The organism is Sphingomonas sp. So64.6b (genome assembly GCF_014171475.1).
Classification (GTDB): Bacteria; Pseudomonadota; Alphaproteobacteria; order Sphingomonadales; family Sphingomonadaceae; genus Sphingomonas; species Sphingomonas alpina_A.
On record NZ_CP048817.1, the window covers coordinates 1879221 to 1994563 of the forward strand.

Sequence of the window (115343 nt, forward strand, 5' to 3'; positions counted from 1 at the left end):
GTGATCGCCCGGTCGCTATCGGCATAGTGCCAGAACCTGACCCCGCCCGCCGCAGGCCCGAGTGCGGTCGAATGGACCGCAATCACCGCCTGCAGGCCGGAGTTCGCATCGGTGAAGAGGTGGACGCCCTCATGCTCGTCGAAGTCGGGAAAGCCCCAGCCGCTGGTCATTTCTGCTCTCGGAAAAAGAATGGGGCGACCGACGGGACTTGAACCCGCAACATCCGGCATCACAAGCCGACGCTCTAACCAATTGAACTACGATCGCCGCAGAGCCAGCGCCCCTAGCGGGCCGGACGGGCCAGCGTCAAGATTAGCGTTCAGAACTTACCCTCTATTGCGAGCGTATATCCATTGGCGCCGGGCTGAAAACCGCTCAACACCAGTTTCGGCACCGCCGCCGGATCGGTCGGCTGGACCGATAGTTCGGCGCGGAATCGCCCGGTCGCCCACAAGCGCAATGCGGCTGTTTCAGTCCCGGACTGGCTCGCCAGCGGTAGCAGCAATGCCCCCGAATCGCATCGCGCGGTGCCGGCCAGCCCCTGAGTCAGCGCGATTCCCGCCAGATCGCCGCTGAGATTGGCGCGGACACGCCCCTCGGCATGCTGGCAGGTCCCGTCCTGGAAACGGACGCTGACATCGTCGAGATCAATCGCCGACACAGGGACCGGCGCAAAGATGGTGCCCGCCGCCAAGCTCGCGGTCATGTCGTCGAGCCCGAAACTATGCCGACTGACGCCGATCGCGCCGTGGAGCGGTTTGCTGCTCTCCCGACCGTCGAGCGTGACGCGAGCACGGCCGACGAAGAGCTGTACCGGCGAAAGACGCGCGCGCAGGTCGCCCAGTTCGAGATCGCCGAATCGGGTATCGCTCATCGATCCCCACCAGACGCTGCCGTTGACGGCGCGCGCGGCCAGGCCGGTTTCGCCCAGGCCGAACCAGCCGAGTACGAGGCGCATCGGCATGAAGACGATCAGTGCGATGACGAATGCCGCGCCAAACATCGCGGTCGGCCCGGTGGTCAGACGGATGCGCCTCATATGCCGCGCGCCTTCAATGTCATGTCCGCCGCGACCGTCTGATCGCCGTTATTGGTGATGTTGAGCGAATCGACCAGGATGCCTGCCGCCTCAAGGTCGGTGATCCAGCCGAGCAGCGCGCCCGGTTTTGCGGTTGCGATGGTGATCTGCACCCGGTCCGCCGCCTGCACGGTGACATTGGCGAGCGGGAAGCCCGCTTCATTGGCCCGTTCGCGGATGATCGCGTCGAGCGGCGCTGCGAGCGGAGCGGGGCGATTCTGCTGCAATTCCTTCAGCGCATCGAGCCGCGCCTCGGTCTCGGCGACGCGAATGACCGCACTGGCATGACGTTCTCGCGCCGACGAGAGCGCATCTGTCACCGGCAGGATGATACCCGCCCAGATCAGCGTCAGTGCAGCGAGCGCGGCCATGACGATCAGCAACCGCTTTTCGCGCAGCGAACGGTCGGCGAACCAGGTGTTGAAGGCAGCGATCATCGTGGCGACACCGTGAGTTGTCCCGATACCCGGCCATTGGCCGATTCGAAGGTCGTTGGCGGCACGGTGAAGCCCTGCGCCTCGATCCGCGTCTTGACGTCCGTCGCGGCCGCTTCGCGGTCGGCGGTGATGGTTGCGCGCGCATCGCCATTGGCGTCGAACGCCAGCGCAGTCAGTTCCGCACCGGGTACCGACCGTACCGCCGAGGCGACCGCAGCGGCGGTGCGGCTGAAACCGAGCCCGCCGCCGCGCAGTCGCGACAGCCGCTCGTCGAGCTGACGGTCAGCATTGTTGACCGTCTCGCCACGCGGGAGCCCCTGACGCGCGAGCGTGTCGGCGCGCTGTTCGAGGGCGTCGGCGGCAATGCCGTATTTCATGATCGCGATGATGGTAATGAACAGCGTCACGGTCAGGATCGCGACCGACAGCCAGCCAAGCCGGCGGACCAGTGCCCAGTCGATCGCGAACTTGCGCCGCCGGGCGAACATGCCCTGACGCAGGTCGAGCGCGGGTGACGTCACTGCGGCGACGATCGCCGCCTCCAGCTCGTCGCGCCCAAGAGTCGTCGGTGCGGTGCCGCCGGTGACCAGTTCGGTCAGTCGCGCCTCATCGGCAAAACCACTGGTCGCACCACGCACCACGCCTTCGCCGCCCAGGTCGGCACGAACATACCCCTCATCCGGGCGCGGCAGCAGCATTGGCGCCGGCAGGACCATCGCCGGATCGACGCCGTTTGCCGCCAGTGCCGCGAGCCAGTGATGCATTTGCGATACCGATACGACGCCGATCGGCCGCTCGGCATGATCGTCCTCACGCCCCACCGCGACATGCAGGTCGCCGATCGGCGAGGCACTCGCATCGGCCGCGAGCATCCGCGCCGCCGTCACGGACTGCGCAACGGAGCGGTCGGGCAGCTCCGCCCAGTGAAGCGTCACCGCATCGGCCGGCACGATGGCGACCGGCGGGGGTGCATCCGGATCGACGCCATCGGGAAACCCCTCGCCACGCGAACTCACCATATCGTCGGCGATTCGCAGCCAGCGCCACGGTGTGTTGGCGGCGGGCAGGAACAGGACCAGCGTGTCGTTCATGATCGCTCGCCCCAGTGCCGCGACACCAGCCGCGCCGGCAGCCTGGTCGCGTCGATCGTCGATTGTTGTTCCAACTCCGCCCCACCCAAAGTCACATTCACGTCGAGCGCGAACCAGTGCGTCGTAACGCCGGTTTGAGCAACCGCATCCGGCGCCTGCGTGATTCCGGAAAGTGCCGGGAGCTGCCAGAATGCGTTCGTACTCTCATAGCCTTGTGGCGGGCGCTTCAACAGCATTTGCCGCGCGGCCTCCACAGTCAGCGTATCGGGCAGGAGCATGGCGAAGAGCGGCGCCTGCTCCGGCAGCAATGTGTTGACGTTGATGATCGACGGCGCGGCAATCGGCAGCGTGCACAACCAGGGGCGGATCTTGGTGTAGATTTCGGGCGTGACGCCCGTCACCGCGCGCAATTCACTTGGGTCGGCCATCAACGTGTTGGCGGTGCGATAGGGTGTCACGGCGCCGAGATAGGTCGAATCCTCCGCGCCGGCGGGCAGCGCGTTGGTGTCGCTGTCGATCCAGTCGGACGCGGCATCGCTGATGGGCGTGGCGACCTGCACCGGCACGCCGACCAGCCGCATCAGCCGCACGAACTGAATGCGTGCCGGGGTGTAAGCGGCATAGATGCCCGGTTCGGTTTCGACCACGAGACCATTGAGGTTGAAGCAATTACCGCCATCCTGCACACGCGCCGTCGCCAGGCCGCCGGGTACGGGCAGCGGAAACGGCTTGCCGCTCCATCCGCCAACCAATGTCACGCGCGCCGCGTCCCGTCCGAGCAGGTCGCTGACCTTGGTTAGCGCCAGCGTCTCGGCCGCATAGGCATAGGCGCGCGCCTGTTCGGTCGCCGCAGCATTGCCCGAGAGGCGGGTCGCCAATCGCAGCTTCTCCAGCGCGGTCGCCGAGAGCACAGCGATCACCGCGACGAGCAGCAACACGGTGAGCAGCGCCGCGCCGCGTTCTTCATGGCGATCCGCCGGCCGCGTCATTTCTCCAGGACCTTGGGTGCATAGCCGGCGCCGACCAGGAACAGCTGGCGAAACTCGATGCCGTTGCCGCGCACCAACCGCATTTCGAGAACCTGCGGCAGCGGCGCTTGAGCGCTCCCCTGCCAGGTGTCGCTCCAAGCGCCATTGACGCGATACCGCAGCGCGACTTCGCGGACATCGGCGAGCAGCACCGACGGCGCCAGTGGTTCCGCACCGTCGAGCATCGGATAAACGATCCGCTCCATATTACCGTTGGCGAGGCGGTATTCGACCTTCTGTTCGCCGGCACGGCGGGCCTGGTCGAGGTTGCTCCAGCCCCCCCGCACGAGCCGCAGCATCGGGCTCGGTCCAGATCCCGATTCGCCGGTGAAGGCGGGCAGCATATCGCCCGCTTCGTTGCGGGTGGCGCGAAACGACGCTTGCGCCAGATCGGCGGACAGCGCCGACGACAGCCGGTTGAGCGCACCGACATCGTCGAGCTTGGCCCCCGTAACGCCCTGAGCACGAACGCTGAACGACAGCAAGGCAGCACCAGCCGCCGACAACATGCCGAAGATCAGCAAGGAGATCATCATCTCGATCAGCGTGAAGCCGTGTTCGGCGTAACGCCTCACGGGGGTGAAGCCGTGTTCGGCGTAACGCCTCACGGGGGTGAAGCCGTGTTCGGCGTAACGTCTCATGAGGTCGCACCTGGGAGCGTTGCGGGCCGCACGACGGTCAACCGTCCCTGCACCTGCCCCGCCGAATCCGCGACCGCCACGTCGATGCGCAGGATTCGGGTGTCGCCGGTTGGGCTTGTCACACGAGTCCAGCCCCAGCTGCGCCCGCCATTCTGCTCCACGCCCCGCGCCTGCCCGATCGCCGGCGCTCGCGCATCGCTCAGCGCCTCGATCGCGACGTTGCGCGCGACCATCTGTGCGGTCAGCGTCGAATCGAGAATGCCCGCACCGCGAATCGTCGCACCCTCCAGGCGGATCAACGCCAGGGCAGCGAGGCTGAACACAGCCAGGGCGACCATGATCTCAATCAGCGTGAAGCCACGCTCAGTGGAGTGGCGAGCCTCAGCCATCGACCTTGACCGATCCGTCAGCACCAATCCGCACCGTCGCACTTTCGCCGTCGCGGTTGAGTCGCACATCGAGCGGGCGATCGGCGAGGCCAGTCGAATCGAACACCACCCGGTCGCGGTCCGCGCTCAATGTCGGCGTGACGCCATCGGCCCAGCGCGACACGCGCAGTGGTTTTTCACTGATCGGCAGCCAGGTACCATGGCTGCGCGTGTCGAAGCCGTAACCCGCGCCGGCGATCCAGACGCTCACCGGGCGCGCCTCGACGATCGCCGAATCATGCGCCGCACGCGCCCGCGCCGCGAAACGCTCGGCATCGTCGACCAGCCGGCCACGCGGATCCGGCATGGCGAGCACGGCGACGGCGGAGGCCAGCCCGATGATCGTGATCACGATCATCAGTTCGATCAGCGTGAAGCCGCGTTCGGCGGCGCGTCGATTCAATCGATCTCGACATTCGATCGTCATGCCGAATTCCCGCAGTGACGCGAATTGCGACGGGAACATGCTTTTTCGGACGCGCTACGGGAATTTACGGGAATTCTTGCGGGAATTTCGATGAACCCGAACGGGAATTTCGTGCGCGCGCTACGGGAATATCGGGAAAAAAGTGGGGCTGCGGTCATGGTCGGCTCACTCCTTTCCCTGCTTGATTCAAGTCGTCGGTCGGTCGAGCTTCCGCCCGCAATACTGTAGCACCGGCCCGGTGATCAGACATGACAGCGCCGAAGGGCCGTGTGAATCCGATCGACCTGCCCCCACCCCTTCACGTCACTGCCAGCTACCGATATCGGCGTCGGCGCCTTCGCCGCCATCCTTGCCGTCAGCGCCAAGAGTCCAGATGTCGGCGGCGCCATGCGTGCCGGGCGAGGCATAAAGATAAGGCCGACCCCAGGGGTCGTTGGGCAATTTCTTGATGAAGCCGCCCTTCTGGTAGCGCGACGGATCCTGAAGCCCGGCCGGCGCACTGACCAATGCGGCAAGGCCTTCCGATGTGGTTGGATAGATCGACATGTTGAGCTTGTAGAGTTCGAGGCCGCTCTCGATCGTCGCGATGTCAGCCTTCGCCTTTTCCGATTTGGCGCGCTCGCCCTGCGGAATGACGTTGATCGCAACGATCGTGGCGAGCAGGCCGAGGATGACGATCACGACCATCAACTCCACAAGCGTAAAGCCGTGCTCGGCGGGACGCCTTGCAGCGGTGGAGCCCTCGTCGTGACGGCGTTTGCGGATCGGTTTCTTTGGGGCGGTACGCATGGTGTTCCTCATTGTCCGGCCAGTGTGTTGAGCTGCAGGATCGGCAGCAGGATCGATAGCACGATCGTCGCGACGATGCCGCCCATCACGACGATGATCGCGGGCTCCAGCAGCGACAAAGCAGTGGCGGTGAAGCGATCGAATTCGCGTTCAAGATAGTCGGCGGCGCGTTCGAGCATCTCGTCCAGCTTGCCGGCGGATTCACCCGATGCGGCCAGATAGGTCAGCAGCGGCGGGAAGACGCCCGAGCGGCGCATTGCCGCCGACAGGCTGCCGCCGCCGCGAATCGATTCGGCGATCTCGTCGGATGCCTGGCGCAGGCGGCGATTGTGGATCGTGCCGGCAGTGAGCGTCAGCCCGTCGAGCAACGGCAGGCGGCTGGCGACCATCGTCGCCAGTGTCCGCGCCATGCGCGCGGCATGGAGATCGCGCAACAACCTGCCGAGCAAGGGAATGCGCAGCAGCCAGCCGTCGAACGCGAGACGGATCGACGGCTGCTTGAGCGCTTGCCAGGCGATCAAGCCCGCAAGCGCGACGACTAGCAGCATCACCCACCAATAGCCGACCAGAAATCCCGACAGCCCGATCACGATTCGCGTCAGCAGCGGCAATTGCTGGCCGACGGTGTCGAACTGCTCGACCACCTGCGGCACGACGAATGCCATCAGCGCGGTAACCACGCCCATCGCGACCACCGCAAGCACGGTTGGATAGGCAAGCGTAGTGACGAGCTTGCCGTTGATCTCCGCCTGGCGTTCAAGAAGGACCGACAAGCGGTCGAGAATGATCGGCAGCGATCCCGATCGCTCACCCGCCGCGACCATTGCGCGGTAGAGCGGCGGGAAACTCTTTGGCTCGCGCCCCATCGCCTCGGCGAGCCGCCTGCCCTCCATCACGCCGGCATGAACGCTGGAGACGATCTCGCGGACCGAGGCCTGCTCGGTCTGGCGGGTGATGGTGCGAAGCGATTCCTCAAGCGGTGAAACCTGGTTGAGCGTCGCCAATTGTCGCGTAAAAAGCGTGAGTTGCTTCACATTCATCTTGCGACGTCCGAGGCGCAGATCGGACAATAAAGGCTTGCCGCGCGACGGTGCTCCCGAGCCCGCCTCGATCTTCACGACATACATTCGCTTGCGATCGAGCGCATCGCGCGCCTCGTCGATCGACGCCGCGGCAATGTGCCCGCGCTTCTCGCGTCCGGCAGTATCGATTACCAGATAGTCGAAATCAGGCATCGGTATCCGCGTCGACGACAAGCGGCGCTTCGACGTCAGCCATGTCACGCCGCGAGACGCGGACCGCTTCCTCCGGCGTGGTCAGACCGTCGCGCACAAGCTGCCGCGCGGCCGAACCGAGATTGGGCGAATTGACAAAGGCATGGCGCGCAATGATCGCTTCGTCGCCGCCATCATTGATCAGGCGGCGGATTGTCTCGTCGATGCGGATCGCTTCGAACACGCCGATCCGGCCTTTGAAGCCGGTATTATTGCACTCCTCGCAGCCGACCGGTTCATAGACAATCGCACCGGGATCGAAGCCCAGCAGCGCCGAGACCGACCCTTGCGCCTGCACCGGCCTGCGGCAATTCTGGCACAGCCGCCGTACCAGCCGCTGCGCGATGACGGCGCGCAAGGTCGAGGCAAGCAGGAACGGCTCGATCTTCATGTCGCGCATCCGCGTGATCGCGCCGACCGCGTCGTTGGTATGGACAGTCGAAAGCACGAGATGCCCGGTCAGCGATGCCTGGACCGCGATTTCCGCGGTTTCCCTGTCGCGGATTTCGCCGACCATCACGACATCGGGATCCTGGCGCAGGATCGCGCGCAGACCGGCGGCGAAGGTCAGCCCGACCTTGGGATTGACCTGAGTCTGGCCGATACCGTCCATGGCATATTCGACCGGGTCCTCGACCGTCAGGATGTTGCGGCTGCCGTCGTTGAGCAGGCGAAGTGCGGCATAAAGCGTCGTCGTCTTGCCCGAACCGGTCGGGCCGGTGACCAGGATGATGCCGTTGGGCTCCGAGATCGCGCCTTTCAGCATGGTGTTGATCGCCGCGGTCATGCCGAGCACGTCGAGCGTGATCCCGGCATTTTCCTTGTCCAGGATACGCAGCACGACACGCTCGCCGGCACGGCTCGGCAGGGTCGAGACGCGCACGTCGAGCAGCTTGCCGCCCAGCGTCAGGCCGATCCGTCCGTCCTGCGGCACGCGCCGTTCGGCGATGTCGAGCCGCGCCATGACCTTGACGCGGCTGACGATGACCGGGGCGACATGCGGCGGCATGCGCAATGTCTCGCGCAGCACGCCGTCAATGCGCATGCGCACGACCAGGCCGGTCTCATATGGCTCGATATGGATGTCCGACACGCCGTTGCGCGCGGCGTCGGCGATGATGCCGTTAATCAGGCGAATCGCGGGTGCATCGTCTGCGGTGTCGAGCAGATCGTCGGCGGTCGGTAAATCGCCGGCCAGCATGTCGAGTTCGTCGCCCAGCCCGAGCGTGCCCGCAGCGACGGCCGCCGCCTGGCCGTCCATTGCATAAGCATCGGACAGCCGGCGGTCGAAATCCTCAGGGGAAACGAACCCGACATCGAATGGCCGGGCGAGATGGCGGCGCAGTTCGAGTAACACGCGCGGATCGGATCCTTCACGCATCGCGATCGCCAGATGATCGCCATCGGACGGTTCAAGCACCACGCCGAAGCGGCGGGCAAAGGCATAGGGAATGCCGATCATCGCCGAGGGTGGAACGAAAGGTTCCGGCAATGCCGCCGGTGTTTCGTCCGCCTGATCGAGTTCATCGCCTCGAGCGATGTGCATCATCGATCTCCCTGTGGCTTCAGCACCTTGGTCGAATTGCGCATCACCGGTACGCCGATCCGCGGATCCTCGATATTGCCCGGCACCGGCGCCGATGGGATCGGCGGCGCCGCGCCCATATAGTCGCGCACCAGCTGATCGATGCTTGGCTCCTGATTGGGCGATTGCCCCGCCTGTTGCAGGCGGAGATAGCCGTAGCGCTGTTCGGTCACGCGACGTGTGTCCTCGGGCGTGCGCAAAATGGTCGGGCGGATGAAGATCATCAGATTGGTCTTGGTGCGCTGCTTGGCCTTGGACCGGAACAGCGCGCCGATCGCCGGCAAATCGCCGAGCAACGGCACCTTCTCGATCGTGCGGCGCTCATCGTCGCTGAGCAGGCCGCCAATGATCGCGATCTGGCCGTCATCGACGGTCAGGGTGGTTTCGACCTCGCGCTTGTTGAGGATCAGGTCGCTATTGTCGCTCGACACCGGACCAGCGATCGAACTGACCTGCTGATGCAAGAACAGCTTGATCGCGCCGCTCGAATTGACCTGCGGGCGGACCTCGAGCTGGATGCCGACATTCTCGCGCTGCACGGTGCGAAAGGCATTGTCGAAATTGGTCGATAGCGCCTGACCGGTAGTGATCGGGATCTCCTGGCCGACCAGAATGCGTGCCGCCTGATTGTCCAGCGTGGTCAGCGACGGCGCCTGGAGCAGGTTGGACGTGGTGTCGGATTTGACCGCATTGATGATCGTGCCGAAAATCGCGTCCTTGCCGAGGTTGAAGGCACCGCCGCCAAAACCGCCGCTGGCGCCAAGGATCGAGCTGAGCGCCGATTGCGCGAGCGAATCGCTGACCGTGCTGTTGGTCGATGTCGTGACGGTGGTACCGTTGATCGTGGTCGTCGTGGTGTTGAGCTGACGCGCGCCGACCGCGCCGGCGATGGTCAGCAGGCTCGGCGCGGAATTGCTGTAGCTGGTGGCGAAGGTCGGAACACCGCTACCGGGCAGGCCGGCGAGCAGGAACTGCACGCCGAGTTTGCTCGCGGTCGCGTCGGACACTTCGGCGACGATCGCCTCGACCAGCACCTGTTCACGCCTTGTATCGAGTTGCCGCACGACTTCGTTGAGCTGGCGCTGCACTTCGGCCGGCGCGGCGATGACGATCGCATTGGCACCGGCGAAGCGCGTGATGACCGATGCGGTGCGGCCGCCCTCGGCAACGATCGCGGCTTGCCCGGTACCACCGCTCGCCGTCGGTACGGCCTGTTGTGGGGGCTGCGCGGTACTGCTGCTCTGACTATTCTGGCTGTTCGCTGCCGTGCCGCCGAAATTGGAGCGCGACAAGGTGTTGGTGCCGCTGGACGAAGGCTGGGTCGGCGTTTGCCCGACAAGCTGCTGCAGCACCGGCAAAAGCTGTTCGGCATCGGCATTTTCGAGGAACACGACGCGGATCTCGGTGCCGTTCTTGGCACGACGGTCGAGATCCTCGGCGACCGCCGCGAGCCGCGATACGGTCGCTGCGTCGCCGCGCAGGGCAATCGAATTGGAACTGGTGATCGCAACCACGGTCGCGCTGGGGCCAGGCGCGGATCCCTGGCCGCCCTGCCCGCCCCCGCCGATCAACGACTGGAGCGCGCTGGCGATCTCTCGCGCGCCGGCATTCTTGAGCGCGACGACGCGGGTTGCGGCGTTGTCGGTATCGACCTGGCGCAGCACTTCACGCACGCGGCGGACATTGTCGGCGAAATCGACCACCACGATCGAATTGCCGCCACGATTGGCGGTGACCGAGCCTTGCGGGCTGACCAGCGGCCGCACTGTCTCAACCGCGGAGGCGGAATCGATCGAGCGCAACCGGATCACCTCGGTTACGAAGCTGTTGCGTGAGGCGCCGCGCGCGCCGACCCGGCTTGGCTGCGACGCGGCATTGTCGGTCGGCTGGACGCGGAAGGCGCCGTTCGAGGTCGGCACCGCGACCAGGCCGTTGGCGCGCAAGGTCGACAGGAAGACCTCGAAATATTCCGAGCGGCTGAGCGGCCGGTCGGTCACCACCGTCACCTTGCCCTGCACCCGGCTGTCGATGATGAAAGTCCGTCCGGTCACCTTGGCCGCATCGGCGATAAAGGCGCGGATATCGGCGTCGCGGACGTTCAGCGTCGTCTGCGCAAGGATCGGCCCGGCGAGGACGCAGGCGAGAACGGGTGCAAGGATCTGTTTTTTCATTGGCCCGCTATCGTGATGACGAGTGGAATAATGGTGTTGCCGCGTTCGACGGTCAGCGACAAATTGCCGCCGCCCGCCAATTGTCCGGCGACGCGTTCGATGTCCCCCTGCCCGGTCACGGCACGGCCACCGATCGCGGTGACGATATCGCCATCGCGCAAATTAGCGGCGCGGAATGCAGCGCCCGAGCCCTGTGAGCGGACAACCAGGCCGGTGACCCGCCCGGAATCGACGCGCGGGATGAACCCGATGTCCGACTGGACCTGTGCCAGGGTCGTGCCGCGTGGCGCGGTGCCGCCCGGTGGTGGTGGCGGTGCGCCACCCGGCGTGCTTGCCGGCGCGACGGTCTGCACCGCGTTCGATTGATCGAGGAACAGGTCCTCCACCGCGCCGCCACGGTCGATCGTGACATGGTCGAACGCGACCGACTTCAATTTGACGCCGGGGATGATTTCCGCGCCGACCGCAACGCTTTGCTGGATGCCGTCCGGCCCGGCGATGATCGCGGAGCCGCCACCGGCGGCTTCATCGATGCGCGTGCCGAACAGAGTGATCTGCAACGAGGTGACGGTCGCTGGCTTGCCGTCGCCCCCGGCGCTGAGGCGGAAGAACGGATCGAACCCGTGCAGGATAGCGGCGGGTGAGCCGGATACGCCAGGTTCGGCCGGCCGCCAATTGCCAAGCGGGCCAACGGGCGTGACGATCACCCAGAGCAATCGCGCGCATTGCACCGCCAGCACCGCGAGCAACAGGAGCTCGAGTGCCGAATAGATATTGGTGCGCGGGAGCCGCCGAAGGATACGGCGCGCGCGGGCGTCGAGTTCGAGGCGCATTGAGAGAATCCCCCGGGGTCGCGCAGGTGCTAAGCGGCCATTGTTACAGTCACACGGCACAAGTGTGAACCTTTTGCGAAAACCTGGCTAACCGGATGCCCGGGCTGGCGAATTCCTGCACCTTTTGGCAAAGCGTCGAGCCATGCAGATGCCTGACCCTTTCACCCCGATATACGGATCCGGCCACCCTTCAGATGCAATGGTCGCGCATCTCGCCGCGCAGCCCGGCGTACAGCGTGTGCCGAGCCCCAAACTGACACTGTTCCTGCGCAAGGCCTTTCTGTCGCCCGACCTGTGTGCGGCGTTGATCGAGCGGATCGAAGCGCAACGTCGCCCCTCGACCATTTCCGATTCGAACGGCGATTCGGGCTTCCGCACCAGCGAAACCTGCGACCTCGATCGCGACGATCCGGCGGTCGCGACGGTCGATGCGCTGATCATGCGCTTCACCGGGCTGGACCCGGCGCATGGCGAACCGATGCAGGGACAGCGCTATGCGGTCGGTCAGGAGTTCAAGGCACATACGGACTATTTCGAACCAGCCGGCCTCGACTATTCCAAATATTGCAGCGTGGCGGGACAGCGCACCTGGACCGTGATGATCTATCTCAACCAGACCGAGGCGGGCGGCGCGACGCGTTTCAAGACGATCGACAAGATCGTCCAGCCCGAAATCGGCAAATTGCTCGCCTGGAACAATCTGCGGCCCGACGGCACGCCCAATCCGGCGACGATCCATCAGGGCATGAAGGTGCGCTCGGGCGTGAAATATGTCGTGACGAAATGGTTCAGGGAGCGGCCCTGGGGCTCGGCGTGACTACGCCATCATCATTCCGGACAAAACGCACAGACGGCTCGGCCGTACTGATCGGCGCTCTACTTCCGCTAACCAGGCCGGGCTGGGTCGAGGCAGGTCGACACTTGCTCGCCGGACTCGAACAGGCGGTTCGCGACGTCAACGACGCCGGCGGGATCGCTGAACGACCACTCGAACTGGTGGTGCGAGACACCGCGGCTGACCCACAAAAAGCGGTCGCGGCCGTCGATGAACTGGATAGCCTGGGCGTGGCCGCAATAGCGGGGGAATATCACAGCGTCGTCGCCCGCACCGCCGCCGCCCGGGCCAACGCACTCGGCCTGCCATTCCTTTGCTCTTCAGCCGTGATCGACGCACTCACCGAACAGCCGACAAAATGGGTCGCTCGGCTCGCCCCGGCACAGTCTCATGGCTGGCGGATCTTCGCTGATTTCCTCCTCGGCGCGGGCCACCGTCGGATCGCTATAGCTGCCGAACCGAGCGTCTATTGGGCAGCAGGCTCGCGCATTTTAAAGGAGTATCTCGCACCGCGCGGATGCACCATTGCCGAAATCGATATGCGTTCGCTCGCCCCGGCGGCGGTGTGCGATCACCTTGCCGACAGTCGCGCGACAGCCCTGCTTCTGCTGGTCGGCCATCCGGAGCCGGCGGTGCCGATCGTCAAGTCCGTCCGCCGCGACGAGCGCCTCGCCGGAGTGCTGATCGGCGCGCCGGCCGGGCAGCCGGAATTCGCCGAATGGGCGGCGTTGCTGGGTGAGGACGGCACCGCGATTCCTTTCCTGCGCTACTTGCCGGAGCGCCTCAGCCCATATGGTGTAAAAGTCGAGACGGCTTTGCGCGAGCGGCTGGGCGAAGCGCCCTCCTTCGTCGCGTTGGAGGGTTATGATTCGATGATCGTCCTCGCCGATATGTTGCGTTCTCAAGGCGTGAACCGGACGCGCATTGCCGAGGGTTGGGCGGGCGTCGCGATCGAAGGCACTCGCGGACCGATCCGGTTTTCCCGCACGCCGGGCAGCGGCATTTGGCAATGGACCTGGCCACCTGTCCAGGTGGTAGACCGGGATCCAGCGGAGCCCGGCCGCTTCAGGATTCTTCACGCTGGCTGAGAGAGTTTCGCATTCCCCCGTCATGGGCGAAATCAATACTCGTGCGGCCGCAGCGATGTCGCTGATCCGAAGATCGAGGCCGTCATCTCCGCCTAAGCGGCGATGACGGCGTTATTCGCTCAGCGGTGATGTCACGCTAGAAGTTGAAGCCGATCCCGAGCGAGAATTTCGCCCCGACATCATAGCGGTTGTAGAAGATCTTGTTGTCGCCGAGCTGCTGATATTCCTGATATTTGGTCGCCAGGATGTTGCGCGCGGTGAACTTCACCTCAGTGTCGAGACCGAACAGCTTGACGCCCTGACGTGCGACGAAGTCGAGCTCGATACCGGGCTTTTCGTAGATGTCGGGCTGGGCCGATGGGCCACGACTGGTGACGCGCTTGCTGGCGTAATTCACCAGGAATGTGAATTGCGACAACTTGTCGGTATCCTCGATACCGATCTGCAGATTGGCGAGATGGTCCGACTGCCCGGTCAGCGGCTGGCCGTCGAGAAACAGGTTCGCCGCGCCTTGTGGCACACCGTTGATGATCGCCAGATCGTCCGCACCGACTTTGATCTTGGATTTGGTGTAGGTGTAGTTGGCGACCAGCAACAAGCGGCGGCTGGAGAAGAATTTGCTGCCCTTGAACATGTCGGCGAGGTTGAAATATTTCTGCGCCTCGAACTCGGCACCGTACAAGGTCGCCTCGGGCGCGTTGGCGAAACTGGTGTTGACCGACCCGTCCGAGTTGAAGGACGAGAAGGTTTCGATCGGACGGTCGATCTTCTTGTAGAAGGCGCCGAGCGTCACGCGCTGATCACGCGCGAAAAACCATTCATAGCGTGCTTCGGCGTTGGTCAGCTTCGAATCGACCAGTGACGGGTTGCCGCGGAACTGGCGGTTCGAATCAGTGTCGAGATAGATTTGCGACACGAGTTCGCGGAACTGTGGGCGCGCGATCGTCTTCGATCCGCTGACGCGAACCTGCATATCGTCGGCCACTTCCCAGGTCAGCGTCGCCGCGGGCAGCCAATAATCATTGTTTAGATTGGTCGAGACGATCGAGCTGGCGCCATTGCCGAACAAATCGATCGGCACGACCGTCTGCTTGGCGGTTTCGTAGCGCACACCCAGATCGACCTTCACGCCGGGGATGATCTCCGCCTTGAGCTGGCCGTAGCCGGCATGAGTGCGCAGCTTGGCCTCGAACGCCGCCGTACCGGCCGAGCCGGACGTTTCGAGCAGCACGATATCATAGGTCTGGATCGTATAGTCCGAGAGCAGGTAATCGGGACGCAGCTGCCGCACGCTGATCGGCAGGTTGCTGCCGCGATAGGTGAAGTCGCGCCGGGTCGAGGTGCGATCGGTATCGGTGAAGGCGTAACCAACCGTGCCGGTGATGCCCGTCGCGAGCTGATAACTGAGATCGGCGCCGGCCGAATAGAGATCCTCGTTCAGGTCACTGAACGATACCGTGGCGACACCCTCGAGATTATTGCCGCCAAGGTCGTTGACGAACTTGTTGCCGGTCGGGTCCGAGGCCTGATTGGTGCGGACATAGGTGAAGCTGCGCTCATAGGGCGCCTCGCGCTTGGTGTTGGCATAGCCACCGCGCAGATCGAGGCTCAACTTGTCGAATTTGAATTCTCCGGTCAGCTGGGTGTCGATCAGCTGGCGTTCGTACCACGCCGTGTCCTGGACCATCAGGTCGCGATCGGCCGAGATGAAACGGTTGCCGACCGCCAGCCGCGCCTGTTTCAACGTGTCGCGGATGTAAAGGTTGGTCCAGCGGATCTTGTTGTCGCCGAATTCGAGACCCGCACCGATCAGCCCGCTCGCCACGACGCGATTGTCGGTGATCACGCGGTTGAAATTGTTATCGGCGATCGACAGGTCGGGCGCGCCGGCGGTCTGCTGCAACGACTGCCGTGTGCGCCAGGTGTTGCTCAGACTGGCCGTCGCGATCAGGCCAAGCTCCGCGCCGCCAAGGTCGATCGACCCGCCGCCGGTAACCTCGCCGGAGAAATTGACCGGCATATTGTCGTTGCGCTGGAGCACGGTGGTGCGCGCGTTGGACAGGCTGGAGGCGAGCAGGCCAAGCTCTTCCGTGGTGTAATCGGCACCGACGGTGATCAGATTGCCGCTCGACAACGCATCCTGAAACAGCGGCGACAAGGTGCGCGTACCGTTATCGAAACCGGTCCAGTCGGTCTTGCTGCCGGCATAGGTATAGCCGAGTTGGCCGGTGGTGACGGTATCGCCGCTAACCGAGCCGCCGACCGACAGGAATGCCTCGCGCGGGATCGCCTTGGTCGTCAGGTTGATCACGCCGCCGCCGAATTCGCCGGGGAAGTTCGCCGAATAGCTTTTCTGCACGAACGACGATGCGATCACGCTGGTCGGGAAGATATCGAGCGGTACGACGCGCTTAAGCGGTTCCGGGCTGGGCAATGGCGAGCCGTTGAGCAAGGCGAGCGAATAACGGTCACCAAGGCCGCGGACATAGACATAGCCGTTACCGACCACGCTCAGGCCCGTAACGCGTTGCAACGCGCCAGCGATATCACCCTCGCCCGTGCGCGCGATATCGGCGCTCGACAGGACCGAGACGACCTGCGGCGTGGTGCGGATAATGTTGCGCGCGCGCGTGCTGGTCACGACGATATCGGGGCCGGGGTCGCCGCCGCCGGGGATCGAGACCTCGATCGGCTCCTCTTGTGGTGCCGGCTGAGTTGCGGTGGCGGGGTCCGCGGCGGGCGTCGCGCTTTGCGTCGGTCCGGTCGGGTCGGCGGTCTGCGCAAAGGCGGCAGGCGACACGAGCGCGGTGGAAACGAGGAGCAAGCTCGCCAGACTGAGCGGCTTCGACATGAATTATCCCCCGGGGTAATTTTCTTGAAAATACGGGGCGGCGCCACCTGGCGCCGCCCCGCTTGGCCGATCAGGTGGTCGGCAGGGTCGTGCAGGCAGCGCTCGTCGCGCCGAAGTTCGCCGTCGCCGAGTTGCAGGTCCAGCCGGCATACCAGGTGTCGGTCGCGTCCTTGACCGCGCCGACATAGCCCGGCGAAACGAAGAAGCTGCCGAGCGTCGCGGCGGCAAAGGCCGGGCGCGCGGTTTCGTTGGCGCCGTTGATATAGCCGTTGGTCAGCGTCGAGGTCAGGTTCGAGATGTTGTTCGTACCCGCTTCGAAAGTGGCGCGTACCTGTGCGTCGGTGACGCCGCTATTGCCGAGGAACGGATTGGCCGGGCAGGACATGCTGACCGATTCGAAGCGCGGTGGGCCGGCTTCATCCAATGCCGGATCCGCGGCACGAAGCGTGTTGGCACGGCTGATGCGCAGGCAAGCCAGGTTGGGGCTGGACACGACGCCGTTGACCAGCGTGTAATCGGCGCTGCCGCGGATCAGGATCGCGGCAAGGTCAGCACCGGTGGTCGACCGCTGAACGAAGGTGAAGTTTGCCAGGCGCGTGTTCTGACGCGGCGTATTTTCCTCCAACGTATTGTCCGAATCTGCTTCGATCATCGCATCGCCAACGCCAGCGCGCTGCACCGCGATGACGTACTGGATGAAACCCTTATAGCCGACGTCGGTGTCGAGATTGTCGTCCTCGTTGCCGGTCAGCACCAGATACTTCATGTTCACCCGACCACCGAACACCTCGATGCCGTCGTCTGAGCTGTTATGGACCTGGATATGGTCGATCACGGTGTCGCTGCCGACGCCCGACGGGGTCAGACCCTGGAGCTCGGATGCCGCCGACAGGATGAAGCCCGAATAGCGGATCTGCACATATTGCATGCGGCCGCTATTGTCGGCCGGCGTCGCGCCACCATAAAGCGCATTGCTGGTGCCTTCGGTGTCGCGCTCGCACGCGGTCGTGCCCGGCGTCGCCAGCGGTGCGAGGCAGTCGGTGATCGGCGCGCGGCCGAGCAGGACGACGCCGCCCCAAAGCTGCGACGTATCGTCGGTCGCCGCACCGGTGACATTTCCACGGCCAGTGAAGATGATCGGACGGGTCGGCGTACCGACCGCGTCGATGCGATTGCCGCGGTTGACCGCAAGGAACGAAACGCCGGTTGCGCCGAATACGACCACGCCCGGATCGATCGTCAGCGTGACGTTGTTGCCGGTGCTCGCCGCAAGCTGATCGGTGCCGACATCGACGCGACCGGGCAGAGAATAGATCACACCGGTCGTGCGCGGAATTTGCGTATTGCTGGTGAAGCGCGCCGGGAAAGCGCAGTTGCGATATTCACCGGTCGGGCCACTGATCGTACCGGCATTGACCAGCTGATCCGTACCCGGAAGGGTCGGGCACGAAGCCGCCGGCGTCACCAGCACGGGCGAGGTCGGCGTGGGAGTTGGGGTTGAAGTTGGGCTTGGCGTTGGGGTGGGAGGAAAGTTGCCTTCGCCCGGTGAGGCGATGTCGCTCGCGCCGCACGCGCCGAGTGCGAGGGCTGCGCAGCTGGTCAACAAAATGAGGCTAGTGCGCTTGAAGCTGGCCATAAAAACTCCGTTCGATCTGTGGGCGGGAGCAGACTGCTCCCTTGGATCGACTCGGTGTTCCCCCTGCCGACCTCTGCAGGGTCGCTAGGGATGATGCGTGACTCCTCGGCGCGCTTTCGAAGACTCTTCGATGACGCATGCATTTCATATTGATGACTGTTGTTGCGGAGATGTGACGGCACACTGAATCAACAGAGCTCACGCCCGGTTCGACCCCGTCTCGCGGAAGGTCTGCATCGAGATGATGGTGGGCGCGGCAAGGATTGAACTTGCGACCCCACCCGTGTGAAGGGTGTGCTCTACCACTGAGCTACGCGCCCATCGCGTGACCGCCTTGGGCGGCGCGCAACGGAAAATGCGTGGCGGCGTCTCTTTTGTCGAAAACCCGCCAACGCAACGGGGCGACGTTTACCGCCGCCCCATTACTTGTGCCTTAAGACAGCCAGCCGGGACTTGTCCAGCCCCGGCAGCGTCATCGACCGTCGATCAGTTGACCGCGTCCTTCAGGCCCTTACCGGCCTTGAACTTCGGCTGTGACGACGCCTTGATCGTCATCGGCTCGCCGGTACGCGGGTTGCGCCCCGTCGAAGCCTTGCGCTTGCTGACCGAGAAAGTCCCGAAACCAACCAGGCGAACTTCGTCACCCTTTTTCAGCGCGTTTGAAATCGCATCGAAAACCGCCTCAACCGCCTTGCTGGCATCGCCCTTGCCCAGCCCGGACGCGTCGGCGACGGTGCCGATCAGTTCTTGCTTGTTCATGCCCAGAAACCCCCGTTTACGAATTACATCAATCAAATGAATCGCGGCGCGAAGCCGGTGACGCAATAAGGCTGGTCAATCGGTGGCTGTCAAAACAAAACGTCATCGAACTGCCGCGAATTTGGCCAGTTTATCGTAACGTTGCCGTAACAGGGGTTCAGTGATGCACCCCGCCACCGATCGGCGCGACGCCGGGAGGCGGCAACGCTGCGAGTTCGTCCGCTTCCGTCCAGTCGATCGCGACCAGCGGCTCGGTCAGCGCGAGGCGCAGAACTTCATCGACATGCCCGACCGGGATAATCTTCAGCCCTTCGCGGATGTTGGCCGGGATCTCGACCAGATCCTTCTCGTTCTCGGCCGGGATCAGCACAGTCTTGATACCGCCGCGCAGCGCCGCGAGCAGCTTTTCCTTCAACCCGCCGATCGGCAACACGCGGCCGCGCAGCGTCACTTCGCCGGTCATCGCGATATCGCGCCGCACCGGCACGCCGGTCAGGGTCGAAACGATCGCGGTAACGATACCGATACCCGCCGACGGGCCGTCCTTGGGCACCGCCCCCTCGGGCAGATGGATATGGAGATCCTTGCGCGCGAAGATGCTCGGCTTGATGCCATAGCTTGGGGCGCGCGCCTTGATGAAGCTCAGCGCGGTTTCAATTGATTCCTTCATCACATCACCGAGCTTGCCGGTAACCTTGGCGCCGCCCTTGCCCGGCACGGTGACGCTTTCGATTGTCAGCAATTCGCCGCCGACTTCGGTCCAGGCGAGGCCGGTGACGGCGCCGATCTGATTCTCTTCCTCGCTCAGCCCGTAGCGATACTTCTTCACGCCGGCGAAATCGGCGAGGTTGTCGGGCGTGACCGTCACGCTCGTCACCTTGCCTTCGAGAATCTGGCGCAGTGCCTTACGCGCCAGCCGCGCGATCTCACGCTCGAGCGTGCGAACGCCCGCTTCACGGGTATAGTATTGGATCAATGCGCGCAGGCCCTCGGTGGTCAGCGTGAACTCGCCGGCCTTCAGACCATGGGCCTCGATCTGCTTTTCGATCAGATGGCGCTGCGCGATCTCGACCTTCTCATCCTCGGTATAACCTTCGAGGCGGATGATCTCCATCCGGTCGAGCAAAGGCTGGGGCAGGTTGAGCGTGTTCGCGGTGGTCACGAACATCACGTCGGACAGATCGATATCGAGCTCCAGATAATGGTCCTGGAACTTCGAATTCTGCTCCGGATCGAGCACCTCAAGCAAAGCGGATGCCGGATCGCCACGAAAATCCTGGCCAAGCTTGTCGATCTCGTCGAGGAGGAACAACGGGTTCGACGTGCCGGCCTTTTTCAGATTGGTGACGATCTTACCCGGCAGCGAGCCGATATAGGTACGGCGATGGCCGCGAATTTCGGCCTCGTCGCGCACGCCGCCCAATGACTGGCGGATGAACTCGCGCCCGGTCGCCTTGGCGATCGACTTGCCCAGGCTGGTCTTGCCCACCCCAGGAGGGCCGACGAGGCACAGGATCGGCCCCTTCAGCTTGTTGGTGCGCGCCTGGACCGCGAGATATTCGACGATCCGGTCCTTGACCTTCTCCAGCGCATAATGATCCTCATCGAGCACCGCCTGCGCCGCTGCGATATCCTTCTTGATCTTCGACTTCTTGCCCCAGGGCAAGCCGAGCAGCACGTCGAGATAATTGCGGATGACGGTTGCTTCGGCCGACATCGGCGCCATCGACTTCAGCTTCTTCAGTTCGCCGGTTGCCTTGCTACGCGCTTCCTTGGACAGCTTGAGCGTCGCGATCTTTTGGGTCAGCTCGGCGATCTCGTCGCCCTCACCTTCCTCGCCTTCGTTACCGAGTTCGCGCTGGATCGCCTTCAGCTGCTCGTTGAGATAATATTCGCGCTGCGTTTTCTCCATCTGGCGTTTGACGCGGCTTTTGATCTTCTTCTCGACCTGCAGGACGCCGAGTTCGCCTTCCATGAAGGCGAACGCCATTTCCAGCCGCTTGGCCGGATCGATCTCGACCAGCAGTGATTGCTTGTCGGACACCTTGACCGAAATGTTCGCCGCGACCGCATCGGCGAGACGCGAAGCATCCTCGATCTCATTCAGTTGCACCGCGGTTTCGGCGGGCAGCTTGCGGTTGAGCTTGGCATAATTCTCGAACTGGTCGATCACCGAGCGCATCAGCGCGGACACTTCATTGCCCTCGGCCACGGCTTCCTCGACCGGCAGCACGGTCGCTGTCAGGTAACCGTCCGTCTCGCCCAGCACGTCCAGCGACGCGCGGGTCTTGCCCTCGACCAGCACGCGCACTGTGCCGTCGGGCAGCTTGAGCAATTGCAGCACGGTCGCGGTCACGCCGAGATCATACAAGTCGTCGCGTTCCGGATCGTCTTCCGACGGATCAAGCTGTGCGACGAGAAAGATTTCCTTGTCGGCGTTCATCGCCGCTTCCAGCGCAGCAACGGACTTGTCGCGGCCGACGAACAGCGGCACGATCATGTGCGGGAACACGACGATGTCGCGCAACGGCAGGACGGGGTAGGACTGGGTCATGAATACTCCGGGGGCGCCTGAACGCGGCGCCGGTCTTCCCTTATATGGTGATGGTTGCCGATCCATCAATCGTGCGATTTGCACGACGCGCCGAACCGTGTTCGGCGGGGCGCTGGCGCTACTTCCAGCAGCGGCGATCGGACGCGGCGCAATCGTCGATCCCGTGGCGCGCACGGCGGCGGCAATGGGCGGACAGCATCTGCTCGACCGGGTCGCGGCGATCGGCTGGCTCGGCGCGGCAGAAGTGGTGACGCCGGAAAAGACATTGCGCCTGGGCGTCGAGACGCGAATCGAACCGTTCGTCCGGGCACGGTCGAACAGCTGGGTCATGACTGAAGGCGTGGCCAAGGCCCGGTCGCTGATCATTGAACCGACGGGTGGCTGGATGGAGCGCGACGGCAAGCGCACCGCCCTGCCTGCGCACCAGGCCCGCCACGAGCGCGAACAATATGGACTGTACGGTTATATGCTGATGCGCGCGCCGACCGCAGCGGCCGGCGACCGGTTGCTCGCCGCGCACCCCGGCCTGCCGCCGGTCAGCTTCGAAACAGGCCCCGACGGACGGCTCAGCACAGCGACTTACACCGTCTTCGCGCCCGATGGCGGCGAGGTGATTCAGGAGCGTTTCACCTTCGACGGCACCGTTAACGACAAAGGACTACGCTGGCCGCGTCGGTTGCGTATCGCGCAGAATGGCGTCCCTTTCTTCACCCTCGTCATCGACCGGTTCATGGTCGAACTCCACTGATCAACCTGGAAAGCACTGCATGACTCCTCGCCTGCTGTTCGCCGCATCGCTGATCGCGCTGATCGCCGCCGCCCCACCACCAAAGGGATTGCCGCCGCTCACCGCGCAGACCGAGCGATCTGGCGGTGCGATCGATCCCGAGCGGGCAAAGCAGCAGCTTGATACCGTGGATCTCGCGATCGAGGTCATGCCGGCCAGTCAGACGATCGCCGGGGTTGCGACGCTCAACATTACCGCCAAGGCGCCGCTCGCCCGATTGCTGCTCGATCTCGACCGCAACTTGCCGGTCAGCGCCATAGCGATCGATGGAAAGGCCCTGCCGCGATCGGCTTGGTCCAATCCCGAAGGCAGGTTGATCGTCGATCTACCGACGCGCGTGGAGACGGGGAATAAGGTCAGCGCGCGAATCACCTATGGTGGCACCCCGCATGTCGCGGTCAACGCGCCCTGGGACGGCGGTTTCGTCTGGTCGAAAACCCCCGCCGGTCTGCCCTGGGTCGCGACGGCGGTTCAGGGTGAGGGATGCGACCTGTTCTGGCCCTGCCTCGATTTCCCGACCGCCGAGCCGCAATCGATGGACCTGCACATCACCGTGCCCAAGGGATTGAAAGCGCCGTCGAATGGCGTGTTAACGGGCGTCGACAAGCTGGCGGATGGACGCACGACCTGGAACTGGCGAGTCAAGCATCCCAATACCTATGCGATCGCCCTCAACGTCGCGCCGTACGAGGAGATTTCGGGAATTTACAAGAGCCGCTTCGGCAATACATTTCCGATGAGCTATTGGTATCTGCCGGGCGAAGAGAAGCAAGCCAAAGCGCTGTTCGCCGAATTCGCGCCGACGATCGACTTTTTCGAAAGCACCGTCGGTCCGTATCCGTTTGGCGACGAGAAGGTCGGCGTGGTCGAAACCCCGCACAAGGGCATGGAACACCAGACGATCAACGGATATGGCAATGGTTATGCCAAGGCGCCCGAGGGGTTCGACTGGCTGTTTCAGCATGAGTTCGCGCATGAATGGTTCGCCAATCAGCTGACCGCCGCTGACTGGGACGATATGTGGCTGCATGAGGGTTATGGCACATACATGCAGCCGCTCTATGGCCGCTGGCGCGAGGGCGATGGCCGCTATGCCGCGATGATGCTGGCGAACCGCGTGGACATCGTCAATCGCGCACCAATCGTCTCCGGCAAGCCGCGCAGCGAGGAGGATGTCTATCAGCTCGACAAAGGCGGACCGGGCATCGACATTTACTACAAGGCATCGTGGATGCTCCACACGTTGCGCTATCTGATCGGCGACCAGGCGTTTGGCGATGTCACGCGGCTTGCTGTCTATGGCCGCACGGATCCCAAGCCGGGCAATTTCCAACCGCGCTACAGCAGCACGGAAGAGTATCAGCGCTATGTCGAACAGGTTACCGGCAGTGATTGTCGCTGGTTCTTCGACGTCTATCTACGCCGGGCTGCATTACCCGAGCTGATCGAGACGCGCGATGGCGGCAAGCTGACACTGACTTGGACGGTGCCGGACAATTTGCCCTTCCCTATGCCGGTTGAGGTGCAGATCGACGACCGGACCGTCCAGCTGGCGATGACCAGCGGCAGCACTATGATCGCCGTAGCGCCCGGCGCGCATGTCGTGCTCGACCCGAACAGCCGCATTCTCAGGCGCTCGATCGCGGTCGAGGAAACCCAGGCATGGCGCACCGCCAACCCACCAAAGGGGACGAACAAATGAGCCTGGTGAACAGCAGCCCGGTCGGCCTGCCCGGATTGGCCGTGATGGCGACCGGCTTCGCGCTCTTTCTGTTGTCGCTGCTCGTCGCACGTAGCCGGTCGGCGAGCGATGCGGGCAAACAGAAGAAATCCTCGCGCTCGCTTGCCGGCATCGCGGTGCAGGGGATCGCGATCGGTTATGCCGGATTCGGCCCGATCGACGTCGCGCTCGATCCGCTGTCGCCCTTCGCGTTGGGTCAGGCGATTCTCATCGCGATATTGATGGCGATGGTCATAGGCCTGTTCCTCACCTCGGCACGCGCGCTGGGGCGAAACTGGAGCCTTGTTGCCCGCACCCGATCGGACCACAGTCTGGTGATCGATGGCCCCTTCGCGCATGTCCGCCACCCGATCTATATCGCCCTGTTCCTGCTCATGATCGCGCTGGCGGTCGCCTTTGGCCATCCGCTCCATCTGCTGATCGGCGTGCCACTCTACGCGCTCGGCACTTGGTTGCGCATCGCCGAGGAGGAACGGTTGCTGCGCGAGATGTTCGGCCAGGACTATGATCGCTATGCCGCACGCGTGCGACGTTTCGTGCCGGGAGTATTTTGATGTCGCAGCGACCCATCCGATACCATTCGCCGAACAGGCGGCGCCATGGCGCGCGCTGAACGGCTGGCCCAGCTCGACGAGCGCCGGATCGAGATCGAGGTCGAGTATCGTCAGCTGCTGGTCGCGGCTCTGGAGCGCTGCGCCGCCGGCAAATGGGGCCTGTTCGGTCATGGCAAGGATCGCCAGATGATTGCACTCTGGGCGCCGACGATCGAGGAATTGAACGATCTCGCCGATCAGATCGACGAAGCCCGGGATCGCCTGGGTTTGCCGATATTCGACCTGCACGCCGAGTTCCTGGCATCGCGCGGCCGGGCTGACCCCAGCGCGGTCGGCGAGCCGAAACAGGCAAAAGCCTGGTTGGCGAAACTGGCGCTGTCGCAACCTTGACCGATTAACTCCCCCTGGGCGCCGGATAAATCACGACGAACCCGGTCTCGCCTACGATCATTCGCGATCGTGCGATCTGGTCGGCGGACAGCGGCAGACCGGCCCAGCCCGCCAGCTTTGCGGGCGATTCCGGCAAGTGCTGTTCGATCCACAACAAGGTCGGACAGTTGGCGGCGATTTGAGCGCTTCGTTCGGGCTCGATCACGAACCCGGCCCGTGCCGCGACATATTCATGACCGAACCGCACCACCCGCGCCTCATTTGCCATGATCATTTGCGGCGGATTGTCTTGTGGAATGACCCAGCGTGGCCGGACATGAACGACGGTGCCGGGGCAACGCCGCACGATCTCGCCAATCGGTGTCGCAGTCGCGTTCCATTGCCCGACGCGCGCTTGCCTCGCAAAGGACAAGCCGATCGCGGTGACCGACGCCAGGAGCGACAGGAGCACGAGCCAGCGATGCCGCATGATCACCTCGGCCGACAGAGCCGCCAGCAGCGCGGCACTGAATGGCGCCATCGCGATAAGATAGCGCGGGACCAGAAATGGCCTGATCGAATTCGCAACGAGCAGGATCGTCGCGGTGGCCAGGATCGCTGCGGCCGCGATTAGCGCAAAAGTGATTGCTCCGGCGGCAGGACCGGTCGAGCGCTTACGGAATAGTCGCGCGGCAATGCCCCAAAGGGCGGTAGCCACGACGATCAGGTTGAGCATAGGCCGAACCGACCAGCCGCTTGACGTGACGGATAGCGGTTCGCGTGTCTGTAGTCGCCCAGAAGGCGCTCGCGGTGGTTTTTAGGACCGACTGTTCCACCAGATAGGAGGCGATCAACGGCAGCGCGGCAAGGATCGCGACGACCAAGAGCCTCGTCGCCCAGGTGCGCTTGCCTAGCACCCACCATGAGACGATGAACGACGCGATGATCGCACCTGTGATAAACGCCGAGAAATAATGCAGGTTGAAGGCGATCAGCACGGTAATGCCGAGAAGGATCAACAGCCCGCGATCCTGCGCCGAATAGTCCTCGGCTCGGGTCGTAATCTTGAAAAAGGCGGTGGCCAGCACCGTCCCTGCCGCTAGTTGCGTCATATAGGCCCGGTGCTCGATCATCGCATCGAAGGCGTGAGTCGTACCCAGAACGAGCAATGTGAGCACCGCGGTGAAGTTGCGCACCTTGGGATCGGATCGGGCGAGACCAATCATCGCGCTCCCGGCCAGGACGATGGGCACGACGTTGAGCGCACGCCGGGCGAACAGATCGTCACCAATAAGAGGTGAAGACAGCCAGGTCAGCGCGTAGACGGCGGATGATTATCTTTCAGCCATCGGTCAACCAGCGCCTGCCAAAAGCCCAAATCATGATGACCGAAATAGAGCGACCAGACCTCGTCATACCAGATGCCACGATGCCAGGCGATCCAGCCGGTCGACGCCAGAAAGACCAGTAACGCCAGAAGCACCGCTACTGCGACGGAGAGAGTGGATGGCGGCGCGGTACATACCGCGCGCAGCTTTTCGAATATGCCACCCGCCAATGGTGATGACTGTTTCATCGGTTCCGTATCGCTGGAAATATCAATTACCTTGTGCCGCTTGGCGCGAAATTACCGGCCTGAACTACGCGGGCCGCATCATCGACCAGAAACGCGGGCCGCCCTTGGCCACCTGCCACTCCGCGGTCAAGTCAAACCCAAGGCCGCGATAGAAACCAATATTATGCTCGAGCGGCGTTTCCAGATAAGTCGGCAAACCACTTCCGGCAATTCGGTCGAGCCCTGCCTGAACCGCCGCTTTCCCCAACCCGCGTCCTTGCATCGCGGGATCGCAGCCGGCGATGTGCAGATACCAATAATCACCCTTCGGCAAATGCGCGTCGATCGCGTCGGACACGGCCAGTGCCCGCATCAGGCCGCCACCGAGCGCATGGAGCATCGGCCCTGCGCTGCGCACCATGTCCAGGCGGCTGGTGTGCGACCGTCCCGGCCCTCGCCAGAATGTCGCCGCCGCGCCACCGGCCGTGACCAGGCGCATGCCGGCCGCTGCATCCTGATCGAATAGCAACCCGAACAGCCGGGCTGATCGCTTTGCGCGAACCACGGGGTCGGTAAAGATGAAACACATTGCCGGATCTTCGGCAAAGGCGCGCGCGAGCATCGCTGCGACCATTGCCCGATCCGCCTGCGCGGCCAGCAGTGTCGCCGGCGCGTCGGTCACGGCACGACCGTCGTAAAGAGATAGGCGGCGAAAATCACCAAATGCACCGCGCCCTGCAGGACGGTGGTGCGCCCGGTACCGAGCGACAGGATCGAGACCATCAGCGATAAAGCGAGCAGCGTGATGCCCTTCGCGTCGATGCCCAGGGTCAGCGGTAGGTCGAGCGTCAGCGACACCACCGCAACGCTCGGAATGGTCAGACCGATCGTCGCCAGTGCGGAGCCGAGCGCGAGGTTGAGACTGGTCTGCAGCCGATTGCGCTTTGCCGCGCGATAGGCCGCCAGGCTTTCGGGCGCGAGTACCAAAGCCGCGATCGCGACCCCGACCAGCGCCAGAGGCAGGCCAGCGCCGACAACCGCCTTCTCGAGCGTCGGAGCCAGCCCCTTGGCGAGCAGCACCACCGCGACCAGCGCAACGAGCAACAAGCCGAATGCCGTCCAAGTGGTTCGGTCCGAAGGCGGCTCCGCATGCGCATCTGCGGGGAGCGCGCCAGTGTTCGCGGGCAGGAAATAGTCACGGTGCCGCACCGTCTGTACCAGCACGAAGGTGGCGTAGAGGATCAGCGACATCACCGCGACGAACGCGAGTTGGCTGTCCGAATAGACCGGCCCCGCAACCGTCGAGGTAAAATTGGGCAGGACCAAAGTCAGCACGGCCATCGCACCGAGCACGGCAAGTGTCGCGCTTACCCCGCGCTGGACGAAGCGTTGCTCGTGATGACGCGCGCCGCCCGCGAGCAGGCACAGTCCGACAATGCCATTGAGGATGATCATCACTGCGGCAAACACCGTGTCGCGCGCGAGTGTTGCATCTCCTCCCCCATCGGCGAGCATCAGCGAAACGATCAGCGATACTTCGATCACCGTCACCGAAATCGCCAGGACCAGCGTGCCGAACGGTTCGCCGATACGGTGGGCGACGACCTCGGCATGATGGACTGCCGCAAGCACGCAACCGATCAGGATCAGTGCGCCGATACTCGCGCCGATGCCGCCGAGTTTCGCAACCGAGGCGAGTACAGCAACCAGTCCGACCGGCGGCAGAAGCGCGGACCAAAGCGGCAGGCTGGGGTTACGGGTCATGAGACCGCGCCCCCGATATGGTCCGCGGCGCGATCAGCAAGGAAGCCGGCCGGCGCGCGATCACGCGGCGCCGGCGCCCGCCTTGTCTTTCTTGGCATAGACGCGGATCGGCTCCTTGCGGCCCTCGATCACGTCGCCGTCGATCATCACTTCGTCGACACCGTCCATACCAGGCAGGTCGAACATCGTGTCGAGCAAGATGCCTTCGAGAATCGAGCGCAAGCCGCGAGCGCCGGTCTTGCGGTCGATCGCCTTCTTGGCGACCGTGACCAACGCATCGTCAGTGAAGCCGAGCTTGACCTGCTCCATGTCGAACAGCTTCTGATATTGTTTGACCAGAGCATTCTTCGGCTCGGTCAGGATCGTCACCAGCGCCGGCACGTCGAGATCCTCGAGCGTCGCGATCACCGGCAAACGGCCGACGAACTCGGGGATCAGGCCGAATTTCAGCAGATCCTCGGGCTCGACAGCCTTGAGCGTCTCGCCGGTGCGGCGTTCCTCAGGGCTGGCGACATAGGCGCCGAAGCCGATCGACTTGCCCTGCAGGCGGTCGCCGATGATCTTTTCGAGGCCGCTGAACGCGCCGCCGCAAATGAACAGGATGTTGGTCGTGTCGACTTGAAGGAATTCCTGCTGCGGATGCTTGCGCCCGCCCTGTGGCGGCACCGACGCGGTGGTGCCCTCCATCAGCTTGAGCAGCGCCTGCTGCACGCCTTCGCCCGACACGTCGCGCGTGATCGAGGGATTCTCCGCCTTGCGGCTGATCTTGTCGATCTCGTCGATGTAAACGATGCCGCGCTGCGCCCGCTCGACATTATAATCCGACGCCTGGAGCAGCTTGAGGATGATGTTCTCGACATCCTCGCCGACATAACCCGCTTCGGTCAGCGTCGTCGCATCGGCCATGGTGAACGGCACGTCGAGGATTCGCGCCAGCGTTTGGGCGAGCAAGGTCTTGCCGCAGCCAGTCGGGCCGACGAGCAGGATGTTCGACTTGGCAAGCTCGACATCCGCGCCCTTCTGGCCGTGGTTGAGGCGCTTGTAATGGTTGTGCACCGCGACCGACAACACGCGCTTGGCGCGCTTCTGACCGATCACATAATCGTCGAGCACGTCGCAGATCTCCTGCGGCGTCGGCACGCCCCCATCCTTCTTGGAGACGAGCGCGGACTTTGTCTCCTCGCGAATGATATCGTTGCAGAGCTCGACGCACTCATCGCAGATGAACACGGTAGGGCCTGCAATGAGCTTGCGCACCTCGTGCTGCGACTTGCCGCAGAACGAGCAATATAGCGTGCTCTTCGAATCGCCACCGCTGAGCTTCGTCATTCAAATCATCCTTCGCAGCCCCTTTGGGCGTGCTAGTGCGGGCGGCCATGGTAGACCGCCCGACTTCAATCCTACAATAATCAAAATCATCTTACGATGAATGGTGTCAAAATTCGCCTTACGATGCCGGGAGCACCGGCGTGCCGGATTCGTCCGTGACCGCCGGACGCTTGTCGAACACCTCATCGATCAGGCCGAATTCCTTGGCCTCATCCGACGACATGAACTTGTCGCGATCCATCGCGCGCTCGATCTCCTCGACCGGCTTGCCCGTATAGTGCGCATAGAGCTCGTTCATCCGGGCCCGGATGCGCAGGATTTCGCGCGCCTGGATCTCGATGTCCGATGCCATGCCCTGCGCGCCGCCCGAGGGCTGGTGGATCATGATGCGCGAATTGGTCAGCGCGACGCGCATGCCCGGTTCGCCGGCGGCGAGCAGGAAGCTGCCCATCGAGGCGGCCTGTCCCATGCACACCGTGCCGACGCGCGGCCGGATATACTGCATGGTGTCATGAATCGCCATGCCCGCCGTGACGACTCCGCCCGGCGAGTTGATGTACATGAAGATATCCTTCTTGGGGTTTTCCGACTCCAGGAAGAGCAACTGCGCGCTGATGACCGAGGCCATATGGTCCTCGACACCACCGGTCACGAAGATGATGCGTTCACGCAGCAAGCGCGAATAGATATCGAAACTGCGCTCACCGCGGTTGGACTGCTCGATCACGATCGGGACCAGGCCCGACTGAGGATCCTGCGCAGCGAAGCCGGCGGTAGTGAGGGGACGCATGAAGTCGCCGGTGTCGAACGGGTTATGCATGGAAGTCTTGAATCCTTTATGCCCTTGCGGGCTCATACATCGGCCTTGGCGAAAGCGAGTTCAAGCCCCGTTGCCCGGCGCGGGATGTGCCAGATAGGCCAGCCGCCGCATCTCGCGCCGTCCGCGCACCACCGTATCGAGGATCAATCCCGCGAACAGGTTGAGCGATGCGAGGATCGTCAGGCCGGTCAGCAGGATCGCGGTCGGGAAGCGCGGTACGAGATGCGTCTGCATATAGGTCAGCACCAGCGGCACCGCGAGAATCGCCGCGGCAAGCGCGAGCAGTCCGCCGATGATACCGAAGAACAGCATCGGCTTCTCGATCCGGTAAAGCGTCGCAATGGTGCGGGCGATGCGGAACCCGTCGCGATAAGTGTTGAGTTTCGATTCCGACCCCTCGGGCCGCGCATAATAGGGCGTCTCGATCTCTCCGACCGGCATTTTCAGCTCGAGCGCATGGACGCTGATCTCGGTTTCGATCTCGAATCCTGACGAGAGGACCGGAAAACTCTTCACGAAACGGCGCGAAAACACGCGATAGCCGGAGAAGATGTCGGTGAAACTGCGCCCGAACAGGCGCGCGAGAATGCCGGTCATCGCGCGGTTGCCGAGCTGATGCCCGCGGCGATAGGCGGCCGTCTCCTGCGTCACGCGCGAACCGACGACCATGTCGAGCTGCTCGTCGAGCACGCGCGCGATCAGCGCCGGCGCTGAGGCGGCATCATAGGTCGCATCGCCATCGGCCATGACATAGATATCGGCATCCACGTCCGCGAACATGCGACGGACGACATTGCCCTTACCCTGGGTGCGCTCGCTGCGAACGATCGCACCGGCAGCCTTGGCGACTTCGATCGTGCGATCACGGCTATTATTGTCATAGACGTAGATCGCCGCGTCGGGGAGCACCGCGCGAAAGCCGGCGACCGTCTGCGCGATCGCCGCCTCCTCGTTGTAGCATGGCAGCAGCACGGCAATGCTGGGCTTGCTAGCTGTCTGCATCACAACACCCCTTTGTCACTCCCGCGAAGGCGGGAATCCCGCTGCCTTGCCCCGCCGCTCGAATAAGAAGCGGGATCCCCGCTTTCGCGGGGATGACGGTAAAACGTATCAGGCTCAGGCCTTCTTCGCCGCTGGCTTCTTGGCAGCAGGCTTTTTCGCCGGCGCAGCCTCTTCGGCCGGAGCCGCTTCGGCCTTCGGCTTTGCCGCCTTCTTCGCAGGCGCCTTTACCGGCTCCTCGACGACCTCGGCAGGAGCCTCGGTCTTCTTGGCTGCGGCCTTCTTTGAAGACTTGGCCTCGACCGGTGCTTCTTCGGCTGGCGCAGCTTTTTTGGCCGCGGCCTTCTTCGCCTTGGGCTTGGCGCCATGATCGTGATCATGGTCATGGCTGCAATCCGGACCGTGGACATGGCCGTCTTCGGATTCGATCGCCGCTTCCAGCTCTTCGCGACTCACTTCACGATCGCTGATCGTCGCCTTCTCAAACAGGAAGTCGACTACCTTGTCCTCGTACAGCGGCGCACGCAGCTGGGCGGCCGCCATCGGCTCCTGCTGGACATAGGCCATGAAGCGCTGACGATCCTCGGGGCCGTACTGTTGTGCGGCCTGCGCGATTAGGCGGTTCATTTCCTGCTGGCTGACTTCGACGCCATTTGCCTGGCCGATTTCCGACAGGAGCAGACCGAGGCGCACGCGGCGCTCGGCGATGTTGTGATAATCGGCGCGCTCGGATTCCATCTCGGCGAGTGCCGCCGCCGGATCTTCCTCATGGCTGGCCTCATGCTCGAGCTGCGACCAGATCTGGTTGAACTCGGCTTCGACCATCGATGGCGGGACCGGGAAATCATGACCCTCGGCGAGCTGATCGAGCAGCTTGCGCTTCATGTGAGTGCGTGTCAGGCTGTTCAGTTCCTGATCGATCTGCCCTTTGAGCAATCCCTTGAGCTGCTCAAGGCTTTCGAGGCCGAGCGAGGTTGCCAGTTCGTCGTCGATCTTGGTCTCGCCGGCGGTCTTCACCGACTTGATCTTCAGGTCGAACGTGGCGGGTTTGCCCTTCAGCGTGTCGACATTGTAATCGTCGGGGAAAGTCACGTTGATCTGGCGCTCGTCGCCGGTCTTCACGCCGACGACCTGGTCTTCGAAACCGGGAATCAGGCGGCCGGTGCCGAGTTCGACCGACATGTCTTCGCCTGTGCCGCCATCAAACGCGACATCGCCGACCTTGCCGAGGAAATCCATCACCACAAGATCGCCGATCTTGGCCTTGTAAGTGGCCTTGGCGTCTTCCCAGCGCTTCTGCTGGTCGGCGAACTTCTGCAGTTGCTCGTTCAGCGCGGTTTCGTCGGTCGCGACGGTCAGGCGTTCGAGTGTCAGGCCATCGATCGAGGGAGTCGGCACATCGGGCAGGACTTCCAGTTCGACCTTGAGCTCGGCATCCTTGCCGGGCTCATAATCATTCTCGAGGCTCACCGACGGCTGCATCGCGGGACGCAGCTTCTGCTCGGCAAGGAGCTGCTGCACGCCTTCCTGGATCGAGCTGTTGAGCGCGTCCTGCGCCAGCGCCGGGCCGTGCATCTTGCGCACCAGATTCGCCGGCACCTTGCCAGGGCGGAAACCGGGCATGCGCACTTGTGGTGCAACACGCTTCAGTTCGGCATCGACCTTGGAATCGATGTCCTTGGCGGTGATCTTCAGCGTGTAGGCGCGCTTCAGGCCCTCGTTCAACGTCTCGACAGTCTGCATGGTAACTACTCAAACCTTATACGAAAATTCGAAGGAGCAAGGGTCCCGCCCAGAGTAGCGGGACTGGTGCGGGCGAAGGGACTCGAACCCCCACATCTTGCGATACCTGGACCTAAACCAGGCGCGTCTACCAGTTCCGCCACGCCCGCATGGGACACCGCCGATTGCGCGGCGTCTATACCAGCCCCGCGTCGCGGGGCAAGCGGCAAGCCATAGCAATATCGCGACCGGTGGCAAGTACCGAGGCAACCAGCCCGGTCCCGGGGCGTTAAGGCGGCAAGGAGAATTAGCATGGCCACCACCCCACCCACTGAAGTGCCGCCGCAGCCGAGTCAACCTGCTCAGCCGGAACAGGCCCCGCCCGAAGTCGGCCCGACCGCGCCGGATATCGATATTCCGGCACCGCAGCCCGACAACAATCCGGGTAGTGCGCCCGGGCAACCGGTAGACCTTGGAGATTTTGCGTGAACGACCGCGACTCCCGTCCCGATAGCCCGCCAAGCAACGACAATGACTCCGGTGAAGACCGCCGTAGCGATATCGAACAGATCGTCGAGGCGCGGAAGGATGCGGTCGAGCGTGGCGAAGGCGGGCGCGAGCCTGATTCGTTCGCTTCGCCTGGATCGCCGGACGGCGTTGGTGGTACCGGCGGAGTGACGAAGAATCAGGAGGACGACGCGCAATAGGATTCTGGGCGCGCGGGATAGCCCGAGAAAGATGCACCCGCGGCGCGAAATGCGGCACGGGTGCATTTCAACTGTATGGGCGTGGGCGGTTACTTCTTCACCGGCCTGATCACCGCAGTTTCCGCGAGCTTGTTGAACAGGTCGATCGAAGCATCGTAATAATGAATTATCGGTGCCTCATAAGTGATCATGTACAAATTGCCGCCGATCACCGCGCCGGCTGCCTCCCCTTTGCGCCGCACTTCCTCCCCTTGAATGACAAAGCTGTATGTGAAGTGGAAGCCAGGACTGCCGGCGAATATGGCCGGCTTCACCGCGTCGATTGTCATCAGCGACGTGCCGACCGATACGCGATAGCTGCTTTCAAACAACTGCGCGATGTCCGGGATCAACATCGTTGACGAGAATCGCGGCAACGGCTCAGTTTTCTTCTTGGCGTCCTTGAACAGCGTCGTGTTGTTCGGAATGCCGCCATAAAAGGTCACATCATTCAAGGTCAGGCCGTCGAGCGTCCAGCTTTCCGCGTTACGGCCGGGTCGCGCACCCAGACGGTTCCAGTCGACCGACGGAGTGATCGTCAGTCCCGACTTCGCCACTGCGATCGGAACGCCGGCAGGCATCAACTTGTATCCGGCAATCGCCGGCGCGGCGATGACACTGACAGCGGCAAGGCCAAGTATCAGTTTTTTAAGGCTATTCATGGTCATACTCCTGCCAACATGGCGATCATGGCTTTGTCGGATGCGTCGGGACGACGGTCCAGATAATCTTTGAGGGCGGCCTGTCCTTCGGCCTGCGATCCGGTGCGCAGCAGCGTAAGTCCCAATCCGCGCCAGGCCTCGACTGACGCTTCGGATCCTTGAGTCGCCTGACGATAAAACCCCACCGCCGCCGTAAGGTCCTCGGGCCGCCCCCGCGCCCGGTACAGCTCCCCGCGGGCATAGTTCAGACTCGGGGTCCAGCCATCCGTAGCCAGGAAGCCGATCAGATATTCGGTTGCGCCGAAATCGTTGAGCTTGATCTGATCGTCGATCAGGCTCGCCCACATCGGGGCCAGCGCCGCGCGATACTCCTCGCGGTTCAATATCGGCCTTCCCATCGGCGTAGTGCTGGCGCCTAGCGCCTTAAGCGCCGCAAGGCGCTCGGTGGTCGGTGGATGGCTGGCAAACATGCCGCCATTCTTGTCCTTGCGGCTTTTCGTGTTGCGCGCGACCGCCGTGGCATCCGCCTCGGCGCCGATCTGCTCCCAGATTCGCGACGCGGCCATCGGATCGTAACCGGCCTTGGCAATCATCTGTACCGACAGGGCATCGGCCCTCGCTTCCATCTCGCGCGAAAACCTGAATAACGCACTGATCTCGCCGAGCGCGAATAGCGCTCCGACCAAACCGAACATGGCGAGAAAGGTTGCCGACGCCGCCTTGGCCTTGGCCTGGCGAAACAACATCAGCGAGTGCCGTTCCTTAAAGTGTGCGAACTCATGCGCCAGCACCGCGGCGAGCTGCGCTTCGTCACGTGTCCGCAGGAACAGGCCCGACCAAATCTGCATCGCGCCGTTGGGCGCCATGTTGGCGTTGAAATAGGCCGTGCGCATCAGATAGATGCGAATGCTCGCGCATTCTGGCCCGACCGTCTTGCAGAAGACGCGATGGACATAATCGTTGAGCAGCGCTTCGCGCATTACAAAATTGGAGGTTTTGAGCTTCCGCTCCTCCTCTTCCATTTGCATCCACAGGCCGCGTTCGTCCTTGTCCTGCGGCACATATACCGCCGGAACAGGCTGCGGCTCGACCGATACGATGATGTCCGGTTGCGTCGTGCCGGCCTGCGGTGCTGGTGTGGTCGTCTGCGGCGGCACGGTCGCCGCGCACAGCGTGGTCGCCATCACCGCGAGCGTTACCGCCCGACGGCCAATCATTTCGCGGCGACCACCGGTTCGGTGCGTCCGGGCAAGCCGGCGAGCAGCTGCCCGACCCGCTTCGTCGCGCCCTCGGCGGTGCGCACGTCACCGCCCATTTGCGGATCGGCGTTGAACCAGATCACATCACCGGTCTTGAGGTCGACAAGGCCGGCCTAGCCGACATGGATGCCCGGGACGATCGCCACACCGAACATCGCGCCGAAAATCTGCGCCGTCTTGCGGCCAGAAGAACCATAAGCGTCATGGGTGAAGAAGAAGAGTGCGTAATCGGCCCCCGCCATCTTCCCGATCCGCGCCGTGCCGTTACCCAGCGTCCAGTCGAAACGCGTCTTCTTGGTTGGCAATCGCTGACCAACAAAAAGTTTGTGGACCTGGATCGATTGCGCGACCGCGCTGAACAGCGCGCGATATTCGGCAAGATAGATGCCATCATCGCCCTCGGGATCCTCAGGGAAGATGACTTTCGCACCGGAAATCGTGTCGTTCGCCTTCATCTGTTCGGCGATCAATCCACGAGCCGTCGCGGTCCAGTCGGCATTGGGCTCATCGACCCCGCCGGTCGTCAGCGTGCCGACATGAACATCCGGCCGGAACACGGCGATTGTCACCTGACGATCGACCGGAAAGGCGAATCCGTCACGAACCGCCGATCGCTCCTGCGCCACGGCGGTAGACGACATCAAAAATACGGCAGCAAATGCCGCGATAAAGCGCAAAACCATAATCCCCCCGACCCCTCGAAGCCGAATCTTTCGATCCGCCAAGTGCGGGTTTGGCAATCGGGCAAAAATTAGGCAAGCGCCTTTTCAGCGATGCGTTGGCGGCGAGACTTTCTGCCTCGCCGCCGAGGGACGATCAGCCCAGCGCCTTCTTCAACAATTCGTTGACCACGCCCGGATTCGCCTTGCCGCCCATCGCTTTCATCGTCTGGCCGACGAAGAAACCAAACAAAGCCCCCTTACCGCCGCGATATTGTTCGAGCTGATTGGGATTGGCCGCCATGACGTCGGCGATGACCTTTTCGATCGCTCCGGTATCGCTAGTCTGTTTCAGGCCGCGTTCCTCGACGATCGCGTTCGCCCCCTGCCCGGTTTCGAGCATGATCTCGAACACCTGCTTGGCGAGCGTGCCCGACAGCGTTCCGTCAGCGACGAGGCCGAGCAATTCGGCCGCCTGAGCAGGGCTGACGGGGCTCTCATCCAACGCCTTTCCGAGTCGGTTTAGAGCGCCGAACAGTTCGGAGGTTAGCCAGTTCGCCGCAGGCGCAGCCTTGGCACCGGCGTCAAGCATTTCGTCGAACCAGCTTGCCGTTTCAACCTCGGCGGTAAGCACCGCTGCGTGATAGGGCGTGACGCCCAGTGCCTCGTACCGCGCGCGCTTGGCGTCGGGCAGTTCCGGCAGGCTCTCGCGACATTCGGCCAGGAACGCTTCGTCGAGTTCCAAAGGCAGCAGATCAGGATCGGGAAAATAGCGGTAATCATGCGCGTCTTCCTTCGAGCGCATCGACCGCGTCTCGTTGCGATCGGGATCGTAGAGGCGCGTTTCCTGAACGATGCGCCCGCCTTCTTCGAGCACCCCGACTTGGCGGCGCGCTTCCTGCTCGACCACCGCCATGACGAAGCGGACTGAATTGACGTTCTTGGTCTCGGTCCGGGTGCCGAGCGGATCACCCGCCTTGCGCACGCTGACATTGACGTCGGCGCGCATCGAGCCTTCTTCCATATTGCCGTCGCAACTACCGACATAGCGCAGAATCGATCTGAGCTTACGCAAATAAGCTCCTGCTTCTGCTGGAGAAGCCATGTCCGGCTTGGACACGATTTCCATCAGAGCGACGCCCGAACGATTGAGATCGACATAGGATCGCGTCGGATGCTGGTCGTGCATCAACTTGCCCGCGTCCTGCTCGACATGGATGCGCTCGACACCGATGCGCTTGCCGCTGGCATCGGGGTTCTTTTCATCGAGGCTGATGTCGATCGCGCCTTCGCCGACCAGCGGGTGATAGAGCTGGCTGATCTGATAGCCCTGCGGCAAATCGGCATAGAAGTAATTCTTGCGGTCGAAGCGCGACCATTTGTTGATCTGCGCGTCGATCGCCATGCCGGTGCGCACCGCCTGGCGGATGCATTCGCGGTTGGGCACCGGCAGCATGCCGGGCATCGCCGCATCAACCAGCGACACCTGCGTGTTGGGCTCCGCGCCGAACGTCGTGGCCGCGCCCGAGAAGAGCTTGGCGTTCGACGTGACCTGAGCATGGACTTCAAGGCCGATCACGACCTCCCACTCGCCCGTGGCGCCCTGAATACGATAGTCGCTCATTTCCGATTCCGATGATGAATATAATGGATGGCGGTCAGCACGGCGTTGCTGCCGAGCAAGGCGATGACCCAGCATGCGGCCAGTATCCGCAGGATCACCACCTCAAAACCGAGCGAACGCCCCTGTGTATGGGCAGCGACGGCAGCTGCCGCCGCCATGCCCAGGAACAACAGGCCGAGGCGGAACTCTCCGCGCAGGATCACGCTGTTGCCGACGCACAGCCCGATGATGAAAATGGCGATGAAGATGAAGAATTTCGCCAGCCCAGCATGATTGAACGGGCCGTTGTCGATCTCGGCCAGCGAATTGCCGATATAGGCGCTGAGGATCGCGCCGAACGCGACGTTCAACGCGGTCTGAGCTTCGCGCAGGACTTCGAGGTTGCGGGCATAGAATCCGTCCGGCGCTACCACCACGCCTCCGATCGTGCAGTGAAGACAGCACATTTTTCAGTGACACAGGTTTTAACAGTAATCGCCACCGCACCGCCGATGGCAGCTCGGTTGCAAGTCACCCGCTGAATGCGAAAGGACGATTCAATCATTTCTTTCGGCCCTGCCTGTGCCGTTTCGGACGTGGCTTCCGTTTCGTCTTAGAAGCGCCAGCCCGACGCTTGAAACCCAGTTTCACATTCGCGATCAAGCCGATGAGCCCTTCGCCGACGAGCTCAAAAACCAGCCGCCCGAAAACTCTCCTACCACCACGCCTCCGGACGCGCCACGAACCCGGCGCGTTCCTCCAGCGCCAGCCCCGCGTTGAGCACGCCCTGCTCATCAAGCGCCTTGCCGATGATCTGCAGCCCGAGCGGCAGGCCGCTCTTGTCGAGGCCGCCCGGCACCGACATCGCCGGCAGGCCGGCGAGCGACGAGGGCACGGTGAACACGTCGTTGAGATACATCGCCAGCGGATCCGCCAATTTCTCGCCCAGCGCGAACGCCGCCGACGGCGCAGTCGGGGTGAGCAGCAGGTCGCAACTTTCCCAAGCCCGGTCGAAATCGCGCGCGATCAAGGTCCGGACCTTTTGCGCCTGGGTGTAATAGGCGTCGTAAAAACCGGCCGAAAGCACATAGGTGCCGATCAGGATGCGCCGCTTGACCTCGGGCCCGAAGCCCGCCGCACGCGTCGCCGCATACATATCCAGCAGATTAGCGCCTTCAGGCAGATCGCGCAGGCCATAGCGTACGCCGTCATAGCGCGCGAGGTTGGACGAGGCTTCCGCAGGCGCGATGATGTAATAAGCGGGGAGCGCGTATTTGGTGTGCGGCAGCGAAACCTCGACGATCTCCGCGCCGGCATCCTTCAGCCAATCGATGCCCTTCTGCCATAGTGCGTCGATCTCGCTCGGCATATTGTCGACGCGATATTCCTTCGGGATGCCAACTCGCTTGCCGCGCAGATTGCCCGACAGGCCCTGTTCCCATCTGGGGACGTCGAGCTCGAGCGAGGTCGCGTCCTTCGGATCGAAACCCGACATCGCCTCAAGCATGATCGCGCAGTCCTTGACGTTGCGCGCCATCGGCCCGGCCTGGTCGAGCGATGAGGCAAATGCCACGACACCCCAGCGCGAGCAGCGGCCATAGGTCGGCTTGATCCCCGATATGCCGGTGAATGCGGCGGGCTGACGGATCGAACCGCCGGTATCCGTGCCGGTCGCCGCCGGGCACAGCCGCGCGGCGATCGCCGCTGAACTGCCACCCGATGAGCCGCCGGGCGCGAGAGGCGCGTTACCGCCGTCTGCCCGCCGCCAGGGCGAAATGACATTGCCGAACGCGCTGGTCTCGTTCGACGATCCCATCGCGAACTGGTCCATGTTGAGCTTGCCGAGCATGCCGGCACCGGCATTCCACAGCTTGCCCGACACGGTCGATTCGTATGGCGGGGTAAAACCTTCGAGGATATGGCTCGCCGCGGTCGAGGCGACGCCCTTGGTGCAGAACAAATCCTTCATGCCGATCGGCACGCCGGCCAGTGGCTTGAGCGCTTCACCCGCGGCACGCGCGGTATCCGCTTCCTTGGCGGCGGCGATGGCATGGTCGGGGGTTTCGACGAGAAATGCGTTGAGCGCCTTGGCCCGGCTTACCTTGACGATGAACGCGTCCGCCACTTCGCGGGCCGAGAAAGTGCCGAGACGCACGCCGTCGCGGATCGCCGCAACACCCAGATCGGTAAGGTCAGTCATTATTCGATCACCTTGGGCACGGTGAAAAATCCATGTTCGGCCTGTGGCGCGTTGGACAGCACCGCGTCGCGCACGCCGCCGTCGGTGACGACATCGTCGCGCAGGCGAAGATGGTTGGGGATGACCGCGGTCATCGGCTCGATGCCGGTGACATCGACCTCGCCCAACTGCTCGATCCAGCCCATGATATTGTCGAGTTCGGGCGCGATACGCGCAGCCTCTTCCTCGGTGATCGCGATGCGGGCAAGGCTCGCGATCTTTCTGACGGTTGCGGTATCGACTGACATGGCGCTGCGGCTAGCAGAGGCCCCCGCGCCCACGCAACCTATTCGAACGGTTCGCCGCCCGGCCCGCCCCTTTTTCGCACCCAGTGAAACCGCATGCGATCGCGATTGCAAGCCTTGCATTCATGATGCACGGCGCTTGCGATTGCCTTTGGCGGCCGGCCAGGCCGCGCTGCACAATGGAGTTTGGCGTTTGGCCCGGAAGTTCCTCTATGTCGTGGCGTTCATCATCGTGCTGGCGATAGCGTCGCTCGTGACTTACCGGTTATGGGGACCGCAGTTGATCCGCTTAGCGACGGTGCCATCCGCCGCTTTCGAGCCATTGCCGCCACAGCCGGCCAATGCCTATGCCGATCCGAAGATGTGGCTTGCACGGCCTGATCGAACGAACAATCCCGCGCGCTGGACGCCGGCCGGATACGCTCCCGCTGCAGCACCGGTCGCCGCCGTCTTCTACATCCACCCGACATCCTATCTCGACCGGTCGCGCTGGAACGCCCCGCTCGACAACACCGAAGCAAATGATCGCGCCATCTTGTTCCTGCGCGGTCAGGTAACGGCGTTCAACGACAGCGGTGCGATCTGGGCCCCGCGCTATCGCCAGGCGACTTTCGGCGCGTTCTTGACCAGCCAGACGGAGGCGCAGAAGGCGCTCGACATCGCTTATCGCGACATCAACGCCGCGTTCGACCAGTTCCTCGAGGAAGCCGGCGACCGCCCGATCATCCTTGCCGGGCATAGCCAGGGTGCCCTGCACCTCACCCGACTGCTGCGCGACCGGATCGCCGGCACGCCGCTCGCGAAGCGTATCGTCGCGGCTTATGTGGTCGGCTGGCCGGTTTCGCGCACCACCGACTTGCCCTTGATGGGCCTGAGCGAATGCACCCGCGCCGACCAGACCGGTTGCATCCTGTCCTGGCAGAGCTTCGCCGAGCCGGCCGAACCCGAATTGATCATCGCGACGTTCGATGCGACCACCGGCTTCAACGGCCAGCCGCGCAAAGACACGCCGATGATCTGTACCAACCCGCTGACCGGAACAGCCAATGCCGCTGCGCCAGCCACGGCGAATCTCGGCACGCTGTTGCCTTCGGCCGACCTCTCCACCGCGACGGTCGTAGCGGGGAAGGTTCCGGCACGATGCGAGGGCCGCGGATTGCTGCTGATCGGCGAGGGTCCGAACATGGGCAGCTACGTGCTGCCGGGCAACAACTACCACGTCTATGACTATAGTCTGTTCTGGGCCAATATCCGGGCCGACGCGGCGCGGCGGTTGACCGCGTTCGAGGCGAAATGAGCGTCGCGTGATAACCACCGATCGCACCACCTTCCGCGACGCGCTTCCGAGCGGCGGTCGCCTGATCGGCCTCGATGTCGGCACCAAGACGATCGGCACGGCTTTATGCGATGCAGGCTGGAGCTTCGCTTCTCCTGCTACGCTGATCCGCCGCACCAAGTTTCAAAAGGACAAGCTCGCGCTCGCCGCACTGATCGCCCAACAGCAGGTCAAGGGCATCGTTATCGGCCTGCCGCTCAACCTGACCGATGGCAGCGAAAGCCCGCGCAGCCAGTCGAGCCGCGCCTTTGCCCGCAACATGGAGGATCTCGGCCTGCCGATCTTCCTGCAGGACGAGCGCTGGTCGACTCAGGCGGTGACCCGCACCCTGATCGAACAGGATGCGAGCCGCGCCAAGCGCGCCGAACTGGTCGACAAGATGGCGGCTGCGTACATTCTGCAGGGCGCGATCGACGCGCTGGTCGCGAGCTGAGAACAAACCGTTTCGGATTGAAACCGGACAATATTGACCATCAAGTAACCGTCCGAGTCTAAATCGGCGTGATGCTCATCCGTGCGATCCTTTTTGTTCTTTTTGTGCTGCTCATGAATGTCGCGGCGATCCTCGCATTCGGCGCGGACAAGGCCCGGGCGATGGCAGGTGCGCGACGCATCCCGGAGGCCCATCTGTTGTGGCTAGCATTCCTTGGTGGTTCGCCGGGCGCCCTCTGGGCCAGGCAATTGTACCGGCACAAGACGCGCAAACAGCCATTTTCGTCGCGGCTGGAGATCATCGCGATGCTCCAGGCCGGTGTCGCGATGGGGTTGATCGTCGCTTTGATCTGAACGCTATCTTGCGCCCCTGCCCTGTGCCCGCTACCCGATCCCTTTAATGTCAGCATCAGATCATCGCCCCGCTTCGCAGTTCGCCGGAAGCGCCGTTTTCCCGCACCGGCACCTCACCGGGATCGACGGATTGCAGCCGCATGAGATCATGTTCCTGCTCGACGAATCGGAGCAATGGATCGACAGCAATCGCAGCCGCGACAAGGGCCACAAGCAGCTGCGCGGCCTGACTCAGATCAACGCCTTCTTCGAAAACAGCACGCGCACGCTGCTCTCGTTCGAGATCGCGGGAAAAAGACTGCGTGCCGACGTCGTCAACATGCATGCCGCCCAATCCTCGGTTAAAAAGGGCGAGACGCTGATCGACACCGCGATGACTCTGAACGCTATGCGCGCCGATGTGATCGTCATCCGCCACCAGAGCTCGGGCGCGGTGCGGCTGATCGCCGACAAGGTCGATTGCCCGGTGCTCAATGCCGGCGACGGGCAGCATGAACACCCCACGCAGGCGCTGCTCGACGCACTGACCATCCGACGACGCCGCGGATCGGTCGCGGGGCAGCGCGTGGTGATCTGCGGTGACATCCTCCACAGCCGCGTCGCGCGCTCGAACATCCTTGCGCTGACCGCGCTCGCCGCCGAGGTGCGCGTCTGCGCGCCATCCACTTTGATGCCGGCGGGGATGGAGCGAATGGGTGTCACACCATTCACTGATTTCGATCAGGCGCTGGACGGCGCCGATGTGGTGATGATGCTCAGGCTGCAGAATGAGCGGATGAGCGGTGCCTTCATTCCGTCCAACCGCGAATTCCACCTGCGCTACGGCCTGACGCTCGCTCGCCTCGCCCGGGCGAAACCCGATGTACTCGTGATGCATCCGGGTCCGATGAATCGCGGCGTCGAGATCGATTCCGCGGTCGCCGACCATGTCGTGCATTCCGCCATCACCGAACAAGTCGAGATGGGGGTCGCGGTGCGCATGGCCTGTCTCGACGTGCTGACGCGCCGCGCCCGCCGCGTAAAGGGCTGGTCATGAGCCGTACCTTCGCCCTGACCAACGCCAATCTTGTGTGCCCGGTGGCGGGCACCAGCACGGGCGCGGTGCTGGTACGCGGCGAGACGATCGCCGCAAGTGGCAACATCAAAATCCCCAAAGATGCGGAGGTCATCGATTGCAAGGGCGCGATGCTTGCGCCGGCGATCGTCGACCTGGGTGTGTTCACGATCGATATCCCCGCCTGCCATGCCGGCGGCATCGTCCGGGTCGGGCTGATGCCCGATCAGACGCCGGTACTCGACGAACCCGGCGTGGTGCAGCGTGCCGCGCTGATCGGCCGCCCGGGGCTCTGGATCCACCCGATCGCCGCCGCGACCCGCGGCCTTGCCGGCAAGGATCTGACCGAAATGGCGATCAATCGCGATGCCGGCGCGCGCGCGGTCGGCACCGGCGAACGCTGGATCGCCGATTCGGGCGTGATGCGCAAAGTACTCGCCTATGCCGGCGATCTCGGTCTGACCGTCGTCGCGCATCCCGAGGACGGCGGTATCGTCGGCAGCGCCGTGGCGACATCGGGCGAAACCGCGACGCGAATGGGCCTGCCCTCGGCACCGGCGATTGCCGAAGCGCTGGCGATCGCGCGCGATCTCATGCTCGCCGAGGAAACCGGCGCGAAGCTGCATCTGCGCCAAGTCACCACGGCAGCGGGCTTCGACCTGGTCCGCGCCGCGAAACGGCGCGGTGTCGCGGTAACCTGCGGTATCACTCCTGCCCATTTGCTGCTGTCGGACATCGCGATGAGCGATTTCCGCACCTTCACTCACCTCTCGCCCGCGCTTCGCGACGAAAGCGACCGGCAGGCGGCGTTACGCGCGCTCGCCGACGGGACCATCGATGTCTTGTGTTCAGGCCACGACCCGCGCGGCCCGGAGGAAAAGCGCTTGCCCTTTGCCGATTCGGCACCGGGCATGGCGGGCGCCGAGACATTGCTCGCGCTGTCGCTCGGCATGGTCCGCGACGAACTGATTACGATTGAGCGGCTCATCGCGCTGCTTTCGCTCAATCCGGCGACCGTGCTCGGGCTTGAAACCGGCACGTTGGCGGCGGGCATGCCCGCTGATCTGATGCTGTTCGATGCCGAAGCACCCTGGTTGATCGACACCGATCACATGGTGGCAATTGCCGGCAACACCCCGTTCGACGGTTTGCCGGTGCAAGGCAAGGTGCGCCGCCTGTTCAAGGGCGGCGCGTCGCTGCTTTAACTCAGCGCGCTTTCACCCAGCTGGCGACCTGGTCGCCGGCGCTGGCGCGTACGAAGCAGCTACCGCCCTTGGCCTTGTAGCTGCGGCACAAAGCGGTGGCATCTTCGCGGGCGAAACCGCCGACGGACAGGCGATAGAAACTGCCCGCTCCAGATTTGATCGGCATGCCCGACGGCGTGTGTGCGCCAAAGCTTTCATTGCGCCTGGCGATCCGGCTCCACGCGTCCTTCGCCACCGCCGCACTGTCGAAAGCACCGAGCTGGATGAAGAAATTACCTTTGGCAGCGGCGCGCGGGGCGACCGCCGCGCCGACCACCGGCTTGGGCTTTGCAACAACCACGCGGGCAACCTGCGGCACGATAGCGCCCGGCGTCATACGCGGTTCGGATTTCACCGCGGCGACGCGCGCCGGGATTGCCTGAAGCATTTCCTGGCGCGGGCCGAAGCTGACATAGGAAGCCGGCGCGGCGACCGAGGCGACCGAAGTCTCCGGTGCAGCGATGGATGGTGGGACCGGCGTACCCATGTCAGCGGCGACGGCAACCGCATTGGCCGGCGTGCCCGGCATGAACGTGTCGATCGGCGCGGGATCCTTGCTCGCCAGCGCTGTTCCGCTCGCCATATTGAGCGCAAGGGCGACCGGCTGACCGGCGTCCTGAGCCGGCGTCACGCCAAGCAGCGCGGCGACCTGATCCGAGGCCGAGGTTGGCCGCGCAAAGCTTGCCCATTGCATGATCCGCTTATCGACCTCGCCGGGGGCGACATCGACCGCGACCAAAGTCTTGGCGTCCTGCCAGCGGCCGGCCAGCGCGAGCGCGAGCGCGAGATTCTGGCGCGTCTTGGCATCGGCATCCGGCGTGCGGGCCGCGACCGTCAGGATTTCGACTGCAGCGCCGGGATCGCCGGCCAGAGCGACGGCAAGGCCACGGTCGCTTGCCGGGATGATCGACGCGTTGGCATCGAGCGTGCGGCGTGCGCCGTCCCAATTGCCTTCGGCGATTTGGGCCAGCGCGAGCTGCAGCGCAGCCCCGCCGTTCGACGGATCGAGCGCAAGCACGTCAGTAAAGGATTGCCGAGCGGAGGTGAAGCGCCCCGCCTTGAGATAGCTTTGCGCGAGTACCATACGATAGCTCACGACCTGTGGGCCGAAACCGACCGCAGCCTCGGCATGGACGACCGCCTGATCGTACTTGCCCTTGGCCAGCGCCTTTCGCGCCGAGGCGACTTCCTTGGCCGCCTGCTTTTCGCCGTTCGTCGCCGAACGGGTGCTTGCGGTAGCAACGCCGCCCTGCACCATCGCGCCACCAAAAACGGTGCCGCCAAGTGCGAGTGCGGACATTCCAACGGTGAACAAGGCCCGGGTCTTCATCGGATTTCCCCCAAATCGATCAGCGTGCGGCCTGTGGCGGCAGCTGGTTCGCCAGCACTGCTACCTCGGGCAGAGTATTGAGAAATGCGTCCAGCGCCTCGGTGACGAGCAACTGGGCGGAACGGTTGGTGAGCGCGCTCGCCAGGCGCAGACGAAGGTGGCGATCATGGTTGAGGCGTAGCGTGAATGCCGCCTTGCCCTGCTTCGGCCTGGTCTCGCGGGCGATCCGTGCCGCGCGCGCCGGGGGGAGCGTGACGGGTTGTGGAGCGGCCGGTTCGGCAACGACATCTTCGACCTGAGCAGCGGCAGGTGCCTGAGCAATGGCAGGTTCTGGCGGAGCCGGTTGTTCAGCGACGCTTTGCTCAGCGACCAGCTTTTCGACAGTTCTGAGCGGCTTTACCGCCAGCACGGATTCAAACGCCGGAGCGTCTTCCTCGAGGTGGCCCTCGACGGAATCGTCTTCGAAAGAGTCATCCATCGCCGGATCGAGCACCGGCGTGGCGAATGACGGTTCGAACTCTTCTTTCAACACTTCGCGCTGCATCAGCACCGGCGGAACGCCACCATTGAAGACGGGAGGATTGAAGGCTGGCTGCTCCACGTCATGGGCGTGCGCCTCATGCGGGTCGCCCATGTCGTTCCAGCCGAGATCGTCCTGCCCCTGCAACGAGCCAAAGCCACCATAGCCTTGCGGGCGCATCGCCGGACGCGCCGTGCCCTTGCGGGCAAGCAAAGTCGAGGAAAGCGATGCGAGAGGTTTGGGCTGTCCAATCATGTCGGCCCCCTCAGCTCATCACGCGGCGGCCGAAGCCGCCTGCGGCCGGACGTTGCGTGGCATAGCCATTCGCCGCCGCGGTCGGGGCGGAGAAGACGGTGCGCCGGAAATTCTTTTCGAGCCGGTCGGAGATATAGGACCAGAGCGCCTGCACCTCCTGGCTGGAGCGTCCGTTGACATCGACCTCCATCACGGTGCGCCCGTCGATCATCGATGCAGCGAAATCGGTGCGATGATGGATCGTCACTGGCGCCACAGTGCCGTGCTGCGACAGCGCGACCGCGGCTTCCGAGGTGATCTTCGCCTTGGGCGTCGCGCCGTTGACCACGAACAGCAGCGGTTTGCCGGCGCGTTCGCACAGATCGACGGTGGCACCGACGGCGCGTAGATCATGCGGCGACGGACGTGTCGGGATGACGATCAGTTCCGCGACCTGGATCACGCTCTGGATCGCCATGGTAATCGCCGGAGGCGTATCGATCATCGCCAGACGGAAGCCCTGCTGACGCAGCACCTCCAGGTCCGCGGCAAGCCGCGCCACCGTGGTCTGGGCGAATGCCGGATATTCCGCACTCCGCTCGTTCCACCAATCGGATAGCGACCCTTGCGGATCGATATCGATCAGAACGACCGGACCGGCGCCGGCCAGCTGTGCCTGAACGGCCAGATGCCCGGACAGCGTGGTCTTACCCGACCCGCCTTTTTGTGATGCCATCGCGAGAACGCGCATGTGCCCCTTGAACTCCCGCTAAATCCAGAGGCCGAGATGCCACGGGACACGTCAAGAACCGGTTAACGCCGACGATAGCGTAACTGCGCGGCCCGTTTCGGTACGCCATGGCTAACGAATTCTTTGCCAAATCCGCGCTAGCAGGCATTATCAGCTCCAAGTGGTGTAGCGGGGACGGAACAGATTATGCGCAACGCACTTCGACCGGTGGCTCTTGGCCTTGCCGGGATCATCATCGCCCTGGCGGTACCCGCCACAGCCGACGTCAAGGCAGGCGTCGATGCCTGGGGTCGCGGCGAATACAAGAAGGCCGTCGACGAATGGCGCCCCGACGCGATTGCGGGCGATGCCGACGCGCAGTTCAATCTGGGTCAGGCCTATAAGCTCGGACGCGGCGTTCCCGTCGATCTGCCGATGGCGGAAAGCTGGTATCGCAAGGCGGCGCTGCAGGGACACGAGCAAGGCGAAACCAATTACGGCCTAGCGCTGTTCCAGAGCGGAAAGCGTGCCGAGGCCCTGCCTTGGCTCGAAAAAGCCTCTGCGCGGGGCGAACCGCGCGCGCAGCTCGTGCTCGGCACCATGCTCTACAATGGTGATGGCGTGCCGCGCGACTGGCCACGCGCCTATGCGCTGATGGTCCGCTCGGCCGCGTCTGGCCTGCCTCAGGCATCGACCGTACAGGCACAGATGGACCAATATATCCCGCAGGATCAGCGCCAAAAGGGTCTGGTCCTCGCACGGCAATATGAAACCGAATATGCCCGGCCGCCATTGCCGCCGGAAGTCTCGGGTACCGGCACGCAGACCGCGATGCGCAGTACCGACCTGCCGGCATCGAACTATGCCCCGGGCGCCGACGCGCCCGTACAGGCTCCGGCACGGACCAGACCGCGCCCGGCACCCGTCGCCACACAAGCGCCGCCGCCACGCCCAGTCGCGGCGGGCGCGTGGCGCGCGCAGCTTGGCGCGTTCGGCGATGCCAACAATGCGCGCAAGCTCTGGGGGCAGGTCGCGGGGCGCTTTGCCGGCCGGCAGCCTTTTTATGTGAAGAGTGGTGCGTTGACCCGCTTGCTGGTTGGACCGTTCGGTTCGCGCGCCGAAGCCTCGCGTGCTTGTGCGGCGGTCAAGCCATGCGTGCCGGTCGGGCCCTAATCGTGATAGCCGAGCCCAGGTGATCGACCGCTAAGCCGACACCCAATCCGCCTTGGCGATCCCTTGCGCGTATAACAAAGCGGTCAGGTCATTATGGCCGATCCGTGCCGCCGCTGCCGCTGCGACGATCGGCTTGGCGCGATAGGCGATGCCAAGCCCGGCGCGCTTGATCATCGCCAGATCATTGGCCCCGTCGCCGACCGCGAGCGTCTGTTCCGCCTTGAGGCCCATTTCGGCCGAGGCGTTGAGCAGCGTCTGCAGCTTCGTGTCCGACCCGACGATGGGCTTGGTCACGGTACCCGTGAGCATGCCGTCCGCCACCTCCAGCACATTGGCGATCGCGCGGTCGAAGCCGATGATCTTCGCCACCGGCTGGGCAAAGCGCGTGAAACCTCCTGATACCAGGATGGTCAGCGCGCCGCGGGCGCGCATCGTGCGGATCAGCGGCACCGCGCCGGGCATGATCGCGACGCGCTCGGCCAGGCATTGCTCGATCACCGCCTCGTCGAGCCCCTTGAGCAGCGCCACGCGCGCATCGAGCGCCGCTTCGAAATCGAGCTCGCCGCGCATCGCGCGCTCGGTGATCTCGGCGATCTGCGGCTTGATCCCGGCATAATCGGCCAGCTCGTCGATGCATTCGACCGTGATCATGGTCGAATCCATATCCGCAATGAGGAGCGCCTTTGCGCGCCCCGCCAATGGCTGCACGACGATGTCGATCGCCGGACAGGCCATTTCGAGCGTTTCGCGGGCAAGTTCGGGTTCGGCGTCGAACAAAATGTCGGCCGCGAACCCCTCGTCCAGCCATTGGTTGCCGCCCGGCGCGCAGCCGGCATCGCGCAGCGCATCGCTTGCAGCGGAAATATCGCTCCCAGCCAGTGTGCCGGGTGCTATCAGCGTCGCGATGAACATCGAAAATTCCCTATCCTCGCTGGCGCTCATTGCAGGGCCGACCGCCAGCGGCAAGTCCGCACTCGCGATGATGCTCGCTGAGCGCCATGACGGCGTGGTGATCAATGCGGACTCGGCACAGGTCTATGCCGATCTGCGCATCCTCTCGGCGCGACCGACCGTCGAGGAAGAGGCGCGCGTGGAGCATCGCCTGTTTGGTTATGTCGATGGCGCCGAAAGCAGTTCCGCCGCGCATTGGGCCGCCGACGCACGGCACGTCATCGCCGAGACGCACGCCGCAGGCCGGCTGCCCGTGCTGGTCGGCGGTACCGGTCTCCATATCCGCACCCTGCTCGACGGAATCGCACCGGTTCCGCCGATCGACCCGGCAATCCGCGAAGCGATACGCGCCCTGCCCGTCGCCCAGGCCTATCGCTTGCTGGCAGAGGCCGATCCCGACGCGGCGCGGCGTCTCGCGCCGGCCGATACGACGCGCGTCGCTCGCGCACTCGAGGTCGTGCGGTCGACCGGCCGGCCGCTTGCCGACTGGCAACGCGACAAGACCGGCGGCATCGGTGGCGCAGTCCGCCTGACCGCGACGATCCTGTTACCGAATCGCGAATGGCTGCTCGATCGTTGCGACACCCGTCTGGCCTGGATGTTCGATCACGGCGCCATCGCCGAGGTCGAGGCATTGCTTGCTCGCCCCGATATCCCGCCGCTCGCCCCGGTACGCCGCGCGATCGGCGTGCCGGAGATCGCCGCGCTCCTGACGGGCGAGATCGATCGCGATGAAGCGCTGGCCCGCGCCCGCCTCGCCACGCGCCAATATGCCAAGCGACAATTTACGTGGTTTCGCAACCAGCCTCCGGCTATGTGGCCTCGGCTGCTTGAGACAGATTCAAACACACTTTTAGGCAATATTGAAACTAGATTACGTAGTTGAGGTTGACGGCCGCATTTTACATCCCTAGCAGCGCGCTTCGCATTGCATTTGTTGCGCTGCAATCAAGAAGGACGAGTCATGACCGAGAAGAGTGGAGCCGATATCCTGGTCGAGGCGCTGTGCGATCTCGGCGTGGAAGTCGTCTTCGGCTATCCCGGCGGTGCGGTTCTTCCGATTTACGACGCGCTTTTTCGCTCCGGGCGGATCAGGCACATCTTGGTGCGCCACGAACAGGCGGCGACGCATGCCGCGGAAGGGTATGCGCGTTCGACCGGGAAGCCCGGTGTGGTGCTCGTCACCTCCGGTCCCGGCGCGACCAATGCGGTCACCGGCATCACCGACGCGCTGATGGATTCGATCCCGATGGTGGTCATCACCGGCCAGGTGCCGACCGCGCTGATCGGTACCGACGCGTTCCAGGAAGCCGATACGGTCGGCATCACGCGCCACTGCACCAAGCATAATTATCTCGTGAAGGATCCAGCCCAGCTCGGCGATGTGATCCATGAGGCCTTTTATATCGCCACCTCGGGCCGTCCCGGTCCGGTCGTGGTCGATATCCCCAAGGACGTGCAGGTCGCGACCGCGCGCTACACCAAGCCCGGCCCGATCAAGCACAAGACTTATCGCCCGCAGGTCAAGGCCGATCAGTCGGCGATCGAGCAGGTCGTCGATATGCTCGCGGCGGCGGAACGGCCGATCTTCTATACCGGCGGCGGGATCATCAATTCGGGTCCGGCGGCAAGCCAGTTGCTGCGCGAACTGGCGCGAATCACCGGCGCGCCGGTTACCTCGACGCTGATGGGCCTCGGCGCATTCCCCGCCTCGTCCAAACAATGGCTTGGCATGCTCGGCATGCACGGCACTTATGAGGCGAACTGGGCGATGAACCAGGCCGATCTGGTGATCGCGATGGGCGCGCGCTTCGACGACCGGGTGACCGGTCGATTGGACGCATTCAGTCCGAACAGCCGCAAGGTGCATATCGATATCGACCGCTCGTCGATCAACAAGACGGTGCGCATCGACCTGCCCATCGTCGCCGATGTCGGCCATGCGCTGGAGGACATGATCCGCGTCTATAAATCGCGGCGTCATCCCAAGCCCGATCTTGCCGACTGGTGGCGCCGGATCGAGGGCTGGCGCGCGGTCGGTTGTCTCGATTTTCCCGACAGCAAGACCGAGATCATGCCGCAGCGTGCGATCCGCGCGCTGTGGGAGGCGACGCACAAGCAATCGCCGATCATCACCACCGAGGTCGGTCAGCATCAGATGTGGGCCGCGCAGCATTATCATTTCGAAGCACCGAACAAATGGCTGACCTCGGGCGGGCTTGGTACGATGGGCTATGGCCTGCCCGCGGCGATCGGCGCGCAGCTTGGCAATCCCAACGCGCTGGTCATCGACATCGCCGGCGAAGCGTCGATCCAGATGAACATCCAGGAACTGGCAACGGCGACGCAATATCGCCTGCCGGTCAAGATCTTCATCCTCAACAATCAATATATGGGCATGGTCCGCCAGTGGCAGGAGCTGACCTATTCCAGCCGTTATGCAGAGAGTTACAGCGACTCCCTGCCGGATTTCGTGAAACTTGCCGAGGCCTATGGCTGGAAGGGCATCAAGATCGAAAAGCTGGATCAGCTCGATGACGGCATCGCCGCGATGCTCGCGCATGACGGGCCGGTGCTGGTCGACTGCATGGTCAGCCAGCTGGCCAATTGCTTCCCGATGATCCCTAGCGGCGCGGCGCATACCGACATGATCCTCCAGGCCAATGAAGTGACCGGCGAGATGGACGACGAAGCGAAGGCGCTGGTCTGATGCACATCAAGACGGAAAGTGCGCAGCGTCACACGCTGGCGATCATGGTCGACAACGAGCCGGGCATCCTGGCGCGGATCGCCGGCCTCTTCACAGCGCGCGGCTATAATATCGAGAGCCTGACGGTGTCGGACGTGACCGCCGACCATGCGGTCAGCCGGATCACCATCGTCACCACCGCATCGGACCAGACGATGGAGCAGATCCTCGCCCAGCTCGATCGGCTGATCCCGGTGCATTCGGTGACCGATCTCACCACGCTCGGGCCGCATGTCGAACGCGAACTCGCTCTGGTGAAGGTGGCCGGCGTGGGCGATCACCGCATCGAGGCGCTGCGCCTCGCCGATGTCTATCGCGCCCGCGTGGTCGATGCGACGACCTCGAGCTTCGTGTTCGAGGTGACCGGCGGACGCGAGAAGATCGATACCTTTATCACGTTGATGCGCGAGGTCGGCCTGATCGAGGTCGCGCGCACCGGCATCGTCGCCATTGCGCGGGGGAAAGAACCCGCCTGATCAAAACCCCTCTCCCGTCGGGAGAGGGAGGGGCCCGCCGCGCAGCGGCGGGAGGGTGAGGGCGACCGGCGTCTTACCCCATCGCCCTCACCAACTCCGACTAGGCGGCAAGCCGCCAAGTCTCCGTATCCTCTCCCCCCAGGGAGAGGAAAAGAAAGGGAACTAGAATGCGTGTCTATTACGATCGCGATGCCGATCTGAACCTCATCAGCGACAAGAAGATCGCGATCGTCGGTTATGGCAGCCAGGGCCATGCCCATGCCCAGAACCTACGCGACAGCGGCGTCAAGGACGTCGCGATCGCGCTGCGCGAAGGCTCGGCCACCGCCAAAAAGGCGATCGACGCCGGTTTCGCGGTCAAATCGAACGCCGAGGCGGCAGCCTGGGCCGATATCGTAATGGTCCTCGCCCCCGACGAACATCAGGCGACGATCTATGCCAACGATCTTCACGCCAATATGAAGCAAGGTGCCGCGCTTGCCTTCGCGCACGGCCTCAACGTGCATTTCGGCCTGATCGAACCACGCGCCGATCTCGACGTGATCATGATCGCGCCCAAGGGCCCGGGCCACACCGTGCGCTCCGAATATGTCCGTGGCGGCGGCGTCCCCTGCCTGATCGCGATCGACCAGGACAAGAGCGGCAACGCGCATGACATCGCGCTCGCTTATGCCTCGGGCGTCGGCGGCGGCCGTTCGGGCATCATCGAAACCAATTTCCGCGAGGAATGCGAGACCGATCTGTTCGGCGAGCAGGCCGTGCTGTGCGGCGGCATCACTCACCTGATCCAAGCCGGGTTCGAAACGCTCACCGAAGCCGGTTACGCACCCGAAATGGCTTATTTCGAATGCCTTCACGAAACCAAGCTGATCGTCGACCTGCTCTATGAGGGCGGCATCGCCAATATGCGCTATTCGATCAGCAACACCGCCGAATATGGCGACATCACCACGGGTCCGCGTATCATCACGAGCGAAACCAAGGCGGAGATGAAGCGCGTGCTGGATGATATCCAGAGCGGCCGCTTCGTGAAGAACTTCGTCCTCGACAATCGCGCCGGCCAGCCCGAGCTGAAGGCCGCGCGCAAGCGGGCCGAGGCGCATCCGATCGAGAAGGTTGGCACCGAACTGCGCGCGATGATGCCGTGGATCGGCGCCAACAAGCTGGTCGACAAAGACAAGAACTAAGCGTTTTCGCTTCGGTGCTTGCGTGCCTGAAGGGGCCGCGTCACATTGACGCGGCCCCTTTCTTTATCAGGAGCCGACCCGATGCGCTTTCCCCTGATCTTGTTCGCCGCGGCCAGGCTGAAAATCGCGGCAGGTTTCTGAAATAGCGACGCGATCACGGCGCGAACGCGGTGGCGCCACATGTTCGACATTGGGGGACGAGATGAGCAAGACCGAATTAACCGACGACGGTCGTCCTGCAGATGACGGACAAGAAGGCGTGCCGGGCGTCGGTCGGGTCGAGGCATTCTCCGACGGCGTGATCGCGATCATTATCACGATCATGGTGCTCGAACTGAAGGCGCCGGAGGAGGCGGGCATGCACCACCTCTGGCAGCTCTGGCCGATCGCGGTCGCCTATGTGCTGAGCTTCGCCTATGTCGGCATCTACTGGGTCAACCATCACCAGCTGTTCAGCCACGCGACCAAGGTCACCAACCCGCTGATCTGGGGCAATCTCGCCTTGCTCTTCACCTTGTCGCTGGTGCCCTTCTCGACCGCCTATCTCGGCGAGCAGCATTTCAGCCGCGACGCGACGATCATCTATCTTGTGACGATGCTGTTGCCGGCGATCGCCTATGGCCCGTTGCAACGCGCGATCCGCGCAACCGGCATCGCCGGCCCCGCTGCCGACCGCTATCACCGCCGCGGTATCCGCAAGACCCTGGTCGCCACGGGCATCTATGTGGCGGGCATTCCGCTCAGCTTCATCACGCCATGGCTCGGCGTGGCCGCCGCCACCGCAGTCGCGATCCTGTGGTTCCTGCCGAAAAGTCCAATGGACGCCTGGTTCGATCAGAAGTGACGGCAAATCCGGGCTGGACAGGCGGCCCGCCGCCACGCTAGGCGAACAGACAATGACGCAGGCCCTTCGCCTTTCGCTGCTTCGACTTACGCGCCCTTAGGCGCGACCCTCGCCGCGCGCTTCGGGCGTGCGCGATCCGCCTAAGGGCCCGTGGGACATCCCCACAAAATCAAATGCCGCCGCCCCAGACGACGACAAGCGAATTGCGAGACCCGAAGCCATGCTGCGTGACCCTTCCGTAAAATACCGCCCCTTCCCTCAGGTCGACCTGGCCGATCGCCAATGGCCGTCGCGTACCATCACTCGGCCGCCGCGCTGGCTCTCGACCGACCTGCGCGACGGCAATCAGGCGCTGATCGACCCAATGGATGCGGAGAAGAAAACCCGCCTCTTCGACTTGCTGGTCAAGGTCGGACTGAAAGAGATTGAGGTCGGCTTTCCTTCCGCTGGCGCGACCGAGTTCGATTTCATTTCCGGCTTGGTGAAGAACGAACGCATCCCCGACGATGTGACGATCCAGGTTCTAACTCAGTCGCGCCGCGACCTGATCGAAACCAGCTTCGAATCCTTGCGCGGTGCGCCAAAGGCGATCGTCCACCTCTACAACGCGGTCAGCCCGGCCTGGCGTAAGATCGTGTTTGGCATGAGCCGCGACGAGGTGCGCCAGATTGCGGTCGAGGGCGCAATGATCCTGCGCGATCAGGCCGCCGCCCAGCCCGACACCGACTGGCATTTCGAATATTCGCCGGAAACCTTCTCCACCGCCGAACTCGATTTCTCGGTCGAAGTCTGCGAAGCGGTAATGGAGGTGCTGCGCCCCACCCCCGACCATCCGATCATCCTCAACCTGCCCGCAACGGTCGAATGCGCCACGCCCAACATTTATGCCGACCAGATCGAATGGTTCGGTCGCAACATCCGCAACCGCGACAGCATCATTATCTCGCTGCATCCGCATAATGATCGCGGCACCGGCGTGGCGGCGGCGGAGCTGGGTTTAATGGCCGGCGCCGACCGGGTCGAGGGCTGCCTGCTCGGCAATGGCGAGCGCACCGGCAATTGTGATCTGGTCACCGTCGCCCTCAATATGTACACGCAAGGTGTTGATCCGAAACTCGATTTCTCAGACATCGATGAGATCGTCAGCACCGTGAATTATTGCACCAACCTGCCAGTCCATCCGCGCACGCCCTATGCCGGCGACCTGGTCTTCACCGCCTTTTCGGGCAGCCATCAGGACGCGATCAAAAAGGGCTTCGCCTCTCAGGCGGAGCGTAACGACGAGCTGTGGGAAGTCCCCTATCTGCCGATCGACCCAGCCGATCTCGGCCGCAGCTATGAGGCTGTGATCCGGGTCAATTCGCAATCCGGCAAGGGCGGCGTCGCCTGGGTAATCGAACAGGACAAGGGCCTGAAATTGCCCAAGCGCCTGCAAGCCGATTTCAGCCGCCATGTGCAGGCCTTTGCCGACGAGAGCAGCCGCGAACTCAACGCCGCCGATATCTGGCAGCTGTTCGAGACGACCTATCTGCCGACGAACCGCGACCGCTTCGCGCTAATCGATTACCAGGAAAACCACGCCCCCGGCGGCGGCCCGCCGCGCACCTTTGTCGGCCGCGTCAGGTTCGACGGCGAGGAACGTTCGATCAGCGGGCGTGGCAACGGCCTAATCTCCGGCGTACTCGATGCTCTCCGCGAGGATTGCGGCGTGGATCTCGACGTGATCGATTACAACGAACATGCCATCGGCCTTGGCGCGGAAGCGCAGGCGGCGGCGTATCTCGAATGCCGCACCGCCGATGGCCGCACGGTGTTCGGGGTCGGCATCGATGTCGATGTCGCGACTGCCACGGTGCGCGCGGCGCTGAGCGCGGCCAATCGCTCGGGATCCTGATCCGTCGGAAGAGCCCCGAAACGGAAGCTTGCCGAACAGTTGGTCGCGCCCGAAATGGTTCTGGTCGCTAAAGGCCGGTCTTCAGGAACCATGACCACAGGCTCGGGTTGTCCTTCGGATGCGATCATCTGGAAGGTTATCTTGATCTTGGCAAAGCGGATTTCATGGTTTGCCGTTCCGGCAACGGTATTGGCTCTTACCGCCTGCTCGGTGCAAAACGCGCCCCGGTCTGACAATGGGACCGCGCCGGCGCCAACGGGAGCCGGCGTAGATGGGAATATATCCGGCGCCGCGCCGGCGGCCACGCGAACGGTCGCGGTCAATGTGCAGGGCGTGGCGCCAGTCGGCGTCTCCGTGCGGGTCAAGGGAATGGAGCTTGGCATCGACGCGACGGTGCTGGATGTCAGCGCGTCCTATGGCGGAACGACCAGCAGCGATGTCACGCTGGCCGGATCTGCTACCTATCTGGTCGATGATCAGGGCAACCGGCTGATGCTCAAGGCGCCACTGGATAATAAGGATTTGCGCATCACCAAGGGGCAGACGATGGACGGCAAACTCGTCTTCCTTGGCGCGGTGCCGGCCAACGCAAAATCACTCAAGCTCGTCTTCAATGACAATAATGACGGCAACAGCATCGTCGATCCCGGGCTGACCATAGCCCTGCCGCTGGACGGTGCGCGGCAGTGAAGGCTGGCGTAGCGTGCCGCTTCCGCGAGAAAAGTGGCGCCTTGATCGTGATGCTGTCTGTCGTCACGATGCTCGGCGCGTGCGATGATCGTCCCACCCCGCGCAGCCTGAAGGATCAGCCAAGCCTGTTCCGCGAGAAAGCGGACGCTCCGGTGAGCCGGTTCGCGCCAACGGCGAGCGACGAAGCTTTATCAGTCGGGGACCCCAAGAGCAGCTTTAACGAAGCACAGATGCCCGGATCGATGTTTCGCGCCGCCGAAGTCGCACCCGAGCGCCTGGCGTTGACCGGCGCGCTGTTATCGGAACTCAAGGCACGGCAGGTCGACGACCAGTCGATCGTGGTCGACCTGCCCGCCGACGTGCTGTTCGATTTTGACAAGGCGGAATTGCGGCGCGATTCACAGGAGCCGCTGTCAAAGTCTGCACAATTGATCGCAAGCTATCCCAACGCGGCACTGGTGGTGAATGGTCACACCGACGCGGTCGGCAAGGATGCCTATAACGACAATCTGTCGCGCAAGCGCGCACGCGCAGTGGCCGACTGGATCGAGCGTGAAACAGGCCGAACACCAACCGCTGCCGGGTTCGGCAAGCGTCGCCCGATCGCGCCCAATGCGCAACCTGATGGATCGGACGATCCGCAGGGCCGCCAACGCAACCGACGGGTCGAGATACTGATCCGCCCGCTGACCCCCTGACATCATATCGGAGCGATCAAATGCGCCCTTCCCCGCACCTCTTATCCGTGTCGGCAGGCCTGCTCCTCACCGTCTCGGCATGTTCCGGTAGTCCGACCCAATCAGAGGATATTCTGCAGCAGGACGGGGCTACCGCAGTGGCGCCGAGCCCGAACGATGTGCGTGACGTACTGCAACGCTATTTCGACGCCAATCACGAATGCTCGCCCTTCTTCACGATGCCGATCGACACGCGTATCGAGCCGGGCGCTGATCGCGTTAAACAGCTCGAAGCGTTTGCCGCCGCCGGGTTGCTACAGCGCAGTGCCGACCAGACCCGGCCGCATGAGGTGACCGGCAGCCCCGAACATTATGTCAGCTTCACGGTAACGCCGCTGGGCCGGCAATGGATCAAGTCGGGCGAAAGTCACCCGCTCGGGACAAACACGATGATCTGTTACGGCCGCAGAAAGATCGAGTCAGCAAAGGCCGGCTCGATCGACGAGATGTCACCCGACCGCGTCAGCGTCAGCTATACTTATCGCCTGATCGACGTACCGGACTGGACCCGAGTGGCGGCGATACAGCAGCGCTATCCCGGGCTCGCCAAGCGGCTCGACGGCGCGCAAGCCGAAGCTTTCGAACAACTCAGCAAGGTCGACGGCGCGTGGACCTTAGCGAAACAAACGTCATTCGGCAGCTTCGATTTCCGCCAGGATAGTCATTGACGAGATGTTCGCGGATGTCGTGCTGATCACACGGCCTTAGCCTCGGGCGCGGACGATCTCGCACCCCACCGCTGCGTCAGGATAGATATCCGGCTTGGACGACCGCACCGTCACTTCGAGCACGCGCTCATCACTCAGGCACAATTCGGCGACCGCCTCGCATAATGTCTCCTGCAGGTTGAAATGGCGCCCGGCGACCAGCTCGCGAATGCCGGTGCGGATGAAATCATAGTCGAGCACCGCCTCGATCCGGTCCTCGGCGGGCGGCACGGGATAATCGACCTCGAGCCGCACGTTCAGGATCACTCGTTGCAGCGCTGCCAGTTCCTCCGGGTGAATGCCGAGGCCCATGGTGACCTCCAGGCCGTCCAGGATCGTGGCGAAGCGCGTGCCTTTAGCCATGCGCCATTCTCGTTTCGAACATCACATCTCCAGCGCTGGGCAGGAAATGCTGGCCATTGTCGACGAAGATATTCTGCCCGGTGACGCCGCGGGCAGTCAGCAGGAAATCGACCGCGCGGGCAATTGCGCCGGTATCGACCGGGCGCTGCAACAGGTTGCGGCTCGCCACCGCGGCGAACTCGGCCTCGGTCTGGTCGAGGCTCGGCAGCGACAGGCCCGGCGATACCGCATTGACGCGGATACGCGGGCCGAGCGCCTGCGCGAGCATCGCGGTCGCCCCGGCCAGCGCGACCTTGGAGCAGCTATAGGAGAAGAAGTCGGGGTTGAGATTGGCGACCTTCTGGTCGAGGATATTGACCACCGCGCCCTCCCCCAGATCCTCCTGCGCCGCTATCGCCGAGGCAAGCAGCACCGGTGCGGTCAGGTTGACCGCCATATGCTCGGTCATCGCGTCACCGTCGGCGAGTGGTGGCCGATCGAACTGAAAGATCGAGGCATTGTTGACCAGCCCGGCGACCGGCGCGCCGAACAGGTCGCGCACTTCATCGACCAGCGCTTGCGCGGTGGCCGGCATGGCCAGATCGCCGGTCACCACCACCGATCCGGGCAGTTCGACGGCGAGCGCATCGGCCTCGTCATGCGATTTCCAGTGATGGATCGCGACGCGCCACCCCTGCCCCGCCAGATGACGCGCGATGACCGCACCGATCCGGCGCGCACCACCGGTCACCAACACGGTTCGCTCCGAACGCGGCACGCGGCGCTAGAAGCCCATCAGGGCAAGGACTTCCTTGCGGCTGCGCTCGTCCTCGCGGAACACACCCATCATCCGGCTGGTTACCATCGCCACCCCCGGCGTGCGCACGCCGCGCGCACTCATGCACGCATGGTTCGCCTCGATCACCACTGCGACGCCGACCGGCTTCAGATTGTCCCAGATGCAATTGGCGACCTCCGCGGTCAGCCTTTCCTGTACCTGCAAGCGGCGCGCATAGGTGTGCAGCACGCGCGCCAGCTTGGAGATGCCGACCACCCAATTGCTCGGCAGATAGGCGATGTGCGCCTTGCCGATGATCGGCGCCATATGATGCTCGCAATGCGACTGGAACGGGATGTCTTTCAGCAGCACGATCTCGTCATAGCCGCCGACTTCCTCGAACACGCGCGACAGATGGTGCGCGGGATCGTCGGTATAGCCCTGGCAATATTCCTTCCACGCCCGCGCGACCCGCGCCGGCGTGTCGATCAGCCCTTCGCGTGCGGGGTCGTCGCCGGCCCAGCGAATCAAGGTCCGTACAGCCTCCGCAACATCGTCGGGCACGGGAATCTTGGGCGTTGGAGCGACAAGATCTCCATCCTCGGGGCTACTCGTCAGGTCGGGCATTCAGGGTTCCTTTGCGGCGATTCGCAAGCGACGCTACGGCAAGCGATATTCCGGCGTCATGATCTTCAATTACGGAACTGTCTCATTTAGGCAACAACGCCGCAACCCCGCAGATTTGCGTGTGATATTCATTGACGTGAGATTTTGCCGGGCGCTAACTTCACATACCTAATTTACGAACACGTCGGCCGGCATAAAGACTGGCAACGTAAAACAGGAGGGGATGTTTTCATGAAGAAGTATGAATTGCTTGCCGCGTCAGCGCTTGCCCTGATCTATGCGGTCCCGGCGAATGCCCAGACCGCCGATCCGTCGCCGGCCGCGCAGGACAGTCAGGCGAGCGATACGAGCGACGACATTATCGTCACCGCGACCAAGCGTGAACAAACGCTGCAAGATGTGCCGATCTCGGTTTCCGTCACTGGTGCAGAAACAGTCGAGCGTGCCCAGATCCGCGATCTGATCGACCTTCAATCGGTCGTTCCCTCGCTTAAGGTCGCGCAGTTCAACGCGGTCGGTCAGACCAACTTCATTATCCGCGGCTTCGGCAACGGCAACGGCAATGATGGTATCGAGGCTTCTGTCGGCGTGTTTATCGACGGAGTCTACCGCACGCGCACCGCCGCGGCACTCGACGATCTTCCCGAAATCGAGCGGGTCGAAGTGCTACGTGGCCCGCAATCGACCTTGTTCGGCAAGAACGTGTCGGCCGGCGCGATCAGCATCGTTACCAAGCGCCCCTCGTTCGACTGGGGTGGCAAGGCCGAAATCAGCGTCGGCAACTACAGCCTGATGCAGACCAGGGCCACGGTTACCGGTCCGTTGACCGATACCATCGCGTTTCGTCTGTCGGGCAGCGTGAATGAGCGCGAGGGTTATTTCAAAAACCTGACCACGGGCAGTGATGTCAACAATCGCAATCGCTGGTCGGTGCGCGGCGACATTCTGTTTGAACCATCGTCCGATTTCTCGGTCCGCATCATCGGCGACTACAATCTCATCAAAGAACGCTGCTGCGGCGTCTCCTCGATCCTGAACGGCCCGGCGACCCAATTCATCGGTGCGCCCCGACCGTTCGGTCTCGGCGCGCCGATTTCGGATACGACGCGGGTGTTCGACCGTAATGTCATTTTCAATACCGACCCAAAGAACCGGCTGGTCGGCAAGGGCGTCAGCGGGCAGATCGACTGGAATGTGGGCTTCGCCAAGCTGACTTCGATCACCGCCTATCGCGATCAGGTCAACCAATCGCAGCAGGACATCGATTTTACCGGCGCCGATATTTCCAACAATACTACGGCCAATCACATCCAGACCTTCACACAGGAACTGCGCCTGGCGTCCAATGGCGATGGCCCGCTCAGCTGGCTCATCGGTGGCTTCTATCAGGATGAGAAAGTCGATACCGGCCGCGACATTCGCTACGGTAACGACATCCGCGCCTACGCCGACGGCCTGTCCGGTCAGGTGCCGGCGGCCTTGCTCGGCGCGCTCCCGCCGCCACTTCGGAACGCTATAGCTGGCCGTTCGAACATTTTTGCACTCGAATTCCTGCAAAGCCTGGTCACACCGTCGATTGTTCCAGGACGGACCTATTTTCAGCCCGGACAGGGAATTTCGGATCGCTACAAACTTAAGCAGCGCTCCTATTCGCTCTTCGGCCAGGTTGATTTCGAAATCACTGATAGGCTGACCGTCACCGGCGGTCTCGCCTATCTCAATGATCGCAAAAAGGCACAGTCCTTCGTCACGCTCCAGGATCCGTTCTCGTCGCTCAACTTGCTGGCCATACCGCAGTTCCCGCCTATCGGCTTGCCGGGCAACCTGTACGGAGCGCTTGGCGCGCTGCAATTCTTCTATGGGACCAATTCGCCCAACCACGGGCCGGTCAACTATCCCAATGCCAACGAGGACGGTATTTTGACGGGTGATAAATTCACCTATGCCGGTCGTCTTGCGTATGATTTTGGCGTGGTAAATGCCTATGTCAGCTACTCGACTGGCTGGAAGGCCGGCGCATATAACCTGTCTTCGGACAGCCGCCCGCCAAACAACATTGGTATTGGGCGTACCGCCGATCCGGAGGAAGTGACGGTCTACGAAGCTGGCCTGAAGGCCAAGTTCCGCGGCGGTTACTTTAACCTCGCGGTGTTCAAGCAGGAGATCAAGGGGTTCCAGTCCAATGCCTTTACTGGCCTTGGCTACAGCTTGGTCAACGCGGGCAAGGAATCGGTGCGCGGGTTCGAAGTCGATGCGGCGTATAACCCCGCACCCTTCCTGTCGTTGACCGGCGCAGTAACCTACCTCGATCCGAAATATGACTCCTTCACCGGCGCAGCCTGCGTGAATTACGATACGGCCAGATGCCCGCTCAACCCACTGACAGGCACACGCCCTTCCCTCCGCGACCTGACAGGCGACGCGCCCGCCGGTATTCCAAAGTGGAGCTTTTCGACATCGGCAACGCTGTCTCACGACCTCGCCGATGGCATCAACGCCTATATCCGCGGGGAGTATGACTATACCAGCAAGACTCAGCTGACCGAGACGACCCCGCCAGAAATCGGAACCTGGGGAACCAACAACGTCAACGCCAGCATCGGCGTCACGTTCGTCAACGCCAAGCTGGAAGTGATGGGCTGGGCGCGTAACCTGACCAACAACAACTCACTGATCGCGACCTTCCCGACAGTGGCGCAGGATGGTAGCTATAGCGGCTATCCCAACCAGCCACGCACTTACGGCATGACGTTCCGTAAGTCGTTCTGATCCGGCGGAAAAGCGGGCTTGCCCGCCCCTCACCAAACAAAACCCCCGGCGTGCGCACGCCGGGGGTTTTTTGTTCAGTGGGCTTCACAGCCTTCGGTCATCGTCGATTCAATAAACCACCACGCTGCGGATACTCTCCCCCGCATGCATCAGGTCGAAGCCCTTGTTGATTTCCTCGAGGCTCAGCACATGGGTGATCATCGGGTCGATCTCGATCTTGCCGTTCATGTACCAGTCGACGATCTTGGGCACGTCGGTGCGCCCCTTGGCGCCGCCGAACGCGGTACCGCGCCAGTTGCGTCCGGTGACCAGCTGGAACGGCCGCGTGGCGATCTCCTTGCCCGCTTCGGCCACGCCGATGATGATGCTGGTGCCCCAGCCGCGATGGCATGCCTCCAGCGCCTGGCGCATCACCGTCGTGTTGCCGGTGCAGTCGAACGTATAGTCCGCCCCGCCATCGGTCAGCGCGACGAGATGCGCGACGATGTCACTCACGTCCTTCGGATTGACGAAATGGGTCATGCCGAACTTGCGGCCCCATTCCTCGCGATCCGGGTTGATATCGACACCGATGATCATCCCTGCCCCCGCCATCCGCGCGCCCTGGAGCACGTTGAGGCCGATCCCGCCGAGGCCGAACACGATGACATTGTCGCCGACCTGGACCTTAGCGGTGTTGACCACCGCGCCGACGCCGGTGGTCACGCCGCAGCCGATATAACAGCTGGTCTGGAACGGCGCGTCCTCACGGATCTTCGCCACCGCGATCTCGGGCAGCACGGTGAAGTTCGAAAAGGTCGAACAGCCCATATAGTGGAAGATCGTCTCGCCCTTATAGCTGAAGCGGCTGGTGCCGTCGGGCATCAACCCTTTCCCTTGCGTGGCACGGATCGCGGTGCACAAATTGGTCTTTCCGCTGAGGCACGACTTACACTGGCGGCATTCAGGCGTGTAGAGCGGGATGACGTGATCGCCCGGCTTCACGCTAGTCACGCCCGCGCCGACCTCGCGCACGACTCCGGCGCCTTCGTGCCCCAACACACTGGGAAACAGCCCTTCCGAATCGAGTCCGTCGAGCGTGTAGGCATCGGTATGGCAGATTCCGGTCGCCATGATCTCGACCAGAACTTCACCCGCTTTGGGTCCTTCTAGGTCGAGTTCGACGATCTCCAGCGGCCTCTTGGCCTCGAATGCAACAGCGGCGCGGGTCTTCATCGATCATCCTTTCAGGCATGCCGGGACCAGATGCCGCGATGACCGCGACGATGCAAGCGTGTGGCGATGGCGGGCCCGAAAGTGGCGGAAATGCAACCAAAACTGCCGCTCCGCGCTTGTCCTGGTTCAATCGAGAGACGGCACATGGCGAGCGTGAAAACGGGCGACAAGGTCAGCTGGAAATCGCATGCCGGCACCGCCCATGGCACGGTGGTCAAGAAACAGACCAGCGACACCAGGATCAAGGTCATCAGGTTCGTGCGACGAAGGATGATCCACAATACATCGTAGAGAGTGACAACGGCGGAAAGGCGGCGCACAAGGAGGGCGCGCTGAAGAAGGCGTGAATCGATGTCGGCTTGAACGGCACATCAGGAAGGACTTTATATGGCGACGACCCCCACCAAGACCGGCGGCATCCATGCACCGGTGCAGCCCTCGCCCGAGCTCGGCGCGATCGTCGGCAACGACAAGCTGCCCCGCAGCCAGGTGATCAGCAAGGTCTGGGAATACATCAAGGCGAACAACCTCCAGAACCCTGCCAACAAGCGCGAGATTCTGGCCGACGAAAAGCTGAAGAAGGTTTTTGGTCGCGACAAGTGCACGATGTTCGAAATGAACAAGTACATCGCGCAGCACGTCAAGGCGTGATCGACCGCCGCGGATGCTCACGCATCGGCGGTAATCGAACAAGATCGGGCCCGGACAGTTTGCGCTGCCCGGGCCCGATCCATGTCCGGCGCCGGTAGTGCGTCCATCCGTGACATCGACCAAATTGCCTCAGCGACGATTGACCGCTCCGGCGCCGTCGCTTACCAACCGCCACCGTGCCCCCGTAGCTCAGCCGGATAGAGCAACGGTTTCCTAAACCGTAGGCCGCGTGTTCGAATCTCGCCGGGGGCACCACCCTGAATCCTCGTGACCCAGCCAAACCCGAGACCCAGAGCCGCGAGGCGGCAACCTCTCCGGACTAAAAAACTGGCCTCCTATGGGCAGCGAACAATATATCCGCCGCACAATTGACAACGAAGGACAATTTCGCCACCGACCTGAACATGGCGCGTGGCGAGAAACGTTCAACGATTATCGACGTCGCCAAGCTGGCGCATGTGTCGCCCAAAAGCGTATCGCGCGTCTTCAATGATGAGCCGCACATTTCGCCGGCGCTGCGTAAAAAGGTGCTCCATGCAGCCAAGGAGCTCAATTATCACCCCAATGTTCTCGCTCAAGGCCTGGTTCGGCGCCAATCATACCTTATTGGTTTGATCTATGAAAAACCGAGTCCGAGCTATGTGGTGGAACTACAGCGGGGCGCGCTCGAACGATTGCATGGCGAACGTTACCGTCTGATCGTTCTCCCGGTTGAATCCGTCATGGATCGCCCGCGCGAAGTGGTTAGCCTGGTACGATCAGCGGCGCTTGACGGTGTCATCCTCGCGCCGCCGGCGTCGGACCACCCTGATATTATCGAAGGCCTTTCCAACGCGGGTATTCCATTCGCGCGAATTGCTCCGCAGTCGCAGCTTGAAATCGGGTTGTCGACGGCGATGGACGATGTCGCGGCGGCTCGCGAGATGGCCGAATATGTCATCGGCCTCGGCCACCGGACAATCGCTATTATCGTCGGCGATCCCACCCATGCCGCGAGCGCTCAGCGCCTGATCGGTTATCATCAGGCATTCGACGCCAATGGCGTACCACGGCTTCCGGAGCTGGTCGAAACCGGCGATTTCAGCTTTGAATCGGGATATGAGGCAACCAAGCGTCTCCTGTCACGCAAGCTGCGCCCGACCGGCATCTTAGCGCAGAATGACGACATGGCGGTCGGCGCCATGTCGGCAGCGCGCGAGCTTGGATTTGATGTTCCGGCCGATCTGACTGTCGTCGGCTTCGACGATTCCGAAATCGCTCGCATGATATGGCCGCGCCTGACGACGGTCCGGCAACCGATCGTGGAAATGGCCAAGACGGCCGCTGACATGCTGTTGCGCGACCTGGCAGGCGAAGACCCGGGCCCAATGGTCATTCATGCGCACCAACTCATCGAGCGACTGACGGCTGCGCCGCCACCGGCCTAAGCGTCAGATCGGTAATCTAGCGCGAGAACAGTTCGGGAGTTTCGAAGCGGCACCGCTTCGATTTGGGCATCGGTCGATGCTCACTTCATTCGAATTATCCGAAGCCAACTTGCCCATTGTCGGACACGAATATCGTCACGGATTTGAGCACGGCACAAGACAGCGGCGACCCTTCAATGAAGGGCCGCCGCCTAATCCAAAAACATCAGATCAGAAGTTGAATTTCACGCCGCCATAAACCCGCCTTGAGCCGGACTCGTAGCGGAAGGGCAGTTCGGGAAATTGCAGATAAACGCGAGTGTCGGCTTTGGCGATGTTGATCGCCTCAGCAAATATCTCGAAATTCTTGGTCAGTTTATAGCTGATCTGCCCGTCCAGCTGACCATAGGATTTCTGAAAAATGCCGAGATTCCGCGTTACTGCTCCGTCGGCAAATCCGAAATTCCCCAGATATTGCTTGGAACGCCAGCTGTACGAGGCGCGCGCGGCGAAACCATATTTCTCGAAATAGAGCTGGCCGTTAGCCGAATGCTTCGACACGCCCGGCAAAGGCAATTTGTCATCGAAGTCGGTGCTAAAATTGGTGCTGGTGTCCGAGAAGGTATAGTTCGCGGTAAAGCCAAAGCCGAAATCAAAGCCATATTGCGCCGCGATCTCGAAGCCTTTGACCCGACCGCCCGATCCGTTCGCGGGCTGCGAAACCGGCCCCAGCCTGCCGCCGGCCTGGTCGTTCACGAACACAGCGACCGTTTCGTTGACGATGAAGCTGTCGACTTCCTTCCAGAACAGGCCCGCGGACAATAGACCCTGGCTTCCGAAATAATGTTCGAAGCCGAGGTCGAACTGATAAGCGCGGAATGGATCGAGATCGGCGTTTCCGCGGCTGCCGTTGGTGAATTTGAACAGATTATCGATCGGGTCGCGCGTAAATTGGGTAGCGAAACCCTGCCCGAGCGATACGAGCGGTTGGCGGGCAACGACGCGTGCCGCCGAAAAGCGGATCTTGTCGCCATCGCGCACATCGAACACCGCGTTCACGCTGGGCAGGAAATCCGTGTAGCGCCGAACCACCGTGGCGGTCGTGAAATCGCGCAGCACGCCATTCCAGCTGTCCGTTCCCCAATAGCTGGGATCGGCGTTGGCGGGCTGGTTCTGGTCGATGGTCAAATTGGTGTTTACGAGACGGAGGCCGACATTGACATGATAGGGATCGTCGGTCCCGCCCATGTCGGCCATGATATAGCCCGACTTCGTCTCCTCCTTGACCCGATAGGTCTGCAACGGATCGTTAAAGAAGGTGAACGGAGTGTCGGGATAGAGCGACTGAATCCATTGCAGGGCATTGGTCATCTGGGACCGGTTGGCCACTAGGACCGTATCGCCCGGGACATGGCCGCCGCCTCCAAAATGAGTGATCGCCTCGACCCGCCCGGGATTGCTGATCAGGGTCGCGTAGGGCGTAATCAATGCCGGCGAATTGCCGAAGCGAGTGCATCCCGCAAAGGCGGCGGGTCTGTTTACTTCAGGCAGATCGCAGATTTTAAAACCGATCGCCCCATCCTGAAAATAGCCATAGGGCGTCCAGTTATACGAGAAACCCGCAACCCGGTTGGCAGCGGGGATCGCGGTCGCATCGAGTTCGCCCCTGCCGCTATAGTCGGCGAGATAGCGGCCCGAAGTGAAATCGACCGTGCGTTGCCCGTATCGGAAGCCTGCGCTCAACGTGATGGTATTCGTATTGCCGTTATCAACGTCATAGGCGAAGTCTGCACGGATCGAATGCCCCTTGATATCGGACCGGTCGCCAAAGGCCCAATGCGATTTGAAGAAGCCATAGGCCGGATTATTGAACAGGTCCTGCGGGCTGCCCGCACCGATGCCGAAGCTCGGAAAATCGCCGTTGCGATAGGTGAAATCAAACGTCGCCGGCGCTGCGGCGTTTGGTATGAACCCCGGCTGCGGTCCCGAAGTGCCCGGGCCGCGAACGCCATAAGCGGTGTAGCGCACGTCGTTATTCGCCACTTCGCGGTTCATCTTGGACGCTGAATAATCGGCCATGATCGATGCGCGGAAATTGGTGTCATTGTCCCAGTCGACTTTAAACTGGAGGTTGTCCGATTTGATATTCGAGACATCGACGAACGAGATGGCTTCGGCTGATTGCGCGCGGACAGTCCCTTCGAGCAGGACGCCGTTGTTGTTGATATTATAATTGCCGATCAGCCCCTGTGATTCACCCTGGCCGAACGGGAATTTGACCGACGCTTCGCGCGTATCGATTTTCAGATCCGACCGAAAATATTGCGCGCTGACTTCAAGTTCGTCGGTGGGTCTGAAATTGACTCCCAATGACGCGCCCCAGCGCCGGCGATACTGATCGCGGTCGGTAATATAGCGATACTCGGGCGCATAATAATTGGTCGGGACGGTCGCCGTGTCGCGGCGTCCACCAGCAAATGCCCAGTTGCCGCGATTGTCGCCGCCCAGGACGTTGACGTGATTGTTGGTCTTTTCATAGCTGAACGACGCGATGATCCCGAAACGATCGTTGAAATTATACCCCAGCACGGCTGCGCCGGCAGGCTTCCATCCGTCGATTTCGCTGCCCTGGCTCATCTTCAAATTGCCGCCTACCGTGAGGCCTTCTTTGAGATCGAGCGGGTTGCGGGTCTTCAGATTGACGATGCCGCCCAGGCCACCTTCGAGGAGCGAGGCGTTGGGCGATTTGAAGACCTCGATACCTCCGATCAGTTCCGACGGAATGCCCTCAAGGCTGTCGTTGCGGTTATAATTACCCTCGCCGACCTTGTAGACTTCGAGTCCGCTGACAAAAAGTTCGCCGTTCAGCAGCGTCACATTCTGTTCGAGACCGCGAATACGGACCTTTGATCCCTGTCCATTTTCGCGATCGATCTGAATTCCGGGAAGACGCTGCAGCGATTCGGCGACATTCTGGTCGGGGAATTTCCCGATATCTTCGGCCGTTACCGACTCGATGATCAGGTTGGAATCGCGCTTGGCGTTCAATGCGTTCTGCAGCGATGCGCGAAAACCGGTTACGACGATGTCGTCGCCGGCACCCTCTTCAACAGTCTGACCTGCGCCCTCTTCAACCGCCTGTTCGGACTGCGCGAATGCAGGTGAACCCACCAATCCCAGGACCAGAACTGAAGCCGCCGCCAGCAGCATTCTCCGGTGATGCAAAGTCTTGCTGATCATTTCTATCCTCCCAACCGCATCTTGGCGTGCGGATATGAACGTCTGTGGCGCGGGACGACGCGGCCCGGCGAAATCCGACAAGCAGACTCGCGGCCCATCAAACCCCACGCACTTTTTGTTGCATAAGCTTGTCAACGTTGTCAAATAATGTTTCATATTACTGCCAATACGGGTCATTTTCAGCTTAACCCTGTCAAGGTTGTCAGCCCTGACTCGCTTGCAAATGACGTACAATGACAGCTCGGGGTGTGACTTTATGCTCGTTAGAACACTGCGTTACGCCACCGTCTCCGCTCTGGCTGTGACCTTGACGCTGCCAGCATTGGCATCGCAGCATGATCGCTCCCCTGCGAAGGCGTCAGCCATAGTCCATCCCGGAGAATGGCCCGAATTGACCTTTCCGCAGGTCATTTCTCCCAGCGACGAGGCGCATGTTCAGGCGCTGCTGGCCCAGATGTCGGTTGAACAGAAAGTCGGACAGACCATTCAGGCTGATATCGCAAGCGTGACACCCGATGATGTGCGCAAATTTCATCTCGGTTCGGTGCTCAATGGCGGGAACTCGGGCCCCGGCGGCAATGACCTCGCTCCCGCGCGTGACTGGCTTGCCTTGGCTGACGCCTTTTACGCGGCGTCGATGGACCACGCGCCGGGCGAGCCGGCGATCCCGATCATCTGGGGTACAGACGCGGTGCACGGGCATAGTAATATCGTCGGAGCCACCCTATTCCCTCACAATGTGGGCCTGGGCGCCGCGCGCGACCCCGACCTGATCGAACGCATCGGCCAGGTAACGGCGATCGAAATTCGCGTTACGGGCCAGGAATGGACCTTCGCCCCGACCGTCACCGTCCCGCAGGATTATCGCTGGGGGCGCGCCTATGAAGGCTATTCGTCTGATCCGGCGCTCGTTACCTCTTATGTCGGCCGTATGATCCGCGGATTGCAGGGGCCGCCTTCGATCACGCCAATTCTTGCAGGGCCGCATGTCGCTGCAAGCACCAAGCATTTCCTCGCCGACGGCGCGACAGAGGGCGGCAAGGATCAGGGCGACGCGACCATTTCCGAGCGCGACCTGCGCGTCGTCCATGGTGCGCCCTATATTCCGGCGATCGAAAACGGTGTCGCTACTATCATGACCAGTTTCTCGAGCTGGCAGGGCGTGAAGATTTCCGGCAACAAGGGGCTGGTCACCGATATATTGAAAGACCGGATGAAGTTTGGTGGCTTTGTCGTCACCGACTGGAACGCGCATGGGCAGGTCGCCGGTTGCAGCAACGCCAGCTGCCCCGTCGCAGCCAATGCCGGTATCGATATGTTCATGGCTCCTGACAGCTGGCGCGCACTTTATGCAAGCACGCTGGCCCAGGTCAAGAACGGCACGATTCCCTTGGCGCGGCTCGACGATGCGGTCGCGCGCATCTTGCGCGTCAAGCAGCGCCTGGGCCTGTTCGAGGCGGGCAAGCCATCCGCGCGCGGCTATTCGGGCCGCTACGACCTGCTCGGCGCGCCCGAGCATCGAGCGGTGGCGCGCGAAGCGGTTCGCAAGTCGCTCGTCCTGCTCAAAAACACCGGCGTCCTTCCCCTCAAACCGCAGGCGCACATCCTCGTCGCCGGCGATGGCGCCGACGACATTGCCCGCCAGTCGGGTGGCTGGACCCTCAGCTGGCAAGGCACTGGGCTGAACAACGGCAATTTTCCGGGCGCAACATCGCTATGGCGTGGCATCGAGCAACAGGTCACCGCAGCAGGCGGCAGCGCCGAGTTGGCCCTTGAAGGCGATTATAAACAGCGTCCCGATGCCGCGATCGTGATTTTTGGTGAAACGCCCTACGCCGAGTTCCAGGGAGACATCCCATCGCTCCAGCTGCGCCCCGAATTGCGTCGGCCGTTCGCGACGATGCGCAAACTCAAAGCGGCGGGAATTCCAGTGGTCGCGGTCATGATCACCGGACGGCCGCTCTATATCAATGAAGCACTAAATGAAGCCGATGCTCTTGTTACCGCCTGGTTGCCCGGATCCGAAGGCGCGGGCGTTGCCGACCTGTTGTTCGCAGGCGAGAACGGTGCACCGGCCTTCGACTTCCGGGGGCGCCTGCCAACGGCCTGGCCGGCGACGGCAAAGCATGGCGGGCCTGTCCTGTTTCCCTTTGGCTATGGACTGACTTACGCCGGTGGGCCGCAACCATGGAAACCGCTGTCGGAGGACAGTCAAGTCGCCGACGACGGCAGCGGCGGCGGCGCTTATTTCGACAAGGGTGTGGCGGCGGCGTCATGGTCGCTAACCGTGTCGCAGATCGACGGCAGCGATTCATTGCGCGTGACGACAGTTCCCGCCACCGGGCTGTCGGGGCGGGCGATCGTCACCGCGACCGATCATGACGTACAGGAAGGCGCGCGAAAATTCGCCATCGCTGGCGGTCCCGGCGGATCGGCGCTCGAGATCAACACGCAAGACGCCATCGACCTGTCGCGAGAGACCAATGGTGACGTCATGCTGCTTGCCACCATGCGCCTCGACACGCCCCCTTCGGCAGCCATTACCATGTCGCTTCGGTGCGACGGATCGGCGTGCGGACGTCCGCTCCACCTGCCCGAGTTCACAGCGCTGGCGCCCGGCCGGTGGCGTGTGCTGGGGGTACCGCTGAAGTGTTTCGCCGCAACCGGGGCGGATATGACTCGCATCACCGCCCCCTTTCGCCTGGCGACCGGCGGAAGTCTGGGTTTCAGCCTGTCACGCGTTGCCCTGGGCAGCGGCGCGGAAGCCGATATCGTCGCGAAATGCCCGAAAGGCTGATCGCAATGTGCATAGCTGACGCCTTCTACAACGCCGGCTTGAATGCCTGATCGTTCACGGCTTCACTTCTCTTGAAGCGCCGCCGCTCTTCGCGCGCGGCGCGCAACTCCAAGTCTGTCCCCCACTATTTCGCCTCGATCCGTGCCGGCACGACGTTCCAGCCACGCAGCGTGAGGCCCGGCGTGCCGGCGACCGCCGCCGGATAGCGCACATCGACGGAGCGCGTCTCGCCGGGCAATAAGGCAAGGTAGTTGTCGCTGTAGAAGGCTGGAAGGATACGCCCTCCCCTCGCGTCAACCAGCGTGAGTTTGGCATTGAGTACCGGGGTGCTGCTGGAGTTGGACAAAGTCACCCGAACCCGCCGGTCGGCACCGTTGTTGACCGGTGCTTCCACCTCCATTCGAAGCGGAACCTTCGCCAGCGTGTCGAGCGCTCGATAGGAAGCGCTATCCTTGCCGCGCCAGTAGAAGTTCTCCGCGACGAGTTTACCGGAATCGTCGGTCAGCTTGAGCGCCACCAGCAGCATCGGATCGCGCGCGAAAAGCGACTCCAGTGGCACCGGCGCGAGCGGAGTCGCCCGGTTCGCAAGTGCGTCGACCCGGTCGGTGCGCACGAAGAGCTCGCGATTGTCGAGGCCAACCACCCGCGTTGCCACGGTCAGACGGCGAAGGTCTTCACGTGTCGTGTTGAGTACGATCAGTTCATTGCCCGGCAGGTTGAGCTGGACGTGGAGCGGCTCCGTCGCCTTCTTCGCCCCATAATAGGCGGCGTGCGTGTCATAGTCCCAGCTGTAGATCTGCCACGCGTTCGACGGCCAGGCCGGGTGGGTCATCCATAGCAGCCGGCCCGAATTCTTGGTCCAGAGGTGCCCAAGGAATCCTTCGTACATCGCCTTGTGGGTTTCGAGATTCATCATCTGCGCCTTGCGCTCGAAATCCTCGAGTGAGGTCGCGGGACCGAACATGGTTTCGAGCGTCTGCATGAAGGTTTTGGTGTCGCCGTTCCCGGCGAAATGCCAGTCATGATAGGCCAGCGTATCGCTCAACGGCCAGCGATCGGCGTCGGGCACAGAGGATTTGATCGATTCGATCGTGGACAGTGACGGCGTTCCCGTCTCGACCGAGAAGCCGGTGGCGAGATCGGTGAAATAGCCGACCGGTGGGCGATAATTATATGGCCCCGAGTCCTGCAGATTCACGACATTCGAACTGCCCGTGTACCAGCGTGTTCCGTCCAGTGCGTGTACCGCATCGTCCAGCCCCTCGTTCAACGCGGGATACGGGACGCCCTCGTTGCGGCCGAACCAGAGGATGATCGACGGGTGGTTGCGGTAGCGGGCGATCGTGTCGCGCGCATTTGCAAGGAACAGCTGCGGATCCTGCGGTTCGACCTGGAAATTCTGGGTCGACTGCCAGAAATCGTTGAGCACCATCAGCCCGTATTCGTCGGCGAGGTCGAAAAATTGCGGCTCGGTATTGGTGCCCATCCAGTTGCGCACCACATTCATGTGCGCTTCCTTCTGCAACCGAAAATAGGGTTCGAGCCGGGCGCGGTCGATCCGCTTCATCGCATCATCCATGCCCCAATTGCCGCCGCGCGCGGCGATCTTCACGCCATTGACGCGGATCGCCAGATGCGGCTCGGGCAGCGTCTCGGAGATTTCGGCGACCGCCGGCGAATGTTCGCCTGCCGGGGTGAGCGATTCGGTCCAGCCGCGCGGGGTTTGTTTGATCGCCTCGTGATTGACCGCGATCAGCTTCTCGCCCTTGAGGCCGCCATCGGTGGTCTGCACATTGACACGGCGCAGCACGCCCCTGCTGTCGAACAGGGACAGGTCATAGCTGACCTCGCGGATGCCGAAGCGCACGGTCTTGATGTCCGAAGGCTGACCGCCGACGAGCACGGAGAAGCGCATATCGTGCAGCGCCGGCTCGCCATAACCATTGGGCCACCATAGCCTGGGATCACGAACCGTGACGGGCGCGAAGGCGATGCTGGTGACCCCCGGGGCGACCGTGACAAGCTTCTCCATGTCGTGACCGTCGAAGCTCGCACGTACCGTCACCTGCAGCGCCGTCGTGCCCTTGTTCTCCACCGGCACTCGGACATGCACATCGCAACTGTCGATGCGCGGGAGCGGCAAATCGGTGACAATTTGCGGATCGAGGATGCGCACCGTGCCGTGCGCCTGAAGCTCCACCGGAAGCCAGATGCCGGTGTTGCGATCGCGGATCCCGGGAATCCAGTCCCAGCCCTCGGTGGCGACGAAAGTGGGCCCGTCGATCGCCAACTGGCCGCCATTCATGCCCACGCCGCCCTTGATCGATTGTTCGTGGGGGATACCGGGATGCGGCGGCGGCGACACCCGCACCGCGATCACATTCTCGCCAGCCTGTGGAATGATGTCGAAGCGGCCCCGAATGAAGGCGCCGGTGGTGTTACCCAGCTTCACGCCGTTCACCCATATTTCCGCGGCATAGTTGATGCCGTTGAAGGTCAGGGTCAGCGCGCGCCCCGCCGCCTCGGGCGGCACCTCAAAGCTGGCGCGGTACCACCAATCCTGCCGCGACAGGCTCTCGGGGATCGCCAAATTGTTGAGTCCGTAATAGGGATCCGGATAGACGCCACGGTCGACAAGCGTCGTCAGCACGGTGCCTGGCACCGTCGCCGCGTACCATTTGCGCGCATCGAAACCGGGCCGCGAAAGCACATTCGCGTCCGCGATCACGTCACCCGCGCCGATCAGACGCCAGCCATTGATCTGCCATCGATTATCGCCAATCGCCTCAAGCGCCGGACGCGCCGTCACGGGCTTGGCGACCGGAGGCGTCCCCTCCCCTTTGGCCTTGGGCAGCGTCCACGGATCCTGCTGCCGCCATAGGCCGGTATTGGCGTAGCGCTGCCACTCCCAGCCCTGGCCGACCTTCCACATCTGGATCAGTTCGAATTTGGGCCGATCGCTCCACATGCGCGAAATCTGTGCCGGGCTGAGCGCAGCGTCGTCGACTGTGACATGCACCAACGCACCGCCGAAATGCGGCGCCCCCGGCGTCGCGGGGGCGACTCCGATCACAGCCTTGACCTCGGTGGAGCGTATCGCCCCGCGCGAGACTTCGCGTCCATCGATCGTGAGCCGCAGCGTCTTGCCATCGGACGAGGCGACGAGGTGCGTCCAGGTCTTCGGCGCTACCGAACGCGAAGCCGCGAGCAATGCCTCGCCGTCGCGTACGGCCGGTACGCCGTCCTTCAACGCCAGACACCGGCAGGCGCCGCCCTCGGTCGAGCCCAGCGCCACCAGCACGACCATGCCCTTCTGCCGCGCGTCGGGCTTTACCCAGGCCGAGATGCTGTACGGTGCCCCGGTCTTCGCCATCGCGCTGGCGTCTGCCAGCGCGCGCTCGACGCCAATCCCGCCTTCGAGGAAGATCGCATTATAGGGGCCGCCATTATTGGGTGTAGCGGCATTCGCCGGAAGGACCGATGCGGCGACCAGCAACAGGCCCAGCACGTATCTCGCCATATTGTTTAGTCCCGGCATGTGGTGGCTTGATGATAAAGATGTCGAACTTTGTTTGCCAGAAGTCGTGGCTACGCAACTCATCGAACGAGACGCGGCGGAAGATGTGGGCGCGCTCAGACATCTCGCGGAATTGTTGCCAACAGGGCGGCTGCTGCAAGAGCGAGCAAAGCGAGCAGAAGGAAAAGCCGCTCAAAGCCGAACGCCGGGACGAGCGAAATGGCGAGCCATGGCATCACCAGCGAAGGCGCGGTGTTGGCGAGATTGAAGATTCCGATATCACGCCCACGCCGATCGGGGTCGGGAAGAATGCGCAGCGTCTGACTCGCATGCAGCGCAAGAAAGGTCGCGCCGGTCGTCGCGAAAAGCAAATAGGCCGACTTTGCTGTAGCCGGATCACCGGCCAGGGCCATCGCACCCAGTCCCGCTGCGGAAATTACCGCCAGCAATGATAGCATTGCGAAAGGGCGTCCATGCCGATCGGTCCATCGACCGACGACAAAAGCAAGGAAGATTGCGGCCGTCAGTCCGCCTGCAAAAAGGACGGTCTTTTCACCGTCTCCCATCGCGGGGTCGAGCGCGCGCAGCCAGAAGTAGAGATAGCTGGCAAGCGCCGCCCCGGAAATCTGGACAAGCAGGCGCGCGGCCCATACCCGCATCGCCACCGACCCGAGCCGCGGGCTGGCCGACACGCTTTGCCGGACGGGAATGGCGGGTCCGGATGATTGGCGCGGGCGTCCGAAACACAACACCGGCAAAACCGCAGCTATCGCCAGAAAGGCAATGACCCAAAGCTTGTCCTGAAAGGTCGTTGCGCCGCTCGCGGCAAGCGCAATCCCAGACCAGGCGCCACTCGCGGGCGCCAGGGCGAGAAGGCCGCCGAGCATGCCCTTTTGCTCGTCGGGCACCAGATCCGCCGCCCAGGCGAGCAATGGTACGAGCAGCATGTTGAGTGACAATTGCCAGGCCACGACAAGCCAAAGCAGCGCGGCGATGTCGTCGCATCGCACCATCGCCAGCTGGAATCCGGTACTCAGCAAAAGCCCTGCGAGAATCCAGACGCGCCGACGTCCCGTCCGATCGCTGAGCCAGCCAAAGAAAACACCCCCACAGCTCGCTGCAACCGCGCCGGCAAAGACGATATAGCCGAGCCACAGAACATCGTCCTGCCCGGCAAGCTCCGTGACGCGCGCCGGCAGCACGAGCATCAGGAATGGTGTATAGGCGATCACGCTGCCGGCCTGAGCCAGTGCATAGAGGAGCAGGAAGCCAAGCGGCTGCCGCCGTTTCGCTTCGGCTGCGTTCCCCATCGATATGCTCTCCCCAAGCGCGCCCTCAAGCCGGTAATAACCGACCCGTCGCAAGAGAACAGGAGTCTCTTGCGTTACATTTGGCAGCGGCGACGCTCGATCGCTGCAGCTGTCCGTGCCGGGTTTAGAAAATCACGCGAGCGCGCGGAGTAGCTTCGGGCACATATGTCGATCAACGATCCGGCGAGAGCCTGTCGCGAGACTTCCTCATCGTGGAAGGGTGTTTGCAGATCTCCGATATTCGGCCAGGTGATAGCCCCGGTTCAGGTCCCAGCCTCTTCCGGCCAGTAAAGCCGCATCGGATTCGCCACGAGCAGCTTGTGCTGCAATGCCCCGATCGGCGCGATACGCGGGATCACATCGACCAGACCGCCATCGTCAGGGATGCGATGCTCCATATTGGGATGCGGCCAGTCGGTGCCCCACAGCACGCGGTCCTGATAATCCTCAACCAGCGGCCGCACCGCCGCGACGAAATCGTCATAGGGCTCACCTAGCGGCGACAGGCGATCGGGACAGGTCACCTTGGTCCAGATATCGTCACGACTGTCCAGCAGGGCGCGAAAAGCGCGCATATCGGGGCCATCCGGTCCCTGTGTCACGTCGGGCCGGCCCATATGATCGATCACGATCGGCACCCGGATCGCGGCGAGGAAAGACTTCATCTCCTCAAGGATGTCCGCTTCGAAATAGACCACGACGTGCCAACCCTTCGGCAAGCGGCCGGCGACCTCGAGGAACCTGTCCTTGGGCGCATTGTCGACCAGCCGTTTGAGAAAGTTGAAGCGCACGCCGCGCATCCCGCCTCTATCGAGCATTCGCAGCTCATCATCGCTGATCGCGGGATCAACCACCGCAACCCCCCGCGCCTTGCCGCCGGACTTCGCGATGGCGTTCAGCGTGGCGGCATTATCGGTCCCGTGGCAACTCGCCTGAACGATCACGTTGCGAGCGAAACCCAGCCGGTCGCGCAGGGCGAACAGCATGTCCGGCCCGGCATCCTGGGGTTGATATTTGGCGAGCGGGCTGAACGGAAATTCGGCTGCGGGGCCGAACACATGGCAATGCGCATCGACCGCGCCAGGCGGCGGCACGTACCGGGGCGTAGAGGGATGTTCGGTCCAGCTGCGAACGCGACCCTGCTCGTCCGTGCTCATGCGAACACCTCTCCATCCATCAGTTTACGCGCGGTGCGAAGCAATGCCGCGGTCGCCACCTGCCCGTCCTCACCCAGTTCCAGGACACAGCTCATCTCGCCGGTCGGGTGTTCGACCGACAGCGTCTTGCGCGCGCCGTCGGGAATCGATGCGACGGCGCCTGCCGGCGAACCTGGCACCAGGCAAGCCGTCGCCACACTGACTGCACCCAGTACGCCGATGGTGGCATGCGCGCGGTGCGGGATGAAGCTGCGCACCGTCACCGCACCGCCATGCGCGGGCGGCGCGACGAGCATCATCTTGGGCACGGATTTCTCGGTCACATCGCCGAGATTCATCATCGGTCCGGCCTGAAGCCGGATCGCCTCGATCCGCGCCTTGAGATCGGTCGCCGCGTCAAGCGTCTCGCGGTCCTCATAACCAGTCGCGCCGACATCCTCGGCCTTGAACACCACGCAGGGCATGCCGTTGTCGATCAGCGTGCAGGCGACGCCGTCGATCATATCAACCGCATTACCGGTCGGCAGCAGCGCGCCGCATGACGACCCCGCAGTGTCGCGGAACTCCAGCGGGATCGGCGCGGCGCTTCCCGGCACGCCATCGATGCGGGCGTCACCGGCATAAGTCGGCACGCCGCCCGGCGTTTGCACCGTGGCGACCGCGATCTGGCCGGTATTGACCATGAAGATCGACACCCGCGTTTCCCCAGCCGTCGCCGCGAACAGCCCCCGCTCGATCGCGAACGGCCCCACACCGGCGAGCATGTTGCCGCAATTCTGCGCATCGGTGACGACGGCCGTATCGACGAACACCTGGAGGAATAGATAATCGACATCGACGCCATCGCGCCCCGAGCGGGAGACGACAGCGACCTTAGAGGTGAGCGGATCGGCGCCGCCCATGCCGTCGATCTGGCGCGGATCGGGCGATCCCATCACGCGCAGCAGCAAGGCGTCGCGCTCCGCCGTATCGGCCGGCAGATCTTCCGCGACGAAGAAACCGCCCTTCGACGTGCCGCCGCGCATCCACATGCAACGGATGGCTGTCAAATTCCCTCTCCCGTCGGGAGAGGGAGGGAGCAGCGAAGCTGCGGAAGGGTGAGGGTGAATATGGGCGACGCCATCACCCTCACCCTTCCCACCGCCGCGCGGCGGCCCCCTTCCCTCTCCCGATGGGAGAGGGAGTTTGGTGCGTCACTCATAGGTAAGCCCCAGTTCGGCCAGCTTGCCGCGCATATCGTAAATGTCCAGCCCGAGTTCGCCAGCCGCGAGCCGCTGACGCTTCGATTCCTCATTGGCCTCGCGCGCCTGGGCCTTTTTCAGCACATCTGCCGCATCGGCGCGTTTGACCACACAGACACCGTCGTCGTCCGCGACGATCACGTCACCAGCCTCGATCGCCGCACCCGCGCACACGATCGGGACATTGACCGATCCAAGCGTCGCCTTGACCGTCCCTTGCGCGAAGACCGCCTTCGACCAGACCGGAAAGCCCATTTGCGTCAGGTCGCGCACGTCACGCACGCCGGCGTCGAGCACCAGTCCGCGACACCCCCGCGCCATCGCCGAGGTGGCGAGCAGATCGCCGAAATAACCGTCTTCACATGGTGATGTCGGCGCGAGCACCAGGACATCGCCCATCCGCAATTGCTCGATCGCAACGTGGATCATCCAATTGTCGCCCGGCGGCGCCGAGATCGTCACCGCCGAGCCCGCAATCCGGGCGCCGGGATAGATTGGCCGCAACCGGCTTGCGAGCAGGCCGATCCTGCCTTGCGCCTCATGCACCGTGGCGACGCCGCATGCGGCGAGCCCGTCGATGACGATGGTGTCGGCGCGTTCGATGCTGGTCACGACCCTCGACATGCAAATCTCCTTTCGTCGAGGACTGCGCGTCGTACGGCGCAGCGACAATTCGGAAGAATGGCCCATCGATAAGTTTTTGCTATAGATGCTTCATGGCCCCTGCCCCGTTCGACCTCAATCTCCGTCATCTGCGCGCGCTAGCGGCGATCGTCACGCATGGCAGCATGAGCGCGGCGGCCGAGATCGTCAGCCTGTCGCAGCCCGCACTGACTCAGGGGCTCGCCAAGCTGGAAGCGCAGCTCGGCACGGCGCTGTTCGAACGGCGCACCGATGGCATGGCGCCGACCGAGGCGGGCGCAGCGTTGACGGCGCGCGCGGTGGCGGCCTTCGCGCATCTTGGCGCCGCGACACGGTCGGGCGCCCGTGGATTCACACGGCCGGCGCAGTTGATGACGGCGACGCAGCTGCATGCCTTTCTCGCGCTTGCCGATACCGGGAGCTTCGTCGGCGCGGGTGCGGCGACGGCGCTCTCGCAACCGGCAATCCACCGTGCGGTGCGCGATCTGGAGCAAGTGTGCGGCACGGTGCTGGTCGAACGGCGCGGGCGCGGGATTGCGCTGAGCGAAGCAGGGCGGCGGCTGGCGCGCGGAATCCGGCTGGCGAGCGCGGAAATTGCTGCGGGGATCGTTGAGGCCGGACCCGATCGCGGCGGGGCGGGGCGGGTCGCGATCGGAGCGATGCCGCTGTCGCGCGCCGAACTGTTGCCGCGCGCACTCGCCCGGGTGGCGCGCGAAATGCCCGGCGCGCGGTTCGACGTTTCGGAGGGATCGTGGCGCGAGCTGGTCGAGCCGTTGCGCGACGGCACGCTCGACATGATGATCGGCGCGCTGCGACCCGCGCCCGGCCCGCCCGATCTGCAGCAGCAGCCGCTGCTCGACGACCGGCTGGTGATCGTCGGGCGTGCCGGACACCCACTGGCCGGCGGGGCGCAGCCAACACGCGAGGCGCTGCGCGCCTATCCCTGGATCGTCGGGCGCACAGGCGCACCGATCCGGGCATTGTGGGAAAGCATGTTCGCGGGCGGTACGCTGCCGGAAGCGCCGATCGAATGCGGGTCGGTGATGGTGATCCGCGGGGTGTTGCGCGAAAGCGATTTTCTTACCCTGCTCTCGCCCGACCAGGTGGGACTCGAGATCGATACGGGCATGCTGACGGCGATCGGGCCGGCACCCGAAGCGAGCGGGCGCGTGATCGGCGTGACGACGCGTGCCGGCTGGCGGCCGACGCGAGTGCAGGCGCGGTTTCTCGAGGTGCTGGCCGCCGTCTAGGCAATTCGCCTATGGTACCCGGCTCATCTCGGCGCATGGCGTGGCGATGGTCAGCCAATACGCTGGTGGCGCTATGCCAATCCTGTTTTTCGACACTAAGAAAAAGCGCGCCGGTGTGGGTCGGCAAGGGATGAAATGCCCGATCCGTTATGATGGTTGAATCGCCGCCGCGACAGAGATGAGGGGTGGGACTGATTGGCCTGATGGGAGATATGCTACACCGGTTGTGTCAGATTACAGACCGTCGCATCCCTCCGCCGATATTACCAAATATCACTATTTATCAGATGCTAAACCAAGACCTTGCCCAAGCAATCCACTCGACACCAACCGGTCGGACTGGATCCACGGCGCTAAGCAGCCGCCTCACAGCGTTGCATAAAATCGCTCCACTTGGCACGCGCGGTGGCATCCATCACAACCGCCGTCGTATAGCCGGTGGTGAAGAGCGACATCATCTCGCTCTTACCGATCGCCGTGAGCTGCTTGTCACCCTTGAGCAAGTGGATCGTCAGGTCCCAGCCTCCAGCGGGATTTTTCACCGCATCGGCCGGTATGAAGCGCGGATCACCCTTCCCACCGAACAATGCCATCATCGCCGCGCCCGGCGACATCACTGCCTGTGCATCATCTCCAACCGTCTGGCCGTTTTTCAGGTCCATGAGTTTGGTGACCCCCTTCTGGGTCACGATCACGTCATTGACGGTGCATTCGAACCGATAGGAGACCCGTTGTCCGGCATCGAAGGTCAGCACGACACCGCGACCGCCCTCTGCCGGATGAAGCTGCCAATCGATGGCCTCAGCTCGCGCGGCAAGAGCGAGCATCATCGCAAGGCCAAAGATTTTTATACCATGTGGCATTTGGTTTGCTCCAACCGAGGATCAATATCAGCCTGTCCGAGACACGATCCATACACCGTCTATGACCCGGGCGACCGCTTTCAACAATAGCCAGCATTCAACGGCTGGCCGCCTTCTGCTTCTCTTTTGCAGACATGGCGTCCAGCCAAGGAAAGACAAATCAGGATTTCGAATAGCCCGCCCAGCATTCCGATTGGGCGCGGGCGGGCATGCGCGCTTAGCCACGGCATATGGTTGCGCAACTGGCATTGATCGGGTTCGGAGAGGCCGCGACAGCGTTCGCGCCGGGGCTCGATGCTGCGATGATCGCTTATGACATCAAGTCGGATCGCCATCGCCTGGCCAACGTCGCGATGGCCGCGACCAATGCCGAAGCACTTTCAGGTGCAGCCGCCGCGTTATCGCTGGTGACCGCCGACCAGTCGCTCGCCGCTGCCGAGGCTGCTGCATCGCATATCGCCCCGGGCGCCTTCTGGTTCGACATGAACAGCGTGGCGCCCGATACCAAGCGTGCCGCTGCAGCCGCGATCGAGGCGGCCGGCGGGCGGCATGTCGATGTTGCGATCATGTCGCCGGTGCTTCCGCAGCGTGCCGCTGTGCCATTGCTTCTGTCCGGTCCGCATGCCGAGGCAGGGGCGGAATTGCTGCGCAGCATTGGCTTCGGCTCGGTGCGCGTCGTGCCGGGCGAGACCGGGCGTGCTTCTTCGATCAAGATGATCCGGTCGGTGATGGTGAAGGGTATCGAGGCGCTGATCGCCGAATGCGTCATTGCGGCCGATCGGGCCGGCGTCCTGGACGAGGTCATCGCGTCACTCAATGCGAGTTGGCCGGGCGTCGATTGGGCGCAGAAGGCGGACTATAATCTTGACCGCATGATGATCCACGGTCTGCGCCGCGCCGCCGAAATGGAGGAAGTGGTGAAGACGCTCGATACGCTCGGCACGGGTGCGGCGATGACACGCGGCACGGTCGAGCGCCAACGCGCGATCGGGGAATTGGGGCTGACGCCCGAACCGGGGCTCGGCGCCAAGCTGAAAGCCGTCACCCCGGCGAAGGCTGGGGTCTCCACGTTACAAAGCGCGCCCACGCGGCAAAAGACCCCAGCTTTCGCTGAGGTGACGGACGTTGGAATGACGGAGAGTGCGAAATGACCATGATCATCGATTGCCATGGCCATTACACCACCGCGCCGCCGCAGCATGATGCCTGGCGCGATGCGCAAAAGGCTGCGTTCAAGTCAGGCGAAACGCCACCGCCCTACCCCGCCATCTCCGACGACGAGATCCGCGAGACGATCGAGACCAACCAGCTCAAGCTCCTCAAGGAGCGCGGCGCGGACATGACGATTTTCTCACCGCGCGCCTCGACCATGGCGCACCATGTCGGCGATGAGGCCGTGTCCAAACAATGGGCGCGCGTCTCGAACGATCTGATCGCGCGGGTGTGCGCGCTCTACCCCGACACCTTCGCCGGCGTGTGCATGTTGCCGCAATCGCCCAAGGCCGATCTGCAAGGGTCGATCGAAGAGCTGGAACGGTGCGTTACCGAACTCGCCTTTATCGGCTGCAATCTCAACCCCGATCCCGGCGGCGGGCATTTCGCGTTTCCGGCGCTGACCGACCGCTATTGGTATCCATTCTACGAGAAGATGGTCGAGCTCGACGTGCCGGCAATGATCCATGTCTCGGGATCGTGCAATCCGGCGCTGCACGCGACCGGCGCCTTCTACATCGCCGCCGATACGATCGCCTTCATGCAGCTGATCCAGGGCGATCTGTTCAAGGACTTCCCGGCGCTTCGCTTCATCATCCCGCATGGCGGCGGCGCGGTGCCCTATCATTGGGGGCGCTATCGCGGTTTGGCCGACATGCTCAAGCAGCCGAGCCTCGACACGCATGTGATGAACAATGTCTATTTCGACACCTGCGTCTATCATCAGCCCGGCGTGGACCTGCTGGCCAAGGTGATCGACACCAAGAACATCTTGTTCGGCAGCGAGATGGTCGGCGCGGTGCGCGGCATCGACCCGCAGACCGGGCAATATTTCGACGACACCAAACGCTATGTCGACGCGCTGCCGGTCAGCGACGCGGACAAGCACGCGATCTTCGAAGGCAATGCGCGCCGCGTGTTTCCACGCCTTGATCTCAAATTGAAGGAACGCGGATTGTGACCGAAGCACGCGACATTCACGCCTATCTCGCCGAATTCGACGATATTCCCGGTACCCGCGTTTTCACGGCGGCGCGGGCGCGACAGGGCTATCACCTCAACCAGTTCGCGATGAGCCTGATGAAGGCCGAAAATCGCGAGCGCTGGAAGGCCGATGAACGCACATATCTCGACGGGTGGAAGCTCAGCGAAGAACAGAAACAGGCGGTGCTCGACCGCGATTACAATCGCCTGCTCGACCTCGGCGGCAACATCTATTTCCTCGCCAAGGTCTTCTCGACCGACGGGCAGAGCTTTCTCCAAGCGGTCAGCACCATGTCGGGCATGAGCCTGGAAGATTATTCGGCGATGATGATCGCCGGCGGCCGCTCGCCCGAAGGCGTGCGCTCCATAAAAGGGAAGAATTGAAATGGCGCGTATCACCGCCGGCGTGGCGACCAGCCATATCCCCGCGCTTGGCGCGGCGGTCGATCTCGGCAAAACGGGCGAGGATTATTGGAAGCCCGCCTTTGCCGGATATGACTGGACCAAGGAATGGGAAAAGGCTGCCAAGCCCGATGTCGTGATCCTGGTCTATAACGACCATGCATCAGCCTTCGACATGAAGATCATCCCGACCTTCGCGATCGGCTGCGGCGAGGAATACAAGCCTGCCGATGAAGGCTGGGGGCCGCGTAAGGTACCGACGGTGATCGGTCATCCAGACCTCGCCTGGCATATCGCGCAGAGCCTGATCCTCGACGAATTCGACATGACGATCATCAATGAGATGGACGTCGATCATGGCCTGACAGTGCCGCTGACGATGATGTTCGGCCAGCCTGAGGCATGGCCGTGCAAGGTGATCCCGCTCGCGGTCAATGTCGTCACCTATCCCCCGCCGTCGGGCAATCGCTGCTGGGCGCTCGGCGAGGCGATCGCCCGCGCGGTGGCAAGTTTTCCCGAAGATCTCAACGTGCAGGTCTGGGGCACCGGCGGGATGAGTCATCAGCTCCAGGGGCCACGCGCCGGGCTGATCAACCGGGAATGGGACAACAGGTTTCTCGACGGGCTGATCGGCGATTCCGACGCGCTGCGCCGTATCGAGCATATCGAATATCTACGCGAAACGGGCAGCGAGGGGATCGAGATGGTGATGTGGCTGGTCATGCGCGGCGCGCTTGGGAAAGCCACGAAACTGTTGCACCGGCATTATCATGTGCCCGCCAGCAACACGGCGGTCGGGCACATCGTGCTGGAGCCGGTTTGAACACTGCCCCTCTCCCGACTTCGGCTACGCCTCGTCTGCCCTCTCCCCGGAGGGGAGAGGGCTAAGAAAGGATAAGACATGAAAATCGCCCTGGCCGGTGCCGGCGCCTTTGGTGAAAAGCATCTCGACGGCCTCAAACTGATCGACGGCGTCGAAGTCGTGTCGCTGGTCGGGCGTCGCCTTGAAGCCACTCAGGCGATCGCTGACAAATATGGCATCGGCCATGCGACGACCGATCTCGCCGACAGCCTCGCGCGCGACGATGTCGACGCGGTGATCCTGTGCACCCCGACACAGATGCATGCCGATCAGGCGATTCAGTGCATGAATGCGGGCAAGCACGTCCAGGTCGAGATTCCACTCGCCGACAGCCTGGCCGACGCCGAGGCAGTACTCGCCAAACAGCAGGAGACCGGCCTGACCTGCATGGTCGGCCATACGCGGCGCTTCAATCCCAGCCATCAATATATCCACAACCGGATCAAGGCGGGCGAGTTCAATGTCCGGCAGATGGACGTGCAGACCTATTTCTTCCGCCGCCAGAACATGAACGCCAAAGGTGAGGCACGCAGCTGGACCGATCATCTGCTGTGGCATCACGCAGCGCACACCGTCGATCTGTTCGCCTATCAGGCCGGGCCGATCGTCAAGGCCAACGCGATCGAGGGGCCGATCCATCCCGAGCTGGGCATTGCGATGGACATGTCGATCCAGTTGAAGGCGGAAAGCGGCGCGATCTGCACGCTCTCGCTCAGCTTCAACAATGACGGGCCGCTCGGCACCTTCTTTCGCTATATCGGCGACAGCGCGACTTATGTCGCGCGCTACGACGATCTGTTCACCGGCAAGGAAGAGACGATCGACGTGTCGCATGTCGCTGTATCGATGAACGGTATCGAACTGCAGGACCGCGAGTTCATCGCCGCGATCCGCGAGGGCCGCGAGCCCAACAGTTCGGTCGCGCAAGTCCTGCCCTGTTATCGGGTGCTCGACGCGCTCGAGCGGCAACTCGCCGGTTGACCGACACCGCATCCGTCAAGCGAGATCTGGAGGCTCTGGAGAAAATTCAGGCCGATCTTGCCGCGCTCGCAAAGCGCACGGATGACGGACGCCGTCATGAACTGATCCAGCACCGCCGTCTGCTGTCGACGCAGATCGCGGTGCTCGGTGAGCTCTGCGAACCTTTGTTCGAGGCGGGGTCGGAGGATCATCGTCAATTCCGCCAATATTATTCGAAGATGCGCTCAGCCACCGCATTGCATCAGGCCGAGTGGCCTGCTGTGCGATTGGGCGAATTCGACGAGGGGTATCGTCGTTCGGCAAGCGGTGTGCACGCCGCCAATCAGGCCTTTGTCACATGGCTTCGCCAGAAACTCGAATCGCTGTAGCGCGATGCAGACAGCGCCGCGCAATCCGCAATTCAGGACGCGCAACTTGCAAACCTTCTGCAGCGCGAATATCATCCAGTAAGCGAAGGGTTCATATATATGAAGCTTTAACATACGCGCTCATCACGACGCCGTTGAACTGGAAGACGCAAAAACCATGACAATCGCCACCAGCCATGTCGGCAGCCTTCCGCGCGGCCCCGAATTGACCCCTTTGCTCCTCGCCCGCGATGCTGGCGAACCCTATGACGCCGAGGCCTTCGATACGGTTGTGCAAACGGCGGTCGATGCGGCGGTGGCGGCGCAGGTCGATGCCGGAGTCACGGTGGTCAGCGACGGCGAACTCGGCAAGGTCGGTTATTCGACCTATATCATCGAGCGGCTCGAAGGATTTGGCGGGAACAGTCCGCGCAAGCCCGCGCTCGACCTTGCGCCCCTACCTGAATTGCGCACCAAGCTGGCGGCAATCATGGGCGCGCAGGAGTTCACGCGAGCCTCGTGCATCGCGCCGGTCAAGCTGGTGAATTTGCAACCGCTGCATGACGATATCCGCCGCTTCCGCACCGCGCTCGACCGGCACGGCAAGGGGACGCGCGCGTTCCTCAACGCGGCGTCGCCGGGGCTGATCACCGCGTTTCAGGCCAACGCCTATTACCCCACCCATGAGGCCTATCTGACCGACCTGGTCGAGGCGATGCGGCCCGAATATGAGGCGATCGCGGCGGCCGGGTTCGAGCTGCAACTCGACTGCCCAGACCTCGCCATGTCGCGGCACACCGGGTATCAGGACATGGATGAGGCCGAGTTCCTCCGCACGATCGAAGCAAATGTCGACGCGCTGAACGCGGCCACCGCCAATATCCCGGCGGGCCAGATGCGGATGCATATCTGCTGGGGCAATTATGAAGGCCCGCACGATCACGACATCCCGCTCGAGCGGATTATCGACATCGTGCTGAAGGCGCGGCCATCGACCATCCTGTTCGAGGCGGCCAATCCGCGCCACGAGCATGAGTGGAAGGTGTGGCGCGACGCGAAACTGCCCGACGACAAGATCCTGGCGCCGGGGCTGATCGACACCTGTTCCAACTATGTCGAGCATCCCGAACTGATCGCGCAGCGCATTGAGCGTTTTGCCGGAATCGTCGGCACCGACCGGGTGGTGGCGAGCACCGATTGCGGCTTCGGCACCTTTGCCGGCTATGGCAAGATCGACCCTGCCGTCACCTGGAAAAAACTGCGCGCATTGCGCGAAGGCGCCGACATCGCGGCGGCCCGCCTCGGCTGATATACCGGCGACGCCGGAGCGGCCGTTCAGCCTCTCCATAGCGTCACGCATAGGACGTTTTGCACGGCGGGACCTTGCCAAACCTGCTTTGCCGCGATAGATGAATTCAGATAAGCGAATATTTCGCATATTTGAATTTGGAGAGCGCTTTTGGTTGATTGGAGAACCTCCGGATGCGCTCGGCACGCGCGACAGGACCTCCGATGACGGCCCGCGGCCTCAACCTCGAACCGCTTGTGCGCGTCGAGGGGCCGACCATGCGCGATGCCGTGATGCAGGCTGCGCGGAACCCGACCCGCAGCTTCTCGTGATCATCCAACCGGAATGACAAGAAAGCCAGGCACTGACCTGGCGGTTTCAGGGAGAGACAAGATGAAGACGATTCTGATGACGACCGCGGCCCTTCTGGCTTCGACCAGTGCCTATGCCCAAACCGCGCCGGTCGTGCAGGAGGCCACACCGCAAGTCGATGCCGCGAGCGATGAGGGACCCGACATCATCGTGACCGCGCAGAAGCGCAACCAGTCGCTGCAGGACGTGAGCGCGGCGGTGAGCGCGATCGGTGCCGACCGGCTGCAGACCGCCCAGATCAACAATATCCAGGACTTGCAGTCGATCGTTCCGGCGGTCAATTTCGGCAGCGATTTCAACCAGGCCAAGATCTTCATCCGCGGCGTCGGCGCCAACACCTCGACCACCGGCAGCGCCACCGGCGTCGCTTTCCATGTCGATGGCGCCTATGTCGCACGCGCCGAGGCACAGCTTACTTCGCTGTTCGACGTCGAGCGGGTCGAAGTGCTGCGCGGGCCGCAGGGTGCGCTGTACGGTCGCAACGCGGTGGGCGGTTCGATCAACCTGATCACCGCCAAGCCGAGCGACACGTTCGAAGGCTATGCCCGGCTCACTTATGGCAATTACAACGCGATCACCGGCGAGGTCGCAATCGGCGGTCCAATCACTAATGGCGTGAGCTTCCGCGTCGCCGCCAAGACCGAGGACCGCGACGGCTACGGCATGAACCCGGTCAGCGGACGCGATATCGACGACCTCAACCGCCGCATGGGCCGGGTCCAGCTGCTGTTCGATCTTGCCCCCAAGACGACATTGCTGCTGAGCGGCGAATATTTCCGCCAGGACGATTCATCGGGCGCGATCCATTATCTGCGCGCCTCCTTCCCCGGTGTGGCACGGCTCGCCCCGCTCGGCGTCGGCGGCTATGCGACCAATCCTCGCGACCTGGCGACGGAATCGAGCCCCGGCACCAAATCCGAAACCTATTCCTTCACCGGCACCTTCCATACCGATCTGACCGACACACTCGGCATCACCAACATCACCAATTACCGCCGTTTCCGCACCTCGCTGTTCCAGGATCTCGATCTGTCGGCGGTGGTCGACAGCCTGCCCACCAATGGCCAGGCGACGACGGTGCAGGAACGCCGGATCGATTCAAAGCAGTTCAGCAACGAATTCCAGATCAACTATAATTCCGACCTGATGAACGCGGTGGTGGGGCTGTTCTACTTCAACGAGCGGCAGCGCCCGATCGACAATGTGGGTTTAAGCAACCGCAACGGCATGTTCCAGAATATCGCAGTGCTGCAAGCGGCCGGCGTCGACCTCAACACCGCCTATGCGCTGTGCGGCTATTCGCCGGGCACGGTCTCGGGCGGCTCGACCGTTATCGCCCCGAAGCGCGTCTGCACGCATTCGAATCTCGGCGACGAGACCTTCGCGATCTTCGGCCAGACCGAGATCAAGCTCGGCGCGATCGCCGATGCACTGAGCGGCGTGACGATCAAGCTTGGCGGCCGCTGGTCGAGCGAGCATGTCGATTCGGAAAACCCGGCGATCATCATCACGCGCAACGGCCTTGGGCCAGTACTGCAATATACCGCCGCCGGCACTCATCGCGAGCGGACCTTCAAGGACTTCACGCCGACCGCCGGGCTCGAATGGAAGCCGAACGACGATCTGCTGCTTTATTATACCTATTCGGAAGGGTTCAAAGCGGGCTCGCCCGAGAACGCCGCGGGCAGCACCACGATCGTCAATCCGGAGACCATCGCCAATCACGAAATCGGCATCAAGGCGTCCGTGGCGCGCTGGCTGACGGTCAATCTGGCGGGCTATAGCTATACGCTGGACGGCCTGCAGTTGAACAAGACGATCGCTGGCGGCCCGAGCGGCTATACGACGATCTTCCAGAACGCCGCCAAGACCCGCGCCAAAGGTTTCGAGCTGGAGGTCAATGCGCGGCCGGTACAGGGGCTCTCGCTTTCAGGCGCGGTTTCCTACACCGACTCGCACTTCGTCGATTATCTGACACTCGATCCGCTGAACCCGGCAAACGTCGCCACACCCGGCAGCCCGGCCTATGACCCGATCACCAACCCCAGCCCCACCGCATTCGGCGCACCCGGCGGCGGGCCGATCCAGCTCGCCGGCAACCCGACGCGCAACAGCCCGCGCTGGTCGTGGAACATGCACGCCGCCTATGAGGTCGATGTGCCGAGCCTGAACGGGTCGATCACGCCGTCGATCGATGTGTCGTATAAGGGCAAGACCTATTTCAGCGAGTTCAAGCGCGATATCGAAAGCGCCAATGCCTATGCTCTGGTCGACGCGTCGCTAAACTATCAACTCGACGGCAAGAAGATCAATTTCCAGATCTGGGTCAAGAACCTGACCGACAAGTTCCGGCCATCGAGCACTTTCGCGCTCGCCACCGGACGCCTGATCGGTGCGACCTGGTTGCCGCCGCGGACCTTCGGCGCGACGCTGGGTTACAAGTTCTAGAAGGAACCGAAAATGAGCACCGCCGCGCGCGACAGGCTGGGGTACGACCTGGCAGACCTGGACGATATTCCGGGGACGACGATCTTCACCACGGCCAGCTCGCGGCGGGCCTATCAGCTGCACCGCTTCTGCATGTCGTTGATGAAGGCGGATAATCGTGCCGCCTTCAAGGCCGATGAGGGCGCCTGGCTCGACCGGTTCGGCATGACCGCCGAACAGCGTCAGGGCGTGCTCGATCGCGACTTCAACGCGCTGATCGCGACCGGCGGAAACATCTATTTCCTGGTCAAGATCTCCAACACGGATGGCTGGAGCGTACAGAAGGCGGTCGGCACGATGGCGGGGATGAGCGCCGAGGAATATGGCGCGATGATGCTCGCCGGCGGCCGGTCGCCCGCAGGCAATCGATCGATCAAGGGAGGCTATTGAGATGGCGCGGATCACGGCAGGCGTCGGCACCAGCCATGTCCCGGCGATCGGTGCGGCGATCGACCTCGGCAAGACCGAAGATGCCTATTGGGCACCGCTCTTCGCCGGTTATGAATGGAGCCGCGCCTGGGAACGCGACGCACGGCCGGACGTCGTCATCCTGGTCTTCAACGACCATGCGACCAGCCTGATGCTGGAAGTCGTGCCGACCTTCGCGATCGGCTGCGCCGACAGCTACACGCCCGCCGATGAAGGCTGGGGCGCGCGCCCGGTGCCGGTGGTCGAGGGGCATGCCGAACTCTCCGCGCATATCGCGCAAAGCCTGATCATCGACGAATTCGACATGACCATTCTCAACGAGATGGAAGTCGATCACGGCATGACCGTGCCGCTCTCCTTGCTGTTCGGCGAGGTCGATCGCTGGCCGGTGCGGGTCGTGCCGATCATGGTCAATGTGACCCAGTTTCCGCCGCCCTCGGGAGATCGCTGCTGGCGGCTGGGCGAAGCGATCGCCCGCGCGGTAGAGAGCTTTCCGGAGGATTTAAACGTCCAGATCTGGGGTACGGGCGGCATGAGTCACCAACTGCAGGGTCCCCGCGCCGGCCTGATCAATCAGGAATTCGATCGAGACTTTCTCGAAAAACTCAGCGCCGATCCGCAAGCGCTGCGCACGATCACCCATTATGATTATCTGCGCGAGGCAGGGTCGGAGGGAATCGAGCTGATCATGTGGCTGATCATGCGCGGCGCGCTCGGCCCCGACATCGCCGAGCGTCATCGCTTCTATCATGTGCCGGCGTCCAATACGGCGGTCGGACATGTCGTGCTGGAGGCGGCATGAGCGACACGCCGACCGATCAGGAACGGCGCGCGATCGAAGGAGAGTGCGCCCGGCTCGTCAATCGCTATGCCAATCTCAACGATGCGGGCGATTGGGATGCGGTGGCCGCCCTCTATGCGGCGGACGGGTCGATGACTCGCCCGACCGCGCCCGACCAGCCAATCGTCGGGCGCGAGGCGATCCTCGCCGCTTTCCTCGCCCGGCCGTCACGCACCACGCGCCACATCTGCGCCAATATCGTGATCGATGTCGAAAGCCCGACCATGGCGCGCGGCGAGAGCGCGATGCTGTTGTTCACCGGCGCGGCGGCGCCGCTGGTCGGATCGTTTCACGACCGCTTCGTGCTGACGACGGATGGATGGCGCTTCGCCGAACGGCGCGGTTCGATCCTGTTCGCGCCCTGACCTTCCCTCGCTCCACTGACGAGGTATAAGCCGACATGGCCGACACACTCCCACCCGCGACCGTCAAATCGGCGATGCGCACACTCGACATCATCGAATATGTCGTCTCGCGCGGCCGCCCCCTGGTGGCGCAGGAGATTTCGGGAGCGCTCGGCATTCCCGTTTCCAGCCTTTCCTATCTGCTCGGCACACTGGTCGAGCGCGGTTATCTCGCACGCGCGGGCCGGCGTTACGCCACTGGACCCGGGCTCGAGCGTCTCCAGACTCACGCCCCCGCCTTCACGCTGGCCGAGACGGTCGCGCCATTGGTGCGGACGCTGCGCATCCAGCTCAACGAAACAGTGTCCTTTTTCGTTCGCCGCGGCTGGGAGGTCGAAGCGCTGGTGACCGAGACGAGCGAACAGGCGTTGCGCTATGCGGTGCAGACCGGCAGCCACACGCCGCTCCACGGCTTCTCCGCCGGCAAGGCGCTGCTCGCCGCGATGGACGATGCCGAACTCGACCTGTATTTCGCCGAGACCGAGCGCGTCGCCTTTACCCCGACGACAATCATAGCCGAACCTGCGATCCGCGCGGAAATCGCCGAAATCCGGCGGACCGGCATTGCCCGTACGCGCGAGGAGCACACGCCCGGAATCCATGGCATGGGTCGCGTCGCGCGGATCGACGGCGAAGTGGTCGGCGCGTTCAGCGTGGCGATTCCAGCGGTGCGGTTCAACGAGGAGATCGAGCAGCGTGCGGCTCATCTGCTCGAGCGCGCAGGCGATTTACTCGGCTCGGATTGAACCGCGGGTTCGCGCTGAACGCAGCGCCCTATCATCCTCGACCCGGCTGGTGGTTGTTTTCCAGTCATGAGAAAGAGCGCGGCGGCGATGATGAAGCCGCCGTTCGGAGGATGGCGTAGCCGCCAGACAGGCCGGATTGAATCGGTGGACTATTGCGTTCCGAACGGCTGCATTTCGAGTCCTGCCGGGGTCGAGATTCCCGCAACTACGGGTATTTCCGCAGGCAAATGTTTTTTCGAGTGTTTCACGGGAATCCACGGGAAAATCTGCGGGAAATTCGACGCGCCTGTACGGGAATTTTGCGAGATACTGCGGGAATGTCGGGAATTGCTGGTGTGAGTCATGGCCTGCCTGGTTCCGGTCTGCTCGATTCAATTGCTTCGGCGCACGCAATCTACCGACGATGTGAAAACACCCGCGCCGACACAGACTATGACGATGCCGGATATATTACTGAATCGAACCCGGATGCGCTCCTTCACCAGATCGATGTGCCGTTAACCGCAGATCGGACGGTTGCGCATAGCTGTCGAGACAGGGCCGACTCACGGTGGTTTAACCAGCACTTGACCAATGAAACAACGTAACATAGCGACGATCGCCGCGGCATGGCGTCGCGGCAATGCCTGGAAGGCGCGTGATACCTACGAGCGAACACTCTGCATGACGGCCCGGGAGCGGCCTGTTCGCCCTTCACGCCGTGCTGCCGCTCAGACGGCTACAGCCTGGCGCGCGGTTGTATTCGCCGTTCTTGCGCTGTTCGGATGGCAGAGCGTCGTCCTCCAATCCCATGTGCATCTCGCGCCGAAGATCCTTGAGCGCGCAACCGATCAGCACCCTGTCGCGACGCAACTCATGTCGGGACACCATGAGAATGGCGACCCGGCCGATTGCCCGATCTGTCGCGACATCGATGATGCGGGGCAGTATCTTACACCATCTTCGATTGCCATTGACCGGCATATCGTCGTGCCGACCTGGACATCGGCACTACTCATGTTGCTGGTCCTCGACCGGCAACGCTCACACAGCTGGCAAAGCCGCGCGCCCCCGACTCTCCCCGAATCCTGAAGCATAACAGACGGGCGCGATCACGCGTCCGGTTCAGCGGGTCCGCCTCGGCGGACTCGCAGCCAAGGTCGTGGAGTTTTACAGTGAAGTATCTTTTCCTTCTGGGCGCGGCGTCTGCCGCGCTCGTGCCGGCTGCTGCACAAGCGCAGCAGGCAGCCCCCGCAACGCCGCCGGCGGTTTCCTCCGATACCGATCAGCAAACGGATCAGCGTGGCGATCAGCACGCCGATCAGCATGGGGACGTCATCGTCACCGCACTGCCGTTCGGGGCCGAGACCCCTACCATCGCCTCGCGCGTCAATCGCAATGACATCCTCACAAGCGGCGGCTCCAGTATCGCCGATGCGCTTGCCAATGTGCCCGGCATCTCCGCCACCGGCTTTGCGCCCGGCGCGAGCCGCCCGATCATCCGCGGGCAGGATGCGACGCGCGTGCGCGTCCTGGAAAACGGCAGCAGCAGCTCCGACGTGTCGGACATCGGCCCGGATCACGGCATGCCGATCGACCCGCTCTCGGCCCGCAGCATCGAAGTCGTGCGTGGCGCGGCAGCCCTGCGCTATGGCAGCCAGGCGATCGGCGGCGTGGTGAACGTGGTCAACAATCGCGTGCCGATGACGCTACCGACGCGTGACCTTTCGGGCGAACTGACCGGGGCATTCGACAGCGTATCCAACACCGGCGAAGGCACAGCGCTGATGGATGGCCGGGCCGGCGACATCGCCGTCCATGCCGACGGGTTCTACCGCGACGCGGGCGACTATGACACGCCACTGGGTCGTCAGGGCAACTCGTTCTTTCGCGGATATGGCGAAACGGTGGGCGCCAGCTATTTCTTCGGTGCGGACAAGGACAGCCATGTCGGTGCGGCGATCGAGCAATACAACGCGAAATACGGCATCCCCAGCGACACCACCTATATCGACATGCGCCAGACCAAGGTGCTGACGCGCGGATCCTTCGCGCTCGGCGGCGGCGCGCTGCAGACGCTCAACGTGGACGGCAGTTATGCCGACTATACGCACGATGAAGACGATCCGGACGGTACCATCCTCACGACCTTTCGTAACAAGGAAGCCGATGGGCATGCCGAACTGGTGTTCGGCGCACTCGGCCCGGTGGCCAATTCGGCACTTGGCGTCGAGATCCAGCATCGCGACTTCCAGGCGCTCGGCGAAGACAGCAGCTACCTGTTTCCGACGACAACCGATACGCAGGCGGCCTATCTGTTCACCGACACGCCGATCGGCGATGCTCTCCATCTCCAGGCGAGTGGCCGCGTCGAGCATGTGCACGTCGCCGGCACCCCCGCCTCCGATGCCTTCACCACACGCGACTATACGCCGCTCAGCGGATCGGTCGGTGCGCTCTACAATATCGGCGCGGCAGTGAAGCTCGGCTTCAACGCCTCGAGTACGGGGCGGGCGCCGGCGATCACCGAACTGTTCGCGCGGGGCGGTCACGATGGCCCGAATACGTTCGAAACCGGCGATCCGACCCTCAAGATCGAGCGATCGAACTCACTCGAAGCGACGCTGCGTGTGAACACCAGCCGTTTCAGCTTCGAAGGCAGCCTCTACAGTTCGTGGTTCAAAAACTATATCTTCGGCCAGCTCACCGGTCGCTCCTGTGACGATGACGGGGTTTGTGCCGATGGCGACAGTGGTGAATTGCGCGAACTCAATTATCGCCAACAGGGCGCCTGGTTCCGCGGGGTCGAAGCGCAAGCGCATTTCGACATCGTCAAGACCGACACGACCCGCTTCGCGATCCGCGCGCTGGCCGATTATACGCGTGCGACGCTCGACGGCGATGGCAATGTACCCCGTATTCCGCCCTATCGCGCCGGTGGCGGGTTCGATTATCAAAGCCCTAAGATCGATGCGGGCGTGCTGTTCGTTCATTCCGGGCGGCAGGACAAGTATGGCGCATTCGATACGCCGACGCCGGGATACAACCAGCTGACCGCGCAGATCAGCCTGCGTCCCTTGTCGGCTCATCCGGGTGTCCAACTCTCGCTGGTCGGCCAGAACCTGACCAATGACATTCAGCGCAACGCCGCCGCGCTGAACCGGGACGATGTCGTCTTGCCGGGCCGTAATATTCGCCTGGTACTGAAACTGGCGACCTTCTGACCGGCATGTGCTGCCGTCGCACGATCGAAATGCGACGGCAGCACGGCCATCATCCCGCAACCAGGTTCGACAATGCTGCCCGGCGCTGATCAGCGTAGGGCCCGTCCGATCCCATTATCTGGTGATGATACGATGGCATATCAGGAACGTCACAAGGTCGCGGAACGGGCACTGCCGCGCAAGCGAGCGCCGATTTGCCCGGGACCGGTGCTGGACGAAGCGATCATGGATGTCCTGTCGCAGTCCGATCTACCGCTCAGCGCGTATGACGTGGCGGATCGCCTGCGCCAGCGGGGCCGGTCGATAATGACCGCGTCAGTCTATCGATCGCTCGCCCGGCTTCGCGTTTCGCAACAGATCGAGCGCGTCGAAACGCTTTCGAGCTTTCGAGTAAAGGACACGCCAAAAGCGGCCATCATGATCTGTTCGCATTGCGGGCGCGTACAGCCACTCGCAGGCGGCATGCTGCACGATGCTTTTAGAGACTTGCTCGCCGAAGTGGGCTTTGTTGCGGATCACGCCGCAATCGAAGCGACGGGCACCTGCCGTGACTGTCTCGAGACGGATATGTCGGGCTAGCCGTCGTATCCGTTAGCCGGGTGGAGAGAAGCACCGAAGCGCTTCCCTCCCCCTGGCCGGTCAGGCCGGCTGGCGGCTCCGCCAGCTATCGGCATAGCTGTCGCGCGCGACTTCCGAATAAGGCACCGAAGCCACGGTTGCGCGGATCTCTGTCTGCACATGCGCTTCGACCGTCGGCTTGCGCGTGCCGCCGTTCGGCTCGCCCCAGAGCAGGGTGACTTGCGTGCCCGGCGTCGCATATTCGGCGTCGAGCATCGCAAGGGTCAGCATCTTGCCCTCGTTGGAACTGTAGCCGATCCAGGTCGAGATGCCGACGATCTTCCCGTCGACCAGCACCGAATCATAGGGGTGCATGGAGTAGACCGCCGAGGGGAATTCCATATACTTGGCGCGGTCGCCCTTTTGCAGTGCCGAGCTGATCACGCGCAGTGCGTCCTCGGTATCCAGCGCGAGCGTCACCTTGGTACGATGCGGCTGGCCGGCCATGCGCTCCAGCGCCTCGCGGCCGATGAAATCATGGTCGAACTTCACGAACAGGCCATAACCCAGATCCCAGGGCGTGAGATAATAACCCTCGACGCTGTCGGGAACGAAGCTGCCGCCGATCGATGCCTTGGCTTCATAGCTGTTGGCGGTCAGCCATTCGCGATAGGGCTTGAGCGCTTCACCGGTGTAAATCGCCGGCAGGGGCGACGGGATCCAGCCCGATTCCAGCGTGTTCGACGAATAGGTCCGTCCGCCGACCAGCGACAGGCCGAAATCCTTACCTGCCGCAATCAGCGCCTGACGCACCGTCTCGCCATCCGCCCAGGGGCCGAACAATTCATAACCGGGCTGGCCCGCCATGCCGTGACGCAGCGCGCGCACCTGTTTTCCGGCGATGGTGATCGTGGTCATGTGGAAGAATTTCAGGTCGGGCGGGGTCTGGCCCATCGCCTTTTCCAGCGTCTTCATCGCATTCGGGCCCTGCAGCTGGAAGCGATAGGATTTGCGGTTCTCCGGGTCCGGGCGAACGGCGGTGCGCTCGTCACGTTCGACGGTCACATTCCAGTCGCCGGCCTGGGCATGATATTCGATCCACTCTATCACCGGCGCGCGGCCGACCAGATTGAAGCGGTTCTCCTCAAGATAGAACAGGATCACGTCGCCGATGACATAGCCGTCGGGCGTAACCGGCACGAACTGTTTGGCGCGGTCGGGCACGAAACCCTTGAAGCTGTTGACGCCGAGATGGTTGAGCATCGCGAACGCATCCGGCCCCGACACTTCGAGATCGACCATATGATAGGATTGGTTGAACAGCACGCAGGTCTTGGCCCAGGCCTGTTGCTCGCTGCGCCAGTTGGAATATTCGGCCGGGACGCCGGGATAGGCATTGGGTCCGGTCTGCTGGTTGCGCAGCAGCTCGACGATGTCGCCACTGTCCGCCAGCAGGCTTTGCAGGTTCTTGTCGGTCATTTCTTCTTCTCCTGTCAGTTGGGTCAATAAGGGTTCGGCAGCGACAGCCATTCGGCGATCGCGTCGTTCAGTTGTTCGGGCGCCTCGGCGGGCAGCATATGGCCGGCTCCGCTGACGATCGTCAGCCGGGCAGCGGCAATCGCCGCCGCAATGGCCTCGTGCTGGGCCGGCGGGCTCCAGACATCCTCGCTACCGACCGCGACCAGGGTCGGGCAGCGGATCATCGGCAATAAAGTTTCGACCGCCGGCCGTGCCAGCAAAGCGGTGATCTGGCCTGCGAACGCATCGACACCGGCTTCGATGCACATGGTGCGCAGCGATTGCACCAACCGGTCGTCGCCGCGATGGGCCGGTGCGATCATCGGCGGAAGCCAGCGATCGACCAGCGCAGCCGCGCCTTCGCGCCGGCCGAGATCGAGCAAGGCGTGGCGTTTCTCCGCCTCGCCCGGTTGTAGCGAGTGCACGCCGGTGCTGACCAGCGCGAGTCGTTCGACGCGCTCCGGCGCGAGCCGGACAAGCTCGAGCGCGACACGCGCGCCCATTGAGTGGCCGAGCAGCGACATCGGCCCCGGCACAGCGTCGAGGACGATTCGTGCCATGGCCTCAAGGCTTTGCCGCTCACCAAAACCGTCGATCGCAATCGCATCGGGAAAACGCGCCAGCTGCCCCGCGAAGATACGAGAATCGCACAACAATCCCGGCAACAAGACCAGCGGGGCTGGTGCGGACGGGCGCATATAATCTCCATAAATTCGCGTTTCTGAAATATTCTAGTATACGAACAATCTGACATGCGCTAGGGGCTGCGGCGTTAAAAGATCGCTTCTGAAAGCTGCTGAAACGGAGAGACGGATCATGACTGCGAGCAGCGCAATACATCCAGCCTGGGCCCTGGCCGCGCCGGCGGTGATGACCGACGGTTATTCGTTGGAAATGACCGCGAAGGATATCGACGCGCTGCGCGCCGCCGCGCCGCATATCGCGCCCGAAACGCCGATCGCGATCACCTTCCTGCCCGGTGAAAGCATGGATGCGCGCATCGCCGCCGCAGTCACGGTGCGCTCGCTGGGCTTCGAACCGATGCCTCATCTGTCGGCACGGCGCATCGGCTCGCTCGATGAACTCGCCGCGATGGTCGAACGCTCGACCGCCGAGGCGGGTGTCCAGCGCGTGTTCCTGGTCGCGGGCGATCCGCCCATTCCCGCCGGCCCCTTCGCCGATACCATGTCGCTGTTGCGCACCGGCTTGTTCGAACGCAACGGGATCAAGGCGGTCGGGATTGCCGGCCATCCCGATGGCCATCCCGAGATGGACAGCGACGCCTTATGGGCGGTGCTCGCCGAAAAGCGCGTCGAGATCGAATCGCGCGGCATGGCGCCGCTGATCGTCACCCAGTTCGGCTTCGATGCCGCCCCCTTCCTCACCTGGCTGCGCGAGTTGCGCAGCCGCGGGATCGACGCGCCGGTACGGATCGGCGTGCCCGGCCCGGCGGGGATCAAGACGTTGCTACGATATGCTGCGCATTGCGGCGTTGGCGCGTCGGCCAGCGTGATGACGAAATATGGCGTGTCGCTGACGCGGCTGCTCGGCACGGCGGGCCCCGACAAGCTGGTCGATGCGCTGGCACGGGGCATTGGGCCCGAACACGGCGCGGTGCGGCTTCACTTCTACCCCTTTGGCGGCCTGTCGCGCACCGTCGAATGGATTGGCGATTACAGCGCCCGCCACGCGCGCTGAGACACCGAAAACGGCCTAAGGAGGATATTGGGCGTGAATGAGGTTTGTACGCTAACCCTGTCGTGTGACGACCGCCCCGGACTGGTGGCGGCGGTGGCGAGTTTTCTGGCATCGCGCGGCGGCAACATCCTCGACGCGCAACAATTTGACGACCGTCAGACCAACCGCTTCTTCATGCGGATCGTACTGGAACTGACCGATCCCGCAGCGACACTTGATGCGATGCGGGGGGATTTCGCGTCGTTGGCCAGCGAGCATGGCATGGCATGGACGCTGCGCGCGTCGACCGAGCGTCAGCGCGTGCTGTTGATGGTGTCGAAGTTCGACCATTGCCTCGGCGACCTGCTTTATCGCTGGCGGATCGGCGAATTGCCGATGGACGTGGTCGGCATCGTTTCGAACCATCCGCGCAGCGCACTGCACATCTCGATGATTGGCGACATTCCCTATCATCATCTTCCGGTGACGCGCGACACGAAGGCCGAACAGGAAGCGCAGATCAAGCACCTGGTCGACGAGACCGGTGCCGACCTCGTCGTGCTTGCGCGCTATATGCAAATCCTGTCGGACGACCTCGCGGCTTTTTTGTCGGGGCGGTGCATCAATATCCATCACAGCTTCCTGCCCGGCTTCAAGGGCGCCAAGCCCTATCATCAGGCGCATGCGCGCGGGGTGAAGATGATCGGCGCAACCGCCCACTACGTCACCGCCGACCTGGATGAAGGGCCGATCATCGCCCAGGACGTAGAGCCGATCAGCCATGCCGACACGCCGGACGATCTGGTGCGCAAGGGCCGCGACATCGAACGGCGCGTACTGGCGGCGGCGGTCGCTTATCATCTTGAGGACCGGGTTCTGCTGAACGGTTCGCGCACCGTCGTTTTCCGGAACTGACGGAGGTGACCGCGATCATCGACGGCCGTGCGCTGGCGCGGGCCCTGTCGGCGGAAACCGCCGCAGCGGTCGCCGCGCTTGGGGAAAGCCATGGCATCGTGCCCGGCCTGGCGGTCGTCCAGGTCGGCGACGATCCCGCCAGCCAGGTCTATGTCGCGCGCAAGGTCGCGGAAACGGTCAGGGTCGGGATGCGCTCGATCGAACATCGCCTTGATGCGAATACGGGCGAGGCAGAATTGCTGGCGCTGATCGCCGCGCTCAACGCCGACCCGCTGATCCACGGCATCCTCGTCCAGCTCCCCTTGCCGCCACAGATCGATGCCGGCCGCGTGCTCGACACGATCGACCCGGCCAAGGATGTGGATGGGTTTCACCCGGTCAATGTCGGGCGGCTGTCGACCGGCACCGGCGGGCTGGTGCCGTGCACACCGCTTGGCTGCATGAAGCTGCTCGATACGGTGATCGACGATTATTACGGGCTCGCCGCCGTGGTGATCGGCAAGTCGAACATTGTCGGCAAGCCGGTGGCGATGCTGCTGCTGGAACGCGAATGCACCGTCACGGTGACGCATATCGCCACGCGCGGCCTGGCCGATATCGTGCGCGGCGCGGACATCGTCGTGGTGGCGGCGGGCAGCCCAAGGCTGGTGCGCGGTGACTGGATAAAACCCGGCGCGGTGGTGATCGATGTGGGCATCACCCGCATGACCGACGCGGACGGGCGCCAACGGCTGGTCGGCGACGTCGCCTTTGACGAGATCGGCCATGCCCGTGCGGCAACGCCGGTGCCCGGCGGTGTCGGACCGATGACGATCGCTTGCCTGTTGTCGAATACCGCACGCGCCGCGCTGCTGTCCGTTTCGTGACGGGCATCGTCGCCTTCACCCGGGTGTCGGTGCGCGATTTACCGGTGCTGGCGGATATCGGCATCTACGCGCACGAAATCGGCCAGCGCCAGCCGCTGATCCTGACGGTGACGCTGGAGGTGGAGCGCATCGAGGAGGACAGGATCGATGCGACAACCGACTATCGCCTGATCGCCGCCGCCGCCGAGGCACTGGGCGAAACGCGCATCGCCCTGATCGAAGTCTTTGCCTATCGCCTCGCCTCTTATTGCCTGGAGCTGCCGGGCGTGCGCAGCGCCGAAGTGACGATCGACAAGCCGCGTGCGCTTGCCGCGGGCATGGCATCGGTAACGACTTTGCTCCGTCGCGATCCCGCCGATCAGATCAGGGAAGCGGATGGCGGATCGAATATCGTCTCGATCGAACGGGGAAACTAGCGTGGCCGGACACGATAGCGCGACGGCGAGCATGAACCCGGTGATGCGCTTGCTCGCCGACGCGCCGATGAGCCCGCGTCAGATCTTTGCGGTGGCGATCTCGATCGCGCTCAACGCGCTGGACGGTTTCGACGTACTCGCCATCACCTTCGCCGCGCCCGGCATCACGCGCGACTGGGGCATTGGTCCGGCGCAACTGGGCGTCGCCTTGTCCTCCGGGCTTGCCGGCATGGCGCTCGGTTCGCTCGTCCTGGCACCGCTCGGCGACCGGTTCGGGCGGCGTCCACTGGTGCTCGGGTGCCTCATCCTGATGGCCATGGGCATGCTGCTGACCGCAACCGCGACCGGGCTCGCCAGTCTGTGCCTGTGGCGCGTCGTGACCGGCCTGGGCATTGGCGGGATGGTTGCCGCGATCAATGCCGTCGCGTCGGAATTCGCCAATGAAAAGCGCCGCGACCTGTCGGTGGCACTGATGACGATCGGTTATCCGATCGGTGGTCTTCTCGGCGGCTTCGCGGTCGCCGAGCTTGTCGTCACCCATGGCTGGCAGTCGGTGTTCGTGGCCGGCGGCCTGGCGACCGCGGCGTTCCTGCCGCTGATCTGGTTCGGCTTGCCTGAATCGCTGGAATATCTCGCGCGCAAGGGCACGCCGGCGGCGCGTGAAAAGATCGACGCGATCCTGACGCGCATGGGCCATGTACCGCTCGGCGCCGATGTCGTGCTCGCCCCTGCCCCGGTCCGCGGCGGCAGTCTTGCCGAGTTACTCGGCCCCCGGTTCCGCCGCCTGACTTTGTTGCTGGTCTTCGCCTATTTCCTGCACATCATGACCTTTTATTTCTTCTCCGGCTGGTTGCCCAAGCTGATGAGCGATCTCGGCTATGCGACGCCGGACGCGATCCGCACTTCGGCGCTGATGAGCCTGGGCGGTGTGATCGGCGGCTCGGCGCTTGGCTGGGCGGCGCCGCGCTTTGGGCTGATCCGGCTGGTCACGCTGTCGATGGTCGGGACGACCGTCACTTTCGCGGTGTTCGGCATGGTATCCGGGCTGGTCGCGATGCAGGTCGTGGCGTTCCTCGCTGGCGCATGTGTGTTCGGGGGGATCGTCGGGCTTTATGCGCTGCTCGCCCGGTCCTTTCCCGCCGAGCTGCGGGTGACCGGCACCGGCCTTGCGATCGGTATCGGTCGCGGCGGCGCAGTGGTCGGGCCAGTTCTTGGCGGCATCCTCATCCAGGCCGGGATGAGCATTCCGCTCGCCATCGCGATCGTCGGCGCAGGCGCGCTGATCGCGGCGGGGATCCTGATCGTGCTGAGCCGCGGACCCGCCGCGCAAAACTGACGCCGGGAGCTACGGCGCCACGGATCGGCGCGTCACTCCCTCAATGCTCCTCGGACCTCCCTGCCATACGTGCCGCCTTGTATCCCGCACGCCGTCCTGCCTCGAAACCGATCCGCTGCTGATAACCCGGGTCTTCCGGATCGGCGCGGAATTCGGCGATCACTTCATCGAACAACTCACGCAGCTCATCTTTGAATTCGGGGTGCGAGAAAATGTAGAAGCGGTTTTCCCTGACCGCATCAAGCGTGCGCTGCGCGATCACGTCGGGCTCCATGCCGAATTGATGGACTTGCTCCAGCCGGCCGACCATCTCGGTGTTGACCGGCCGGGCGCCGGCGAGAAGCGCATCGGGGCGTACTTCGTCGCTGGCATAGATATGGCTTTTGACCAGGCCCGGGCACAGCACCGACACGCCGATGCCGAACGGCGCGAGGCTGTAGCGCAGTGATTCACTCATCCCACGCACCGCGAATTTGGTGGTGTTGTAGATGCCCGGCTGCGGCCCGCACAAAAAGCTCGCCATCGAGGCGGTGTTGACGATGTGCCCCCCAAGCCCTCGCGCTTTCATTCGCGGTGCAAAGGTCATCACCCCGTTGATCACGCCGTGCAGATTGACCCCCATCACCCAGTCCCAGTCGTCGAAGCTCGATTCGTCGATCGTCTGGAACAGGTTGATGCCGGCATTGTTGAACACCAGGCTCACCGGACCGAGCTCCGCCTCGACCCGGTCGGCCGCCTCGGCAAAGCCCTGGCGCGAGGCGACGTCGAGCGGCACACCGATGACATGCCGATTATCGAGCGTCTTCAGTGCCGCATCGATCGCATCCTCGCGGATGTCGGCGATCGCGACCTTGCACCCTTCGGCAAGCAATGCGCGGGCGAGCCCCAGGCCGATGCCATTGGCGCCCCCGGTGACAAAGGCCGTCCGGCCGGCGAAATCCTTCATGCGTCCACCTTCATGCCGGCGTTGAGAGTCTCCTGCCGCGCGATCTCCGCGGCATGGATCGGGTTGCGGAACAGCACCGCATAAAGCGACTTATACTCGGCATTCTCGGCCAGGTCGGGCACCGCCGCGACCATCGCATCGGCCCGGTCCTTCACCCCCTCGTAGAATTCGCGGTGAGTGAGGATGTACAGTTCATCGGCCAGAATGCCGCGCAGCACGCGCTCGCCCACCTCTTCCTTGCTTTGGTAGAGATGCATGTTGGCGTCGGTCGCGCGGCGCTTGTCGGCCTCGGCATAGCCGGTGTCGGAAAGCGTGGCCGGGCGGGTTTCGCCAGCCTTGGCAATGTTGGTCGCGACCGCTCCGGGGCAGAATACCGAACAGATGATGCCGCGCGGTTCGAGTTCGAGCCGCATCGCCTCCATCATGTTGACCACTGCGCCCTTACCCGTCGCATAGATGGTCGCGCCGGGGTGCGGCATGATCCCGGACATCGACGAGGTGTTGACGATGTGCCCGCCCTCGCCATGCTTCAGCATGCGCGGCAGCATGGTGACGACGCCATTGATCGTGCCGCCGAGATTGACACCCATCACCCAGTCCCAATCGGCATAGCTGGCGAGTTCGGTCGGGCCGACCACCGCGACGCCGGCATTGTTGCACAGAATATGGATGTTCCCGAACCGCGCTTCGACCGCATCGGCGGTGGCGGCATAAGCGGCGCGATCGGTGATATCGAGTCGCAACGCCATGACCCGATCTCCGCCGTCCAGCTCGGCCGATGCGGTAGCGAGATGGTCGTCGCGGATATCCGCGATGACGACGTTCATGCCCGCGCCGAGCAGCGCCTTGGCGATGCCAAGCCCGATGCCGCTCGCCCCGCCCGTGACGAACGCGGTCTTGCCTTGCAGATTCTGCACTCAGTCTCTCCTGTGTCGCCCCACATCTCGCAAATGTGCGATCGCCGGCTTTTTGTGTATCGCCAAGATTGTATCCAACGCGTACAGTTTCGACAAGGCGTCCATAACGTCAAATCTGTCGAGGGTCGGTGAGCGATCCCGCCCCGAAGGAGAGGAATTCAGGATGGCACTAGGCTCGATCCCGGCTACGCCGATATCCATATTACCCGATGAAGTGCCGCCCGAATCGGCGGGGCAGCAGGCCGTGACGCCGCGCGTCTGGCCGTCGTCGCGCAGCGCTTATTTCGCGCTGTTCGTGATCATCCTGGCGACCTTCATCAACTTTTTCGACGCGACCGTGTTCGGTATGCTGGCACAGCGCATCAAGGTGGATTTCGGGCTGACCGACGAGCAACTCGGTTTCCTGGGCGGCCCGGCCAATATCATCTTCTATGTCTTTGTCGGCATTCCGCTGGCGCGCCTTGCGGACATCTATCCGCGCAAGCTGGTGCTGGCGGGCGGCATCGCGGTGATCGGCGGGATCACCGCGCTCGGCGGCCTCGCTCAGACTTTCTGGCAATTCGTTGGCACGCGCATGTTCGTCGGTGCCGGCGGCTCGGCGCATGCGCCCGCTTCCTATTCGATGCTCGCGGATGCCTTTCCGCCCAAGCGGATTCCGCGGGCGTTCGCGCTGCTCCAGCTCGGCTTTATCGGCGGCACCACGCTCGGCGTGTTCCTCGGCGGCCAGTTGATCGGGATCGTCTCGTCATGGCCCAATACGCAATGGATGGGGCTGACCATTCACAATTGGCAATGGCTGCTGATCTGGGTCGGACTGCCCGGATTCGTCATCTCTTTGCTCTTCCTGCTGGTGAAGGAACCGCCGCGCGCGCTGCCGCCGGTACAGGCGCGCGCGGTGCCGGAGGATAGCGGGCTCGGCCGGCGGATATTGACCTTTACCGGCCTCGATGCGGCCAAAGCGATCCATGCGCGCGGGCGTGTCTATTACCCGCTGTTCCTTGGCCTTGCGCTGAGCGCGATCGAGGTGTTCGGGCTGCAATTCTGGCGCACGCCGTTCATGATCCGCACCTATGGATGGGACGAGGCGCGGATCGGCACGGTGATGGCGCCGATGCTGCTGGTCGGGTCGCTGCTCGGCGTGTTCCTCGGTGGCTTCTTCGTCGAATGGATGGCCAAGCGCTACAAGGACGCCAATGTCCGCTCGGCGGCGATCCTGTTCGGGCTGGTGACGATCTGTTCGATCGTCTCCCCGATGATGCCGACGGGCGAATCGTCGCTGTTTGTGATGTCGCTCGGCGCGATGTTCGGGCTGGCCGGCGCCGTCCCGCAAAACGCCGCGATCCAACGTATCGCACCGAACGAAATGCGCGGCCAGGTCACAGCGATCTATTTGTTCATGTTCACTTTTTTTGGCGCGATGGGCAGTTTCGTCGTCGGCTCGGTCGCGCAACGCGTGATCGGCGTGGAGGCCGATTTGTGGAAGGCGCTGGTGCTAACCGCATCGATCCTGCTGCCGTTGGCGACGCTCTGCATGTTCCTCGCCATTCGTCCGTACCGTGAAGAGGTGGAGCGTCTCGAAGCCGAGACGGCAGCACATTGACACGCGCCATCGCGTGGCGCAGATTGTAAGCAAGGCATACAAATATAAGGAGGATGAGGATGTCGGATAATGATCGTATTGCCACGCTCGAAAAGCAGGTTTCGGCGCTGACGCAACGTCTCACGGTCCGCGAGGACGAACTGGACGTGCGCAAGCTCCAGCATCTCTACGGTTATCTGATCGATAAATGTCTCTACAACGAGACGGTCGACCTGTTCACCGATGACGGCGAAGTGCATTTCTTCGGCGGTATCTGGAAGGGCAAGGAAGGCATTCGCCGGCTTTATGTCGAGCGGTTCCAGAAGCGCTTCACCTATGGCACTAACGGACCGATCGACGGTTTCCTGCTCGATCATCCGCAATTGCAGGACATCATCAATATCCAGCCCGACGGCGTCACCGCTTTGGGTCGCGCGCGATCGATGATGCAGGCCGGGCGGCACAAGGATCATGTCGGCAGCGAGCCGCACCTCCAGTCGCGCCAATGGTGGGAAGGCGGAATCTACGAGAACACCTATGAAAAGGTCGACGGTGTCTGGCGGATCAAGATCCTCAACTACATGCCGCAATGGCATGCCGATTTCGAGACTGGCTGGGCCAACACGCCGCCCGAATATGTCCCCTTTCCCAAGGTGACCTATCCGACCGATCCGACCGGGCCCGATGCACTGATCGAGGGGCATTGGCTGTGGCCGACTCATAAGCTGGTGCCGTTCCATATGAAGCACCCGGTCACCGGTCAGGAGATCGTTGCCGAGCGCTGGCAGGGCGATACCGACCGCGAGTCGGCGCGCAACGCGGCCAAGCTCGCCGAAGCCGGCGCGTAACCTACGCTCGTACCGGGCCTGTCCCCGCCCTTTGCCGGGCGCCGGGACAGGCTCGGTACGAACCACCTTCATCAACCGAAAGGCACCGATGACCTATCCCGGCCTTGCGATGATCATCGACGGCGAGCGCGTTTCGGGCGGCGGACGCCGGACGCACCGCGTCGTCAATCCAGCGACCGGCGAAACGCTCGCCGAACTGCCGCTCGCCGACGCGGCAGACCTCGATCGCGCGCTGGAGACCGCGCAGCGCGGTTTCCGCCGCTGGCGCGATTCGACACCGCATGAACGCGCCGCTGTCCTTCAGGGTGCAGCGCGGCTGATGCTTGAGCGTCAGGAAGAGCTCGCGCGCATTGCGACGATGGAGCAAGGCAAGCCAATCGCCGAAGCGCGGATCGAAGTGTTGATGAATGTCGGCCTGTTCAATTTTTATGCGGGCGAGGTGTTTCGGCGTTACGGTCGCTCGCTGGTCCGCCCGGTCGGGCTGCGGTCGACGGTCACGAAGGAACCGGTCGGCCCGGTCGCCGCGTTCGCACCGTGGAATTTCCCACTTGGCAATCCCGGACGCAAGCTTGGCGCACCGATCGCCGCGGGCTGTTCGGTGATCCTGAAGGCGGCCGAAGAATCCCCGGCGAGCGCGCTCGGCGTGCTGCAATGCCTGCTCGACGCCGGGCTGCCGAAGGAGGTCGCACAGGCGGTGTTCGGTGTACCCGACGAAGTGTCGCGCCACCTGCTCGGCTCACCGATCATCCGCAAGCTTAGCTTCACCGGATCGACCGTGATCGGCAAACACCTCGCCAAACTCGCGGCGGAGGATTGCAAGCGCACGACGATGGAACTCGGTGGACATGGCCCAGTGCTGGTGTTCAACGATGTCGATGTCGATCAGGTGCTCGATACGATGGTGCCGGGCAAATATCGCAACGCCGGCCAGGTCTGCGTCTCCCCGACCCGCTTCATCGTTCAGGAGGATATATTCGAGCGCTTCCGCGACGGCTTCACGGAACGGGCGGGCAGGATCGTCGTGGGTGACGGGCTCGATGGCGCGACGCAAATGGGTCCGATGGCCAATCCGCGCCGCCCCGATGCGATGGAACGGCTGATCGGCGACGCTGCGGCGCGGGGCGCCACGCTCCACACCGGCGGCGCCCGCATCGGCAATCGCGGATTCTTCTACAAGCCCAGCGTGCTTTCCGAGATACCGTTCGACGCCGAGATCATGAATGAGGAGCCGTTCGGGCCGGTCGCGCTGATCAACCCGTTTGCGGGTGAAGAGGCGATGATCGCCGAGGCGAACCGCCTGCCTTACGGGCTCGCCGCTTATGCCTGGACCCAGGATGCGAAGCGCCAACGGCGGATCGCGCGCGAGATCGAGAGCGGCATGATCGGCATCAACACCACGATGATCGGCGGCGCGGATTCGCCGTTCGGCGGGGTGAAATGGTCTGGCCATGGATCAGAGGATGGGCCCGAAGGCGTCGAGGCGTGCCTCGTCACCAAGGCAGTGCATGAAGGGTGAAATGATGAGCCATGACCTGAAGACCGGCGGTGACCGCGGCTATAAGCGGATCGCGACCGAGGAAGCCTTCGCCACCCGCGAACAGATCGACGCCTATTTGCGCATGTTGCGCGACGGTACCGCCGACAAGGGGATGGTATCGCTTTGGGGGTTCTACGGCACCAGCCCGTCGGAACGCGCGACGCAGATTCTCGATCGGCTGCTCGATCTTGGCGAACAGCGCATCCGCCACATGGACGAGACCGGCATCGATATCGCCGTGCTTGCCCTCACCGCGCCCGGCGTCCAGCCGCTGCTTGACGTGACGGAGGCGAAGGGCATTGCGCAGCGTTCCAACGATCATCTCGCCGACCATGTCGCGCGCTACCCCGATCGCTATGTCGGAATGGCGGCGGTTGCACCGCAGGACCCCGAATGGTCAGCGAGCGAGATCCGCCGTTGCGCGCGCGACCTGGGTTTCAAGGGCGTGCAGATCGCCAGCCATACTCAGGGCGAGTATCTCGACGATCCCAAATTCGATCCGATCTTCCGCGCGCTCGCCGATACCGGCCAGCCGCTCTACATCCATCCTTCGACGCCGCCCGACAGCATGATCACGCCGATGCTGGAGGCGGGACTGGACGGCGCGATCTTCGGCTTCGGGGTCGAGACGGGCATGCATTTGCTGCGGCTCATCACCAAAGGCATTTTCGACCGTTATCCCGATCTCACCATCTGCGTCGGGCATATGGGCGAAGCGCTGCCCTTCTGGCTCTACCGCATCGATTTCATGCATCAGGCCGGGGTCCGCGCGGGGCGCCATGACTTTCTGAAACCGCTCAACAAGACGATCCGCGATTATCTGCGCGAAAATGTGATGATCACGACGAGCGGCATGGCGTGGGAGCCGGCGATCAAATTCACCATGGAGGTGCTCGGCGACGACCGGGTGATGTATGCGATGGATTATCCGTACCAGTTCCTGGCCGAGGAAGTTCGAACCCATGACAATCTGTCGATCACCGATGCCGCCAAGCGTAAATTGATGCAGACCAACGCCGAGCGAGTGTTCAAACTGTGAGCGAGCGGGCGCCGATCCGCCCCGCTGCATGGTACGCGCTCGCGCTGGTCGCGGCGACGCAGATGATCAGCTTGCTGGATCGGAACATCCTCGCGATCCTGGCGCCGAGCATCAAGGCCGACCTCAAGATCGGCGACGCGGAGATGGGGCTGCTCTACGGCACGGTCTTCGCGCTGTTCTACGCGCTTTTCTCATTGCCGCTGGGGCGTCTGGCCGATGGTTGGATCCGCACGCGGCTGCTCGCGATCACGATCTTCTTCTGGTCGATCGCGACCGGGCTCGCCGGATTCGCCGGTGGTTTTCTGCTGCTCGCCATTTCGCGCCTGGGCGTCGGCATCGGCGAAGCAGCGGCACAGCCAGCGGGTACCAGCCTGCTCTACGATTATTTTCCGAAACACCGCCGCGGTCTGGTGATGGCGGTAATTGCCGCCGCGATTGCGCTCGGGCTCGGCGGTTCGCTGGTCCTTGGCGGGTTCGCCGCCGAATGGTGGGACCGCCGCTATGCCGGCGGTGGCGCGCCGCTCGGATTTTCCGGCTGGCAGTTCGCCTTTATCGTCGCGTCGCTTCCCGGCTTCCTGATCGCCATATTGATGTGGCGGCTGCGCGAACCCGAACGCGGCGCGATCGAGGGCATCGTCACACCGCGCGATCCGCACCCGTTCCATGCCAGCTTCGGCGTGCTCGGCTCGGTGACGCCGGGCGTGCATTGGGTGGCGCTCGCGCGGCGCGGCGCTTCAGCACGCGATTGGGCAGTGAACTCAGCCATCCTCGTGGCGATTGTCGCGGGAGCCTTTGTCGCGATCCATTGGGCGGAAGCCTTTTCGCCGCGACCGCCGCTCATACTCGGTGGCGTGGCAGTCAGCCCGCACGCGCTGCAATGGGGCGTGATCGGCTTCGGATTGTTCGTCGTCGTCAATCTGCTCCAGTCGCTCCGCCGCAGCGATCCCCCGGCCTTTGCGGTACTCGCGACCTCGCCCTCGCTAGTACTGTGCATCCTGATCGGCGCGCTCCAGTCGCTGATCAACTATGGCGTAATGGGCTTCACGCCGTCCTTCCTGATGCGCAGCTACGGCCTGTCGCCGGGCATCATTGGACTGCAATTCGGACTGCTCGCGGCGGGGCTCGGTATCGTCGGGCCAATGATCTCGGGACCGCTCTCCGATTGGGTCAGCGGACGCTGGCCGGGGCCGGGTCGGGTCTGGGTGACGATCGTCTCGCTCGCTCTCTCGCCGCTGATCGCGATGTGGGTCTATCACGCGCCCACCGTCGGCGACTTCTATCTTCGCTTCACTTTCTACAGCCTGTTGCTGACGATGTGGATGCCGCCGCTCTATGCGACGATGTTCGATCTGGTGTTGCCACGAATGCGCGGGCTGACGTCGAGCATGTACATCGTGGTATCGACGATCTTCGGGCTTGGTATCGGCCCTTATGCGGTCGGGATGATTAGCGACGCGACCGGCGACCTGGGGCTGGCGATCCTCTCGATCAACTGGGTTGCACCGATCATCGTGATCCTGCTGCTGATCCTCGCCACGCGAGTGACCCGCGACGAAGCGGCGATCCTGCCTCGCGCCCGCGCCGCCGGTGAACCTGTGTGAACAATCAGGTGACCCGCCAAACCCATAGCCTGATCCCCAGCGCGTAGCGGGCGCCGGCACAGACGAAGACGCTACGATTGAGCCAGTCATATCGGCCAGCGGGCGCGATGAATTCGGGAATCGTGCGAAAATAATACTCCGCCGGATCGACATCCTCGCCGGCCGCCAGGCGCCGCATCACCTCGGCCGGGCCATGGCGCAAGCCGCGGTTCCTGATCTGGATCACGACGCCGTCGTCGGTCTCCAGCGCATAGGTCGCGTCGGCGACGGTAACGCCGTCGGGGCGCGTCACCTGCCAGTCCGCTCCGCCGCCCAGCAGGCGGCCGCGGATGAGCGGCCCCTCTACCGGGCCCGAAAAAATCGGGATGATCCGTCGCACGCCATCCGGCGTATCACCGATCGGGATCGCCTCTCCGAGTGCGCCGCCGGCTTCGTAGACAAATTCGAGGCCGGGCTGGATGGGGTTGATTGGACCTGGCGGGGTCACGCCGCCAGCCCGATCTCCTCGGCACTGGCCCAATTTCCGTGCAGGCCGAAGCGCAGCCGGACCGGAATCCGCGCCTCCGCGATCGGGCCCTTCGCGATGTCGGTCGCGTCGAACAGGAGGAGATCGGAGCGGTGTTCCTCGAGCCGGTTGCACACCATGACGATCCAGCCATCACCTTCGGCAGCGTCCGGCGCGCGCGGGATGAAGCATGGCTCCTGCAATGAGGAGATCGGGCCGCACCACCATTTCTGGTCCTGCCCGGTTTCATGATCGACCATGCCGAGGCAGTTCATCAGCATGCCGGCGGGACTGCCGCCCTTGAGCTCGACCGGCTTGCTCGGGTCGATCACCAGCATCCAGCCATAGCGATAGGGAAGCCCGGTGCGCCGGTCATCGATGCGCGGGAATTCACCCATCATCGAGCTCAGCCGTTCGGTGCTTTCGAACGCGTCCGAATTGGCCGCCATATCGACCGTCCAGCGCGTCAGGAAACTGGCCGATTCCATCGGATTGAACGGCGCGCCATGAATGTCGGGGAAGAAGGGGAACATATTGTTCTTCGCCTCGGGCGTGTCGAAATGAAACTTCGTGCCGTCCTGAAAGGCATTCATCACATGGCTGGCGAAACAATTGTCGCGCTTGAACCAGCGAATATCCTCGGCCGTCGCATCCGCGCGGCGCGGCAGCACGCCGAGATAGACCGGCAAGGTCGTGTCGAAGCCGAAATGCGGCAAGCCCTGTTCCAGCCGTTCCCAGTTCGACGTACTCGGCACGACATGGAACAGCGCGTAATCGGGGGTAATCGCGAAATCATGCATCATCGCGTAATAAGGAAGCTCGAACCATAATTCCTGTTTGAGCTCGCCTTCGGGTGAGACGACATAATAGGTCATGTCCAGGGTCAGCACGCCCTTCGCGGCATAGCCGAAGGCGATCATGTCGCCGGTTTCCGGATCGACCTTGGGGTGGGCGGTGAAGGTTTGTCCGGTCATCGCGCCGTTGAACCAGGTATAGCCCTCGGTTTCGAGCGTCGCGGGGTTCATCACCAGAGCGGGCGAATCCTCCTTCAACGCATAGAGCTTGCCGCCATAAACGAACGCATTGGTGTTCGCGGTGCCGCGGATCTTCCCCTTGACGCTCTCGTCGTCGGTCAGCGGATTGCGATAGGCGCCGAACAAGCCGCGGCCTGCCTCATGCTCCAGTTTCCATTTGTCGGTTTGCGCCCAGCGCTGCTTGAAATCGACCCGGCCGTCCTTGAACCGGAACATCGTGATCATGCCGTCGCCATTAAAGGCGATGTCGTCGCCCAGGCGAGGCGCGAACTGCGGGTCGGGCTGGACGCGATAAAAGGCACCATCCAACTCGCGCGGGATCGCGCCCTTCACATCCAGGTCGGCAATGTCCGCTTCAATTCGTGATGGGGTATTGAAACCGGTGAACGCCGGTGTCTCGGGAAAATGCGCCACGGCCGATCCTCTCGCTTTTATGATTGGCCGACATTGTATGCGAGACGAACAATTTTTCAAGCCGGGGCATTGAC

The 115343-nt window shown here is 63.1% G+C and carries 109 protein-coding genes and 4 tRNA genes (1 of these 113 only partly in view); 55 read left to right on the forward strand and 58 right to left on the reverse strand.

From position 1 onward, the window contains the following. The 14 genes from G4G27_RS09010 to G4G27_RS09075 form a co-directional block, all read right to left on the reverse strand. Positions 1 to 170: the beginning of a Glu/Leu/Phe/Val dehydrogenase gene (locus tag G4G27_RS09010; RefSeq protein WP_183113012.1), read on the reverse strand. Its footprint begins 883 nt before the window's first position; 170 of the gene's 1053 nt are visible here — the first part of the coding sequence; it begins with the start codon at positions 168 to 170; the stop codon falls past the left edge of the window. A 20-nt stretch (positions 171 to 190) separates the two neighbouring features. Continuing rightward, positions 191 to 267: transfer RNA gene (locus G4G27_RS09015), tRNA-His, on the reverse strand. Positions 268 to 319: 52 nt separating this feature from the next. Continuing rightward, a complete protein-coding gene (gene gspN / locus G4G27_RS09020; RefSeq protein ID WP_183113013.1) occupies positions 320 to 1039 on the reverse strand; it encodes a type II secretion system protein N in 720 nt (239 codons plus the stop codon). Further along, positions 1036 to 1515, reverse strand: a complete 480-nt coding sequence (gene gspM, locus G4G27_RS09025; RefSeq protein WP_183113014.1) for a type II secretion system protein GspM — start codon at positions 1513 to 1515, stop codon at positions 1036 to 1038. The genes gspN and gspM overlap by 4 nt, the downstream gene beginning before the upstream one ends. Continuing rightward, positions 1512 to 2606, reverse strand: a complete 1095-nt coding sequence (gene gspL / locus G4G27_RS09030; protein ID WP_183113015.1) for a type II secretion system protein GspL — start codon at positions 2604 to 2606, stop codon at positions 1512 to 1514. Before gspL ends, gspM begins: the two co-directional genes overlap by 4 nt. Then, on the reverse strand, positions 2603 to 3595 hold the full coding sequence (gspK, locus tag G4G27_RS09035; RefSeq protein ID WP_183113016.1) for a type II secretion system minor pseudopilin GspK: 993 nt from the start codon (positions 3593 to 3595) through the stop codon (positions 2603 to 2605). Before gspK ends, gspL begins: the two co-directional genes overlap by 4 nt. Further along, a complete protein-coding gene (gspJ, locus tag G4G27_RS09040; protein WP_183113017.1) occupies positions 3592 to 4275 on the reverse strand; it encodes a type II secretion system minor pseudopilin GspJ in 684 nt (227 codons plus the stop codon). The genes gspK and gspJ overlap by 4 nt, the downstream gene beginning before the upstream one ends. Next, entirely contained in the window at positions 4272 to 4664 is a 393-nt protein-coding gene (gene gspI / locus G4G27_RS09045) for a type II secretion system minor pseudopilin GspI (protein WP_183113018.1), read from the reverse strand. Before gspI ends, gspJ begins: the two co-directional genes overlap by 4 nt. Continuing rightward, entirely contained in the window at positions 4657 to 5106 is a 450-nt protein-coding gene (locus G4G27_RS09050) for a GspH/FimT family pseudopilin (RefSeq protein WP_345940679.1), read from the reverse strand. The genes gspI and G4G27_RS09050 overlap by 8 nt, the downstream gene beginning before the upstream one ends. A 327-nt stretch (positions 5107 to 5433) precedes the next feature. Beyond that, positions 5434 to 5919 (reverse strand): type II secretion system major pseudopilin GspG, encoded by a 486-nt coding sequence (gspG, locus tag G4G27_RS09055; protein ID WP_183113020.1) that lies wholly within the window; start codon positions 5917 to 5919, stop codon positions 5434 to 5436. A gap of 8 nt (positions 5920 to 5927) precedes the next feature. Beyond that, on the reverse strand, positions 5928 to 7154 hold the full coding sequence (gspF, locus tag G4G27_RS09060; protein WP_183113021.1) for a type II secretion system inner membrane protein GspF: 1227 nt from the start codon (positions 7152 to 7154) through the stop codon (positions 5928 to 5930). Then, positions 7147 to 8655 (reverse strand): ATPase, T2SS/T4P/T4SS family, encoded by a 1509-nt coding sequence (locus G4G27_RS09065; protein WP_183113708.1) that lies wholly within the window; start codon positions 8653 to 8655, stop codon positions 7147 to 7149. Before G4G27_RS09065 ends, gspF begins: the two co-directional genes overlap by 8 nt. Before the next feature lie 83 nt (positions 8656 to 8738). After that, entirely contained in the window at positions 8739 to 10949 is a 2211-nt protein-coding gene (gene gspD, locus G4G27_RS09070; RefSeq protein ID WP_183113022.1) for a type II secretion system secretin GspD, read from the reverse strand. Continuing rightward, a complete protein-coding gene (locus tag G4G27_RS09075; RefSeq protein ID WP_183113023.1) occupies positions 10946 to 11782 on the reverse strand; it encodes a type II secretion system protein N in 837 nt (278 codons plus the stop codon). The genes gspD and G4G27_RS09075 overlap by 4 nt, the downstream gene beginning before the upstream one ends. A 148-nt stretch (positions 11783 to 11930) precedes the next feature. Here G4G27_RS09075 and G4G27_RS09080 point away from each other — a divergent pair, with 148 nt between their 5' ends. Together G4G27_RS09080 and G4G27_RS09085 are read left to right on the forward strand one after the other, a co-directional pair. After that, positions 11931 to 12599, forward strand: a complete 669-nt coding sequence (locus G4G27_RS09080) for a 2OG-Fe(II) oxygenase (protein ID WP_183113024.1) — start codon at positions 11931 to 11933, stop codon at positions 12597 to 12599. Beyond that, on the forward strand, positions 12566 to 13705 hold the full coding sequence (locus G4G27_RS09085; protein ID WP_183113025.1) for an ABC transporter substrate-binding protein: 1140 nt from the start codon (positions 12566 to 12568) through the stop codon (positions 13703 to 13705). Before G4G27_RS09080 ends, G4G27_RS09085 begins: the two co-directional genes overlap by 34 nt. Positions 13706 to 13841: 136 nt before the next feature. On the opposite strand, the gene G4G27_RS09090 is transcribed toward G4G27_RS09085, so the two are convergent. From G4G27_RS09090 to lon, 5 genes are all read right to left on the reverse strand, one after another. Then, positions 13842 to 16556: a TonB-dependent receptor gene (locus G4G27_RS09090; protein WP_183113026.1), complete on the reverse strand. Its 2715-nt coding sequence runs from the start codon at positions 16554 to 16556 to the stop codon at positions 13842 to 13844. Positions 16557 to 16626: 70 nt separating this feature from the next. Further along, positions 16627 to 18192 (reverse strand): hypothetical protein, encoded by a 1566-nt coding sequence (locus G4G27_RS09095; protein ID WP_183113027.1) that lies wholly within the window; start codon positions 18190 to 18192, stop codon positions 16627 to 16629. Between the two features lie 245 nt (positions 18193 to 18437). Further along, positions 18438 to 18512, reverse strand: a tRNA-Val gene (locus tag G4G27_RS09100). Between the two features lie 166 nt (positions 18513 to 18678). Then, positions 18679 to 18951 carry an HU family DNA-binding protein gene (locus tag G4G27_RS09105; protein ID WP_183113028.1) on the reverse strand — a complete coding sequence of 91 codons (273 nt, stop codon included), beginning with the start codon at positions 18949 to 18951 and terminating at the stop codon, positions 18679 to 18681. A 157-nt stretch (positions 18952 to 19108) separates the two neighbouring features. Then, positions 19109 to 21505: an endopeptidase La gene (gene lon / locus G4G27_RS09110; protein WP_183113029.1), complete on the reverse strand. Its 2397-nt coding sequence runs from the start codon at positions 21503 to 21505 to the stop codon at positions 19109 to 19111. 97 nt (positions 21506 to 21602) lie between these two features. Here lon and G4G27_RS09115 point away from each other — a divergent pair, with 97 nt between their 5' ends. The 4 genes from G4G27_RS09115 to G4G27_RS09130 are packed head-to-tail and all read left to right on the forward strand — an operon-like array spanning position 21603 to position 24977. After that, entirely contained in the window at positions 21603 to 22253 is a 651-nt protein-coding gene (locus G4G27_RS09115) for a hypothetical protein (RefSeq protein WP_183113030.1), read from the forward strand. 19 nt (positions 22254 to 22272) lie between these two features. Beyond that, positions 22273 to 23994: a M1 family metallopeptidase gene (locus tag G4G27_RS09120; RefSeq protein ID WP_183113031.1), complete on the forward strand. Its 1722-nt coding sequence runs from the start codon at positions 22273 to 22275 to the stop codon at positions 23992 to 23994. Then, on the forward strand, positions 23991 to 24587 hold the full coding sequence (locus G4G27_RS09125; RefSeq protein ID WP_183113032.1) for an isoprenylcysteine carboxylmethyltransferase family protein: 597 nt from the start codon (positions 23991 to 23993) through the stop codon (positions 24585 to 24587). Before G4G27_RS09120 ends, G4G27_RS09125 begins: the two co-directional genes overlap by 4 nt. Before the next feature lie 45 nt (positions 24588 to 24632). After that, positions 24633 to 24977, forward strand: a complete 345-nt coding sequence (locus G4G27_RS09130) for a hypothetical protein (protein ID WP_183113033.1) — start codon at positions 24633 to 24635, stop codon at positions 24975 to 24977. A gap of 4 nt (positions 24978 to 24981) precedes the next feature. Here G4G27_RS09130 and G4G27_RS09135 read toward each other — a convergent pair whose 3' ends face one another. The 10 genes from G4G27_RS09135 to G4G27_RS09180 all read right to left on the reverse strand — a co-directional run bounded on the left by G4G27_RS09135 (position 24982) and on the right by G4G27_RS09180 (position 33315). Next, the gene (locus tag G4G27_RS09135) at positions 24982 to 25692 is read right to left on the reverse strand and encodes a hypothetical protein (protein WP_210275217.1); all 711 of its coding nucleotides are present in this window, start codon (positions 25690 to 25692) and stop codon (positions 24982 to 24984) included. Beyond that, positions 25631 to 26209: a hypothetical protein gene (locus tag G4G27_RS09140; protein WP_183113035.1), complete on the reverse strand. Its 579-nt coding sequence runs from the start codon at positions 26207 to 26209 to the stop codon at positions 25631 to 25633. The genes G4G27_RS09135 and G4G27_RS09140 overlap by 62 nt, the downstream gene beginning before the upstream one ends. A gap of 59 nt (positions 26210 to 26268) precedes the next feature. Further along, complete coding sequence (locus G4G27_RS09145) at positions 26269 to 26532, reverse strand: hypothetical protein (protein WP_183113036.1); 264 nt, start codon at positions 26530 to 26532, stop codon at positions 26269 to 26271. A 64-nt stretch (positions 26533 to 26596) separates the two neighbouring features. Further along, positions 26597 to 27193: a GNAT family N-acetyltransferase gene (locus G4G27_RS09150; RefSeq protein WP_244624616.1), complete on the reverse strand. Its 597-nt coding sequence runs from the start codon at positions 27191 to 27193 to the stop codon at positions 26597 to 26599. Beyond that, on the reverse strand, positions 27190 to 28275 hold the full coding sequence (locus tag G4G27_RS09155; RefSeq protein WP_183113037.1) for an ionic transporter y4hA: 1086 nt from the start codon (positions 28273 to 28275) through the stop codon (positions 27190 to 27192). The genes G4G27_RS09150 and G4G27_RS09155 overlap by 4 nt, the downstream gene beginning before the upstream one ends. 60 nt (positions 28276 to 28335) lie before the next feature. Continuing rightward, a complete protein-coding gene (clpX, locus tag G4G27_RS09160; protein WP_034159405.1) occupies positions 28336 to 29604 on the reverse strand; it encodes an ATP-dependent Clp protease ATP-binding subunit ClpX in 1269 nt (422 codons plus the stop codon). A 118-nt stretch (positions 29605 to 29722) separates the two neighbouring features. Beyond that, on the reverse strand, positions 29723 to 30424 hold the full coding sequence (gene clpP / locus G4G27_RS09165) for an ATP-dependent Clp endopeptidase proteolytic subunit ClpP (protein WP_183113038.1): 702 nt from the start codon (positions 30422 to 30424) through the stop codon (positions 29723 to 29725). Between the two features lie 60 nt (positions 30425 to 30484). Continuing rightward, entirely contained in the window at positions 30485 to 31426 is a 942-nt protein-coding gene (locus G4G27_RS09170; RefSeq protein ID WP_183113039.1) for a glycosyltransferase family 2 protein, read from the reverse strand. A gap of 114 nt (positions 31427 to 31540) precedes the next feature. After that, positions 31541 to 33166: a trigger factor gene (gene tig, locus G4G27_RS09175; RefSeq protein ID WP_183113040.1), complete on the reverse strand. Its 1626-nt coding sequence runs from the start codon at positions 33164 to 33166 to the stop codon at positions 31541 to 31543. Positions 33167 to 33230: 64 nt separating this feature from the next. Continuing rightward, positions 33231 to 33315: transfer RNA gene (locus tag G4G27_RS09180), tRNA-Leu, on the reverse strand. 142 nt (positions 33316 to 33457) lie between these two features. On the opposite strand from G4G27_RS09180, the gene G4G27_RS09185 reads away from it, so the two are divergent. Beyond that, a complete protein-coding gene (locus G4G27_RS09185; protein ID WP_183113041.1) occupies positions 33458 to 33634 on the forward strand; it encodes a hypothetical protein in 177 nt (58 codons plus the stop codon). Then, positions 33631 to 33852 (forward strand): hypothetical protein, encoded by a 222-nt coding sequence (locus tag G4G27_RS09190; protein WP_183113042.1) that lies wholly within the window; start codon positions 33631 to 33633, stop codon positions 33850 to 33852. Before G4G27_RS09185 ends, G4G27_RS09190 begins: the two co-directional genes overlap by 4 nt. A gap of 89 nt (positions 33853 to 33941) precedes the next feature. On the opposite strand, the gene G4G27_RS09195 is transcribed toward G4G27_RS09190, so the two are convergent. The 8 genes from G4G27_RS09195 to gatC form a co-directional block, all read right to left on the reverse strand. Further along, positions 33942 to 34553: a hypothetical protein gene (locus G4G27_RS09195; RefSeq protein WP_183113043.1), complete on the reverse strand. Its 612-nt coding sequence runs from the start codon at positions 34551 to 34553 to the stop codon at positions 33942 to 33944. A gap of 2 nt (positions 34554 to 34555) precedes the next feature. Beyond that, a complete protein-coding gene (locus tag G4G27_RS09200) occupies positions 34556 to 35770 on the reverse strand; it encodes a M48 family metallopeptidase (protein ID WP_183113044.1) in 1215 nt (404 codons plus the stop codon). After that, positions 35767 to 35895, reverse strand: coding sequence for a hypothetical protein (locus G4G27_RS24310; RefSeq protein ID WP_267134686.1), 129 nt, complete (start codon positions 35893 to 35895; stop codon positions 35767 to 35769). Before G4G27_RS24310 ends, G4G27_RS09200 begins: the two co-directional genes overlap by 4 nt. 30 nt (positions 35896 to 35925) lie before the next feature. Next, the gene (locus G4G27_RS09205) at positions 35926 to 36453 is read right to left on the reverse strand and encodes a hypothetical protein (protein ID WP_244624617.1); all 528 of its coding nucleotides are present in this window, start codon (positions 36451 to 36453) and stop codon (positions 35926 to 35928) included. 175 nt (positions 36454 to 36628) lie between these two features. Continuing rightward, positions 36629 to 38095 (reverse strand): Asp-tRNA(Asn)/Glu-tRNA(Gln) amidotransferase subunit GatB, encoded by a 1467-nt coding sequence (gene gatB / locus G4G27_RS09210; protein WP_183113045.1) that lies wholly within the window; start codon positions 38093 to 38095, stop codon positions 36629 to 36631. Then, positions 38092 to 38511: a hypothetical protein gene (locus G4G27_RS09215; RefSeq protein WP_244624618.1), complete on the reverse strand. Its 420-nt coding sequence runs from the start codon at positions 38509 to 38511 to the stop codon at positions 38092 to 38094. Before G4G27_RS09215 ends, gatB begins: the two co-directional genes overlap by 4 nt. Positions 38512 to 38789: 278 nt before the next feature. Next, positions 38790 to 40274 (reverse strand): Asp-tRNA(Asn)/Glu-tRNA(Gln) amidotransferase subunit GatA, encoded by a 1485-nt coding sequence (gatA, locus tag G4G27_RS09220; RefSeq protein ID WP_183113047.1) that lies wholly within the window; start codon positions 40272 to 40274, stop codon positions 38790 to 38792. Next, entirely contained in the window at positions 40274 to 40561 is a 288-nt protein-coding gene (gatC, locus tag G4G27_RS09225; RefSeq protein WP_183113048.1) for an Asp-tRNA(Asn)/Glu-tRNA(Gln) amidotransferase subunit GatC, read from the reverse strand. Before gatC ends, gatA begins: the two co-directional genes overlap by 1 nt. A gap of 190 nt (positions 40562 to 40751) precedes the next feature. On the opposite strand from gatC, the gene G4G27_RS09230 reads away from it, so the two are divergent. The 5 genes from G4G27_RS09230 (at position 40752) to G4G27_RS09250 (ending at position 44939) form a co-directional block, all read left to right on the forward strand. Beyond that, a complete protein-coding gene (locus G4G27_RS09230) occupies positions 40752 to 41855 on the forward strand; it encodes a DUF3089 domain-containing protein (RefSeq protein ID WP_183113049.1) in 1104 nt (367 codons plus the stop codon). 7 nt (positions 41856 to 41862) lie between these two features. Continuing rightward, the gene (ruvX, locus tag G4G27_RS09235; RefSeq protein ID WP_183113050.1) at positions 41863 to 42327 is read left to right on the forward strand and encodes a Holliday junction resolvase RuvX; all 465 of its coding nucleotides are present in this window, start codon (positions 41863 to 41865) and stop codon (positions 42325 to 42327) included. A gap of 71 nt (positions 42328 to 42398) precedes the next feature. Beyond that, the gene (locus G4G27_RS09240; RefSeq protein WP_183113051.1) at positions 42399 to 42680 is read left to right on the forward strand and encodes a DUF1294 domain-containing protein; all 282 of its coding nucleotides are present in this window, start codon (positions 42399 to 42401) and stop codon (positions 42678 to 42680) included. A 46-nt stretch (positions 42681 to 42726) separates the two neighbouring features. Continuing rightward, positions 42727 to 43716, forward strand: a complete 990-nt coding sequence (locus G4G27_RS09245) for an aspartate carbamoyltransferase catalytic subunit (RefSeq protein WP_183113052.1) — start codon at positions 42727 to 42729, stop codon at positions 43714 to 43716. Beyond that, positions 43713 to 44939: an amidohydrolase family protein gene (locus G4G27_RS09250; RefSeq protein ID WP_183113053.1), complete on the forward strand. Its 1227-nt coding sequence runs from the start codon at positions 43713 to 43715 to the stop codon at positions 44937 to 44939. The genes G4G27_RS09245 and G4G27_RS09250 overlap by 4 nt, the downstream gene beginning before the upstream one ends. A 1-nt stretch (position 44940) precedes the next feature. On the opposite strand, the gene G4G27_RS09255 is transcribed toward G4G27_RS09250, so the two are convergent. From G4G27_RS09255 to G4G27_RS09265, 3 genes are all read right to left on the reverse strand, one after another. Beyond that, positions 44941 to 46308 carry a tetratricopeptide repeat protein gene (locus G4G27_RS09255; protein WP_183113054.1) on the reverse strand — a complete coding sequence of 456 codons (1368 nt, stop codon included), beginning with the start codon at positions 46306 to 46308 and terminating at the stop codon, positions 44941 to 44943. 19 nt (positions 46309 to 46327) lie between these two features. After that, positions 46328 to 47008, reverse strand: coding sequence for a hypothetical protein (locus G4G27_RS09260; protein ID WP_183114012.1), 681 nt, complete (start codon positions 47006 to 47008; stop codon positions 46328 to 46330). Positions 47009 to 47093: 85 nt separating this feature from the next. Further along, positions 47094 to 47813, reverse strand: a complete 720-nt coding sequence (locus tag G4G27_RS09265; protein ID WP_183113055.1) for a ParA family protein — start codon at positions 47811 to 47813, stop codon at positions 47094 to 47096. 186 nt (positions 47814 to 47999) lie between these two features. Between G4G27_RS09265 and G4G27_RS09270 the strand changes: the two genes are divergently transcribed. Beyond that, a complete protein-coding gene (locus tag G4G27_RS09270; RefSeq protein WP_183113056.1) occupies positions 48000 to 48965 on the forward strand; it encodes an SPOR domain-containing protein in 966 nt (321 codons plus the stop codon). A gap of 30 nt (positions 48966 to 48995) precedes the next feature. On the opposite strand, the gene serB is transcribed toward G4G27_RS09270, so the two are convergent. Then, on the reverse strand, positions 48996 to 49877 hold the full coding sequence (serB, locus tag G4G27_RS09275; protein WP_183113057.1) for a phosphoserine phosphatase SerB: 882 nt from the start codon (positions 49875 to 49877) through the stop codon (positions 48996 to 48998). Between serB and miaA the strand changes: the two genes are divergently transcribed. The 9 genes from miaA (at position 49870) to G4G27_RS09320 (ending at position 59161) form a co-directional block, all read left to right on the forward strand. Continuing rightward, the gene (gene miaA / locus G4G27_RS09280; RefSeq protein WP_183113058.1) at positions 49870 to 50802 is read left to right on the forward strand and encodes a tRNA (adenosine(37)-N6)-dimethylallyltransferase MiaA; all 933 of its coding nucleotides are present in this window, start codon (positions 49870 to 49872) and stop codon (positions 50800 to 50802) included. The two genes, serB and miaA, sit on opposite strands and share 8 nt — an antisense overlap. A gap of 78 nt (positions 50803 to 50880) precedes the next feature. Continuing rightward, positions 50881 to 52626, forward strand: coding sequence for an acetolactate synthase 3 large subunit (locus G4G27_RS09285; protein ID WP_183113059.1), 1746 nt, complete (start codon positions 50881 to 50883; stop codon positions 52624 to 52626). Then, positions 52626 to 53141, forward strand: coding sequence for an acetolactate synthase small subunit (gene ilvN / locus G4G27_RS09290; protein WP_183113060.1), 516 nt, complete (start codon positions 52626 to 52628; stop codon positions 53139 to 53141). The genes G4G27_RS09285 and ilvN overlap by 1 nt, the downstream gene beginning before the upstream one ends. A 167-nt stretch (positions 53142 to 53308) precedes the next feature. Continuing rightward, on the forward strand, positions 53309 to 54328 hold the full coding sequence (ilvC, locus tag G4G27_RS09295; protein WP_183113061.1) for a ketol-acid reductoisomerase: 1020 nt from the start codon (positions 53309 to 53311) through the stop codon (positions 54326 to 54328). A gap of 202 nt (positions 54329 to 54530) precedes the next feature. After that, complete coding sequence (locus tag G4G27_RS09300; protein WP_183113062.1) at positions 54531 to 55172, forward strand: TMEM175 family protein; 642 nt, start codon at positions 54531 to 54533, stop codon at positions 55170 to 55172. 220 nt (positions 55173 to 55392) lie between these two features. Then, positions 55393 to 57066 (forward strand): 2-isopropylmalate synthase, encoded by a 1674-nt coding sequence (gene leuA / locus G4G27_RS09305; RefSeq protein ID WP_183113063.1) that lies wholly within the window; start codon positions 55393 to 55395, stop codon positions 57064 to 57066. 39 nt (positions 57067 to 57105) lie between these two features. After that, positions 57106 to 57756 carry a hypothetical protein gene (locus G4G27_RS09310; protein ID WP_183113064.1) on the forward strand — a complete coding sequence of 217 codons (651 nt, stop codon included), beginning with the start codon at positions 57106 to 57108 and terminating at the stop codon, positions 57754 to 57756. Positions 57757 to 57806: 50 nt separating this feature from the next. After that, positions 57807 to 58454, forward strand: coding sequence for an OmpA family protein (locus tag G4G27_RS09315; protein WP_183113710.1), 648 nt, complete (start codon positions 57807 to 57809; stop codon positions 58452 to 58454). A 137-nt stretch (positions 58455 to 58591) separates the two neighbouring features. After that, positions 58592 to 59161, forward strand: a complete 570-nt coding sequence (locus G4G27_RS09320) for a hypothetical protein (RefSeq protein WP_183113065.1) — start codon at positions 58592 to 58594, stop codon at positions 59159 to 59161. A gap of 36 nt (positions 59162 to 59197) precedes the next feature. On the opposite strand, the gene G4G27_RS09325 is transcribed toward G4G27_RS09320, so the two are convergent. The 3 genes from G4G27_RS09325 to folE are packed head-to-tail and all read right to left on the reverse strand — an operon-like array spanning position 59198 to position 60947. Beyond that, positions 59198 to 59563, reverse strand: coding sequence for a dihydroneopterin aldolase (locus tag G4G27_RS09325; RefSeq protein WP_183113066.1), 366 nt, complete (start codon positions 59561 to 59563; stop codon positions 59198 to 59200). Continuing rightward, positions 59556 to 60299, reverse strand: a complete 744-nt coding sequence (locus tag G4G27_RS09330) for an SDR family oxidoreductase (RefSeq protein WP_183113067.1) — start codon at positions 60297 to 60299, stop codon at positions 59556 to 59558. The genes G4G27_RS09325 and G4G27_RS09330 overlap by 8 nt, the downstream gene beginning before the upstream one ends. 27 nt (positions 60300 to 60326) lie before the next feature. Next, on the reverse strand, positions 60327 to 60947 hold the full coding sequence (folE, locus tag G4G27_RS09335; RefSeq protein WP_183113068.1) for a GTP cyclohydrolase I FolE: 621 nt from the start codon (positions 60945 to 60947) through the stop codon (positions 60327 to 60329). Positions 60948 to 61178: 231 nt separating this feature from the next. On the opposite strand from folE, the gene G4G27_RS09340 reads away from it, so the two are divergent. Beyond that, complete coding sequence (locus tag G4G27_RS09340; RefSeq protein WP_183113069.1) at positions 61179 to 63716, forward strand: TonB-dependent receptor; 2538 nt, start codon at positions 61179 to 61181, stop codon at positions 63714 to 63716. Between the two features lie 108 nt (positions 63717 to 63824). Here the strand turns inward: G4G27_RS09340 and G4G27_RS09345 are convergent, their stop codons facing one another. Next, the gene (locus G4G27_RS09345; RefSeq protein ID WP_183113070.1) at positions 63825 to 64931 is read right to left on the reverse strand and encodes an S-(hydroxymethyl)glutathione dehydrogenase/class III alcohol dehydrogenase; all 1107 of its coding nucleotides are present in this window, start codon (positions 64929 to 64931) and stop codon (positions 63825 to 63827) included. Positions 64932 to 65075: 144 nt separating this feature from the next. On the opposite strand from G4G27_RS09345, the gene G4G27_RS09350 reads away from it, so the two are divergent. The 4 genes from G4G27_RS09350 (at position 65076) to G4G27_RS09365 (ending at position 67009) form a co-directional block, all read left to right on the forward strand. After that, entirely contained in the window at positions 65076 to 65222 is a 147-nt protein-coding gene (locus G4G27_RS09350; RefSeq protein ID WP_244624619.1) for a DUF2945 domain-containing protein, read from the forward strand. A gap of 96 nt (positions 65223 to 65318) precedes the next feature. Beyond that, complete coding sequence (locus G4G27_RS09355) at positions 65319 to 65582, forward strand: SWIB/MDM2 domain-containing protein (protein ID WP_183113071.1); 264 nt, start codon at positions 65319 to 65321, stop codon at positions 65580 to 65582. A gap of 178 nt (positions 65583 to 65760) precedes the next feature. Next, positions 65761 to 65837, forward strand: a tRNA-Arg gene (locus G4G27_RS09360). 113 nt (positions 65838 to 65950) lie between these two features. Next, positions 65951 to 67009 carry a LacI family DNA-binding transcriptional regulator gene (locus G4G27_RS09365; RefSeq protein WP_244624620.1) on the forward strand — a complete coding sequence of 353 codons (1059 nt, stop codon included), beginning with the start codon at positions 65951 to 65953 and terminating at the stop codon, positions 67007 to 67009. Positions 67010 to 67219: 210 nt separating this feature from the next. Here the strand turns inward: G4G27_RS09365 and G4G27_RS09370 are convergent, their stop codons facing one another. Beyond that, positions 67220 to 70228, reverse strand: coding sequence for a TonB-dependent receptor (locus tag G4G27_RS09370; protein WP_183113072.1), 3009 nt, complete (start codon positions 70226 to 70228; stop codon positions 67220 to 67222). 391 nt (positions 70229 to 70619) lie between these two features. Between G4G27_RS09370 and G4G27_RS09375 the strand changes: the two genes are divergently transcribed. Then, a complete protein-coding gene (locus G4G27_RS09375) occupies positions 70620 to 73025 on the forward strand; it encodes an exo 1,3/1,4-beta-D-glucan glucohydrolase (RefSeq protein ID WP_345940680.1) in 2406 nt (801 codons plus the stop codon). 124 nt (positions 73026 to 73149) lie between these two features. On the opposite strand, the gene G4G27_RS09380 is transcribed toward G4G27_RS09375, so the two are convergent. The 5 genes from G4G27_RS09380 to G4G27_RS09400 all read right to left on the reverse strand — a co-directional run bounded on the left by G4G27_RS09380 (position 73150) and on the right by G4G27_RS09400 (position 80874). Next, a complete protein-coding gene (locus tag G4G27_RS09380; protein ID WP_183113074.1) occupies positions 73150 to 76545 on the reverse strand; it encodes a LamG-like jellyroll fold domain-containing protein in 3396 nt (1131 codons plus the stop codon). A 113-nt stretch (positions 76546 to 76658) separates the two neighbouring features. Next, positions 76659 to 77852 (reverse strand): MFS transporter, encoded by a 1194-nt coding sequence (locus G4G27_RS09385; RefSeq protein ID WP_183113075.1) that lies wholly within the window; start codon positions 77850 to 77852, stop codon positions 76659 to 76661. Between the two features lie 263 nt (positions 77853 to 78115). Beyond that, positions 78116 to 79009: an amidohydrolase family protein gene (locus G4G27_RS09390; RefSeq protein WP_183113076.1), complete on the reverse strand. Its 894-nt coding sequence runs from the start codon at positions 79007 to 79009 to the stop codon at positions 78116 to 78118. Then, complete coding sequence (locus G4G27_RS09395) at positions 79006 to 80040, reverse strand: 4-oxalomesaconate tautomerase (protein WP_183113712.1); 1035 nt, start codon at positions 80038 to 80040, stop codon at positions 79006 to 79008. The genes G4G27_RS09390 and G4G27_RS09395 overlap by 4 nt, the downstream gene beginning before the upstream one ends. A gap of 162 nt (positions 80041 to 80202) precedes the next feature. Next, on the reverse strand, positions 80203 to 80874 hold the full coding sequence (locus tag G4G27_RS09400; RefSeq protein ID WP_183113077.1) for a 4-carboxy-4-hydroxy-2-oxoadipate aldolase/oxaloacetate decarboxylase: 672 nt from the start codon (positions 80872 to 80874) through the stop codon (positions 80203 to 80205). Positions 80875 to 80966: 92 nt separating this feature from the next. Between G4G27_RS09400 and G4G27_RS09405 the strand changes: the two genes are divergently transcribed. After that, entirely contained in the window at positions 80967 to 82142 is a 1176-nt protein-coding gene (locus G4G27_RS09405; RefSeq protein ID WP_183113078.1) for a LysR family transcriptional regulator, read from the forward strand. A 353-nt stretch (positions 82143 to 82495) separates the two neighbouring features. Here G4G27_RS09405 and G4G27_RS09410 read toward each other — a convergent pair whose 3' ends face one another. Continuing rightward, positions 82496 to 82972 (reverse strand): hypothetical protein, encoded by a 477-nt coding sequence (locus tag G4G27_RS09410; RefSeq protein ID WP_183113079.1) that lies wholly within the window; start codon positions 82970 to 82972, stop codon positions 82496 to 82498. Positions 82973 to 83235: 263 nt separating this feature from the next. On the opposite strand from G4G27_RS09410, the gene G4G27_RS09415 reads away from it, so the two are divergent. The 15 genes from G4G27_RS09415 to G4G27_RS09485 all read left to right on the forward strand — a co-directional run bounded on the left by G4G27_RS09415 (position 83236) and on the right by G4G27_RS09485 (position 98142). Beyond that, complete coding sequence (locus tag G4G27_RS09415; protein ID WP_183113080.1) at positions 83236 to 84156, forward strand: NAD(P)-dependent oxidoreductase; 921 nt, start codon at positions 83236 to 83238, stop codon at positions 84154 to 84156. Further along, the gene (locus G4G27_RS09420; protein ID WP_183113081.1) at positions 84153 to 85178 is read left to right on the forward strand and encodes an amidohydrolase family protein; all 1026 of its coding nucleotides are present in this window, start codon (positions 84153 to 84155) and stop codon (positions 85176 to 85178) included. The genes G4G27_RS09415 and G4G27_RS09420 overlap by 4 nt, the downstream gene beginning before the upstream one ends. Further along, positions 85175 to 85585, forward strand: a complete 411-nt coding sequence (gene ligA, locus G4G27_RS09425) for a protocatechuate 4,5-dioxygenase subunit alpha (protein ID WP_183113082.1) — start codon at positions 85175 to 85177, stop codon at positions 85583 to 85585. Before G4G27_RS09420 ends, ligA (G4G27_RS09425) begins: the two co-directional genes overlap by 4 nt. Position 85586: 1 nt before the next feature. Next, positions 85587 to 86426 (forward strand): class III extradiol dioxygenase subunit beta, encoded by an 840-nt coding sequence (locus tag G4G27_RS09430; RefSeq protein WP_183113083.1) that lies wholly within the window; start codon positions 85587 to 85589, stop codon positions 86424 to 86426. A 78-nt stretch (positions 86427 to 86504) separates the two neighbouring features. Next, positions 86505 to 87446: a Gfo/Idh/MocA family oxidoreductase gene (locus G4G27_RS09435; protein WP_183113084.1), complete on the forward strand. Its 942-nt coding sequence runs from the start codon at positions 86505 to 86507 to the stop codon at positions 87444 to 87446. Continuing rightward, positions 87443 to 87814 (forward strand): hypothetical protein, encoded by a 372-nt coding sequence (locus G4G27_RS09440; protein ID WP_183113085.1) that lies wholly within the window; start codon positions 87443 to 87445, stop codon positions 87812 to 87814. Before G4G27_RS09435 ends, G4G27_RS09440 begins: the two co-directional genes overlap by 4 nt. Before the next feature lie 157 nt (positions 87815 to 87971). Further along, positions 87972 to 89102 carry a cobalamin-independent methionine synthase II family protein gene (locus G4G27_RS09445; RefSeq protein WP_183113086.1) on the forward strand — a complete coding sequence of 377 codons (1131 nt, stop codon included), beginning with the start codon at positions 87972 to 87974 and terminating at the stop codon, positions 89100 to 89102. 372 nt (positions 89103 to 89474) lie between these two features. Next, on the forward strand, positions 89475 to 91901 hold the full coding sequence (locus G4G27_RS09450; protein ID WP_183113087.1) for a TonB-dependent receptor: 2427 nt from the start codon (positions 89475 to 89477) through the stop codon (positions 91899 to 91901). A 12-nt stretch (positions 91902 to 91913) separates the two neighbouring features. Continuing rightward, a complete protein-coding gene (gene ligA / locus G4G27_RS09455) occupies positions 91914 to 92330 on the forward strand; it encodes a protocatechuate 4,5-dioxygenase subunit alpha (protein WP_183113088.1) in 417 nt (138 codons plus the stop codon). A 1-nt stretch (position 92331) separates the two neighbouring features. Then, entirely contained in the window at positions 92332 to 93171 is an 840-nt protein-coding gene (locus G4G27_RS09460) for a class III extradiol dioxygenase subunit beta (RefSeq protein WP_183113089.1), read from the forward strand. Continuing rightward, positions 93168 to 93575 (forward strand): nuclear transport factor 2 family protein, encoded by a 408-nt coding sequence (locus G4G27_RS09465; RefSeq protein ID WP_183113090.1) that lies wholly within the window; start codon positions 93168 to 93170, stop codon positions 93573 to 93575. The genes G4G27_RS09460 and G4G27_RS09465 overlap by 4 nt, the downstream gene beginning before the upstream one ends. Positions 93576 to 93610: 35 nt before the next feature. After that, the gene (locus G4G27_RS09470; protein ID WP_244624621.1) at positions 93611 to 94360 is read left to right on the forward strand and encodes an IclR family transcriptional regulator; all 750 of its coding nucleotides are present in this window, start codon (positions 93611 to 93613) and stop codon (positions 94358 to 94360) included. Positions 94361 to 94933: 573 nt separating this feature from the next. Beyond that, a complete protein-coding gene (locus tag G4G27_RS09475) occupies positions 94934 to 95431 on the forward strand; it encodes a hypothetical protein (RefSeq protein WP_183113091.1) in 498 nt (165 codons plus the stop codon). Between the two features lie 83 nt (positions 95432 to 95514). Beyond that, positions 95515 to 97563: a TonB-dependent receptor gene (locus G4G27_RS09480; RefSeq protein WP_183113092.1), complete on the forward strand. Its 2049-nt coding sequence runs from the start codon at positions 95515 to 95517 to the stop codon at positions 97561 to 97563. A 132-nt stretch (positions 97564 to 97695) separates the two neighbouring features. Next, positions 97696 to 98142, forward strand: a complete 447-nt coding sequence (locus G4G27_RS09485; protein WP_183113093.1) for a transcriptional repressor — start codon at positions 97696 to 97698, stop codon at positions 98140 to 98142. Positions 98143 to 98202: 60 nt separating this feature from the next. On the opposite strand, the gene G4G27_RS09490 is transcribed toward G4G27_RS09485, so the two are convergent. Both G4G27_RS09490 and G4G27_RS09495 read right to left on the reverse strand, forming a co-directional pair. Beyond that, complete coding sequence (locus G4G27_RS09490; protein WP_183113094.1) at positions 98203 to 99600, reverse strand: aminomethyl transferase family protein; 1398 nt, start codon at positions 99598 to 99600, stop codon at positions 98203 to 98205. 23 nt (positions 99601 to 99623) lie between these two features. After that, positions 99624 to 100337 carry an alpha/beta hydrolase gene (locus G4G27_RS09495; RefSeq protein WP_183113095.1) on the reverse strand — a complete coding sequence of 238 codons (714 nt, stop codon included), beginning with the start codon at positions 100335 to 100337 and terminating at the stop codon, positions 99624 to 99626. A gap of 118 nt (positions 100338 to 100455) precedes the next feature. Here G4G27_RS09495 and G4G27_RS09500 point away from each other — a divergent pair, with 118 nt between their 5' ends. The 5 genes from G4G27_RS09500 to G4G27_RS09520 are packed head-to-tail and all read left to right on the forward strand — an operon-like array spanning position 100456 to position 104849. Next, positions 100456 to 101337 (forward strand): methylenetetrahydrofolate reductase, encoded by an 882-nt coding sequence (locus tag G4G27_RS09500; protein ID WP_183113096.1) that lies wholly within the window; start codon positions 100456 to 100458, stop codon positions 101335 to 101337. Positions 101338 to 101370: 33 nt separating this feature from the next. Beyond that, positions 101371 to 102231, forward strand: coding sequence for a formyltetrahydrofolate deformylase (gene purU / locus G4G27_RS09505; RefSeq protein WP_183113097.1), 861 nt, complete (start codon positions 101371 to 101373; stop codon positions 102229 to 102231). Between the two features lie 5 nt (positions 102232 to 102236). After that, entirely contained in the window at positions 102237 to 103097 is an 861-nt protein-coding gene (gene folD, locus G4G27_RS09510; protein WP_183113098.1) for a bifunctional methylenetetrahydrofolate dehydrogenase/methenyltetrahydrofolate cyclohydrolase FolD, read from the forward strand. Continuing rightward, complete coding sequence (locus G4G27_RS09515; protein ID WP_244624622.1) at positions 103049 to 103513, forward strand: dihydroneopterin aldolase; 465 nt, start codon at positions 103049 to 103051, stop codon at positions 103511 to 103513. The genes folD and G4G27_RS09515 overlap by 49 nt, the downstream gene beginning before the upstream one ends. Position 103514: 1 nt before the next feature. Next, complete coding sequence (locus G4G27_RS09520; RefSeq protein ID WP_183113099.1) at positions 103515 to 104849, forward strand: MFS transporter; 1335 nt, start codon at positions 103515 to 103517, stop codon at positions 104847 to 104849. 40 nt (positions 104850 to 104889) lie between these two features. Here G4G27_RS09520 and G4G27_RS09525 read toward each other — a convergent pair whose 3' ends face one another. Both G4G27_RS09525 and G4G27_RS09530 read right to left on the reverse strand, forming a co-directional pair. Next, on the reverse strand, positions 104890 to 105795 hold the full coding sequence (locus tag G4G27_RS09525) for an SDR family NAD(P)-dependent oxidoreductase (protein ID WP_183113100.1): 906 nt from the start codon (positions 105793 to 105795) through the stop codon (positions 104890 to 104892). Then, entirely contained in the window at positions 105792 to 106712 is a 921-nt protein-coding gene (locus G4G27_RS09530; RefSeq protein WP_183113101.1) for an SDR family NAD(P)-dependent oxidoreductase, read from the reverse strand. Before G4G27_RS09530 ends, G4G27_RS09525 begins: the two co-directional genes overlap by 4 nt. A 163-nt stretch (positions 106713 to 106875) precedes the next feature. On the opposite strand from G4G27_RS09530, the gene G4G27_RS09535 reads away from it, so the two are divergent. The 5 genes from G4G27_RS09535 to G4G27_RS09555 all read left to right on the forward strand — a co-directional run bounded on the left by G4G27_RS09535 (position 106876) and on the right by G4G27_RS09555 (position 113316). Continuing rightward, positions 106876 to 108312: an MFS transporter gene (locus tag G4G27_RS09535; RefSeq protein WP_183113102.1), complete on the forward strand. Its 1437-nt coding sequence runs from the start codon at positions 106876 to 106878 to the stop codon at positions 108310 to 108312. Positions 108313 to 108371: 59 nt separating this feature from the next. Continuing rightward, a complete protein-coding gene (locus G4G27_RS09540) occupies positions 108372 to 109139 on the forward strand; it encodes a nuclear transport factor 2 family protein (RefSeq protein WP_183113103.1) in 768 nt (255 codons plus the stop codon). An 88-nt stretch (positions 109140 to 109227) separates the two neighbouring features. Beyond that, on the forward strand, positions 109228 to 110655 hold the full coding sequence (locus tag G4G27_RS09545; RefSeq protein WP_183113104.1) for an NAD-dependent succinate-semialdehyde dehydrogenase: 1428 nt from the start codon (positions 109228 to 109230) through the stop codon (positions 110653 to 110655). A gap of 4 nt (positions 110656 to 110659) precedes the next feature. Further along, positions 110660 to 111715, forward strand: a complete 1056-nt coding sequence (locus G4G27_RS09550; protein WP_183113105.1) for an amidohydrolase family protein — start codon at positions 110660 to 110662, stop codon at positions 111713 to 111715. Next, positions 111712 to 113316: an MFS transporter gene (locus G4G27_RS09555; protein WP_244624623.1), complete on the forward strand. Its 1605-nt coding sequence runs from the start codon at positions 111712 to 111714 to the stop codon at positions 113314 to 113316. Before G4G27_RS09550 ends, G4G27_RS09555 begins: the two co-directional genes overlap by 4 nt. 4 nt (positions 113317 to 113320) lie before the next feature. Here the strand turns inward: G4G27_RS09555 and G4G27_RS09560 are convergent, their stop codons facing one another. Both G4G27_RS09560 and G4G27_RS09565 read right to left on the reverse strand, forming a co-directional pair. Next, positions 113321 to 113803, reverse strand: coding sequence for a DUF3237 domain-containing protein (locus G4G27_RS09560; RefSeq protein WP_183113106.1), 483 nt, complete (start codon positions 113801 to 113803; stop codon positions 113321 to 113323). After that, positions 113800 to 115269 carry a carotenoid oxygenase family protein gene (locus G4G27_RS09565; RefSeq protein WP_183113107.1) on the reverse strand — a complete coding sequence of 490 codons (1470 nt, stop codon included), beginning with the start codon at positions 115267 to 115269 and terminating at the stop codon, positions 113800 to 113802. The genes G4G27_RS09560 and G4G27_RS09565 overlap by 4 nt, the downstream gene beginning before the upstream one ends. Positions 115270 to 115343: the final 74 nt, after the last annotated feature.

Coding starts and splice junctions, on each gene's coding strand:
- gspN (WP_183113013.1), bottom strand. CDS start 1,039: ATGAGGCGCATCCGTCTGACCACCGGGCCGACCGCGATGTTTGGCGCG.
- gspM (WP_183113014.1), bottom strand. CDS start 1,515: ATGATCGCTGCCTTCAACACCTGGTTCGCCGACCGTTCGCTGCGCGAA.
- gspL (WP_183113015.1), bottom strand. CDS start 2,606: ATGAACGACACGCTGGTCCTGTTCCTGCCCGCCGCCAACACACCGTGG.
- gspK (WP_183113016.1), bottom strand. CDS start 3,595: ATGACGCGGCCGGCGGATCGCCATGAAGAACGCGGCGCGGCGCTGCTC.
- gspJ (WP_183113017.1), bottom strand. CDS start 4,275: ATGAGACGTTACGCCGAACACGGCTTCACCCCCGTGAGGCGTTACGCC.
- gspI (WP_183113018.1), bottom strand. CDS start 4,664: ATGGCTGAGGCTCGCCACTCCACTGAGCGTGGCTTCACGCTGATTGAG.
- gspG (WP_183113020.1), bottom strand. CDS start 5,919: ATGCGTACCGCCCCAAAGAAACCGATCCGCAAACGCCGTCACGACGAG.
- gspF (WP_183113021.1), bottom strand. CDS start 7,154: ATGCCTGATTTCGACTATCTGGTAATCGATACTGCCGGACGCGAGAAG.
- G4G27_RS09065 (WP_183113708.1), bottom strand. CDS start 8,655: ATGATCGGCATTCCCTATGCCTTTGCCCGCCGCTTCGGCGTGGTGCTT.
- gspD (WP_183113022.1), bottom strand. CDS start 10,949: ATGAAAAAACAGATCCTTGCACCCGTTCTCGCCTGCGTCCTCGCCGGG.
- G4G27_RS09075 (WP_183113023.1), bottom strand. CDS start 11,782: ATGCGCCTCGAACTCGACGCCCGCGCGCGCCGTATCCTTCGGCGGCTC.
- G4G27_RS09080 (WP_183113024.1), top strand. CDS start 11,931: ATGCCTGACCCTTTCACCCCGATATACGGATCCGGCCACCCTTCAGAT.
- G4G27_RS09085 (WP_183113025.1), top strand. CDS start 12,566: ATGGTTCAGGGAGCGGCCCTGGGGCTCGGCGTGACTACGCCATCATCA.
- G4G27_RS09090 (WP_183113026.1), bottom strand. CDS start 16,556: ATGTCGAAGCCGCTCAGTCTGGCGAGCTTGCTCCTCGTTTCCACCGCG.
- G4G27_RS09095 (WP_183113027.1), bottom strand. CDS start 18,192: ATGGCCAGCTTCAAGCGCACTAGCCTCATTTTGTTGACCAGCTGCGCA.
- G4G27_RS09105 (WP_183113028.1), bottom strand. CDS start 18,951: ATGAACAAGCAAGAACTGATCGGCACCGTCGCCGACGCGTCCGGGCTG.
- lon (WP_183113029.1), bottom strand. CDS start 21,505: ATGACCCAGTCCTACCCCGTCCTGCCGTTGCGCGACATCGTCGTGTTC.
- G4G27_RS09120 (WP_183113031.1), top strand. CDS start 22,273: ATGACTCCTCGCCTGCTGTTCGCCGCATCGCTGATCGCGCTGATCGCC.
- G4G27_RS09125 (WP_183113032.1), top strand. CDS start 23,991: ATGAGCCTGGTGAACAGCAGCCCGGTCGGCCTGCCCGGATTGGCCGTG.
- G4G27_RS09130 (WP_183113033.1), top strand. CDS start 24,633: ATGGCGCGCGCTGAACGGCTGGCCCAGCTCGACGAGCGCCGGATCGAG.
- G4G27_RS09135 (WP_210275217.1), bottom strand. CDS start 25,692: ATGCTCAACCTGATCGTCGTGGCTACCGCCCTTTGGGGCATTGCCGCG.
- G4G27_RS09145 (WP_183113036.1), bottom strand. CDS start 26,532: ATGAAACAGTCATCACCATTGGCGGGTGGCATATTCGAAAAGCTGCGC.
- G4G27_RS09155 (WP_183113037.1), bottom strand. CDS start 28,275: ATGACCCGTAACCCCAGCCTGCCGCTTTGGTCCGCGCTTCTGCCGCCG.
- clpX (WP_034159405.1), bottom strand. CDS start 29,604: ATGACGAAGCTCAGCGGTGGCGATTCGAAGAGCACGCTATATTGCTCG.
- clpP (WP_183113038.1), bottom strand. CDS start 30,424: ATGCATAACCCGTTCGACACCGGCGACTTCATGCGTCCCCTCACTACC.
- G4G27_RS09170 (WP_183113039.1), bottom strand. CDS start 31,426: ATGCAGACAGCTAGCAAGCCCAGCATTGCCGTGCTGCTGCCATGCTAC.
- tig (WP_183113040.1), bottom strand. CDS start 33,166: ATGCAGACTGTCGAGACGTTGAACGAGGGCCTGAAGCGCGCCTACACG.
- G4G27_RS09185 (WP_183113041.1), top strand. CDS start 33,458: ATGGCCACCACCCCACCCACTGAAGTGCCGCCGCAGCCGAGTCAACCT.
- G4G27_RS09195 (WP_183113043.1), bottom strand. CDS start 34,553: ATGAATAGCCTTAAAAAACTGATACTTGGCCTTGCCGCTGTCAGTGTC.
- G4G27_RS09200 (WP_183113044.1), bottom strand. CDS start 35,770: ATGATTGGCCGTCGGGCGGTAACGCTCGCGGTGATGGCGACCACGCTG.
- G4G27_RS09205 (WP_244624617.1), bottom strand. CDS start 36,453: ATGTCGTCTACCGCCGTGGCGCAGGAGCGATCGGCGGTTCGTGACGGA.
- gatB (WP_183113045.1), bottom strand. CDS start 38,095: ATGAGCGACTATCGTATTCAGGGCGCCACGGGCGAGTGGGAGGTCGTG.
- gatA (WP_183113047.1), bottom strand. CDS start 40,274: ATGACTGACCTTACCGATCTGGGTGTTGCGGCGATCCGCGACGGCGTG.
- gatC (WP_183113048.1), bottom strand. CDS start 40,561: ATGTCAGTCGATACCGCAACCGTCAGAAAGATCGCGAGCCTTGCCCGC.
- G4G27_RS09240 (WP_183113051.1), top strand. CDS start 42,399: ATGCTCATCCGTGCGATCCTTTTTGTTCTTTTTGTGCTGCTCATGAAT.
- G4G27_RS09245 (WP_183113052.1), top strand. CDS start 42,727: ATGTCAGCATCAGATCATCGCCCCGCTTCGCAGTTCGCCGGAAGCGCC.
- G4G27_RS09250 (WP_183113053.1), top strand. CDS start 43,713: ATGAGCCGTACCTTCGCCCTGACCAACGCCAATCTTGTGTGCCCGGTG.
- G4G27_RS09255 (WP_183113054.1), bottom strand. CDS start 46,308: ATGAAGACCCGGGCCTTGTTCACCGTTGGAATGTCCGCACTCGCACTT.
- G4G27_RS09260 (WP_183114012.1), bottom strand. CDS start 47,008: ATGCGCCCGCAAGGCTATGGTGGCTTTGGCTCGTTGCAGGGGCAGGAC.
- G4G27_RS09265 (WP_183113055.1), bottom strand. CDS start 47,813: ATGCGCGTTCTCGCGATGGCATCACAAAAAGGCGGGTCGGGTAAGACC.
- G4G27_RS09270 (WP_183113056.1), top strand. CDS start 48,000: ATGCGCAACGCACTTCGACCGGTGGCTCTTGGCCTTGCCGGGATCATC.
- miaA (WP_183113058.1), top strand. CDS start 49,870: ATGAACATCGAAAATTCCCTATCCTCGCTGGCGCTCATTGCAGGGCCG.
- serB (WP_183113057.1), bottom strand. CDS start 49,877: ATGTTCATCGCGACGCTGATAGCACCCGGCACACTGGCTGGGAGCGAT.
- G4G27_RS09285 (WP_183113059.1), top strand. CDS start 50,881: ATGACCGAGAAGAGTGGAGCCGATATCCTGGTCGAGGCGCTGTGCGAT.
- ilvN (WP_183113060.1), top strand. CDS start 52,626: ATGCACATCAAGACGGAAAGTGCGCAGCGTCACACGCTGGCGATCATG.
- ilvC (WP_183113061.1), top strand. CDS start 53,309: ATGCGTGTCTATTACGATCGCGATGCCGATCTGAACCTCATCAGCGAC.
- G4G27_RS09300 (WP_183113062.1), top strand. CDS start 54,531: ATGAGCAAGACCGAATTAACCGACGACGGTCGTCCTGCAGATGACGGA.
- leuA (WP_183113063.1), top strand. CDS start 55,393: ATGCTGCGTGACCCTTCCGTAAAATACCGCCCCTTCCCTCAGGTCGAC.
- G4G27_RS09315 (WP_183113710.1), top strand. CDS start 57,807: ATGCTGTCTGTCGTCACGATGCTCGGCGCGTGCGATGATCGTCCCACC.
- G4G27_RS09325 (WP_183113066.1), bottom strand. CDS start 59,563: ATGGCTAAAGGCACGCGCTTCGCCACGATCCTGGACGGCCTGGAGGTC.
- folE (WP_183113068.1), bottom strand. CDS start 60,947: ATGCCCGACCTGACGAGTAGCCCCGAGGATGGAGATCTTGTCGCTCCA.
- G4G27_RS09340 (WP_183113069.1), top strand. CDS start 61,179: ATGAAGAAGTATGAATTGCTTGCCGCGTCAGCGCTTGCCCTGATCTAT.
- G4G27_RS09345 (WP_183113070.1), bottom strand. CDS start 64,931: ATGAAGACCCGCGCCGCTGTTGCATTCGAGGCCAAGAGGCCGCTGGAG.
- G4G27_RS09350 (WP_244624619.1), top strand. CDS start 65,076: ATGGCGAGCGTGAAAACGGGCGACAAGGTCAGCTGGAAATCGCATGCC.
- G4G27_RS09355 (WP_183113071.1), top strand. CDS start 65,319: ATGGCGACGACCCCCACCAAGACCGGCGGCATCCATGCACCGGTGCAG.
- G4G27_RS09370 (WP_183113072.1), bottom strand. CDS start 70,228: ATGATCAGCAAGACTTTGCATCACCGGAGAATGCTGCTGGCGGCGGCT.
- G4G27_RS09380 (WP_183113074.1), bottom strand. CDS start 76,545: ATGGCGAGATACGTGCTGGGCCTGTTGCTGGTCGCCGCATCGGTCCTT.
- G4G27_RS09385 (WP_183113075.1), bottom strand. CDS start 77,852: ATGGGGAACGCAGCCGAAGCGAAACGGCGGCAGCCGCTTGGCTTCCTG.
- G4G27_RS09390 (WP_183113076.1), bottom strand. CDS start 79,009: ATGAGCACGGACGAGCAGGGTCGCGTTCGCAGCTGGACCGAACATCCC.
- G4G27_RS09395 (WP_183113712.1), bottom strand. CDS start 80,040: ATGTGGATGCGCGGCGGCACGTCGAAGGGCGGTTTCTTCGTCGCGGAA.
- G4G27_RS09400 (WP_183113077.1), bottom strand. CDS start 80,874: ATGTCGAGGGTCGTGACCAGCATCGAACGCGCCGACACCATCGTCATC.
- G4G27_RS09405 (WP_183113078.1), top strand. CDS start 80,967: ATGGCCCCTGCCCCGTTCGACCTCAATCTCCGTCATCTGCGCGCGCTA.
- G4G27_RS09410 (WP_183113079.1), bottom strand. CDS start 82,972: ATGATGCTCGCTCTTGCCGCGCGAGCTGAGGCCATCGATTGGCAGCTT.
- G4G27_RS09415 (WP_183113080.1), top strand. CDS start 83,236: ATGGTTGCGCAACTGGCATTGATCGGGTTCGGAGAGGCCGCGACAGCG.
- G4G27_RS09420 (WP_183113081.1), top strand. CDS start 84,153: ATGACCATGATCATCGATTGCCATGGCCATTACACCACCGCGCCGCCG.
- G4G27_RS09430 (WP_183113083.1), top strand. CDS start 85,587: ATGGCGCGTATCACCGCCGGCGTGGCGACCAGCCATATCCCCGCGCTT.
- G4G27_RS09435 (WP_183113084.1), top strand. CDS start 86,505: ATGAAAATCGCCCTGGCCGGTGCCGGCGCCTTTGGTGAAAAGCATCTC.
- G4G27_RS09445 (WP_183113086.1), top strand. CDS start 87,972: ATGACAATCGCCACCAGCCATGTCGGCAGCCTTCCGCGCGGCCCCGAA.
- G4G27_RS09450 (WP_183113087.1), top strand. CDS start 89,475: ATGAAGACGATTCTGATGACGACCGCGGCCCTTCTGGCTTCGACCAGT.
- ligA (WP_183113088.1), top strand. CDS start 91,914: ATGAGCACCGCCGCGCGCGACAGGCTGGGGTACGACCTGGCAGACCTG.
- G4G27_RS09460 (WP_183113089.1), top strand. CDS start 92,332: ATGGCGCGGATCACGGCAGGCGTCGGCACCAGCCATGTCCCGGCGATC.
- G4G27_RS09465 (WP_183113090.1), top strand. CDS start 93,168: ATGAGCGACACGCCGACCGATCAGGAACGGCGCGCGATCGAAGGAGAG.
- G4G27_RS09470 (WP_244624621.1), top strand. CDS start 93,611: ATGGCCGACACACTCCCACCCGCGACCGTCAAATCGGCGATGCGCACA.
- G4G27_RS09475 (WP_183113091.1), top strand. CDS start 94,934: ATGAAACAACGTAACATAGCGACGATCGCCGCGGCATGGCGTCGCGGC.
- G4G27_RS09485 (WP_183113093.1), top strand. CDS start 97,696: ATGGCATATCAGGAACGTCACAAGGTCGCGGAACGGGCACTGCCGCGC.
- G4G27_RS09490 (WP_183113094.1), bottom strand. CDS start 99,600: ATGACCGACAAGAACCTGCAAAGCCTGCTGGCGGACAGTGGCGACATC.
- G4G27_RS09495 (WP_183113095.1), bottom strand. CDS start 100,337: ATGCGCCCGTCCGCACCAGCCCCGCTGGTCTTGTTGCCGGGATTGTTG.
- G4G27_RS09500 (WP_183113096.1), top strand. CDS start 100,456: ATGACTGCGAGCAGCGCAATACATCCAGCCTGGGCCCTGGCCGCGCCG.
- G4G27_RS09525 (WP_183113100.1), bottom strand. CDS start 105,795: ATGAAGGATTTCGCCGGCCGGACGGCCTTTGTCACCGGGGGCGCCAAT.
- G4G27_RS09535 (WP_183113102.1), top strand. CDS start 106,876: ATGGCACTAGGCTCGATCCCGGCTACGCCGATATCCATATTACCCGAT.
- G4G27_RS09540 (WP_183113103.1), top strand. CDS start 108,372: ATGTCGGATAATGATCGTATTGCCACGCTCGAAAAGCAGGTTTCGGCG.
- G4G27_RS09545 (WP_183113104.1), top strand. CDS start 109,228: ATGACCTATCCCGGCCTTGCGATGATCATCGACGGCGAGCGCGTTTCG.
- G4G27_RS09550 (WP_183113105.1), top strand. CDS start 110,660: ATGAGCCATGACCTGAAGACCGGCGGTGACCGCGGCTATAAGCGGATC.